Annotated in this window: 99 protein-coding genes, 1 tRNA gene and 4 pseudogenes (1 of these 104 running past the window's edge); 52 read left to right on the top strand and 52 right to left on the bottom strand. The window is 49.1% G+C overall.

Annotated features, from left to right (window positions below; genetic code table 11):
• Positions 1 to 1506 carry the 5' portion of a hypothetical protein gene (locus Q3C19_RS06750; RefSeq protein ID WP_302728129.1) on the bottom strand. Its footprint begins 996 nt before the window's first position, so 1506 of the gene's 2502 nt are visible here — the first part of the coding sequence; the start codon lies at positions 1504 to 1506; its stop codon lies beyond the left edge, outside the window.
• A gap of 82 nt (positions 1507 to 1588) precedes the next feature.
• Positions 1589 to 2419 carry a GLPGLI family protein gene (locus Q3C19_RS06745; protein WP_302728127.1) on the bottom strand — a complete coding sequence of 277 codons (831 nt, stop codon included), beginning with the start codon at positions 2417 to 2419 and terminating at the stop codon, positions 1589 to 1591.
• Positions 2420 to 2646: 227 nt separating this feature from the next.
• Here Q3C19_RS06745 and Q3C19_RS06740 point away from each other — a divergent pair, with 227 nt between their 5' ends.
• Positions 2647 to 4089, top strand: coding sequence for a sensor histidine kinase KdpD (locus tag Q3C19_RS06740; protein WP_302728125.1), 1443 nt, complete (start codon positions 2647 to 2649; stop codon positions 4087 to 4089).
• Positions 4086 to 4769 carry a response regulator transcription factor gene (locus Q3C19_RS06735; RefSeq protein ID WP_302728123.1) on the top strand — a complete coding sequence of 228 codons (684 nt, stop codon included), beginning with the start codon at positions 4086 to 4088 and terminating at the stop codon, positions 4767 to 4769. The genes Q3C19_RS06740 and Q3C19_RS06735 overlap by 4 nt, the downstream gene beginning before the upstream one ends.
• 352 nt (positions 4770 to 5121) lie before the next feature.
• Here the strand turns inward: Q3C19_RS06735 and Q3C19_RS06730 are convergent, their stop codons facing one another.
• Together Q3C19_RS06730 and Q3C19_RS06725 are read right to left on the bottom strand one after the other, a co-directional pair.
• Positions 5122 to 5424, bottom strand: a complete 303-nt coding sequence (locus Q3C19_RS06730) for a type II toxin-antitoxin system RelE/ParE family toxin (protein WP_302728121.1) — start codon at positions 5422 to 5424, stop codon at positions 5122 to 5124.
• The gene (locus Q3C19_RS06725) at positions 5421 to 5678 is read right to left on the bottom strand and encodes a hypothetical protein (protein ID WP_302728119.1); all 258 of its coding nucleotides are present in this window, start codon (positions 5676 to 5678) and stop codon (positions 5421 to 5423) included. The genes Q3C19_RS06730 and Q3C19_RS06725 overlap by 4 nt, the downstream gene beginning before the upstream one ends.
• A gap of 978 nt (positions 5679 to 6656) precedes the next feature.
• Here Q3C19_RS06725 and mce point away from each other — a divergent pair.
• From mce to Q3C19_RS06690, 7 genes and pseudogenes are all read left to right on the top strand, one after another.
• Positions 6657 to 7073: a methylmalonyl-CoA epimerase gene (gene mce, locus Q3C19_RS06720; protein ID WP_021847717.1), complete on the top strand. Its 417-nt coding sequence runs from the start codon at positions 6657 to 6659 to the stop codon at positions 7071 to 7073.
• Positions 7074 to 7269: 196 nt separating this feature from the next.
• Positions 7270 to 8823 carry an acyl-CoA carboxylase subunit beta gene (locus Q3C19_RS06715; protein ID WP_022162262.1) on the top strand — a complete coding sequence of 518 codons (1554 nt, stop codon included), beginning with the start codon at positions 7270 to 7272 and terminating at the stop codon, positions 8821 to 8823.
• Between the two features lie 15 nt (positions 8824 to 8838).
• Positions 8839 to 9789 (top strand): OadG family transporter subunit, encoded by a 951-nt coding sequence (locus tag Q3C19_RS06710; RefSeq protein ID WP_071149117.1) that lies wholly within the window; start codon positions 8839 to 8841, stop codon positions 9787 to 9789.
• Between the two features lie 30 nt (positions 9790 to 9819).
• The gene (locus Q3C19_RS06705) at positions 9820 to 10251 is read left to right on the top strand and encodes a biotin/lipoyl-containing protein (protein WP_022162260.1); all 432 of its coding nucleotides are present in this window, start codon (positions 9820 to 9822) and stop codon (positions 10249 to 10251) included.
• A 4-nt stretch (positions 10252 to 10255) separates the two neighbouring features.
• Positions 10256 to 11418 (top strand): annotated as a pseudogene (locus tag Q3C19_RS06700) (sodium ion-translocating decarboxylase subunit beta).
• A 418-nt stretch (positions 11419 to 11836) separates the two neighbouring features.
• The gene (locus Q3C19_RS06695; RefSeq protein ID WP_302728113.1) at positions 11837 to 13165 is read left to right on the top strand and encodes a tetratricopeptide repeat protein; all 1329 of its coding nucleotides are present in this window, start codon (positions 11837 to 11839) and stop codon (positions 13163 to 13165) included.
• A gap of 123 nt (positions 13166 to 13288) precedes the next feature.
• The gene (locus Q3C19_RS06690; RefSeq protein ID WP_302728111.1) at positions 13289 to 15142 is read left to right on the top strand and encodes a glycoside hydrolase family 13 protein; all 1854 of its coding nucleotides are present in this window, start codon (positions 13289 to 13291) and stop codon (positions 15140 to 15142) included.
• A gap of 168 nt (positions 15143 to 15310) precedes the next feature.
• Here Q3C19_RS06690 and Q3C19_RS06685 read toward each other — a convergent pair whose 3' ends face one another.
• Both Q3C19_RS06685 and Q3C19_RS06680 read right to left on the bottom strand, forming a co-directional pair.
• Positions 15311 to 16213, bottom strand: coding sequence for a cation diffusion facilitator family transporter (locus tag Q3C19_RS06685; protein WP_277122262.1), 903 nt, complete (start codon positions 16211 to 16213; stop codon positions 15311 to 15313).
• A 328-nt stretch (positions 16214 to 16541) separates the two neighbouring features.
• On the bottom strand, positions 16542 to 16991 hold the full coding sequence (locus Q3C19_RS06680) for a cupin domain-containing protein (RefSeq protein WP_071149113.1): 450 nt from the start codon (positions 16989 to 16991) through the stop codon (positions 16542 to 16544).
• A 235-nt stretch (positions 16992 to 17226) separates the two neighbouring features.
• Here Q3C19_RS06680 and Q3C19_RS06675 point away from each other — a divergent pair, with 235 nt between their 5' ends.
• From Q3C19_RS06675 to Q3C19_RS06615, 13 genes and pseudogenes are all read left to right on the top strand, one after another.
• The gene (locus Q3C19_RS06675) at positions 17227 to 17598 is read left to right on the top strand and encodes a helix-turn-helix domain-containing protein (RefSeq protein ID WP_277122259.1); all 372 of its coding nucleotides are present in this window, start codon (positions 17227 to 17229) and stop codon (positions 17596 to 17598) included.
• A 41-nt stretch (positions 17599 to 17639) separates the two neighbouring features.
• A complete protein-coding gene (locus Q3C19_RS06670; protein WP_071149111.1) occupies positions 17640 to 18401 on the top strand; it encodes an SDR family NAD(P)-dependent oxidoreductase in 762 nt (253 codons plus the stop codon).
• 49 nt (positions 18402 to 18450) lie between these two features.
• The gene (locus Q3C19_RS06665) at positions 18451 to 19044 is read left to right on the top strand and encodes a GNAT family N-acetyltransferase (protein WP_022162252.1); all 594 of its coding nucleotides are present in this window, start codon (positions 18451 to 18453) and stop codon (positions 19042 to 19044) included.
• Positions 19041 to 19574: a helix-hairpin-helix domain-containing protein gene (locus tag Q3C19_RS06660; RefSeq protein WP_302728105.1), complete on the top strand. Its 534-nt coding sequence runs from the start codon at positions 19041 to 19043 to the stop codon at positions 19572 to 19574. Before Q3C19_RS06665 ends, Q3C19_RS06660 begins: the two co-directional genes overlap by 4 nt.
• A 70-nt stretch (positions 19575 to 19644) precedes the next feature.
• Positions 19645 to 20124: pseudogene (locus Q3C19_RS06655) on the top strand (N-acetyltransferase family protein); the annotation flags it as partial.
• A gap of 15 nt (positions 20125 to 20139) precedes the next feature.
• Positions 20140 to 20640: pseudogene (locus Q3C19_RS06650) on the top strand (GNAT family N-acetyltransferase); the annotation flags it as partial.
• Between the two features lie 78 nt (positions 20641 to 20718).
• Complete coding sequence (locus tag Q3C19_RS06645; protein WP_302728178.1) at positions 20719 to 21216, top strand: GNAT family N-acetyltransferase; 498 nt, start codon at positions 20719 to 20721, stop codon at positions 21214 to 21216.
• Positions 21213 to 21659, top strand: a pseudogene (locus Q3C19_RS06640) (GNAT family N-acetyltransferase); the annotation flags it as partial. The gene Q3C19_RS06645 and the pseudogene Q3C19_RS06640, both read left to right, overlap by 4 nt.
• Positions 21636 to 22133, top strand: coding sequence for a GNAT family N-acetyltransferase (locus Q3C19_RS06635; protein ID WP_302728176.1), 498 nt, complete (start codon positions 21636 to 21638; stop codon positions 22131 to 22133). The pseudogene Q3C19_RS06640 and the gene Q3C19_RS06635, both read left to right, overlap by 24 nt.
• Before the next feature lie 309 nt (positions 22134 to 22442).
• Positions 22443 to 22802, top strand: coding sequence for a DUF3795 domain-containing protein (locus tag Q3C19_RS06630; protein WP_277122253.1), 360 nt, complete (start codon positions 22443 to 22445; stop codon positions 22800 to 22802).
• 1 nt (position 22803) lies between these two features.
• Positions 22804 to 23250, top strand: coding sequence for a DUF2867 domain-containing protein (locus Q3C19_RS06625; RefSeq protein WP_071149107.1), 447 nt, complete (start codon positions 22804 to 22806; stop codon positions 23248 to 23250).
• 23 nt (positions 23251 to 23273) lie between these two features.
• On the top strand, positions 23274 to 23645 hold the full coding sequence (locus Q3C19_RS06620; RefSeq protein ID WP_302728100.1) for a DUF2200 domain-containing protein: 372 nt from the start codon (positions 23274 to 23276) through the stop codon (positions 23643 to 23645).
• A gap of 16 nt (positions 23646 to 23661) precedes the next feature.
• Positions 23662 to 24489: an SDR family oxidoreductase gene (locus Q3C19_RS06615; RefSeq protein ID WP_302728098.1), complete on the top strand. Its 828-nt coding sequence runs from the start codon at positions 23662 to 23664 to the stop codon at positions 24487 to 24489.
• 448 nt (positions 24490 to 24937) lie between these two features.
• Here the strand turns inward: Q3C19_RS06615 and Q3C19_RS06610 are convergent, their stop codons facing one another.
• Both Q3C19_RS06610 and Q3C19_RS06605 read right to left on the bottom strand, forming a co-directional pair.
• Entirely contained in the window at positions 24938 to 26836 is a 1899-nt protein-coding gene (locus Q3C19_RS06610; protein ID WP_302728096.1) for a CocE/NonD family hydrolase, read from the bottom strand.
• A gap of 118 nt (positions 26837 to 26954) precedes the next feature.
• Positions 26955 to 27818 (bottom strand): helix-turn-helix domain-containing protein, encoded by an 864-nt coding sequence (locus Q3C19_RS06605; RefSeq protein WP_083380915.1) that lies wholly within the window; start codon positions 27816 to 27818, stop codon positions 26955 to 26957.
• Positions 27819 to 27948: 130 nt separating this feature from the next.
• Here Q3C19_RS06605 and Q3C19_RS06600 point away from each other — a divergent pair, with 130 nt between their 5' ends.
• Positions 27949 to 29256, top strand: coding sequence for a cytidylate kinase family protein (locus Q3C19_RS06600; protein ID WP_302728093.1), 1308 nt, complete (start codon positions 27949 to 27951; stop codon positions 29254 to 29256).
• Between the two features lie 107 nt (positions 29257 to 29363).
• Here Q3C19_RS06600 and Q3C19_RS06595 read toward each other — a convergent pair whose 3' ends face one another.
• On the bottom strand, positions 29364 to 30368 hold the full coding sequence (locus tag Q3C19_RS06595) for a class II fructose-bisphosphate aldolase (RefSeq protein WP_302728091.1): 1005 nt from the start codon (positions 30366 to 30368) through the stop codon (positions 29364 to 29366).
• 214 nt (positions 30369 to 30582) lie between these two features.
• The gene (locus tag Q3C19_RS06590; protein ID WP_302728089.1) at positions 30583 to 31590 is read right to left on the bottom strand and encodes an endonuclease/exonuclease/phosphatase family protein; all 1008 of its coding nucleotides are present in this window, start codon (positions 31588 to 31590) and stop codon (positions 30583 to 30585) included.
• A 300-nt stretch (positions 31591 to 31890) separates the two neighbouring features.
• Here Q3C19_RS06590 and Q3C19_RS06585 point away from each other — a divergent pair, with 300 nt between their 5' ends.
• Together Q3C19_RS06585 and Q3C19_RS06580 are read left to right on the top strand one after the other, a co-directional pair.
• Positions 31891 to 32142: a type B 50S ribosomal protein L31 gene (locus Q3C19_RS06585; RefSeq protein ID WP_302728087.1), complete on the top strand. Its 252-nt coding sequence runs from the start codon at positions 31891 to 31893 to the stop codon at positions 32140 to 32142.
• A 117-nt stretch (positions 32143 to 32259) separates the two neighbouring features.
• Positions 32260 to 33267: an alpha/beta hydrolase gene (locus Q3C19_RS06580; protein WP_302728085.1), complete on the top strand. Its 1008-nt coding sequence runs from the start codon at positions 32260 to 32262 to the stop codon at positions 33265 to 33267.
• 112 nt (positions 33268 to 33379) lie between these two features.
• Here the strand turns inward: Q3C19_RS06580 and Q3C19_RS06575 are convergent, their stop codons facing one another.
• The 7 genes from Q3C19_RS06575 to Q3C19_RS06545 form a co-directional block, all read right to left on the bottom strand.
• Entirely contained in the window at positions 33380 to 33925 is a 546-nt protein-coding gene (locus tag Q3C19_RS06575; RefSeq protein WP_302728083.1) for a hypothetical protein, read from the bottom strand.
• 234 nt (positions 33926 to 34159) lie between these two features.
• A complete protein-coding gene (locus Q3C19_RS06570) occupies positions 34160 to 36454 on the bottom strand; it encodes a GH92 family glycosyl hydrolase (protein WP_302728081.1) in 2295 nt (764 codons plus the stop codon).
• 497 nt (positions 36455 to 36951) lie between these two features.
• Positions 36952 to 38625, bottom strand: a complete 1674-nt coding sequence (locus Q3C19_RS06565) for a RagB/SusD family nutrient uptake outer membrane protein (RefSeq protein WP_302728079.1) — start codon at positions 38623 to 38625, stop codon at positions 36952 to 36954.
• Between the two features lie 25 nt (positions 38626 to 38650).
• Positions 38651 to 41659: a TonB-dependent receptor gene (locus Q3C19_RS06560; RefSeq protein WP_302728077.1), complete on the bottom strand. Its 3009-nt coding sequence runs from the start codon at positions 41657 to 41659 to the stop codon at positions 38651 to 38653.
• A 1374-nt stretch (positions 41660 to 43033) separates the two neighbouring features.
• Positions 43034 to 43222: a DUF3791 domain-containing protein gene (locus tag Q3C19_RS06555; protein WP_288180032.1), complete on the bottom strand. Its 189-nt coding sequence runs from the start codon at positions 43220 to 43222 to the stop codon at positions 43034 to 43036.
• Positions 43223 to 43235: 13 nt separating this feature from the next.
• Positions 43236 to 43736: a DUF3990 domain-containing protein gene (locus Q3C19_RS06550; protein WP_302728073.1), complete on the bottom strand. Its 501-nt coding sequence runs from the start codon at positions 43734 to 43736 to the stop codon at positions 43236 to 43238.
• Positions 43733 to 43948 carry a DUF3791 domain-containing protein gene (locus tag Q3C19_RS06545; protein WP_302728071.1) on the bottom strand — a complete coding sequence of 72 codons (216 nt, stop codon included), beginning with the start codon at positions 43946 to 43948 and terminating at the stop codon, positions 43733 to 43735. Before Q3C19_RS06545 ends, Q3C19_RS06550 begins: the two co-directional genes overlap by 4 nt.
• A 178-nt stretch (positions 43949 to 44126) precedes the next feature.
• On the opposite strand from Q3C19_RS06545, the gene hydF reads away from it, so the two are divergent.
• On the top strand, positions 44127 to 45314 hold the full coding sequence (gene hydF / locus Q3C19_RS06540) for a [FeFe] hydrogenase H-cluster maturation GTPase HydF (RefSeq protein ID WP_302728069.1): 1188 nt from the start codon (positions 44127 to 44129) through the stop codon (positions 45312 to 45314).
• On the opposite strand, the gene Q3C19_RS06535 is transcribed toward hydF, so the two are convergent.
• From Q3C19_RS06535 to Q3C19_RS06465, 15 genes are all read right to left on the bottom strand, one after another.
• Positions 45307 to 46575 (bottom strand): histidine-type phosphatase, encoded by a 1269-nt coding sequence (locus tag Q3C19_RS06535; RefSeq protein WP_302728067.1) that lies wholly within the window; start codon positions 46573 to 46575, stop codon positions 45307 to 45309. The genes hydF and Q3C19_RS06535 overlap by 8 nt on opposite strands.
• A gap of 195 nt (positions 46576 to 46770) precedes the next feature.
• The gene (locus Q3C19_RS06530) at positions 46771 to 48171 is read right to left on the bottom strand and encodes a glycoside hydrolase family 28 protein (RefSeq protein WP_288910099.1); all 1401 of its coding nucleotides are present in this window, start codon (positions 48169 to 48171) and stop codon (positions 46771 to 46773) included.
• Between the two features lie 22 nt (positions 48172 to 48193).
• A complete protein-coding gene (locus tag Q3C19_RS06525; protein ID WP_302728065.1) occupies positions 48194 to 49651 on the bottom strand; it encodes a glycoside hydrolase family 28 protein in 1458 nt (485 codons plus the stop codon).
• Positions 49652 to 49675: 24 nt separating this feature from the next.
• Positions 49676 to 51988, bottom strand: a complete 2313-nt coding sequence (locus Q3C19_RS06520) for a GH92 family glycosyl hydrolase (protein ID WP_302728063.1) — start codon at positions 51986 to 51988, stop codon at positions 49676 to 49678.
• A 54-nt stretch (positions 51989 to 52042) separates the two neighbouring features.
• A complete protein-coding gene (locus Q3C19_RS06515) occupies positions 52043 to 53119 on the bottom strand; it encodes an acyltransferase family protein (RefSeq protein WP_277121533.1) in 1077 nt (358 codons plus the stop codon).
• Positions 53119 to 55275 carry an alpha-N-acetylglucosaminidase gene (locus tag Q3C19_RS06510; RefSeq protein ID WP_277121499.1) on the bottom strand — a complete coding sequence of 719 codons (2157 nt, stop codon included), beginning with the start codon at positions 55273 to 55275 and terminating at the stop codon, positions 53119 to 53121. The genes Q3C19_RS06515 and Q3C19_RS06510 overlap by 1 nt, the downstream gene beginning before the upstream one ends.
• Before the next feature lie 112 nt (positions 55276 to 55387).
• Positions 55388 to 59554, bottom strand: a complete 4167-nt coding sequence (locus tag Q3C19_RS06505) for a two-component regulator propeller domain-containing protein (RefSeq protein WP_302728061.1) — start codon at positions 59552 to 59554, stop codon at positions 55388 to 55390.
• Positions 59555 to 59583: 29 nt separating this feature from the next.
• Positions 59584 to 61005: a [FeFe] hydrogenase H-cluster radical SAM maturase HydG gene (gene hydG / locus Q3C19_RS06500; RefSeq protein ID WP_302728059.1), complete on the bottom strand. Its 1422-nt coding sequence runs from the start codon at positions 61003 to 61005 to the stop codon at positions 59584 to 59586.
• A 30-nt stretch (positions 61006 to 61035) separates the two neighbouring features.
• Positions 61036 to 62070 (bottom strand): [FeFe] hydrogenase H-cluster radical SAM maturase HydE, encoded by a 1035-nt coding sequence (hydE, locus tag Q3C19_RS06495; RefSeq protein ID WP_302728173.1) that lies wholly within the window; start codon positions 62068 to 62070, stop codon positions 61036 to 61038.
• Between the two features lie 22 nt (positions 62071 to 62092).
• Positions 62093 to 63565, bottom strand: a complete 1473-nt coding sequence (locus tag Q3C19_RS06490; protein ID WP_302728057.1) for a monomeric [FeFe] hydrogenase — start codon at positions 63563 to 63565, stop codon at positions 62093 to 62095.
• Positions 63566 to 63916: 351 nt separating this feature from the next.
• Positions 63917 to 65020, bottom strand: coding sequence for a glycine cleavage system aminomethyltransferase GcvT (gene gcvT / locus Q3C19_RS06485; RefSeq protein ID WP_287641294.1), 1104 nt, complete (start codon positions 65018 to 65020; stop codon positions 63917 to 63919).
• 30 nt (positions 65021 to 65050) lie between these two features.
• Positions 65051 to 66271: a peptidase T gene (gene pepT, locus Q3C19_RS06480; RefSeq protein ID WP_302728054.1), complete on the bottom strand. Its 1221-nt coding sequence runs from the start codon at positions 66269 to 66271 to the stop codon at positions 65051 to 65053.
• Between the two features lie 110 nt (positions 66272 to 66381).
• Positions 66382 to 67791, bottom strand: a complete 1410-nt coding sequence (locus Q3C19_RS06475) for an amidophosphoribosyltransferase (protein WP_022163117.1) — start codon at positions 67789 to 67791, stop codon at positions 66382 to 66384.
• 15 nt (positions 67792 to 67806) lie between these two features.
• Positions 67807 to 69825, bottom strand: a complete 2019-nt coding sequence (locus Q3C19_RS06470; RefSeq protein WP_022163118.1) for a cytochrome c biogenesis protein CcdA — start codon at positions 69823 to 69825, stop codon at positions 67807 to 67809.
• 25 nt (positions 69826 to 69850) lie between these two features.
• The gene (locus Q3C19_RS06465) at positions 69851 to 70153 is read right to left on the bottom strand and encodes a Dabb family protein (RefSeq protein ID WP_277121491.1); all 303 of its coding nucleotides are present in this window, start codon (positions 70151 to 70153) and stop codon (positions 69851 to 69853) included.
• Positions 70154 to 70255: 102 nt separating this feature from the next.
• Here Q3C19_RS06465 and udk point away from each other — a divergent pair, with 102 nt between their 5' ends.
• Both udk and Q3C19_RS06455 read left to right on the top strand, forming a co-directional pair.
• The gene (gene udk, locus Q3C19_RS06460) at positions 70256 to 70867 is read left to right on the top strand and encodes a uridine kinase (protein ID WP_071149083.1); all 612 of its coding nucleotides are present in this window, start codon (positions 70256 to 70258) and stop codon (positions 70865 to 70867) included.
• An 18-nt stretch (positions 70868 to 70885) separates the two neighbouring features.
• Complete coding sequence (locus Q3C19_RS06455) at positions 70886 to 72286, top strand: transporter substrate-binding domain-containing protein (protein ID WP_302728050.1); 1401 nt, start codon at positions 70886 to 70888, stop codon at positions 72284 to 72286.
• Positions 72287 to 72424: 138 nt separating this feature from the next.
• Here Q3C19_RS06455 and metH read toward each other — a convergent pair whose 3' ends face one another.
• From metH to Q3C19_RS06430, 5 genes are all read right to left on the bottom strand, one after another.
• A complete protein-coding gene (gene metH, locus Q3C19_RS06450; protein WP_302728048.1) occupies positions 72425 to 75193 on the bottom strand; it encodes a methionine synthase in 2769 nt (922 codons plus the stop codon).
• A 122-nt stretch (positions 75194 to 75315) separates the two neighbouring features.
• On the bottom strand, positions 75316 to 75768 hold the full coding sequence (gene smpB, locus Q3C19_RS06445; RefSeq protein WP_022163123.1) for an SsrA-binding protein: 453 nt from the start codon (positions 75766 to 75768) through the stop codon (positions 75316 to 75318).
• Between the two features lie 40 nt (positions 75769 to 75808).
• The gene (locus Q3C19_RS06440; RefSeq protein ID WP_287641298.1) at positions 75809 to 76384 is read right to left on the bottom strand and encodes a Yip1 family protein; all 576 of its coding nucleotides are present in this window, start codon (positions 76382 to 76384) and stop codon (positions 75809 to 75811) included.
• Positions 76385 to 77176, bottom strand: a complete 792-nt coding sequence (locus tag Q3C19_RS06435) for a hypothetical protein (protein ID WP_302728043.1) — start codon at positions 77174 to 77176, stop codon at positions 76385 to 76387.
• Between the two features lie 213 nt (positions 77177 to 77389).
• On the bottom strand, positions 77390 to 77893 hold the full coding sequence (locus Q3C19_RS06430) for a DMP19 family protein (protein WP_302728041.1): 504 nt from the start codon (positions 77891 to 77893) through the stop codon (positions 77390 to 77392).
• 378 nt (positions 77894 to 78271) lie between these two features.
• Between Q3C19_RS06430 and Q3C19_RS06425 the strand changes: the two genes are divergently transcribed.
• The 7 genes from Q3C19_RS06425 (at position 78272) to Q3C19_RS06395 (ending at position 85079) form a co-directional block, all read left to right on the top strand.
• Positions 78272 to 78973 carry an iron-sulfur cluster assembly scaffold protein gene (locus Q3C19_RS06425; RefSeq protein ID WP_021846350.1) on the top strand — a complete coding sequence of 234 codons (702 nt, stop codon included), beginning with the start codon at positions 78272 to 78274 and terminating at the stop codon, positions 78971 to 78973.
• A gap of 13 nt (positions 78974 to 78986) precedes the next feature.
• Positions 78987 to 79997, top strand: coding sequence for a GGGtGRT protein (locus tag Q3C19_RS06420; RefSeq protein WP_277121488.1), 1011 nt, complete (start codon positions 78987 to 78989; stop codon positions 79995 to 79997).
• Positions 79998 to 80163: 166 nt separating this feature from the next.
• On the top strand, positions 80164 to 80463 hold the full coding sequence (locus tag Q3C19_RS06415; RefSeq protein WP_302728036.1) for a nucleotidyltransferase family protein: 300 nt from the start codon (positions 80164 to 80166) through the stop codon (positions 80461 to 80463).
• The gene (locus Q3C19_RS06410) at positions 80456 to 80797 is read left to right on the top strand and encodes a DUF86 domain-containing protein (protein ID WP_071149079.1); all 342 of its coding nucleotides are present in this window, start codon (positions 80456 to 80458) and stop codon (positions 80795 to 80797) included. Before Q3C19_RS06415 ends, Q3C19_RS06410 begins: the two co-directional genes overlap by 8 nt.
• A gap of 190 nt (positions 80798 to 80987) precedes the next feature.
• Positions 80988 to 82163, top strand: a complete 1176-nt coding sequence (locus Q3C19_RS06405; RefSeq protein ID WP_302728032.1) for an MFS transporter — start codon at positions 80988 to 80990, stop codon at positions 82161 to 82163.
• Between the two features lie 21 nt (positions 82164 to 82184).
• Positions 82185 to 83621, top strand: coding sequence for a Na+/H+ antiporter NhaC family protein (locus Q3C19_RS06400; RefSeq protein ID WP_071149074.1), 1437 nt, complete (start codon positions 82185 to 82187; stop codon positions 83619 to 83621).
• Positions 83622 to 83714: 93 nt separating this feature from the next.
• Positions 83715 to 85079, top strand: coding sequence for a S41 family peptidase (locus tag Q3C19_RS06395; RefSeq protein WP_302728030.1), 1365 nt, complete (start codon positions 83715 to 83717; stop codon positions 85077 to 85079).
• Positions 85080 to 85106: 27 nt separating this feature from the next.
• Here Q3C19_RS06395 and Q3C19_RS06390 read toward each other — a convergent pair whose 3' ends face one another.
• Positions 85107 to 85934 carry an alpha/beta hydrolase family protein gene (locus tag Q3C19_RS06390; RefSeq protein ID WP_277121903.1) on the bottom strand — a complete coding sequence of 276 codons (828 nt, stop codon included), beginning with the start codon at positions 85932 to 85934 and terminating at the stop codon, positions 85107 to 85109.
• Positions 85935 to 86007: 73 nt separating this feature from the next.
• On the opposite strand from Q3C19_RS06390, the gene Q3C19_RS06385 reads away from it, so the two are divergent.
• Positions 86008 to 87312: a hemolysin family protein gene (locus Q3C19_RS06385; RefSeq protein ID WP_277121901.1), complete on the top strand. Its 1305-nt coding sequence runs from the start codon at positions 86008 to 86010 to the stop codon at positions 87310 to 87312.
• Between the two features lie 223 nt (positions 87313 to 87535).
• Here Q3C19_RS06385 and Q3C19_RS06380 read toward each other — a convergent pair whose 3' ends face one another.
• Both Q3C19_RS06380 and Q3C19_RS06375 read right to left on the bottom strand, forming a co-directional pair.
• The gene (locus tag Q3C19_RS06380) at positions 87536 to 88138 is read right to left on the bottom strand and encodes an OmpH family outer membrane protein (protein ID WP_302728027.1); all 603 of its coding nucleotides are present in this window, start codon (positions 88136 to 88138) and stop codon (positions 87536 to 87538) included.
• 29 nt (positions 88139 to 88167) lie between these two features.
• Entirely contained in the window at positions 88168 to 88401 is a 234-nt protein-coding gene (locus tag Q3C19_RS06375) for a hypothetical protein (RefSeq protein ID WP_071149070.1), read from the bottom strand.
• 145 nt (positions 88402 to 88546) lie between these two features.
• Here Q3C19_RS06375 and Q3C19_RS06370 point away from each other — a divergent pair, with 145 nt between their 5' ends.
• Positions 88547 to 90007: an aminoacyl-histidine dipeptidase gene (locus Q3C19_RS06370; protein WP_302728025.1), complete on the top strand. Its 1461-nt coding sequence runs from the start codon at positions 88547 to 88549 to the stop codon at positions 90005 to 90007.
• Positions 90008 to 90185: 178 nt separating this feature from the next.
• Positions 90186 to 91232 (top strand): endonuclease/exonuclease/phosphatase family protein, encoded by a 1047-nt coding sequence (locus Q3C19_RS06365; protein WP_302728023.1) that lies wholly within the window; start codon positions 90186 to 90188, stop codon positions 91230 to 91232.
• A 16-nt stretch (positions 91233 to 91248) separates the two neighbouring features.
• Here Q3C19_RS06365 and Q3C19_RS06360 read toward each other — a convergent pair whose 3' ends face one another.
• From Q3C19_RS06360 to Q3C19_RS06350, 3 genes are all read right to left on the bottom strand, one after another.
• Complete coding sequence (locus Q3C19_RS06360; protein WP_277121896.1) at positions 91249 to 91830, bottom strand: nucleosidase; 582 nt, start codon at positions 91828 to 91830, stop codon at positions 91249 to 91251.
• 106 nt (positions 91831 to 91936) lie between these two features.
• Positions 91937 to 92221 carry a transcriptional regulator gene (locus Q3C19_RS06355; protein ID WP_022162644.1) on the bottom strand — a complete coding sequence of 95 codons (285 nt, stop codon included), beginning with the start codon at positions 92219 to 92221 and terminating at the stop codon, positions 91937 to 91939.
• Between the two features lie 13 nt (positions 92222 to 92234).
• Positions 92235 to 92855, bottom strand: a complete 621-nt coding sequence (locus Q3C19_RS06350; RefSeq protein WP_302728019.1) for a hypothetical protein — start codon at positions 92853 to 92855, stop codon at positions 92235 to 92237.
• A 300-nt stretch (positions 92856 to 93155) separates the two neighbouring features.
• Here Q3C19_RS06350 and Q3C19_RS06345 point away from each other — a divergent pair, with 300 nt between their 5' ends.
• The 6 genes from Q3C19_RS06345 to Q3C19_RS06320 all read left to right on the top strand — a co-directional run bounded on the left by Q3C19_RS06345 (position 93156) and on the right by Q3C19_RS06320 (position 97571).
• Positions 93156 to 93398, top strand: a complete 243-nt coding sequence (locus Q3C19_RS06345) for a hypothetical protein (RefSeq protein ID WP_302728017.1) — start codon at positions 93156 to 93158, stop codon at positions 93396 to 93398.
• A 165-nt stretch (positions 93399 to 93563) separates the two neighbouring features.
• A complete protein-coding gene (locus tag Q3C19_RS06340; RefSeq protein ID WP_071149066.1) occupies positions 93564 to 93857 on the top strand; it encodes a hypothetical protein in 294 nt (97 codons plus the stop codon).
• A 12-nt stretch (positions 93858 to 93869) separates the two neighbouring features.
• The gene (locus Q3C19_RS06335) at positions 93870 to 94160 is read left to right on the top strand and encodes a cell division protein ZapA (RefSeq protein WP_022161576.1); all 291 of its coding nucleotides are present in this window, start codon (positions 93870 to 93872) and stop codon (positions 94158 to 94160) included.
• Between the two features lie 138 nt (positions 94161 to 94298).
• Positions 94299 to 95837 carry a ribonuclease Y gene (gene rny, locus Q3C19_RS06330; protein ID WP_302728015.1) on the top strand — a complete coding sequence of 513 codons (1539 nt, stop codon included), beginning with the start codon at positions 94299 to 94301 and terminating at the stop codon, positions 95835 to 95837.
• 169 nt (positions 95838 to 96006) lie between these two features.
• The gene (locus Q3C19_RS06325; protein ID WP_302728013.1) at positions 96007 to 96759 is read left to right on the top strand and encodes a copper homeostasis protein CutC; all 753 of its coding nucleotides are present in this window, start codon (positions 96007 to 96009) and stop codon (positions 96757 to 96759) included.
• A 140-nt stretch (positions 96760 to 96899) separates the two neighbouring features.
• Entirely contained in the window at positions 96900 to 97571 is a 672-nt protein-coding gene (locus tag Q3C19_RS06320; RefSeq protein ID WP_302728011.1) for a hypothetical protein, read from the top strand.
• Here Q3C19_RS06320 and Q3C19_RS06315 read toward each other — a convergent pair.
• The gene (locus Q3C19_RS06315; RefSeq protein WP_302728009.1) at positions 97568 to 98251 is read right to left on the bottom strand and encodes a response regulator transcription factor; all 684 of its coding nucleotides are present in this window, start codon (positions 98249 to 98251) and stop codon (positions 97568 to 97570) included. The two genes, Q3C19_RS06320 and Q3C19_RS06315, sit on opposite strands and share 4 nt — an antisense overlap.
• Before the next feature lie 96 nt (positions 98252 to 98347).
• On the bottom strand, positions 98348 to 99874 hold the full coding sequence (locus Q3C19_RS06310) for a sensor histidine kinase KdpD (RefSeq protein WP_302728007.1): 1527 nt from the start codon (positions 99872 to 99874) through the stop codon (positions 98348 to 98350).
• Between the two features lie 235 nt (positions 99875 to 100109).
• Here Q3C19_RS06310 and Q3C19_RS06305 point away from each other — a divergent pair, with 235 nt between their 5' ends.
• Complete coding sequence (locus Q3C19_RS06305) at positions 100110 to 100979, top strand: GLPGLI family protein (RefSeq protein WP_302728005.1); 870 nt, start codon at positions 100110 to 100112, stop codon at positions 100977 to 100979.
• 323 nt (positions 100980 to 101302) lie between these two features.
• Positions 101303 to 103822: a carboxypeptidase regulatory-like domain-containing protein gene (locus Q3C19_RS06300; RefSeq protein WP_302728003.1), complete on the top strand. Its 2520-nt coding sequence runs from the start codon at positions 101303 to 101305 to the stop codon at positions 103820 to 103822.
• Positions 103823 to 103837: 15 nt separating this feature from the next.
• Here Q3C19_RS06300 and Q3C19_RS06295 read toward each other — a convergent pair whose 3' ends face one another.
• From Q3C19_RS06295 to Q3C19_RS06270, 6 genes are all read right to left on the bottom strand, one after another.
• Positions 103838 to 104506: a phosphatase PAP2 family protein gene (locus Q3C19_RS06295; RefSeq protein ID WP_288911493.1), complete on the bottom strand. Its 669-nt coding sequence runs from the start codon at positions 104504 to 104506 to the stop codon at positions 103838 to 103840.
• Between the two features lie 39 nt (positions 104507 to 104545).
• Positions 104546 to 106459 carry an LTA synthase family protein gene (locus tag Q3C19_RS06290; protein ID WP_277121878.1) on the bottom strand — a complete coding sequence of 638 codons (1914 nt, stop codon included), beginning with the start codon at positions 106457 to 106459 and terminating at the stop codon, positions 104546 to 104548.
• Positions 106460 to 106625: 166 nt separating this feature from the next.
• Positions 106626 to 108077, bottom strand: coding sequence for an ATP-binding cassette domain-containing protein (locus Q3C19_RS06285; RefSeq protein WP_277121877.1), 1452 nt, complete (start codon positions 108075 to 108077; stop codon positions 106626 to 106628).
• A 14-nt stretch (positions 108078 to 108091) separates the two neighbouring features.
• A complete protein-coding gene (gene pulA / locus Q3C19_RS06280; RefSeq protein WP_277121910.1) occupies positions 108092 to 110089 on the bottom strand; it encodes a type I pullulanase in 1998 nt (665 codons plus the stop codon).
• 50 nt (positions 110090 to 110139) lie between these two features.
• Entirely contained in the window at positions 110140 to 110709 is a 570-nt protein-coding gene (gene ruvC / locus Q3C19_RS06275; RefSeq protein WP_302727997.1) for a crossover junction endodeoxyribonuclease RuvC, read from the bottom strand.
• Positions 110706 to 111008, bottom strand: a complete 303-nt coding sequence (locus Q3C19_RS06270; protein WP_071149054.1) for a DUF4286 family protein — start codon at positions 111006 to 111008, stop codon at positions 110706 to 110708. The genes ruvC and Q3C19_RS06270 overlap by 4 nt, the downstream gene beginning before the upstream one ends.
• A gap of 113 nt (positions 111009 to 111121) precedes the next feature.
• Here Q3C19_RS06270 and Q3C19_RS06265 point away from each other — a divergent pair.
• Together Q3C19_RS06265 and Q3C19_RS06260 are read left to right on the top strand one after the other, a co-directional pair.
• A tRNA-Ala gene (locus Q3C19_RS06265) sits at positions 111122 to 111195 on the top strand.
• Positions 111196 to 111326: 131 nt separating this feature from the next.
• On the top strand, positions 111327 to 112499 hold the full coding sequence (locus Q3C19_RS06260; RefSeq protein ID WP_302727994.1) for a site-specific integrase: 1173 nt from the start codon (positions 111327 to 111329) through the stop codon (positions 112497 to 112499).
• Here the strand turns inward: Q3C19_RS06260 and Q3C19_RS06255 are convergent.
• A complete protein-coding gene (locus Q3C19_RS06255) occupies positions 112491 to 112694 on the bottom strand; it encodes a hypothetical protein (RefSeq protein WP_302727992.1) in 204 nt (67 codons plus the stop codon). The genes Q3C19_RS06260 and Q3C19_RS06255 overlap by 9 nt on opposite strands.
• Before the next feature lie 302 nt (positions 112695 to 112996).
• On the opposite strand from Q3C19_RS06255, the gene Q3C19_RS06250 reads away from it, so the two are divergent.
• From Q3C19_RS06250 to Q3C19_RS06235, 4 genes are all read left to right on the top strand, one after another.
• A complete protein-coding gene (locus tag Q3C19_RS06250) occupies positions 112997 to 113179 on the top strand; it encodes a hypothetical protein (protein ID WP_302727990.1) in 183 nt (60 codons plus the stop codon).
• 42 nt (positions 113180 to 113221) lie between these two features.
• Positions 113222 to 113626 carry a DUF5053 domain-containing protein gene (locus Q3C19_RS06245; protein ID WP_302727988.1) on the top strand — a complete coding sequence of 135 codons (405 nt, stop codon included), beginning with the start codon at positions 113222 to 113224 and terminating at the stop codon, positions 113624 to 113626.
• A gap of 100 nt (positions 113627 to 113726) precedes the next feature.
• Positions 113727 to 114167, top strand: coding sequence for a LexA family transcriptional regulator (locus Q3C19_RS06240; RefSeq protein WP_302727986.1), 441 nt, complete (start codon positions 113727 to 113729; stop codon positions 114165 to 114167).
• A 14-nt stretch (positions 114168 to 114181) separates the two neighbouring features.
• On the top strand, positions 114182 to 115343 hold a 1162-nt coding region (locus Q3C19_RS06235), incomplete at its 3' end, for a Y-family DNA polymerase (protein WP_302728170.1).

The raw sequence follows: 115343 nt of genomic DNA, 5'->3' as shown, positions 1-115343 counted from the left end.
CGGAGCAAAAGCGACACTCAAATTACCGGCTGCCATATCGTTCTTATTGTCTGCATTGTCCCGGTAGGACTGTAAATCGGTTTGCATTTTATCTGCCGAATAGTTCAGTAACAGTGGAAAATAAAAACGTGAGTTCTTGAAATCATAAATCGCAGACAGGAGATTCTTGGTCTGAAAACTCAAGCTGTTTACATGCTGATGAATGTCGTTTCCTTCGTTTGTGACAGTAAGCCTGACTTGTGGCGTGTTGAATAACAGAACGGATGATGACAGCCTCCAGCGCAGTTTCTTCCTGCGCCAGCTATATGAAAAATTATTTCCTACATAGTAGTCACGCATGGACTGTTGCTGCATAAGTGTCTGGCCGTTTTCCGTAGTCGGCAAGTCGTTGCGTAGGAACGTGGCCTTGCCAAATAGAGAATTATTAAGATAGCTTGTCGATGCATTGTTTTTATAAACGATGGAGAAACTGGGAGTATGACTGGTTGACAGCGAATTTATACCTTGGTCGATGATTATATTCTCATCCCCGTCATAGAAGTTGCGTTGAATGTCATAATCATATTGGCTTTTGGAATAGCTGTAATCGACGTTTCCACGCAATGTGGCTGTTTCTGTTATTTTCTGGATAAAATTGACAGAAAACATGTGTTCGGCAGGCGAGGCATACCGGTCTTTGTCCATCGGTGGAGTGGAAGCCGATAGATTGCCCATTAGTTTCTCAGCCTTGGACTCATCTTTGATTCCTCCGATAAGGGAAGTCACTTCATCTGAAGCAAATGAATGTACGTTCCCGATTTTCAATGTGGCAATGGTCTGGAACTTGGGCTTGAAAAGCATGCCGGCCCCGCTTGCCTGATATAGCCAGTCGTCACCATATCCAACAGAGCCTTCATACGTTCCAATGGGTTTAAAACGTGCATTGCTGTTCATGTGGATGTTGATGGCAACGTCATCTGAAAAAATGTCCTTATTCATGTTTATGGCCTGATGATTGTTCAGCACCTGAACAGAATTTACGTACGAGGCAGGTATATTTGTGGTCGCTATGTTATATTTCCCACCAAGCAAATCCAGACCGTCAATGTAAAAGCTTGAGATGTCTTTCCCCAGGTATTTGATTTTGCCCGATTCTTCTACGTTTATGCCCGGAAGCTTTTTCAGGGCGTCTTTCAATGTATAGTCACTTTGAGTGGTATATGCAGAAAGATGAAAGGACAAGGTATCGCCGCGCTGGTAGATGGCCGGGGCCTTTACGACCACTTCTTTCAATTCCGTCGCTTTTTCTTTCATTGTAAGGTTGCAGGTCTGGGACATATTCAAGATTTCGTTTTCCACAGATTCATATCCCATCGACTCGGCGATTAGCTTGACCTTTCTTGAACCAGTATGAAAGGCAACATTAAAATGTCCCTTGTCAGAAATTGCATAGGCAATGACGGTGCTGTCCGCAGAAATTTTGATGATCGCACCGTCGATGCCTGCGCCGGAAACATCTCTCAACATTCCTTCTATCCGACTTTGAGAATAAGCGATACCTGTAATAACGCAAAATAATATACTGAAGAATAAACGCATAGCCAAATTTTCATTCTAATTCCAAGGGAGTGTAACCATTTGGGCGAATCCGCAACTGTACACCGTTGATAAGGATGGAGCTTTTCCCTTCTTCATCCTTTTGCACCGTCATATCACTGATTGATTCCAGTGGAATGTTTGTCATGGGGTCCTCTTCAAATTTGTTCTTGCTTTTGACAAACTTGTCTCTTTCTACGGTCACTATGTTGGGTATATCCGGCAAAGCTATCGGCAATGTGCCCTTGCGGAAAGTAATGGCTTCAAAACGGTGTATGTTCTCCGTATCATGAGCCAGCATTACGAGGCCGGGAAGACCGCAAAATTTCCAAGGACCGTAAGTGGTCGGTATTTCCGGTGAGTACCATACGACCCATTTCCTTCCTCCGTATTCACCCGTCGCTTTTTTGCAGACATAACCACAGACGGTATCGGTTTCATTGCCTAAGCTCCACTGTATCGGGTGGAGTTTCTCCTTGTACATATAATAATCTGGCGGTATTACACTGTAAACAGAAATTTCCCCTTGCGGATGGTTTTGTAATACTGTCTGGTCGAAAAACAAACTGTTTTTCATTTTCCGCATCTGGTATTTTTTTATATCCTCGTCGGAAGCATGAGGACTGGCGTTGACAGAATCGGACTGGAATGCCGTGTAATCCACAAAACAGGAGCAATCACGTCCTATCTGTAAAATAGTCGTATAGGTGTCCGTAATGAATCTTGAATTTGTCACCTTATATTCATACAGGCATTCATAATCTGTCGGGAACGTGTTGCTTTGTTGTGCAGACAATGACAAGGAAAGTCCCAAACTTGCACTGAGAATTAGAAAATGTTTCATATACAATAAGTTTTATGGAGTTAATATCTGTTGATGGTTATTTATATTGAACGTATTTTCATAAGAATATTCGTATTACTTTTTTGTGCAAAGGTATCGGCACCGTGACAGACTGGAAAAAATAATCATTATCCTATTCTTATAGAATTATTATTAAATTATTATGGCTGATTAATATTGCCTTGCCCATGCAATCCATTCTATTCAAATTGCCATATATTTGCATTATGGAAAAAAGAATCAAAATACTGAATTACCTGACAGTAATTGTCATCGTGTTATTTGCCATCGTGCAGGGCAAATGGCTTTATTCCCGATATAAGTACACGGTACAAACCTGTGCGGATACACTTTACAGTCGTGTATTTGAATCCGTTGATGAATACAACAAGGTGCGTCAGAGTGCGGTCAATAACGAAATTGCCGTTGAATATACGACCAGACGGTTTGTAAAAGGAGATACTGAGATGTTTTTATTTGATATCTATACGGCAGATATGCGCCGGTGTTCGGCAATTGATTCACTTTCGGCTGATTTGTTTTCCCGAATATATGAAACGCAACATCCTGACTGGTTAGATAGAGAAGTGCAAGTGATTGTTGTCAAACAGGATCGGAAAGAATCGGAGGTTCTTGATGCGATAGAGCGCAACTGTCTTAACAGACGGTTCCCGTTTTCAGCTGAGAAGCTCGACACGATAATGCAGTCTAACAACATCAGGCTCGATACCATTTTCACCGAAACGGCAGACTCGATAGTCTGGGAAGCTTCCCGTACGGAATGGGGTTCGTTGTTCCATCCTGTACTCTCCATAACCTATCCCTACGACATTCTTGGCAAGAAGCTGGTACGGATGGATTGCCCAATTGCATTGCCGCTGATTATAAGAGAAATGTCGGATATTCTGTTCTTTTCATTCGCCTTATCTGTTTTATTGGTTGTCTGCCTTGTTGCGCAGATTGCCACGATCCGCAAACAGCGTAAAATAGAAAATCTCCGGTCAGACTTTATACAAACCATGATTCACGAACTGAAACGTCCGATTGCAACGCTCAAAATGTGTGTCTCCTATATGGGTAATGAACGCCTTATGAAAGACATTGCGGGCCGGCAAATGGTCGTAGCGGATTCCCATACGGCATTGGACAGCCTGTCTGCTTTGTTTTCCAAACTGAGGGATTTGACCTTCAGCAAGGCAACCGAGATACCACTTAATATTTCAGCATTCAGTCTGCACGATTTGCTGGATGCGTGTATCCACAAACTGAATGTACCAAGTGACAAGAATGTACATATCGTTGTTCTTCCTCACGAGGATATGATTATCACTGCTGATAAGATGCATATGATTAATATTATCGACAACCTGTTGGAGAATGCAGTAAAATACTCGCGCGAAAAGGCTGAAATCGAAATAGATTATCGGAAATGTGACAATGACCACGTCCGTCTCTCAGTTAAAGATAATGGATTTGGCATTCCTAAATCAGAACAAGAACATGTTTTTGAAAAATTCTATCGTGGGCGGATTGGCTTTGATAAAAACATAGCAGGCATGGGACTCGGACTGGCTTATGTCCGAATGCTTGTTGAAGCACACCGGGGTAATATACGCATAGAAAGTGAGCTGAATCATGGAAGTTCTTTTATTATAGAGTTACCACAATGAATAAAAATGAAATACATATCTTGTTGGTTGACGATGACAGGCAGAACTCATTGCTTTTGAAACGTTTCTTGGAGCTCGAAGGGTATTCGGTAGCCTACGCTTCCGATGGGGCTGCGGCATGGGAAATGTATAACCGCCAACATCCCGACTTGATATTGCTGGATGTGAACATGCCTGTAATGAACGGATTCGAACTTGCACAGAAAATCCGTGAAATGGATAATGAGGTATTCCTTTTTTTTCTGACTGACCGTACGGAAAAGGCAGACCGGCTGAAAGGCTTCCACTTGAAAGGCAATGACTATATTCCCAAACCTTTTTATCCTGAAGAGCTGATTGCGAGAATTGACGAACGGTTTGAGAACAGGAAAGTTAATGTTCAATGCCGCTATATGATTGGGAAAACATTATTTGACAGTCAAAATTCAACAGTCACATACGATGGGATAACCCGTAATCTATCGGCACGTCAGACGGATATTCTGGTTCTGTTGTCACGAAGTGTCGGCATACTGGTGACGCGAGATGAAATTCTGAATCAGGTATGGGGCGACATTAGTTATTCTAATTCCATGTCTTTGAATGTGCAGATTACTTATTTACGGCATATCCTTGCTCCTGATAATACCATTAATATTGTTTCTGTCAAGAAAAAAGGATATATCCTTCAGATACAATGACAAGCTACAAAGAACAAGTCTTTGATCTCATGTTTTTATTGGTCAATCAATATGCTAACATAATAACCATGATCTCAACGTCACACACAAAGAACTTTGTTACAATAGTTTAAGCAAAAGGATCATTCTCATTAGCATCCTCAAATCAGCCTCAGATTGGCCGCGATGCCTACGGCCTCAGTAATGTTTTCTGCGTGTAGCTTCTCGAAGAGTTTCTTCTTATGAAACTAATCTGCCCCTCTATTGCCCTCTATTGGGTACAGCTTACTTCCATAAAAAACAATAACCTTGAAGTTCGCTCTTGCAAGCAGGAACGGCTGGGGCTTACGATTGCATAGTCATAAAAAAATTGTTATACATCTTTCTGCTGCAGATTTTTTCCCATTTTCTTATCGTATGCCTGACCTCTGGGCACCAGATAGAGAAACATGACGCAGTCATCCACTATCTGTACATGATAGCTGAAGAAGGCATGATAACTGCCTATTCTCAGGCGGTAGATAAACTCAAAATCTACCAGTTTCTTGCAGTCCGTCAGTTCCTCGATGTTTCCGGCATTGATAACTTCCTGTACTGCCTGACGCACTGAATCCAGCATTTTTCCGGAGAGTTTGCGGACTGCCTTTTCAAACTCCTTTGAAAATTCAACCCTCATTTCTCAGTAACCCCCAGCCAATCCATAAATTCCTTACGCTCGTTCTTATTCAGCTTGACCTTTCCGTCCGGGTAATTCTCGGTCATATAGCGGTAGGCTTCGCTGTCATCGTACTCTTCGGCTGTCTTGTCGAGCAGGTTTTCTATCAGTTTCTTCAGGTTTGTACCCTGGCGTGCTGCCATGACTGAAAGAACCTTAAACGTGTCCTCCTTCAGGTCGATAATCTTTTTCTTGTATGTTACTGTTGCTTCCATTATTTCGTCTTTTTTGCAAATATATAAAATATATACGATATATATGATATATATTGCTTTTTCTTTTGAGATGTTCCTCTTCAAGTCGAACTTTCCGCTCTACGGTCTTTTTCACCAATTCCCGGGTGAAGTTTCACCGTAATCTTATGATAATTAGTGCGTTGTGGTGAAGGATGGATGCGCAAACAGCGTGAATAAGGCCGATGAACGCGGATTTTCACTGAATGGGCGTGAAACTTATCTTTCACCATATCTCTCTGATTATCAACGCTGATATTCCGTGGTGAAAGCGTGAACCCAATTTTCTATTTTCTTCTTTTTATCCGTGTTAGTCCGCCCCATCCACGTTGTCCGCAACCCATCCTTCACCCGAGTTGTTCATTTTTTAATTGTCCACTTTTCATTTTCAAAGTGCCACTTGGCGACCGTAACTACCTACTTTAGCGGCGCCACATCGATAGTTGGCCGACGCAACAAGCAATGCTGCCGGATGTGACAAGCAATGTCGGCGAGTTTTACAAGCAATCCCGTCGGGTTTTGCCTGAAAAGCTCACGGGTTTTGTAAGTAAAGTCCACGAGTATTGCAAGCAACTCCCACGAGTATTGCTTGTAACTCCCGTGAGTATTGCAAGCGTTGCTCACGAGCCGTGCAAGTGTGGCTCGCGAGCCGTGCAAGCACCGCTCCTGCTCAACTACTGACTTCGATGGCGACTATTACCCCCAAGGGCGACTCAATGTTGAAGAAGTAGGCCGATGCCCACTATTGAACTTCTGACAGCAAAACCGACAGCAACAACAACCTTGCAGAAGAATTGCGCCCTATAATATTGTATTATACCTATAAGTAAATAGAAAATTAACACTCCCCCTGCCACGAATTAATTGGCGAAATATTTCTTTATTCAACAAGAATTGCCTTACTTTGTACTGTTTTATCCCCTTACGAGGAGTTTTATACCAACATTAATAAAAATAGTTATGAAGATTTCACACATTGAACATCTGGGCATCGCCGTAAAAAGCATCGAAGAAGCCCTTCCGTACTACGAAAATGTATTAGGTCTGAAGTGTTACAACATCGAAACAGTAGAAGACCAAAAAGTTAGAACTGCTTTTCTGAAAGTGGGTGACGTAAAAATAGAATTGCTCGAACCGACAAGCCCCGAAAGCACCATCGCCAAATTCATCGAGAAGAACAATGGCAACGGTGGTATGCACCACTTGGCATTTGCCATCGAAGACGGCGTAGCCAACGCATTGGCTTCGGCTGAAGCTGCCGGAATCCGTCTTATCGACAAAGCTCCGCGCAAAGGTGCAGAAGGCCTGAACATCGCTTTCCTCCACCCGAAATCAACACTGGGTGTACTGACTGAATTATGCGAAAAGCCTGAATAAACAAGGACGGATGTCTTTTCTGATTCCAAAGGGAATATCCGGACGATAGGAAATCTAAAAAAACAACTAGCCTTTTCCACCTTCCGGACTTTGGAATCAGAAAAAAGCATCCAGTCCAACTTTTCCTGTAAACATCGAAATTCCCAACTCTGAATCAGAAAATCAGAAAAATATTTAAATTCTAAAATTTATCAAAATGAGTAACCAGCTTGAAAAGATTAAAGAGCTTATTGAACTTCGTGCTCAGGCTCGTTTAGGTGGTGGCGAAAAGGCTATTGAGAAACAACATGCCAAAGGCAAATATACAGCCCGCGAGCGTATAGCCCAACTGCTTGACGAAGGCAGTTTCGAAGAAATGGATATGTTCGTAAAACACAGATGTACCAACTTCGGACAGGACAAAAAACACTTCTTGGGCGACGGTGTCGTAACCGGTTGCGGAACCATTGAAGGACGTTTGGTATACGTATTCGCACAGGACTTCACTGTATTCGGCGGTTCATTGTCTGAAACAATGGCACAGAAAATCTGTAAGGTAATGGATATGGCCATGAAGATGGGCGCTCCTGTTATCGGAATCAACGACTCGGGTGGTGCACGTATCCAGGAAGGTATCAACGCCTTGGCCGGATATGCTGAAATCTTCCAACGCAACATTATGGCTTCGGGTGTTATCCCGCAGATCTCCGGTATCTTTGGTCCTTGCGCCGGTGGTGCCGTTTACTCACCTGCCCTGACCGACTTTACTCTGATGACCGAAGGTACTTCTTACATGTTCCTGACTGGTCCTGCTGTAGTTAAGACTGTAACAGGCGAAGACGTAACTCAGGAAGACCTCGGTGGTGCCAGCGTACACGCTTCCAAGTCTGGTGTTACTCACTTCACTGCAGCAACAGGCGAAGAAGGTCTGGCCATCATCCGCAAGCTGTTGAGCTACATTCCCCAGAACAACCTGGAAGAAGCTCCTATCGTAGCCTGCACCGACCCGATCGATCGTCTGGAAGACTCACTGAACGAAATTATCCCCGATAACCCGAACAAGCCGTACGATATGTACGAAGTAATCGGTGCCATCATCGACAACGGCGAGTTCCTCGAAGTACAAAAGGATTACGCCAAGAACCTGATTATCGGTTTCGCCCGCATGAACGGACAGTCAGTAGGTATTGTTGCCAACCAGCCTAAATACCTGGCAGGTGTGCTCGACTGCAACGCTTCACGTAAAGGCGCACGTTTCGTACGCTTCTGCGATGCCTTCAACATTCCTTTGGTAACACTGGTCGACGTACCGGGATTCTTGCCGGGTACAGGACAGGAATACAACGCTGTCATCCTGCACGGAGCCAAGTTGCTGTATGCTTACGGCGAAGCTACAGTGCCCAAAGTTACCGTAACATTGCGTAAGTCTTACGGTGGTTCTCACATCGTGATGAGCTGTAAGCAGCTGCGTGGCGACATCAACTACGCATGGCCTACTGCCGAAATCGCCGTTATGGGTGGCGCAGGTGCCGTTGCCGTATTGTATGCCAAGGAAGCCAAGGAACACGAAAATCCTGCTCAATTCCTTGCAGAAAAAGAAGCCGAATATACCAAGCTGTTCGCCAACCCGTACAATGCAGCCAAGTATGGTTACATCGACGACGTTATCGAACCGCGCAACACTCGTTTCCGCGTTATTCGCGCTTTGCAACAGCTGCAAACTAAGAAACTGACTAACCCTGCCAAGAAGCACGGTAATATTCCACTTTAACAAAATCTTCCGATTATGAACAAAAAGAAAATAGGAATACTTATCGCAGCGTTCATGACAGTTTGCGGCGGTGCTTTTGCACAAAGTGCCAGTAGCCTCTGCATCAACGAAGTATTGGTGAACAACAAAGACAACTTCCAGGACGATTATGGCAAGCATAACGCATGGATCGAGATCTTTAACACCTCGTTCGCCACAGTTGATATCCGCAACTGCTATCTGACCAACGATAAGAGAGTATTGGATAAAAGCCTGTCGGCACCCGAACGTGCTGCCATGATGTATCCGATACCCAAGGGAGACGTATTGACCAAGATTCCTCCCCGTCAGCACCTGCTCTTCTGGGCAGACAACGAACCCAAGCGTGGCAACTTCCACCTGAACTTCAAGCTCGATTCTGTTGGTCCGAACTGGATCGCCCTGTACGATGCCAACGGAACTACTTTGCTCGACTCAATCACTATCCCCGCCAATATCCCGGTAGACTGCTCCTACGGTCTGGTAGTAGATGGAGTAAAGGAGAGCGGATGGACAGTCATGGGAATCAACGGCCACTACGTGACACCCAGTACCAACAACAAGACGCTTGACTCCAACGAGAAAATCGATGGCTTCAAGATGAAAGACCCTGTGGGAGTAGGTATGGCAATCATGGCTATGCTTGTTGTGTTCTTTGGTTTGATCCTGCTGTATATTGCCTTCAAGATTGTGGGCAACATTGGTGCAGGCTTCATCAAGCGCAATGCCATGCGTGCACATGGCATTACCGACAAACAGGAAGCCAAGGAAAAAGCCATCGGAACTGAATCAGGAGAAATATTTGCTGCCATCGCCATGGCATTGCACGAGTATCAGGACAATGTACATGACATCGAAGACACCATCCTTACTATTAATAAGGTAAAACGCAACTATTCTCCTTGGAATTCGAAGATCTATACATTGCGTCAAACGCCGCATAAGTAAATCAATACTTACCATAAAAACTAAAGAAAAATGAAACAATATAAGTATAAAATCAATGGTAACCTCTATAACGTTACTGTTAATGATGTAGAAGACAACATTGCACGTGTAGAGGTCAACGGTACTCCCTACAACGTAGAGTTGGACAAGCCCCTGAAAGTTGCTCCCAAACCTATTGTTCGCCCGGCTGCTGCACCTAAGACCGCTACCGGAGCACCTGTCGTTTCACGTCCGGCCGCTCCTGCCAAGAACAGCGGCGTGAAGTCTCCGCTGCCAGGTGTTATCCTCGACATCAAAGTGAAAGAAGGCGATATGGTGAAGAAAGGACAGGTAATCGTTATCCTGGAAGCCATGAAGATGGAAAACAACATCAATGCCGACAGAGACGGAAAAGTTACTGCAATCAAAGTTAACAAAGGTGATTCTGTTCTCGAAGGAACGGATTTAATTATAATCGAATAAGTTTATGGAAGAAGTAAGCTTTTTATCATTTATTGGCGATAACCTGGTCGACTTCTGGGGGTATACGGGATTTGCGAATGCAACTTCCGGACACCTTATCATGATCTTGGTAGGTTTGTTCTTCTTGTTCCTGGCTATCAAGAAGAATTTTGAGCCGATGCTGCTGATTCCTATCGGATTCGGTATTCTGATCGGTAATATCCCGTTCAAGATTGACGCCGGCCTCGAAGTAGGTATCTACGAAGAAGGCTCTGTGCTCAACATCTTGTATCAGGGTGTAAAGACTGGCTGGTATCCGCCGTTGGTATTCCTCGGTATTGGTGCCATGACCGACTTCTCTGCACTGATATCCAACCCGAAACTGATGCTGGTAGGTGCTGCCGCCCAGTTCGGTATCTTTGGTGCCTATATGATTGCCCTTGCATTGGGATTCGAGCCTAACCAGGCTGCCGGTATCGCCATCATCGGTGGCGCCGACGGTCCGACGGCTATCTTCCTTTCTTCCAAGCTGGCTCCCAACCTGATGGGTGCTATTGCCGTATCAGCCTACTCGTACATGGCGCTCGTACCTATCATACAGCCGCCTATCATGCGTTTGCTGACTACCAAAAAGGAAAAACTGATCCGTATGAAACCGGCTCGTGCCGTATCTCATACCGAAAAGATCATGTTCCCCATCATCGGTCTGTTGCTTACCTGCTTCTTGGTACCGTCTGGTCTGCCCCTGCTGGGTATGCTGTTCTTCGGTAACCTGCTGAAGGAAAGTGGCGTAACACGCCGCCTGGCCGAAACAGCCAGCGGTCCGTTGACGGATGCTATCACTAGCTGGGTGTAACGGTAGGTGCTTCTACTCAGGCTTCCGAGTTCCTGACACTGAACACTATCTTCATCTTCTTCCTGGGATTCTGTGCATTCATCATCGCCAGCGCTTCAGGTGTGTTGTTCGTTAAGTTCTTCAACCTGTTCCTGAGAAAGGGTAATAAGATCAATCCGCTTATCGGTAATGCCGGTGTATCTGCCGTTCCGATGTCGGCACGTATCTCGCAGAATGTCGGTCTGGAATACGACCCGACCAACTACCTGCTGATGCACGCCATGGGTCCGAACGTAGCCGGTGTAATCGGTTCGGCCGTAGCAGCCGGTGTGTTGCTGGGATTCCTTATCTAATCAGTAGAGATTATCCGGAAATCTTTTCCGGATCGGAACATAAGTGTTGCACACACTACAGACGCCTTTCCGCTAACTTGCGGAAGGGCGTCTTCTTTTTTACCGTTACCCCACTGCCGGACAAATGTTTTCCCCTTCCATAGCCGTTCCGTCAGCAACCTCCTAAAAACACTGTCTTTTTTTCCCAGTTAGGGAAAAATTCCTGCCCAGTTAGAGAAAATTTTTTTCCCAGTTAGGCAATTATTCTCCCCCAACTGACTACGAAACAGCACACTTCCCTTCCCACCCTGTTCGCAACTGAGGCATACACGTACAAACAATAGTTAAAATATACAAAGCGTATACTACGATAATATCGTAATCGATTTATATTTATTATATTGCAGCAGTTTTACGATCAATCATTTTAATTCATCACATGAAAAAGGTCCTTATTTACCTGCTTCTATCCGCTTTCACTCCATTCCTGAAAGCACAACAAGTACAGTCCATCCAGGAAGCGATGGCCAACTACGATTATGAAAATGCACTGACCCTCATTGCGCACGAAGATTCGCTCACCGTTCCCCTGCTTTATCAGAAAGGAAGGGCACTGAAAGGCCTCGGAAGAAACGCCGAAGCACTGGACGTATTCCGACTGCTCACCGTGCAGGACTCACTCAACCCACGGGCTTACATCGAGGCTGGCGAATGTTACAAGACACTGGGCAAGTTCCAGCCCGCCCTGCAATGCTACCGCCGCGTACTCGATCTGAAGCCCGACCATAAATATGCCCATATTCAGTACATTGGCCAGCTGCTGAACCTGCAGAAGTATCAGGAAGCCTTAGGCGAAAGCACCTCACTGGCCGAGCAGGACAGTTCTGCCACCATACTCCACCTGAAGGCACAAAGCCTGGAAGGACTCTACACCGACCCTAACATCCTGATAGGTGCCTATATGGAGATAAATGACCGCTATCCCGAAGACTACCTCGCCGCCTCGAAGCTGGCAAGCCTGTACATACAGAACAATTACTACGACTATGCCATCGAAACCTGCGAAGACTACCGGAAAACAGACACGACCAATGTCACCATCAACCGTCTGGAAGCCCAGGCATACTGCCTGAACAAAGAATATGCCAAGGCTTTGGAACGCTACCTCCCGTTGCTGGCTCAGGGAGACAGCTCCTTCTACAACTGCTATTACGCAGGCATCAGCCACTATGCCCTGAACCAGCCCTACGAAGCTCACGACCTGCTACAAGCAGCCCGCAAACTGGCTCCCGAACACGTTGACCTGCTCTACTACCTGGGGAAAGCCTGTTCCAAAACGCTATGGAAGGAGAAAGGGGTGGAATATCTGGAAGACGCCATCAGCCTGGCATTTCCCAAAGACAGTGTCGTGGCAAGACTTTATGACGGCCTGGCCGACTGCTGTCGGGAAGCCGGCGAAACACGCAAGCAGATCAAGGCATTGATGCAGCAATACAAATACGCACCACAAGCCCACAACCTGCTCTACAAGGCAGCATTCGCATCGTACTACCATCTGAAGGATATGGACGAAACCGAAAAGTATCTGGAAGCCTACCTCAAGACACGCCCCCAAGACAGTAAGAACAAGCCGCAGGAAATGACCGAGGACGACGATATCATCCTCAACGAGGACAATCGCTACAATGCTGCCGAAGCATGGCTGAATGACTTGCGGAAAAGGAAGAAAGTAGAGAATTTCTTCCATGGCAGCCAAAAAGGAAAGTGACAAACCCACCGAAAAGCAAACGTTTGCATAATAAATCAGGACAGTATTGGCGGAGAACCTAAGTGTTTCTCCGCCAATTGTCTTATATTAGCCGCACAAAAAATCAACCGTAAAATTACTATCATGAAAAAGAAAGTATTCTCGCTTCTAGGAGGCGTACTGCTCTCGCTTGGTACATACGCTTCACCCAACATCGACAAGATTGATCCCCCCTTCTGGTATGCAGGCATGCAGAACCCCGAACTGCAGCTGATGGTCTATGGCGAAGGCATCGGCGACTCCCGCGTCACCGTAGATTATCCGGGCGTATCGCTAAGCAGCATCGTCAAGCTGGAGAGCGATAACTACCTGCTGGTCTATCTGAAACTGGACAAGGACGTACAGCCCGGCAAGATTCCCCTGACCTTTGTACAAGGCAAGAAGAAAACCGTACAGGAATACGAACTGAAGGCACGCGCCATGAAAGGATGTGAACATAAAGGCTTCGACGCTTCGGACGCCCTATACCTGCTGATGCCCGACCGCTTTGCCAACGGCAATCCGGACAACGACCAGGTAGAAGGCATGCTCGACGCCAAAGTAGACCGCAACGACCCGAACGCCCGTCACGGAGGCGACCTGGCCGGCATCGAACAGCATCTGGACTACTTCACCGACCTGGGTATAACCGCTCTGTGGTTTACCCCCGTATTGGAGAACAACATGCAGGGGGGCAGCTACCACGGCTATGCCACTACCGATTACTATAAGGTAGATCCGCGCTTCGGTACCAACGAAGAATACCGCCAGCTGATAGAGAAAGCACACCAGCGCGACATCAAAGTGGTGATGGACATGATTTTCAACCACTGCGGTGTAGACCATGTATGGATCAAGGACATGCCGTCGAAGGACTGGTTCAACAACTCCGACTACCAGAACAACTTTGTGCAGACTTCCTTCAAGCTCACTTCGCACGTCGATCCCTATACCTCGAAGTACGACTTCGACCAAATGAACAACGGTTGGTTTGTCCCCACCATGCCCGATCTGAACCAGAAGAACCCACACGTACTGAGATACCTCATCCAGAACAGCTTCTGGTGGATTGAGTATGCCAACATCGACGGCATCCGCATGGACACCTATCCCTATGCCGACTACGACAGCATGAGCCAGTGGATGAAGGAACTGAACAAAGAATACCCCAACTACAACACGGTGGGCGAAACGTGGGTCACCGAACCTGCCTATACCGCCTGGTGGCAGAAGGACTCCAAACTGTCTGCTCCGAAGAACAGCAACCTGAAGACGGTGATGGACTTCAGCTTCTTCGACAAGATCAACATTGCCAAGAACGAACAGACCGAAACCTGGTTCAAGGGGCTGGACCGCGTATATAACAACTTTGTCTATGACTTCCTCTACCCCAACCCCGCCAGTGTACTGGCTTTCATCGAAAACCACGACACCGACCGCTTCCTGGGCGAAGGACAGAACTTAGCCATGCTGAAGCAGGCCACTACGCTGCTGCTCACCACACGCCGCATCCCGCAGCTGTACTACGGCACGGAAATCATGATGAACGGTGTAAAGACCAAAAGCGACGGATACGTGCGTTGCGACTTCCCCGGCGGATGGGCAGGCGACAAGCAGAATGCCTTTACGGCAGAAGGACGCACCGACCTGCAGAACGAATGCTACAACTTCTACAAGACCATCCTGAACTGGCGCAAGGGTAACGACGTGATTGCCAAAGGCAGCATGACGCAGTTCATGGTGCAGAACGGCGTCTATGCATACGCCCGCCAATACGAAGGAAAAACCGTATTCGTGATGCTGAACGGAACGGACAGCGAAACAACCCTGCCACTGAAGTTCTATAAGGAAATCCTGAAAGACACCAAACAGGGCAAGGACATCCTGACGGGACGTACCATCAGCTTCACCGAAGACCTGAAGATGGCAGCCCGCGAATCGTTAGTCATCGAACTGTAAAACCAGCCCTCCACAAGAGGGAATAGATACGTCAGACGCAGATAAATGCCAATCATACGGTCCGGCAGCAGTCCGGATATTCCAAAGATTTGCATTTACCTGCGTCTGATGTGTCTGTCCATCGGCATGCTACCCACAACGACCTGCTTCCCGGCGGGGAGTCAGGTATCAGGAGCAGCACTCCATTTCCTTGCATACATTGCCCGCCTGCTCACACTCTATCGTACAATGCGAAACTCCGTTCTTGCGGAACGCCTCCTTCAATTCTGTCTTCACACGCTCCATCGCCGAAAGGTCGCCAAGCACCACATGCAGCGTAGCCGCGTTCTCCGTCGTACTGATGGCCCACACATGCAAATGGTGCCAACCTGCCACCCCCGACGTTTCGGATATATCGTGCTTCAGCTTCTCCATGTCAACGCCTTCGGGAACTGCATCCAACGAGAGGAACAGACTCTCTTTCAGCAATCGGTAAGTAGATACCAGAATAATGACGGCAATCACAAGGCTGACAGCCGAATCGATCCAGACCCAATCGGTGAAACTGATGATGACGCCCGAAACAACCACCCCTACCGACACCAACGTATCCATAAGCATGTGCAGGAAAGCGCCGTTGACATTGAGGTCGGCCTTGCGGTCCTTCATCAGCAGCCAGGTGGTCAGTCCGTTGATGACGATACCTGCACCGGCTGTCCACCCGATGGCTTCGCCCGACACGTCTGTCGCATTGCGCAAGCGATAGACGCTTTCAATCACAATAGCCCCTACAGCCACCAGCAGGATGACGGCATTCAGCAGCGAAATCAAGATAGTGGCTTTCTTGTAACCATAGGTGAAGTGCAAACTGGCCGGATGTCGGGCCAGACGAAATGCAATGAGGGCCAGCATCAGGCTGAACACGTCGCTCAGATTGTGTCCGGCATCGGAAAGCAAACCCAACGAATTATAAACAAAGCCGACAATAGCCTCGATAAAAACGAACAGCAGATTCAACGCTATACAGACAATGAATATCTTGTAAAGCGAATCGGTCACTGCATGTGACTCGTGATGATGATGATGTTCCATACAATATATTTATTACTGATTACATTATTCTACCATGCAAAGATACGCTTTTACGAGTACAAGTGTATTTTCCGGCTCAACTTAATGTTGCCCCCATGACACTCACTCCGTCCGCCACCCCATCTTTCAGGAAGCATCCCCCTGCCGTTTGCCATTCCGGCCGGCCATTCCATCCTTCCATTCCTAAAACGAAGCAGGTACTTAATGACAAGCACCGGCATCATACACTGACGCCGGTGCTCATCAAAAAATACCCGCTATACTTACATGCCGGCTGGCATGCGATTGCCTTAAGCCGTGACACATACCGTGCCGACGACTGCAGTGCTTACCACTTTACTTCGTCAGTGGATATGACGCCATCGGCTGCATCTTCGGCCGTAAACGTAGCTCCCTTGTATTGCACGCAAAGCATCACAAGCGGTTCATTTCCATTGTTGCGGACAGACCGCAATCCTGCCGGGGCTACCCTTACCACGCTGCCTTCGGCCACGGGAAAAATCTGTCCGTCCACCTGAAACTCACCTTTTCCTGACAGGAAGAAATACAACTCCTCGTGAGTTTTGTGAGTATGCAGGAAGCCCGTCTCCGTTCCGGGTGCAAACGACTGAAAAGAGAACTCGGCCCCTGTGGCCTTCAAGGCAGCACCGCCGAACACCTTACCCGGGATTTTCATCTCCGGACCCAGTTCCAATACATATTCACCCAATTCGTTCAGCCGACCTACACTGATGGCGCTGAAATTCTTTGCTTCTGCAGTTTTTTCAATCTGTTTCATACGATGTTCTTGTTTATATCAATTACGATTCACGCTGCAAAGTTATCCACTAAAAAACTATTTGTCAAGAAGTTACAAATTCATCCCATACTAACCTTTTCCTCACTATTGCAGAGAATCAGGCAGTTGCGCTAACATAAAAAAATAGAAAAAATATAATGCCTCCGTACAGTCGGTAGTCAGGAAAAAAAATGTTAGCTTTGCCTGCGAAACCCAAGCTAACCCACATCGGAACATGCAGAAAAAAGGAGATACTAATTCGATTATAGAAATCTGTCCCATTCGCAACGTCATTGCACGCTTTGGCGACAAATGGTCTTTTCTCGTCCTGCTCACTATCAACGAGCACAAAGTGATCCGTTTCAACGAGTTGTGCCGAGCCATCCCCGACATATCCCCCAGAATGCTGTCGGGCACGCTCCGAACGCTGGAAGCCGACGGACTGATTTCCAGAAAAGTATATCCCGTCGTTCCGCCCAAAGTGGAATACCGCCTGACTGACATCGGCGATTCACTCATCCCACACATCAACCGACTGACCGAGTGGGCCTTGGAGAATATGCAAAAAATCGTTTCGCACCGCAAACGGTTCGATGAAACGAAATAGACGCATGCATGCAACAATTCATCAATCAACCTCTATAAGATATGAAAGGAAAACTGATTTTCATCACCGGCTCCACCAGTGGAATCGGTGAAGGATGTGCCCGCAAGTTTGCGGCTATGGGAAGCAACCTGATACTGAACGGACGGAATACCGAAAAACTGGAAGCCCTGAAACAGGAACTCACGGCACAGGGCGTGGAAGTGCTCACACTGCCCTTCGACGTGCGCGACCGCCAGGCCATGCAGCGGGCCATAGACTCACTCGAAGGACGCTGGAGGGACATCGACGTGCTGGTGAACAACGCCGGACTGGTCATCGGCATGGACAAGGAATACGAAGGTTCGCTGGACGAGTGGGACGTGGTCATCGACACCAACATCAAGGCCCTTTTGGCCATGACGCGCATGATAGTGCCCGGTATGGTGGAGCGCGGACGCGGACACATTATCAACATCGGCTCCATTGCGGGCGATGCGGCCTATGCCGGAGGCAGCGTCTATTGCGCCACGAAGGCTGCCGTCAAGGCACTGTCCGACGGACTGCGCATCGACTTGGTGGATACGCCCCTGCGGGTGACAAACATCAAGCCCGGCATGGTGGAAACCAATTTCTCCGTGATTCGCTTCCGCGGCGACAAGCAGAAAGCCGACAACGTGTACGACGGCATCCGTCCGCTGACGGGCGACGACATTGCCGACGTAGTCTATTATGCCGCCTCGGCCCCTGAGCACATGCAGATAGCCGAAGTGCTGGTGATGCCTACCTATCAGGCTACGGGAACTATCTGCCATCGGCAGAAATAAGAGTACAATAAACTACATAAATATTACATTTTAGTTATTTTCATTACCCATGAAAACAAATACACTTGAAACTTCACGCCTCGTCCTCCGCCCGTGGAACGAAGATGATGCCCCTTCACTGTACCGATATGCCTGCCACCCGGATATAGGTCCGATTGCCGGATGGCCACCGCATACATCAATAGAAAACAGTCTTGAAATCATCCGTACCATCTTCTCTGCTCCCGAAACTTACGCTGTTGTGTTAAAGGCCACTGGTGAGCCTGTAGGCAGTGTTGGCATCATGTTCAGTGACGGTATGCACAGCGCCACAATGGAACAAGGCGATGCCGAAATCGGATACTGGATAGGGGTACCTTATTGGGGACAGGGGCTGATACCTGAAGCTGTACGTAGTTTACTACACCGTTGTTTTGAAGAACTTAACATACAGACTGTCTGGTGTGGCTATTATGACGGTAATATAAAGTCGTGCCGCGTCATGCAAAAATGTGGATTTACTTTTCACCACACCGAAACTGGAAAAATATCACCGTTGGGCGATGTCCGCACCGAACATTTCATGCGGATGACAAAAGAAGAATGGAATACCCTCAATAACATAAATCTCCCATCCGAAACTTCTAATCATCCCTTATTATGACCGAACTCCGCCAAATCCCCAACATAGGTGCGCAGACCGAGCAGGACCTGATTGCCATGGGCTACACCACCATCGCCTCGCTGCGCAGCAAGCGGGCTGAAGAGCTTTATGCCGAAGAATGCCGACTGCGCGGTTGCCTGATAGACCGCTGCCAACTCTATCTGTACCGCGCCGTAGAATACTTTGTCAATGCCGAAAATCCCGACCCCGACAAATGCAAATGGTGGTTGTGGAAAGATGAATTTGTCGAACCCTCGCCCTGCGGATCCGTATGTACAGAATGCGGCAACTTCCCTACTGCATGCAGCGGATGCCGGAAGATTCGCGGCAAGGTATTCTGGCTCCGGTATACAGACCACGATGTCTGCCCCATCTACCAATGCTGCCGCGAGAAAAGAAAAAAGAACTGCGGTGGCTGCCCCGAACTGCCTTGCCACCGCTTCATGAAAGACCCCACCCTGACGGACGAGGAGAACAATGCCCACCTGAACAGGATGCTGGAACGCCTGCAGGAAGCGGCGAAGAAATAAAGAAATCACCTTTCTGGAAGGTATAAAAGAAAAGTTTCTTATCTTTATCCGCCATTTCAACAGACTAAAGATGAAGAACCAGCCTTGCACCATCCGTCCCCTGCTTCCGGAAGAAACCCACTTGCTGAGCGACTTCCTTTACGAAGCCATCTACCTGCCCGAAGGCACTCCTCCTCCGCCTCGCAGTGTCATCCAGCTGCCCGAGCTGCAAGTCTATATCCGGGACTTCGGCACCCAACCCGACGACCACTGCCTGGTGGCCGAAGCTTCGGGTAAAGTTGTCGGTGCCGTCTGGGTTCGACAGATGAACGACTACGGGCACGTGGACGGGCATACTCCCTCGCTCGCCATCTCCCTCTACAAAGACTTTCGGGGGCATGGCATCGGTACCCGCCTGATGAAAGGAATGCTCGACCTGCTGCACGGCAAAAGCTATCGGCAAGTGTCGCTCTCGGTACAGAAGGCTAATCCTGCCGTCCGCCTCTACACAAAGCTCGGCTTTGAAGCAGTGAAGGAGACGGAAGAAGAATATATCATGGTATGTAACTTATCAACGCACCCACTTATGAAAACCTCGCATCACAGCCCGACGGTCCCTCCCGCCATCACCTTCCGGCCCGCCACCACGGCCGACATCCCCGAACTGAAAAGCCTTTTCTGCAACACCGTGCTGACGGTCAATGCCCGCGACTATACCACTGAGGAAGTAGCCGACTGGGCATCATGCGCCGACCGGCCCGGCCACTGGGAGGAACTGCTTGCCACCCTGCACTTCATCGCTGCCTGCGATGCCGAAGGGCGCATCGTTGGCTTTACCTCCATCCGTAACGATGGCTACCTGCACTCCATGTTCGTCCATAAGGACCATCAGGGAGAAGGCATTGCTACCGCCCTGTTGCAACAGATAGAAGCCTACGCCACGGAGCACGGCATCCGCAAAATAACTTCCGAAGTAAGTATCACCGCCCGTCCCTTCTTCGAACATCAGGGCTATGCCGTCGAACGTGAACAACGCGCACAGGCCAACCGCCTGCAATTGACCAACTATGTAATGAGGAAAGTCCTGCCTTCCTCTCTGGCTACTCAAACGGAGAATAAGCAACAGACTGCACAACAATCAAGCTGTGTCACGCCCCGATTCCGTCTGCGGCCATGGGAAGCATCCGACGTGTCTTCATTGGCAAAATACCTGAACAACAAGAAGATTTGGGATAACTGCCGCGACAGTCTCCCCTTCCCTTATACGGAAGCAGATGCTCACTCTTTCATCGACTATGCAACAAGCCGACAAGAGCCCGGCGAATACTGCATCGAAATAAACGGTGAAGCCGCCGGCAATATCAGCTTTATGCGGAGAACAGATGTGGAACGCTTCAATGCCGAAACCGGCTATTGGCTGGCAGAGCCCTTCTGGAACCAAGGCATTGCCAGCGAAGCCCTGCGCGAAGCCTTGCGACATTATTTAGCTGCGACAGACGTCGTCCGTATCTTTGCCAACGTGTATGAAAGCAACATCGTCTCCATGCGGGTACTCGAAAAAGTCGGTTTCCGTAAGGTCGGCATTCTCCGCAACGCCTGTTTCAAGAACGGCTGCTTTGTAAATGCCCACTATTTTGAACTGCTGAAAGAAGAGTTTGTATGAACATCCAACTCATCACCACCGACAAGAAACGCTTCCTCCCCCTCCTGCTGCTTGCCGACGAGCAGGAGTCTATGATCGACCGCTATCTGGAACGGGGAGATTTGTTCGTCATGTTCGACGCTGAAGCAATCCCCATCTCCGTAGCCGTTGTGACGGACGAGGGAAACGGAGTCCGCGAACTGAAGAACCTGGCCGTTGCACCTGCCTGCCAGCGCAAAGGATATGGCCGGCAGATGGTGGAATACCTTTGCCGATACTATGCCGACGTGTGCCACACGCTACTCGTCGGTACGGGCGAAAGCAGGCAAACTCTCAGCTTTTACGAAAGCTGTGGCTTTACTTATTCGCATACCGTCGCCGACTTCTTTACCCGCAATTACGACCATCCGATTGTGGAAGACGGAAAGGTACTGAAAGATATGATTTACTTGCGGAAAAGCCTGATTGAACTTCGCAACCTTCCTCTTTCTGAACGCACCGACGACCTTATACATACTTTAGTCGGATTATGGGATGCATCGGTACGGGCAAGTCACCATTTCCTGACCGAGGAGGACATCCTGCAGCTCACCCCGTTTGTAGATGAAGCCATCCGAGGCATTACTTCCTTAATTGTATCGTATCAAGGCAGCCTACCGGTTGCTTTCCTGGGCATCGAAGGAGAGAAAATAGAAATGCTATTCGTTTCTCCCAACTGTTTCGGGAAAGGAATAGGTAAACAGCTTGTCCGCACAGCCATCGAACATTATCACATACGCTATGTAGACGTGAACGAGCAGAATCCCCAAGCCGAAGGTTTCTACCGACATCTGGGTTTCCACACCTTTGAGCGAACCGAAACCGACGAACAAGGCAATCCGTTTCCTATTCTGAAAATGAAACTCGAAACAAGCGACAGTAACTTTATCGGCATCTGATTATATCCTATAACCAAAGAATTTACTTATATTTGCAAGCGGAAGAAGTAATTCGTCCATGGCATATTAAGTAAAGAAAGAAGCGTTATGCTTATCTTGTAGTTTGAAAACCTGAGAAACTTTCAAAAAGAGATACAAGGAAAAGCATAGTGGTTCTCACGCTATAGCGTGGGCTGCTATACTCATGTCTGTATCTCAGGTTTTCTCAGGACCTTCAAACTAAGATGTGGCATTGCAGTTCCACGCTTTTGCTTTTAAAAAGATATCCTTATGGCAACTGAAGGATAAAACGTAAAAAAGTAGATACAAATGAAAAACGAAACGAAGCCCATCACCGCCTCCACAGATTACATCGCCGCCTGTGGCCTGTATTGCGGAGCATGTCGTAAATACCTCAACGGTAAGTGTCCGGGATGCCGCCAGAACGACAAGGCAACTTGGTGCAAAATCAGACTGTGCTGCCAATCGAAAGGCTTCCACAGTTGTGCCGAATGCAGTACGGACGTAAAAGCCTGCAAGACGCATAACAATGTGATAGGGAAAATCTTCGCCTTCCTGTTCAACTCTGACCGCGCGGCGTGCATCCGCTACATCCAAGCCAACGGACGCGAAGCTTTCGCCGAAGAAATGACCCGACGGAAAGCGCAAACCATGAAAAAAAGAAAATAAAATGAAAGTTATGGCCCCCAACTATTATGCCGACACCTACACCACAACTGTCCGAAATGCCTGCCGCATGACAGCTGGTGATTTGTTCCACCTGATGTTCGTATGCTATCCTAAACCAGTCCAATATTTGCTAAGGCTACGCGACCAGTTAGTAAAACCGTTTGGATTCCAAAAAGGAGGTGGCTTTACAGAGTTGATACAAGAACAGAGCGAAGAAAGAATTGTTTTCGGCAAGTCGGACAAACATCTGAATTTTCAAGTACGGTTGGAATGCGATGCCCCTGACAACCGCACACAATGCCAATCCATTCGTATAATGACTTCCGTCAGATTCCATAACACTTTGGGCAAAACCTATTTCTTCTTCATCCGTCCTTTCCATTGCCTGATTTGTAAAACCCTGCTGAAACGGGCAGCACGAAACTGGGAGAAGAAAAACAACCCATAAGAAAACCCTAACCGAAAGAAACAATGAAACAGACCGGACAATCGACATTCGAGAAAGTATACCAGATGCCTCTTGACAAAGTCTATCCACTGCTGGTGAATAAAGCCACACGGAAAGGACGTACCCGTGAAGAAGTAGATGAAATAATCGGCTGGCTGACCGGGTACAGCCCCCAGCAAATAGAAGAGTTGCTGAGCCAGCCTACCACCTACGGCGACTTTTTCCGCAACGCCCCGGCTCCCAATCCTGCCCGCAAACTGATTACGGGAAGCATCTGCGGCATCCGGGTGGAAGAGATTCAGGAACCGCTGATGCAGGAAATACGTTACCTGGACAAGCTGGTGGACGAACTGGCCAAAGGCAAACCAATGGAAAAGATTTTAAGAAACTCATAACATACATCAACCAACCATGAACAGAATCATTATCGTAACGGGCGGAGCCGGCGGCATCGGCCGTTGCATTGTAGAACATTTTGCAGCAGAGGGTGACCATGTTTACTTCATCGACATCGACCGCGAAGTGACCCTCAACCAAGTAGAACGGATGCATCAGCTGGGGTATAAAGTGACCGGCTTTGTAGGCGACGTAGCCGACAGGCAGGCACTGGAGGACTTCGCCCAGCTGGTACTCGACGAGCAACCCCAAGGCATCCATTGCCTCATCAACAACGCCTGCCTGACGAACGGAGGCATCCTGACCGACTGCGACTACGACGAATTCCTCTACATTCAGCGCGTGGGCGTGGCGGCTCCTTACATGCTGGCCAAGCTCTTCAAAGACCACTTCTGCGGCATAGGGTCCATCGTAAACATCTCTTCGACCCGTGCCTTCCAGTCGCAACCCAACACCGAGAGCTATACGGCGGCCAAGGGCGGCATTACGGCACTGACCCATGCGCTGGCCGTCAGTCTGTCAGGCGTAGCACGCGTCAACTCAGTGGCTCCCGGCTGGATAGACACCGGTAACTACCACGGCGACCCAAACCAAACCTACACTCCCTTCTACAGCAAGGGCGACATTGACCAGCATCCCTCCAACCGTGTAGGCGAACCGGAGGACATAGCCCGCGTGGTAGCTTTCCTGTGTGACGAGCGCAACTCGTTCATCAACGGCGAGAACATCACCGTGGACGGAGGCATGAGCCGTCTGATGATTTACCACAACGATTACGGTTGGAAGTATCAGCCCACAAAGTTACCCATATACGAATATTTGTTTCCAAATGACCAAGAATAAGCCTTTTCGCTGACACCCGCTTTTCACAGCCAGCCGGAAATAGGACAAAAAAACAACAAAAAAACACCTTGCCGAGGGGAACAACGCTTGCATTTCTCGGCAACAACGCTTGTGTTGCTCGCAAAGATTGCTTGTTTCCGTCCGCAACAAGGCTTGTTATCTGTCCCAAAAAGGCTTGTTTTCCGCCAAAAGAAGGGGAGTTTCCGACGCAAAAGCCTCAGCTTTGCCACGGAAACTCCCCTTTTCGGCTCTGCGGAGCGCTCGCGGGCTCCGTTTTTCTTCTATTTCATTTGTAAGTATTTCGCTATCGTGCTGTCTGCAAGGCAGAAACGTTCCGTTCGCTTCGATTTTCGGCACCGGCCTTTCCCTTGGCCCGAAACAGACGATTCTCAGGCGGTCGGGAAATCAAAATGTCATTTTGACAAAACGGTCGGTTCCCCTGTAGGCCTTACTCCTTCGCCGGAATCTCGGGGATGTAGAGATAGCTGTCGTACCGGCCTCCGGTGTAAATGCAATGCCTTCCCACGTTGTGCGTAGCAGGCGACGTGACTACTTCGGCGGGGTCGGCACACTCGTCGGCATTGCCGCCCAGCGTCATCATCTCCGGCTGCTGGCCGGGCATGTAGGTAAAGTCCTCCTTGGGCACGGTGATGTGTGCCGAGCCGAAAGGTATGGCGGCCTTTTCGGGCTGATAGGCGCCGACCGTCAGTTGCAGTATCTCGCCTTTCTCGAAGAAAAGTCCCATCGGCCAGATTTCAATCTCCACGGGGACAATCTCGCCCGGCTTCAGCTTCTGCACGGTGGTGAAGGGATAGTAAGGCTCGGCTTCGGTTGTGCGGAGCGTATCCAGCTGACGCATGGAGACACGCATCTGTCCGGTAGCGGCAATGCGGTTGCCTGTGCGGTCGGGAATGGGCTGCCCGTCTTTCGACAGTTTCTCCACGCGGACGGACAGGTCCATGTCGTCGTTGTCGGGGGCTGCCACCCACAGGTGCAGCTTCATGTAGCCGGTAATCTCGGTGGGCTTGTCCATGCGGTAACGGTAGTTCACCTGATGACAGTCAGCGGCCGACTGGTATGTGTTGACGTTTTCCTGTTCGGGCAAGGCGGTGAGCAACGTACTGTCCGCAGCCGACAGGTAGAGCTTCCGGTAAACGGTACGTGCCAGCGGAAACTCTTCTTCCGCACGGCCCACAATGTCGTGACCGCCGGGGTTAAGCACCGACAGACGCACTTTCGGAGTCTGCTCCCAACCGTTGTCCAAGCCCTTCAGGTAATGGTCGAAGAAGCGGCGCAGGTCTTCCACGTTTTCGGGTGTATAGTAGTCGAACCACTCCTGCGTGTTGTGCACGCGCAGCCACTTTTCCTTCGACGCCATGCGGCGGTATCCGGCAAAGGTGCCGTGCGTATGCACCGAGTTGGTGTAGCTGGCCACCACGTAGGCCGGTATTTCGATGTTCTCCACACGCGCCGCCTTGTCCTGCCAGTAGTCGCACATCAGCGGCTCTTCGACAATCATGCGCGGCTGGTCTTCCAGCATGCCGTGAGCCGACGAGAAAGTTTCGGCAATCATCTCCGGAAACTCCGGTGTCGGGATGCCGCCCCTTGTACCCGACTCACGATAGTGGTCGCAGAATCCTTCCCACGGAGCGATGGCAGCCAAGTGTTCCGGCCGCTCGGCAGCGATGAACCATTGCGAAACGGTCAGCCACGAGTTGCCCGACATGCCGACCTTGCCCGTACACCAGTCGCGCGAAGCAATCCACTCGATGACGTCGCAACCGTCCAGCGCGTCCTCGTGTCCCCAGTACAGCAGGTTGCCCTCAGACATATAGGCGCCACGCTTGTCCACATTCACGATGGCATACCCGTGGTTCACCCAGTAGGCGGGGTCGGGTCCTTCAAACTTCTCTAATCCCGAAGTGGCCTCTACCGGCACACCGGCCCGCATCGGCACATCGTCCAGCATCTGCCCGCCAATCTCCTTCCCGTAAGGGCTCCACACCAGGATGGCAGGACAGGGTTTGCCATCGGTCGGACGGAACACATCGGCATAGATGGTGACACCGTTGCGCAGTTTGATGGGAACATCTCTTTCCAGCAGAATGTCGCAGGTCAGCGGTTTGGCTCCCTCGCGACGCACACTGCCGGCCTTCAGCACCAGTGTCTCCTGCCGGAAACCCGGATAGCGCACACGGTCTGCACTGACCGGCAAAACCTTGCGCATGGGTACCTTTATCTCCTTGCCGCCGGCATCGTGCAAGGTGACTTCCTGTTGTGCCGCCGCACGCTGCGTGCAGACGGCCAGGAGTGCCAGAACTCCTGTATAAATCCAATGCTTTCTCATATGATTTGCGTTTTTATGAATGACACATTCGTTTGTATTCCGGCGGCAAAGTTCGGCATTCTTCTCCGGAAAACGTTATCAAAACAAGAAACGGAATTCGTTGAATACGAAACAAAAGTCACTCTTGCCGCATCCGGAACTTCACAGGCGAAAGCCCCGTCTTGCGGACAAAGAACTTCCCGAAGACCGACTGGTCGGAGAATCCCAGTTCGTCGGCTATCTCCTTGACGTCAAGGTCGGTACACTCCAACAGTTTCCGGGCGTCGGCACACAGCAGCTCCGAGATGTGGAAACAGACCGTATGCCCGGTAATCTCCTTGACGATGCGCGACAGATAGGTAGTCGATATGTTCAACCGGTCGGCATAGAAGCCGATGTTGTGCTGCTCGCGGTAGTGATGCACCAGCAGACGCTTGAAGTTTCGGAATATCTCGCTCGAACGTTTCACGCAGGTTGCCTCTTCCCGGTTCTTCCCATACAGCGCATCGGCCATCTGCAGCAGCACAAAGCTGCATAAATGTCTGACAGCTCCGTCACGATAGAGCTGCATCGCCTGCAACCTGTCCGCAAACAGCTCCAGCGACTTCTGCAGGTAGCCGGCCTGTACGGCATTCAGCGAAAAGACCGGCAAACGATAGTTTCCGATGAACTGCGACACCTGGTTGTACACCAGCTGCCCTTCGGAAAGGCCGTCGTAATAATCGGGATCGATGTAGAGGCAGACGAAGGAGAAGTCCGCACTCATGCCGTCCAGCGTGGCCGACACACTGGGAGTCACCACCAGCAGCTGCCCCGCCGACAACGCATAAGCATGATAAGCATCGGATACGGTCGCCGTTCCGTTTACGACGAGCCAGAAGTAAAATCCCTTCTCGATCAGTATCTGCCTGTTGTCCGCAAGTGCTTCTTCCGTAAAATAGCCGAAAGGGAATGGCCGCGCCTTTTCCCCCTCTCCCGCCAGTTGCCATGCAGAGATTTCCATAACGATGAGTTTTATTCGGCAAAAGTAAGCAGCGTTTCGTTTTCGACCAAGAAAGGTCGCCTTTTTATGCACCGCAACCGGAAAAAAAGTCAGAACTTTGCCGACGATTCAACAAAACACATCCATTATTATGCAAGTATATAAGTCCAGGCGTTTCCTGCTGTTCGTTATTTCCCTGTTCATCAATGCTTTTGGCATTGCCTTCATCACCAAAGCCCTGCTGGGCACCTCGCCCATCACCAGCGTCACCTACGTGCTGAGCATGTTCACTCCTTATACCATAGGCATATGGACCATCCTGCTCAACCTGCTGTTCGTCGTCCTCGAACCCCTCCTGATGACGCGCAAAGAGCTGAAAGCCGACTGGCAAATGTATGCGCTGCAGATACCCATCGCCTGCTGCTTCGGACTGTTCATCGACTTCTCCATGTTCATCCTCTTCTGGCTTCACCCGTCCACCTACGTAGGACAGGTCGTAGCCCTGCTGGTGGGCTGCGTCATTCTGGCCTTGGGCATCGCACTGGAAGTCAAGGCGAACGTAGCCATGATGGCCGGCGAATATTTTGTCAACGTCATCACCAAGCGCTTCCACGGTAACTTCGGCTTTGTCAAGTTGGGCTTCGATGTCAGCCTGCTGGTCATTGCCTGTCTGCTGTCGCTCTTTTTCCTTTCGGACATCGAAGGCGTGCGCGAAGGTACGGTAGTGGCCGCCTTGGCCGTCGGCCCGATAGTCCACTTCGTCAGTCCCTACTACCGCTTCTTAGACAAGTGGATTGGCAGTCCCGACCAACTGAAGAAGACCACCGCAAGAAGCAGCCGCCACATCATCATCACCATTGCTCGCGAGTACGGAAGCGGCGGGCACCTGCTGGGCGAAATGTTGTCGAAGGAATTAGGCATCCGCCTGTACGACAAAGAGTTCATCCACCTCGCCGCCCAGCGCAGTAACATGGACGAGCAGTACATCGCCAAGAACGAACAGTCCATTCCCTCCTTCTGGCTGAAGTGCATCCTCTCCAAAAACAGCGAACAACCGTTGGAGTCCAGCCTTTCGCCCGAAGACGTACTGTTCGTAGCCGAAAGCAAAATCATACAGGAACTAGCCGCGAAAGGCCCCTGTATCATTGTAGGCCGCTGTGCCGACTTTGTACTGAAAGACGAACCGAACGTACTGAAGGTATTCTGCTATTGCGACCAGCCAAGCGCCCTTGACCGCTGCATCGGCCAGTACAACATCCCCCGTGACAAAGCCGAAGCCGAAATACGCCGCATCAACCGCAACCGCATCCACCACTACGAATATTATACAGGCAACAAATGGGCCGACCCGCACCATTATCACCTGATGATCAACACCGGAAGCATCGGTCTGCAAGAAGCCTGTCAGCTGATCAAAGACCTCTATCACCGATTTCCCCAACCGGCTTCACACGAATAACCGCCTGTCGTCCGACCGGCCGAGTGCCTCAGGTACAGACACAAAAAAAGCTGCTCCCACAAGGGGAAGCAGCTTCCTTTTCTATTTTAAAAACTGGTTGAGAAAGATTATTCAGCCAACTTGCCGTCTGAACCCAGCACATTGATGATTTTGTGCTTGTACATCTTCTCCATGTTGTCACGAGCCGGACCCAGATATTTACGCGGATCGAACTCTCCCGGTTTCTCAGCCAGCACCTTGCGGATAGCAGCAGTCATGGCCAGACGAGAGTCTGAGTCGATATTGATCTTGCAAACAGCCGACTTGGCAGCCTTACGCAACTCGTCTTCGGGGATACCGATAGCAGCTTCCAGCTTGCCACCATATTTGTTGATAGTATCCACTTCTTCCTGAGGAACTGAAGAAGATCCGTGCAAAACGATGGGGAAGCCCGGCAGTTTCTCCATAACGGCGTCGAGTACATCGAAAGCCAAAGGAGGAGGAACCAGACGGCCGGTAGCCGGATCAACGTGACATTGTTCGGGTTTGAACTTGTAAGCACCGTGAGAAGTACCGATAGAGATAGCCAAGCTGTCGCAACCGGTGCGAGTAGCAAAGTCGATAACCTCTTCAGGGTCAGTATAAGTATGATGCTCAGCAGAAACTTCATCTTCTACACCGGCCAATACACCCAGCTCGCCTTCTACAGTTACATCAAACTGATGAGCGTAGTCAACAACCTTCTTCGTCAAAGCTACGTTCTCTTCGTAAGGCAGGTGAGAACCGTCGATCATTACAGAAGAGAAGCCCATGTCGATGCAAGACTTGCAAAGTTCGAAGCTGTCACCGTGGTCCAGGTGGAGCACAATTTCAGGATGAGCGCAACCCAGTTCCTTAGCATATTCTACAGCACCTTCAGCCATGTAGCGCAGCAATGTAGCATTGGCATAGTTACGTGCGCCTTTGGAAACCTGCAGGATAACCGGAGATTTAGTTTCAACGGCAGCCTTTACGATGGCCTGCAATTGCTCCATATTGTTGAAGTTGAAAGCCGGGATGGCATATCCACCTTTAATGGCACGAGCAAACATATCTCTTGTGTTCACAAGGCCTAATTCTTTGTAATTAACCATTTTGTTTAAAAGTTTATTGTTAGTGAATTAAAATTCTGTGCAAAAGTAAACATTCTCATTCAAATTGCGGACACCTACCCCGATAAAAAAACTCCTCAAACAAAAGAAAAACAAACATTTTTCAAGTGTTTGAAGAGTTTTAACAAAAGATTGTAAAGTCCATGTTGCAAAGTTTGCCCCCGTCAACAGCCGGTTGCCGCAACAGTACTTTCTGTCATTTTCTTAAATAAATAATGGTAGGCAGATGGTCGCTGTAGCCGTTCAGCCACGTGCGCCCGCCGTGCGTACGCAAAGGCGAACCTTTGTACTTGCCGTCCTGCTGTATCAGGTAATCGCGCAGGAACACTTCGCTGTGGTCGAAACGCAGTCCGCGGCGCTTCTTCAGAAGCGGTTTCGACAGGACAATCTGGTCGAACAGATTCCACTTACCACGGTAGAGCAGTGTTCCCACTCCCTTGTCCTCCAGCGTCTCCCACCAGGGATTATAGAATTCATCCTTCTTCACCTCTTTCTTATATTTACGTGCGCCCAGCGTCTGCATGCTTTCATCCATCGGGTCGTCGTTCATGTCGCCCATCACAATCAGCTTCAGCTTCCGGTATTCATGCTGCAAGGAGTCGGCCAACACCCGCACCTGGCGTGCTGCGTGTACCCGCACCGGCGACTTTGCTCCACGCGAAGGCCAGTGATTGACGATGACACACACCCGCTCACCGGCCAATCTGCCCTCCACAATCAGGAAGCCGCGTGTCAGATGCACCGTGTCGCCCTGATAAGGTTCGGACAGTACCAGCTTCGACGTATTCACCTCGAACTGTTGCGGATCGTAAAGCAACGCACAATCGATGCCCCGTTTGTCGGGACCTTCGTAATGGATAAACTTATAGTGAGACATGGGAGGCTGTTTCAGCAGGTCGGTCAGCACCCGGCTGTTTTCTACTTCGGCCACTCCGATAAAGGCCGGTCCCTCTTCGACCACGTCGCGCGACAGCGACGACAGCACCTTGGCCATGTTCTCCAGTTTAGCCTCGTACTTCTTCGAATTCCACTTATAACTGCCGTCGGGCAAGAAATCGTAATCGTTCTTACCTTCATCATGAATGGTATCAAACAGATTCTCAAGATTATAAAACGCTACGCTGTACAAATCGCGCTTCGTGTTCTGCGCTTCCGCCACAACCAGACAGAAAGTGAACATCCATAGAAAGAACAGTCTTTTCATATTAATAAAACAACTTAAGTTAGTGAAATTCAGGAGCAGTGCTACCAGCCCAAGGCGGGTGTATCAAACGAAGAAATTGCTTCCTTCAGGCACGGACACGCAGTCCGGTCAAACAGCCTTCAACTCCTGTTTCAGGTGCAAAAAAAAGAAATAAAACGAGATAAACCTATTTTTTAGCCGAACTTTTTTTCTGTTTCAATAAATAGCACTATCTTTGCAGCCTGAAAAGTAAAGATAGACCATTACACTATTTATTACCAAGATAGTAACCGAATAATAATTAAAAAAGCAAATAGCGAAATGAAAAAAGGTATTCATCCTGAAAATTACCGTCCGGTAGTATTCAAAGATATGTCAAATGGCGACATGTTCCTGTCTCGTTCTACTATAAACACGAAAGAGACTATCGAATTCGAAGGCGAAACTTATCCGTTGGTAAAGCTGGAAATCTCCAGTTCTTCTCACCCGTTCTATACTGGTAAGTCCAAGTTGGTTGACACTGCCGGTCGTGTAGATAAGTTCATGAGCCGTTACGGTAACCGTAAGAAATAACTCTCTACGCTACACCCGTAAGAGGAAAGGGGATGTGTCTGCAATGATACATCCCCTTTCCTTTATATCCGACAACTTCATACCCCTGAATGTTTCAACAATCAAAATAACCGTATCATGAAAAAATATGTATTTGCATCCCTGCTTGCCGGATTGCTGCCAACCACTTTCCAGGCTTCAGCACAAACAGCCGAAGCACCGGGCAGGCAAACCCTGAAAGTAGAAATCACCGAAACACCCGTTGATGTTATCAGTAATGTGATCTATTCACAAATTACATTCCCCACCAACCGCCAGCTCAGAATGACGCTGCTCGTTCCGCGCACCCCCCAGCCCAAACCTGCCATTGTCTTTTACCCGGGAGGAGGTTTCATGTCGGCCAACCACGACAGCTTCATCGCAATGCGAATGGCACTTGCCAAAGCCGGCTTCGTAGTGGCAGCCGCCGAATACCGAACCGTCCCCGACCGCTTTCCGGCACTTGTCATCGATGCCAAATCTGCCGTTCGCTACCTGCGTGCCCATGCCGGTCAGTTTGGCATCGATCCGCAACGCATCGGAGTCATAGGCGACTCGGCAGGAGGCTATGTAGCCCAGATGGTAGGAACGACCAACGGTGAAAAACAATTCGACGCAGGCGACTTCACCGAAGTTTCTTCCGATGTACAGGCCGCCGCAACCATCTACGGCATCAGCAATCTGATGAATATAGGTGAAGGTTACTCGGAAGACATACAAAAAGTACATGCCTCGCCAGCCGTCACCGAAGCATTGCTGGTACACGGTCCAGCCTTTTTCAACTTTGCAGGCAGTAGCATCCTGAGCGATCCGAAAAAAGCTTTGGATGCCAGTCCAATGGGACACGTCAAAAGCAATCTGCCTCCATTCCTCATCATGCACGGTTCTGCCGACCCGTTAGTATCACCGGTTCAGAGTGAGCAACTGTACAAGGCCATGGTCGAGAAAGGCAACAAGCCCGACTACATTGTAGTAGAAGGAGCCGGACATGGCGACCTGTACTGGTATCAACCGGCCCTTATCGATACGGTTGTCAACTGGTTTAAAAAGCATCTGGCCGGCACTGCCGGGACCGATGCCACAGCCGACAGCAACCAACAGAAATAGCTGGCAACAACCATTCAGAAAAAAGAGCAAAAGCTCTCGTCGGACTTTTGCTCTTTTTCATATGATCCAAAGTTGCTCCACTCGGCAGCAACATCTCGTCGGCATCCGCTTATCATTTCAATACTTGCACTTCCCAGTTCACCTCTAACGGATTCTCCTTCATACGCCATACGAGGGGCAATGCTGGATTATCCCAAATCCACATCTCCGCCCCTTCCTGAACGTCGCGCACGTGCAGCAAGGCATGTCCCGAAACGTGTTCGTTGTTGTCCAACCATTCATATTCGGTACAGTTATATGCCAAACGGCGGTTAGCCTTCAACTGACGGTATGCCTTACGCGAAATCAGATAGGCCGTTTCCCGATCGGACAGCACTACCTTCCTCCCGTCCTCAGGCATCAGGAAACTAAGCACCTCTCCGCTTTCCATGGCTGCCGGAGTCAGCGTATATGAACCTTTCTGCCAGCGCAGGTTACGCAGAATACGCCAGTCCAGCACAACAGAATCTTTTCGCTGGGTGAAACTCATTTGGTATTTGCGTGTCTGCCCGTGCAGCTTGAAGACAAACAGCAACGTATCCGGTATGGCACTTTGTGCCGCAGCTCCCGTTCCCATAGCCAGCAACAGGAGCAAAGTAATCAAATATTTAGCTTTCATATTTCTTACTTAAGTTTCGGGTTTAATATTTCGCTGGAAGTTAAGAAGTTACCACTTTGCTTTGCTCTGTTAGAAGTTAAAAGCCGAGGGGGAATGGTTAATGGTTAATGATTAATGGTTAATGGTTAATGAGTCGTAGAAATTCTTCATTCTTCATTCCTCATTCTTCATTTTCTCATTCTCACTTCTTTAACTCCTGCAAGTTTTGCATAAAAGGATATGTCGGAACTTCAATCAATGATTCGGTTTAAACATCTCCTTGCCCCACTCCGAAGGCTTCTTTCCCATCTTCAGCACCAGCGTGCCACCGGCCATCAGGTCCTTGTGGCGCAATGCCGACCACGGATAATCTTCCCCGTTCAGGGTAGCACTCTGCACATAACGGTTCTTTTCCGAAAGGCCGTCGGCCACAATCCGGAAGTCGTATCCGTTCGCCAGATGCAGCGTAGTGGTACGAAGCAACGGTGTGTTTATCAGGTAATAGTCCTGACCGGCGTTGGGATAAAGCCCCATCATGTGGAAAGCCAGCCACGAAGACATGGCCCCCGAATCGTCGTTGCCCGGCAGACCTACAGGACCGTCGTTATAGCTTTCTGCCAGAATCGTATGGATACGGTCGCTACTGCGCCAAGGCTTGCCCAGCCAGTGATACAGACAGGGAGTAAGGAACGAAGGTTCGTTGTTCACATTATAATAATTGCGGATAAAGAAAGTGTCCAGTCGTTGCTCGAAAGCCTGCGGACCACCACATTTCTCAATCAGTCCCGGTACGTCGTGCGGAATGCTCAGGGAATATTCCCACGAAGAAGCCTCATAGAAGAACATGCTCCACCAGGGCGTGTACCACGGTCCTTCAAACGTCATAGGCGTGTAGACATACTTGGGTTGCATCACGCGGCTGTGTCCGTAGGGCAGGCTGTCCAGCCATTGGCCATCGGCATCGCGCGGCATGATGAAGCCCCGTGCCCCGCTGTGTTCGTAGTCGTCGCGCCACAGTTTTTTCCAGTTGCCGCTCTGCTTCAGGTAGTGCTGGTACAGTTCCTCCTTTCCCAGTCCCTTGGCCACGAGGGCAATGGCATAGTCGCAATAGCTGTATTCCACCGTACGGTTTCCGGCACGGTCGATGCCCCAGGGAACATACCCCAGTTCCAGATACTCGCGCAAGCCACCACGTCCTTCGGCCTCGTGGTTGGCACCCGGGTCTACGGTAGCGTCTTTCAGCATGGCTTGCAGAGCCAGTTCGTAATCGATGTCCTCCAGCCCTTTCACAAACGCATCGGCTATGACGATTTCGGCATTCGACCCACCTTGTGTACGTCCGTTGCAGTTACCGCTCCGGGCATCGGGCATGTAGCCGTCGCGCTTGTAGATGTTCACCAGCGAACGGACGATGTCGGCTTCACGCTTCGGATCGATCAGCGTAATCAGGGGCGACGACGTGCGGTACGTATCCCAAATGGCATAAAAGTCGTCGTAATAAGGTTCGGGGTCACTCCAGAGCGGGTTCTCGCCCGTACGGTCCACAGGCATCAGCATCGTATGATACAATCCGGTATAGAACATCCGTTTGTGTGCTTCCGGAGCCTTCTCGTCAATCTCGATTTTCGAGAGCAGTGCTTCCCACTTGTCCAGGAGCTGACGATGCACCTCGTCGAACGACCAGTGAGGAATCTCGCTGTGTGCGTTGGCCTCGGCGCGCAGACAGCTCAGGAAAGAGATGCCCACCTTCAGCTGTAGTGTAGTGGCATCGCCTTCGAAACGAAGCAAAGCCCCCGTCTTCTGATGCGAATCGTACTGCGTGCGATCGGCAGTGAGGCTGTCGCCTTTCCACGTAGCCCATTCGCTGAAGGGGCGGTCGGTTTCGGCATAAAAGTAAACCGTATAGGCACGCCCGTTGTTCCATCCGCCACGAATGCGGGTATATCCGCACACTTCCCGGTCGGACAGTATCTGTATCTCCGAGCCCACAAACTGCTGGGCCTCGCGTGCGTCGGGCACCGGACTTTCGCCCAAGAAGAAACCGGCGTCGATGGCCAGTGCCTTGTCCGCCACCTCGGGATAAGTAAAGCGGTAGAACGAGGCTCGCTCGGCGGTAGTTATCTCCGTACGGATGCCGCTCTGCTTGAAACGGGTGTCGTAGTAGCCCAAGCGTATATTTTCGTACTCGCGGTAATCGAGATGTTGCGTGCGGTCCAATGCTCCACAGAAAGGAGTCACCAGCACATTGCCATACTTCGGTCCGCCCCCTGTGCCGCTGACGTGCACCTGGGCAAAACCGTCTACCCGTTCGGGCATCGGCAACCAGCCACTGTTGGGAGAAGGTGTACAGTCGGGCGAGGGTTTCACCATGCCGAAGGGACACGACGGACCGATAAAGACACGCCCCAGTCCTTCGGAACCGATACGCGGATCGACGTAGTCCGTCAAAGTTTTTTCCGGCTCTGCCTGCCTATCACGAGCCACGGCAGCTGTACCGCTTGTCAACAGAAAGGCCAACAGCACACTGCCCCATAAACGTTGCATATTCATAGTTATCTATTCTTATTTAAGTTTCGCAAGTGCTCAACTTATCAGTTGACAAGGCTTCAGTCAACAAGTTTACAAGGACCGAAATACCCTGTTTGATAAAGTGTCGCTTGAGACGCTTCGCTGCAAACACCTTGTCAACTCGTCTACTTGTTACTTGTCAACTGCAACTTGAGCTTGCAAAAGTTGAGTATTCTTATTATTTACATTTTACTTCATTTCCAACGGATGTATTTCCAAAGCGGTATTATGCCGATATTTTTTCCCAGTTAGGAAAAAAATTTTTTCCAGTTAGAGAATATTTTTTTCCTAACTATACATTTTTTCGGACACCATCCTGCCAGAGAAACATTCCGTTTTCAGAATCATTCAAAAGTATAAACACAAAAGCCTTGCATTGTCACCCAAAGTACACGACTATAGATGCAACACAAGGCTTTCCCTTTTAAAACACTAAATAAAACAATCGGCTATTTTACCTTAAAATGTATTACGAGTGATTAGTATCCAGGGTTCTGTGACCAGTTGGTGTTGGCATTCAACACGTCACGAGCTAACGGCAACAAACGATATTGCGGATTTGAAGCATTAGGATTAAAATCATTCTTGAAGCCCCAATCACGTTCGAAGTCACCGAAACGGATTAAGTCGTTACGACGCCAGTGTTCATCCAAGAATTCACGACCACGTTCATCCAAAATATCCTGCAAAGAAGGATTGCTCTCGATAAGCGGAGCGTTGACATACGCACGAATCTCATTGAACAAACTCATTGGAGTGTCACCCAATGTAGCCGAACCGCCACGGGTAATAGCCTCGCACTTCATCAAAATAATATCAGCATAACGGAAGATAGGTACATCGTTATCCTGATTACGACTATACACATTATAATCATTGATATCAGGGAAGAACTTTATGGAACGATAACCTTGTGTCCAACCTGTCATGTCTGCACCGCAGTTAAGATCTGCATTAGGAACAACAGGAGGATTGGCTGTCGGATCATTTTTCAACGTAATAGACTTCGAGAAAGTAACATCCTGACCATTATATGTGTTACGTACATCGGTCGGCATACCGGTTGTATTATCATACTGATAAACATCAAACGTAGTCATACCGATATTTTCACCGGTATTACCGGCAATCACATCGTTACGACGATCACCCGGCAAACAAAATAACTCAACGAATTCAGGAGTCAAAGTCATATTGCCACCCACAGAGTTTGTCATTTCAATGCTATAGAAACCATTGCTATTCTGACCACGACGCCAAGTGCGGAAACGAGCATAAGTCATACCACCGGCAGTAACAGCATCAAAAGGCATCGCATAAATAAAATCCTTAATTTGTGATCCATTGGTATACATGAACTTAGCCTTATAGTCATCACTCAGATCGAATTTACCAGATTCAATAACACGATCGCAAGCAGCAATACAGTCAGCCAGTTTCTCATTATCGGCATTAGCATTCCAATCTGCACTAGTTACATCCTTTGTATAGACATTCCAGTTAATATAAAGCTTTGCTAATAAAGCATCTACCATCCAGCAGGTAGGAGTACCATAGGTATCTTCGGAAACTTCACTTGGGCAATCGTCACGAACTGCCAATAATTCCGATTCAATCCAACGCGCAACATCAGCACGTGGCGAACGGTCAATAGCAGCGTTACTATCTCCTAGTACCTTATAATCAATAATAGGCGTATCGCCCCAATTATCCATCAACAAGAACGTATAAAAAGCACGTACCGCACGGATAGGAGCAGTAACTGATACATTTTCTTCTCCTTCTCCCAAATCCATCAATATTTGATTGCTATTGACAATTCCAGCCTGTATATCATTGTAAACAGCTAACTGGCTGTTACTAGCATCAGCATCGACCATGTGAAGAGAAATATTAGACATATCACGTCCATTCAGATAGTCACCATCGAAACTGACAGCCGTATATTCATCAGAATTACATGAAATAAGTTCATCATAACGACGTCCTAAAGCACCACGAAATGCATAGTAAGCATTGTTGATGCGTGCACTCAAGGCAATCTCTGAATTGGGATATTCAGTATATTGTGACTTAATGTCTACATCCAAGTCGGTACAACCGACAGTTGTAAGTGCCAATAAGGCAGCAGAAATAAAATATCTTGTTTTCATATCTTTATGTCTCTTATGTTAAGAGTTAGAAGTTTACATTAACACCAACCATAAATGTACGTGTACGTGGATACGTTGTATTACGCCAGTCAACACCTGGAGTCAAACCACCCAAATAGATTTCGGGGTCAAGACCTTTGTAACCAGTAATAGTAAATACATTATTACAAGTAGCATACAGACGGAGATTGTTGACCCAATTTCCCAGCTTACCGAAGTTATACCCCAAAGTCAATGTTGCCAAACGTAAATAAGAGCCGTTTTCCAAATAACGATCAGAAGGACGTTGTGCATTAGAATCATTGAACTTCTGCTCAGTAGCAATCTCACTTAATGCATTTTTACCAGCTGCCACCAAACCTACGTTGTTGTAGTAGTTGCGGGTTGCGTTGTAGATTTTGTTTCCGGCAACTCCCTGGAAGAATGCAGTCAGTGACCAGTTTTTCCAAGTAAATTCGTTGTTCCATCCGTAAGTCAGCTTCGGCTGTGCAGAACCTGTCTTGCGGCGGTCTTCATCTTTCGGAGCATCTGTAGTTCCGACCAGATTGCCGTCAGCATCATAGTCGTTGAAAACAGACTTACCGTTCTCATTATAGCCAGCCCATTCGTAGGTATAGAACTGACCGATAGGACAGCCTTCCATAATGCGCTGAACATTAGTTCCGGAGAAACCACCAACGTCAGGGTCTGCCATGTCAATATAAGGAACAGAGTAAGTTGCATTGGTCAGTTTCTCAACCACGTTCTTATTATGAGACAAGTTTACAGAGGTAGTCCATGTAAAGTTGCGAGTCTTCACCGGTATAGCATTGATTGTAACTTCAATACCCTTGTTACTGATGTCACCCACATTGGCAGTCATTGTTCCAAACGGATAGCGGTTGGTAGAAACCGGATAGTCGTAAATCAGGTCGCTGGTACGCTTGTCATAGTACTCGATAGTACCGGTCAAACGGTTGTTCAGGAAGCCGAAGTCCAAACCAATGTTGAACATACTGGTGCTCTCCCACTTCAGGTCGGGGTTAGAGTTACGAGTAGCACCCAACGTACGATATTCAGAAGAAACACCATCGGGACTTACATAAGTGAACCATCCTGTTGCACCATAGAGCGGACGGGCAATAAAGGCATCGAATCCCAGTGAGTTACCGCTGACACCGTAGCCGACACGCAGTTTCAAGTCATCGAAGATATGCTGATTTTTCATAAATTCCTCTTCCGTGATACGCCATGCGGCAGATACAGAGGGGAAGGTAGCCCAACGGTTGTTGACACCGAAAGCAGAAGAACCATCGCGACGAACAGTTGCCTGCAACAGGTACTTGCTGTTGAAGCTGTAGTTGACACGTCCGTAGAACGAAATCATACGCAAAGTAGAAAGGTTGTTGCTGATGATATCACTGATATCCATATTGTTGGCCATACCCATGTTGTGGTAGCCCAGATCATCGTTATAGAAGTTGTAGACTCTCAGTCCGAAACCGTCGTTGTTGTCAGCCTGTTCCCAAGAATAACCCAGCATGACACCTACCTTATGTACATCAGCAAAGGTGTGATCCCAGTTGATGTAAGTTTCCATCTGCTTACGGATGTTCTCCAAAGTGCTGCGGTCAGCCTGGCCATGCTTGGCACCGAGTATCTGGCTCTGCGAAGAATTGTAGATGCTATAGATGTACTGTTGGTTCTGATAAGACAGGTTCAGGTTCCAGTCCAGACCATCGATAATGTGCAATGTAGCTTGTGCAGTACCTTGTAACAGTTTTTCCTTCGTGTCGTAACGGTCTTCGTTGACCATTGACAGCGGATTGTAGTTCTGTGAAATCTGCAAGTCACTGTACCAGGTTCCGTCGGCATTCTTTACAGGTACCAGCGGGCTGTAGTAATACATGGCATCCAATACACTCTGACCAGTTCCACTTGTAGGACCTGTAGAACTGTTACGAACACTGGCATTCAAGTTAAGGGCAATTTCCAAACGATCGTTGAGAGCTTTAGTTTTTACATAAGAACGTGCATTCAAGCGATCCATATCAGTACCCTTCACAACACCCTGACGTTCCAAAAAATTGATAGAAGCGCTATAAGAAGTTTTCTTATTTCCACCATTGATAGAAACATTGTGATTGTGGCTGAAACCGGTACGGAGTACTTCGTCCTGCCAGTTGGTATTAGCAGGATTGTTTATATCACAATAGTTGGAAAGATCAACACCGTTAGCATTGGCATAAGCCAACAATTCATTAGCATCCATCATATCCAGCGTATTCATGGTATTGTCCCAAGCCACATAGCCGCTATAGTTTACACTGGTACGACCATCTTGATTACCTTTCTTTGTAGTGATAATGATAACACCGTTGGCAGCTTTCGAACCATAGATGGCTGTCGCAGAAGCATCACGCAATACATCAATACTCTCAATATCCTCAGGTGATACCAATGAGATGCTTACACCCGGCACACCATCAATGACATAATAAGGTTCCATAGCTTCGCCCGTACGCAATGAAGAAGCACCACGTAAAGATATTGAAGCAGAGCCGTTCGGATCGCTAGTATTGGCGATAGTCAAACCAGGAACTTTACCTTGTAACATTTGTGCAGGTGAAGTAATAACACCAACATTCATATCTTCAGCTTTCACCGTTGTAATAGAACTGGTCACATCCTTACGGGTCATGCTACCGTAACCGATAACCACTACCTCGTCAAGTGCCTGAAGGTCTTCCTGCAGAGCAATGTCAATAACATTTTGATTTACGACTACCTCTCTTGTTGTAAAACCAATATAGGAGAACATCAATGTTTTACCTTTCTCAACATTGATGCTGTACTTTCCGTCCACATCGGTTATACTACCATTAGTCGTGCCTTTTTCGAGGACATTAACACCCGGCAACGGAGCACCAGTCTTATCGGTTACGGTACCCGTCACCTTGTTCTGTGCAAATGCTAAGGTACTGCTTAGCAAGAACATGACGAGGAGCAAACTCTGCATCCATGTTCTCTTTCCTTTTAATTGTACATTCAGCATAAAATAAAGTTTTAGTTAAAAAAAACAGTTTTTATTCTCATTTTATATATTTATCACATTCTTTTTTCCGGCTGCAAAAGTAAAAGCCGCATGTTACATATTGATTTCAACAACATTTCAAAACGAACACAACAAACTAATAAACAGAAAGTTAGGGAAAGAACAAAAACAACAAACCCATTCCTTCACTCTTATCATTTGTACTGCTAAGTGTAAAGAAACAGGCTCCCGACGATGTTGCCTTTTAACAACAGGCAACAGATCAATGGAAGAAATACATTCATTGCTGTTTCCATAGCTCATTCTTAGATTTCAGTTGTCGCAAAGATACACTAAGCCTCTAATGAAGGAGGAGAAAATAGCGCAAAATAGGGAGAAAATAGTAAACCAACTTTTCATCATCCTCATTCATCTTTCACCACAATTGTCTATTAATCAACAATTTGCAAAAGTTCACTATTTTACTCCTACTAAAAACCAACAAAGAAAAATGTTTTTGAGAAAAGCGACACATACCTCCACCTACTTGTCCAAAACTTCGCTACTTGCTTGTTGCCCGTCCCATAGGAGGAAAAATACGACGGCCTAACAGCCGGCAGGACGGAAAGACTATGCAGCCTCACTGCAACAGTTAGTGCAGTCACACTGCATCAGTCAGTGCAGTGATACTGCATCAATACGTGCAGTTGTACTGCAACAGTTTGTGCAGTAACGCTACTCAACGTACCACTTCTGTTTTCCCATAAGGTTCACATCAAAAAGCGAATGCTGATAAGAGGGCGCAGGTGAAGTTTCACCGTAAGCAACTGATAATAAAACAATTGTGGTGAAAGATAGATACGCGGACTACAGGGGAAAGGCGGATGAACGCAGATTTTCAAATTTTCATTGAAAGGGCGTGAAGCTTCATCTTTCACCATATCCTGCTGTGTATCAGTGCGAAAATCCTCCGGTGAAAGCGTGAAGGCAAAATAGTGGGTTTAAGGTTTAATGTTGAGGGTGAAGGGTTGAGGGTTGAGGGATGAAGGTTGAGGGATGAAGGTTGAGGGATGAAGGATGAGGGTGAAAGAGAAAAGGATTTTCGGACGTGAACAAAAAAGGTCACTCTGCCATCTTCATTTTTAATGTTTCATTTTTCGTTTCCAAACTCCTACTTGGCGACTGTAACTACCTACTTTAGCGGCGTAACATCGGTAGTTAGCCGGCGTAACAAGTAATGTCGGCGGGTTTTGAAAGCAATGCCGCCGCATCTTACAACCAAACCCGACGCATGTTGCAAGCAAAGTCCACGAGTATTGCCTGCAACTCCCGTGAGTATTGCAAGCACGGCTCGCGAACCGTACAAGTGTTGCTCAGGAGCCGTACAAGTGTTGCTCACGAACAGGAACTTTCCCATTCCATCAACAATTCATCGGCAAGATATTCATCACTGAGGCAGTGCATATCTGCTACCCCATTACTGATAAGTTTATAAGTATCTGAATTATAGAAAAAAGCGAGTGCCTCTTCGTATGGAATCTGTAACCTATCAGCAAACAGACGGACAATGCGCGCATATTTCATCTGCAAAACTATTTTATCGGCCAACATATCCACCTCCTTCCGGCATTATTTCTTCAGCTTTTACAAAATGTAAGTGATGCGAAAGTACATGTTGATTTAATATGCACAACTGATGATTGGGATGTTCAAAGGCTAACCTTCCAAGCGCATCTTCTTTATTCATTGCTCCCGAAAAATACAGATCTATCGTGTTAAAGACTCTATCATTGGCTATACCACCTTCTACAATGTCATACATCATTTCATTGAGTCCCTTTCGGCATTTACCCACATAGTCCAACCATTCTTCATCATAACTTTTAAATACTTTCACAACAAAGTCGGACAAGTCCTCATCCAGCAAATATTCATTAACAAAAGCCCGTTTACCACGCAACAAAAAACGCTGAGCGTATTTTTCTGCCTGGCTTCGCATGGATGTCAAGTAAAAACCTCTACCAAAATCCAAATGCTCACGCGAGTGATACACATCAGGATTCTCTATAACGATATCCGAAGCATGATACAGTTTCATTTCAATACACCTTTCTCTTTCATGCATGAAAGCAAGTCTTCCACAATATACTCTTTGCTGAACGTATGCAACACATCGTATCCCGGAAGCAGATATCCGGTAAGGATACCCGATGAACGCAGCATGTCATACACTTGTCCGGCACTCATTTTCAGGGCATCGGCCAAACTCCCGACACAAAACGTAGTAAAACATAATTGTTCAAAATTCATATACTAACAATTTGGTTTGCGGTATATGCAAATATAGAACTTATTCATCACATACAAACCCGTTGGGGTGGATTTTTTCGCTTTACCGAAAAGTTCGCTATCTTTGTCGGTCCAATGCTATATCAAAGCAAAATAAGTTAGAACTGATAAATCACTAATAAAAAGAAATATCCCAACTATGAGTTTAACAGCTACTCCCCGTTCCAACCGCCTGCACATTGTTCTGCTGGGCAAACGAAACAGTGGAAAATCTTCGCTGCTGAATGCGCTGACCCATCAGCAGGCAGCATTAGTGTCCGATGTCGCCGGCACAACCACCGATCCGGTCTATCAGGCCATGGAAGTACACGGACTGGGACCGTGCGTATTCATCGACACGGCAGGCTTCGACGATGAAGGTGAGTTGGGTGCACTGCGTGTAGAAAAGACACAGAAAGTCATGCAAAAAGCCGACGTAGCCCTGTTGGTGTGCAGGGATGAAGAGGTGAAAGACGAACTGCACTGGCTACAATTGCTGAAGGAGAAGCAAATCCCCACCCTGCTGGTGCTGAACAAGGCCGATCTGCTACCCCACGCCGAAACCGTGGCCGATGCTATAAGTAAGAAAGCCGGTGTGCGTCCGCTCGTGGCCAGTGCCCGGACAGGCGAAGGAGTAGAAGGCATCCGCGAAGCCCTGATACGTATGGCATCGGAAACGGTACAACCCGCCATCGTGTCGCATCTGGTATCAGAAGGTGACTTGGTACTGTTAGTGATGCCGCAAGACATCCAGGCGCCCAAAGGCAGACTGATTCTACCCCAGGTACAGACGCTGCGCGAACTGCTCGACCGGAAATGCATGGTGATGAGCTGCACCACCGACAAGCTGGCCGACACGCTGCAAGCCCTGTCGCGCGCGCCGCAACTGATCATCACCGACTCGCAGGTGTTCCGCACCGTATATGAGCAAAAGCCTGCCGAAAGTCTGCTGACGTCGTTCTCCGTCTTGTTTGCCCGGCAAAAGGGAGACATCGACTACTATCTGCAAGGCGCGGCCAGCATCGCCCGTTTGGGAAAGGATGCCCGCATCCTGATAGCTGAAGCCTGCACTCATGCTCCGCTCTCGGAAGACATCGGCCGGGTGAAACTGCCCCGTATGCTGCGCAAGCGTCTGGGAGAAGGTATACGCATCGATATTGTATCGGGAGCCGACTTCCCCGACGACCTGACGGGCTACGACCTCGTTATTCATTGCGGTGCGTGCATGTTCAACCGCAAGCACGTCATGAGCCGCATCGAAAGTGCCCGTCGCCAAGGAGTGCCGATGACCAACTACGGTGTAACCATCGCCTGGGTGAACGGCATACTGGACAAAATCGTCATTTGACGTCCCCGCCCTGTGCAGGTGCCACTTGCTGCCAGAAGCGTTTCACGTCTTCCCAACGATAGAACGAACCTTCTACACTCGGAATGGGAAGTTTAGCTTCGTGCTCGTTCAGCAGAAAACGTACCAGTACATCCTTTCCGGAGGCGCGATAGAAGACAAGCTGCAAATTGGCTCCCATTGGCGAGACCTTATAGTCCTGCCAGGCCAGATGAAACTTATCCATATCCGCTTCCTGATTTGCACAGCCCTCCATCTGCATCAGGGCCAGCAAGCGGATGAGATGGGTATCGTGTCCGAAGCGTAAATCAGCATCCGTGTTTCCGCCACTGATGGCTGCGTCAGCTTTCACTACAATATCGTTCAACAGATTGGAAGCACAGCGCGGCATCACTCCTCCGTTGAGCGGAGCAGCAGCATTGCACACATACATGCGGGCATTCACCGTCCGCCAGAAGTCGCGCAGTTCGTCGTACTGAAAGATGTCGTAAAACGACACTTGCCCGCACAAATCCACATTCTGCATGTCGGCAGCAATCCAATAAAGCGACGTCATGACATCGGCCGACTGTTTCTCCGAAAAGTTTTCGGCATGCAGAAACAGCGACTTCATTAACCGGGCCGGACGTATCATACGCCTTTCGAAAGCATGAAAATCCTTGCGCCAAGCTGCTTGTTCGGAACTAAAAGCCTCACCTTCGGGCGAAGTATAAGCGATGTAGTTCATATACTCGCCATAAGCACGGCGTGTGATGCGCAAGGAAGGGTTCTGTTCTTTCAGTCCGTCGGTAAAATAACTCATGCTCATTGCACAACGGAGCGAAGTGGAAGAACGCGCATCGACCACCGCACTGTCGTGAAACACTTGCGGAAAATTACGGTACATGCGAACGGCAATGTCGTGATGCTGCCGTTCACCCAACGGTGTGATGTTACCACTGCGTCCGCGAGCATCATCCCACACACGATGCAAACGCAGACGGACATCCTGTCCCAAAGCCGTCAGCTGATTGTACCGGTACAGTGAATCGAACAGACTGACCATCGCCACATAACGCACATCGTCCGTCATCCAGCGAGACCCATGACGGCCGTAATGACTGATGTAAAACGGCTCATATCCTTCGGGAGCTGGTGCAGGCGCCTCTGCCGGAGCCGGATAAGCATAATAGATACTTCCCAACTGCTCGGGTGTAGGACGGCTTTGCGAGAAAACCGTCAGAAAACTGCAAAAAGCGTATATTGTAATCAGTAATCGTTTCATATTCTGTTTTTTACCAATAGACATTCAATTTCAAAAGTAGTTGTTATTTTCAGTCAGAGATTACACGGAAAAAAAGATATAAAGAATAAAAAAAATCTGCGAATATCCGTGTAATCCGTGCCTGAAATAAGCGGGATGCAATGTATCGGATTCCCTCCTTTTCGCTCCTTAACTGTCAGGCAGAAACCGGTCGGCTCATTCAATCACCACGTTGTGGGCATTCTTCTGCATCACACCGTCAGCAGCCTTGTCTGGCTTGGTATCGCCCCACATGATGCGCGAATCTTCTATATAAATGTCTGAAGCCGTATCGATGTAGAAACCGTACGTGCTATCATGTACAAAACCTTCGCCCAGACAGGGACGCTTGTCGTAGATTCCTCCGGGATAGCCGGTACGCTTGTATAGCAATACGTCCACGTCCTTGAAGAAAATGTGATTCACCTTGCCCGGTACATCTCCGCCTACAAACACGCCGTTCTCGCTGGTGCACTTGATGTTCGTGAAGTAAATACGGCTCACCTCTCCGCAACGTCCTTCGGTAGCTCCCTTCGGAAAACGCCAGCCGGCATCCTTGTGATTGCCTACGGCACGCGGATAAGAAGTCACATAGATAGGCTCGGCCTTGCCCCACCACACATCGGAAAAGAACTGGCAGTCGATAAGCATATTCGAGAAAACAACGTTGGTCACCGTGCCTTCGTCACGGTTCTGAATGCCAACTCCACGGTTGCTGCCCCGGATGATGCAATTGTTGAACAGCACGTTGTTGATAACATCCATATTCTCCGACCCGATCTTGATGGCACACGAACGGGAAGTCATCACACAGTTGCTCACCACAATGTCTTCGCACGAACCGTATTCTTCGAATTCACGTCTGTTTTTCAGGCAGATGCAATCATCACCCGACTCGATAAAGCAGTCGGCGATACGTACCTTGCGCGAATGGTCGAGGTCGATGCCGTCGCCATTGCGGATCTTCAGGTTATTGAGTAGGGAAATACCTTCGATCAGCGCATCGTAGCAACCCACCAGATGAATGGTCCAGTAGGCACTGTTGCAGATGGTTACATCTCTGATCACTGTCTTCTCGGCATTGATAAGGGTCAAGACATGCGGACGCGGATCGAAGTCCGTCACCGGTTTCAGTTCGTACGAATCCTCCAGTTCCTTCCCCATAAAGGCTACCCCGTTACCGTCGATGGTACCTGTACCCGTGATGGACAGGTTTTTCAGGTCTTTTCCGCTGATCCACATCATGCCTTCACCACGGTTTTCGCCGAAAGCGCTTTCGGTGTAAACACTTTCGTCAGGATTGGCCAACAGGCGCGAGTTGGGCTCCAGATGGAAATTGACATCGGAAGCCAACTTCAGCGGACCACACAGAAAGGTATGCCCCGAAGGGAGCAATACGGTTCCGCCTCCGGCGGCACTACAGGCATCAACAGCCTGCTGTATGGCAGTTGCGTCGTCGGTCTTTCCGTCTCCCGCCGCTCCATAGTCCATCACGTTGTAAACTCCGTTCTGCCGTTGCTGGCACGCATTCAGCAGAAACAGACTGAACAGGACAAGAATCAAATGTTTCGTTCTCATATATCGTAAGCTCGTTAAAAGTTTAATCGGTTGTTCGGATATGATCTACCTGCTCGTATCGGAAAGCCGGATACTGGCTGCCCGGTGCACAGTCGCCGTAAGTCCGTACTAATTGCAGTCCGTCTACATGACGGAACAGGTAAGCACTCTCCCAAGTAAGTTCGGGATGCTGCATGTTCCAGTTCACTTCGCAATCGATTAGCGACAGCTTATCGACTCCGTCGAACAGGAACCCATTGCGCGAACGCTTGTCCACCGCGTCTTCCGGCTCCATAAACAGCTGCACGTCGTTCAGGCGAATGTTTCTGATCCGCCGGCTGAAGCCTTCAAGACGGATGCCACTCTGTCCGTGAGCGATGATGTGACTCAGAGTCACATTCTCGATGGTGCCCGACGGACTATCTCCCCGCTTCTGCACGGTAAACCAGACGGGGTCTCCGTTTCCCCACCAGAAGGTTTCTTTCCGGCAGGTAGAGATGGCGATGTTCGAAAACAGGATGTTGCGGGCACTGCCACCGTCACGGATAATCATATTCAATCCACGGTTTGCCTTGTCAATGACACAGTTGGAAACAGTAATATTCTCGAAATCGGCATGCGACTCCGTACCGATCTTCAATGCAGCCGACGAAGAGGTCAGCACGCAGTTGGTTATGGTAATCTGACTGCAAGGCAAAGTCTTACCTCCCTGTCGGGTTGTCTTCAGGCAAAGAGCGTCATCGCCGGTATCGATACGGCAGTTACTTACCCTCACGTCGCTGCACCCATCGATGTCGAGTCCGTCGGCATTGACCCCGTTATGACGGTTAGAAGCGATGTAAACGCCATCTACCGTCACCCGTTCGCACCATTGCAGATGTACGGACCAGAAAGAAGACTCGACCACCCGGATGTCGCGGATGCATACACCGGTGCAGCCAACAAAGCTGATGGCTCCCGGACAAGGCGGCACTTTACGGAACTTGCTCTGATAGTCGGCTCCGTAACGGGCGGCATTGGCTATCTCCCGACCGGTAACCGAATCGGTAACAGCAGTCTGTGGCTTGCGCCGATAACCGATGCGTTCGGCACGGCAGTGCAGGGTTCCGGTTCCCGTCACCGATATATTCTCGGCATCGAAAGCCCCCAACAGGACTTCACTTTCGCCGGTATCAGCCGCCCCTACTTTACGTCGGAATCCTTCATAGTCGGACACTTTCCGACTGGCATAAACGGTGGCACCGGCATCCAAATGCAGGTTGACATTGCTTTTCAGTATGACCGTCGTACACAGGTAATTGCCGGCAGGCACCCATACCGTTCCTCCGCCATCGGCAGCGCAGGCATCGACTGCCCGCTGGAAGGCCTCGGTAGAAAGCAGCGTAGTATCGGAAACCGCGCCGAACGCAGTCACATCGTACACCGGAGCATGTCCGCCTCTGGCATACAGGAACGGGATAAACAGCAACAGGGACAGACTGGCAGATATTCTATGTATCATAAGCATAAACATTCGTTCAATCAATTACATTACAGAAGGCGGACAGTCGGCCGAAGCACTGCCCCAAGCAGTGTTAGGCTTATCGCCCATGACAAACTCCATCGTTCCTCCCCGCAGAATATCCTCGTGCGAAAGGTAATTCTTCGTATAAGGACGTCCGTTCAGACGGACACTTTGTATATAGATGTTCTTCTCGGAAGCATGAAGCGCCTTCAATATAAATGTACGTCCGTTCTCAAGATGTAACGCTGCTTCGCTGAACGAAGGACTACTCAATATATAATAAGGTGTGCCGGGACATACGGGATAGAAGCCCAAAGCGGCAAAGACGTACCAGGCCGACATCTGTCCGGCATCGTCGTTGCCCGACAACCCGCCGGGTGTCTGCAGGTACTCGGTCTGCATGATGTGACGCACTGCCTGCTGGGTCTTCCACGGCTGTCCGGCATAGTTGAACAGAAAGGCTACCTGATGGCAAGGTTCGTTACCATGCCAATAGCGCTGTTCGCTGAACATGGAATCGAGTTTAGCGATGAATTTGTCACGTCCGCCCATGCATTCCATCAGGCCGTAAGGGTCGTGAGGCACGTACCAGGTGTAATGACACGGGGCTCCTTCGGTGATAAAGGAAGCAAAACGGAACGCATTATCATCCGTAAGAAAACTGCCGTCGGCCCGACGCCCTTGTGCATAACCGGTACGAGGATCGATGACATTGCGATAATTGCGGGCACGAGCCAGCAAGCTGTCTGCATCGGCTGTCTTACCCAAAGCAACAGCGACCTGCGCCAAGGCAAAGTCGTCGTAAGCATACTCCAGCGTACGCGATACCTGCTCCTTCGTATGGAACGCATCGGGAACAGAATCTTCAAGCGGAATGTATCCGTACTTCAGATAGGACTTCAAAGCCCTACGCCCCATTCCGTCACGGTATTCGCGCACATCGGCGGGCGACTGAAAAGCGTTCTTGCGCATTGCCTCGTACGCCTTGTCAATATCGAAATTACGGATTCCCTTGCTATAAGCATCAGCTAAGGCGGCAATGCAATGGTCGCCAATCATGGCAGCCGTATAACTGTTCCAGCACGGAAATATAGGCAGCCACCCACCCTGTTCGTACTTCCAGACAAGCGACTGCATCATATCGCCCGCCCGTCCGGGAGTCAGCAGATTAACCAACGGATGCAGGGCACGATACGTATCCCACATGCTGTAGTCCTCGTAATAGGTGCGTCCGGCAGGAAGCTGACGCACGGGAGTACCGGTAGCAAACGAAGGGTAACGGCCGTCGGCATCGTTGAACGTGCGCGGCAGGAAAGAAGCCCGGTATAAGGCACTGTAGAATTTTTCCTTGGCTTCGCGGTTGTCGGTCTGCACTTCGACAAGTGCCAACCGATGTTCCCAGATATCTGTCAGTTCACGACGTGTACGGTCAAAATCCCAATGGGGAATCTCGGCTTCAAGATTGCTCATGGCTCCTTCGGCACTGACAAACGACGAAGCGGCCTTAACCAACAGACTTTCGCCTTCGTGTACATCGAATTCGACATAGGCACCGATACCACAGGCATTGCCTATAGCCTCACGAGCCGGGAATATGGAATCGCCTCGGAATACGCCGAAGCCTGTTATCTTCTTCTGGAAACGAACCACAAAATGTCCGCTATATCCGGCAGGCTCTCCCCAGCCCTGATAGATGCGGTGAACGGGATTGTAACCGCTGATGACGTTGTTCACCGTATCGACCGAGATAAATCCCTGCCCTTCATCGCTGTTCGGATTGACAACCAAATAGGCTTTACCGCTTTTCTGATAGGTGAAACGGAAAATGGACGAGCGCGAACGTGCCGTCATCTCTGCTGTCAGAGCCTCATCGGGCAAGGAAACGGCATAATAGGCAGGAGTGGCCTGCTCGGTCTGGTGCGAGAAACGGGTTACACGTGCTTCGGGCATGCACCGCAAACGGCTAAAAAGTGACATCAGCGTCATGGAGCCATAGTCCTGCGTGCATCCGCCGACAATCCAATGCGAATTGCGGAAACCCTGCAACAGGCTGTCGGCATAATAGTAAGGAGCTACGCATTTTTTTTCTGTATCACGTGTCTGGGGAGTCCAGAAATTCATTCCGTTGGGTTCGAGCACTGCGGGCAACGTCTGTCCGTATTCCTCGGTGTTCTTTCCAAACAGCCCGGCCGTATGCGTCACACTGGGAGCCGTACCAATACGCGTATCAACATATGGCAGACGTTTTTCCTCCGCACTTTTCTCCGAACAAGCTGCACAAAAGCCTGCAACGGAAAAAATACACAAGACACTATATAAACGGATTCCTGTCATAACACTTTGCTCTTTCTTTTCAATTCTTTCGATCGAGAATATTCTACGATCTGCTTATAACTTGATATATATTTTCTTTTTGTACAGCCAATATCCGCATCCTCCCATTACCAGCGCGAAGAGCAACGAATAACATGCCGAAGCCAGATAAGGATCGGAAATGCACGAGTGAATGACTCCGTAAACGACAGGCTTGCTTCCCGTAGCACTTATCACAATAGCTACCACTTCGCTCAGCACATACAGGAACAACGGATTGACTCCGAATACTTCGAAGAAGCGACACCAGTCTTTCTTTCCTTTCAGATCAATGAAGTAGGTCAGTGTAGCCTGAAGCATGGCTGCAAGTCCACAAGTGACCAGTACAAAAGTAGGCGACCAGATACGCTTGTTCAGCGGGAAAGCTTCTGTCAGCAAGAAGCCTACAGCCATCAGCAGAAAGCCTGTAACCGCCAGTTTCAGGATTCTTGTTTCCAATGAAATGCCTTTCTTCAGCATCAGTGCTCCACAGCAGAAGCCTATCAGTGTGTGAGCAATGGCAGACAAGGTACTGACTAACCCTTCAGGGTCAATCGGGCTCTTCCGGTAAAGGTGCTCTGTCCCTAAAATACCACGATCGGCAACACACAGAATATTGGTCTCGTCACACGCATATCCATTGCCCATACAGAGCAAAACAGCATAGCCCACCAACAATATGCCTGCAATCCATGCCAAACGTTTATGATTGACATACAATGCCAGAAGTGAAGCTACACAATAGCACAAAGCAATGCGGGGCAGCACTCCAGTCAACCGTAAATGGGCAAAGGGAAAGATATCGCCTTCACAAACAAAATCGAACCAACCGATGGCCCATCCGATAAGCAGAATGAGCACGGTACGCTTCAGTATCTTCCGGATGACCGGTGCTGAAGGCTGAAAATCGAACTTGCGAAGCGCAATGTATGTGGATATTCCCATAATGAACAGAAAGAAGGGAAATACGAGGTCGCAAGGAGTCAGGCCATTCCATGCAGAATGGCGCAACGATTCGTAAGACTGACTGCCTCCGGCATTGTTGACTACGATCATACCGAACACCGTCAGTCCCCGCAATACATCCAACGACAAGAGCCTTTTCTTTTCCATCATTCAAATACTTTGGCAAACACTTCTTTAGCTACATCAATGCAATCGCCTTCGGGTGCTGACGTATATGGATTCGAAGCCAGCGTCCAAGGCTCTTCCATAGCATAAAAGTCGAGAGTTACGGCTGGTTTTCCGTCCAGTTCGTCCTGCAAGGTTTTCCAATAGGCTTCCCAGCGTTTATAATAGAAATCGCGTAAAATACCGTTCCATTCTTTGTGGGCATAGTCGCGCAGACCGCCTTCGTCGGCACAGACACGATTGCCCCACGTGGTAATTTGCACACGGGCATTCCATTCATAGAGTTTCTTTTCTTCAGGAGTATTGCCCAATTTGCGTGCCTGCTCTATCCAGCGTCCGACACGGAACTCGCTCCGTGTACCCAACAGACGATCCTGCAACAAGAGCATATCGAGGAACTTGCGGGAATCTGCAGCAAAACTTTTCTTATCGAAACTCTTATAATCGGCTATCGTACGGTTGTAAACGATACGTCCCTTATCGGCAATGGCCTGGCGAACAACATCTACCAGATCGTACTCGAAATTGTTGTTACCACGATAACGGTCGGCTACTTCCAACAACAGGCGGGCAGCCTCTTCCGTCACTGTCGGGTCGTAATAATTGGCCATCTTGGACCAGCTTGACACCTGGAAATTGTTCAGCGAAGGACGGCCGCAGAAAATGGATTCGTGAGGACCTTGCTGATTGTTACCGAAAGGACAGTTATAAATGGTATTGGCCAGCAGGGTCCATGCCTGTTCGATCTTCTCGTCGCGTACCCCGTAACGGGCAAACAGATAGTCCTTCAGCCATGCTTCTTTGGTGAATTTCTCCGGACGCCAGGGTAACTCGCACATCAGTTCGAACATCATCGGATTGTTCTCGCTTCCCTCCATTGTCAGACCGATACCCTTCAGATGGGCTGCCAACGGATTGTTTTTAGTCAGATAGAAATTATTGAGTAACTGATCCATACGCCCGTGCAAACCTACATTTCCACCGAAATTCAGCAACATGCAGAAGATCCAGTCGTGCTGTTCGTATCCCTTGTCGCGTTTCCAGATAGAAGGTATTCCCCACATGGGACGGCACTCACTGAAGAGGTCCAGAATAAGCAGATCACCATTCTTCAGATTTTTCATCATTTCCGGACGCGGATTCTCGGTCCACCCCTGTACAACCCATACAGCTTTCGGATTGACTTTCTTCATGGCATTCATAATGGCTTTTCCTGCCGCATCGAAATCGACTGAAGCTGCATTCTCAGCTTCGTGGAAAGGATCCATAGAGTAGAAATCGGCTTTTCCGAACAAACGTTCCTGTTCGCTGTAATACAGATCGGCAATCTCGGCAAACCGTTCATCGGTAGGTTGCAGGAAAGCCGGACGGGTAAATCCGTTCCACAGATCGGACTTTGTCACATTCAGTCCCAACTTCACATCGGCATCGTGTGGCACCATGCCCGAATAACCGGGAAAGACAGGACGAATGCCGTACTCGCGCATCCGTTTCAGAATTCTTTTCTGCAAAGCTTCCTGCTGCACATACCAGGAGTCGGGATTCGGGCCACCCCAGCCTTCGAGGTTGTTCATTGCCCACCAGGCCAGAAAAGCAGGTCCGGCGATGAAGCGGTTCACTTCTTCCTTCGTGTAACCAAGTTTCTGAAGCATATTAAACCAGATACATTCCTGTCCTACTGCAGCCAAAGGCATGTTGATACCATGCAAGGCCATCCAGTCAATCTCCTTTTCCCAGCGTTCCCAATCCCAGAAAGCCATTGTATAGGAATAAGTACAATAATTAAAGTCGTAACGAAGAGACAAATCCGTTTCGTGGCGTTCTTTCTGTCCGACAGGCGGCAGTACATCGGGCAACTTAGCAGTCATGCCATTCCATGACAACTGGATGCCTGCATAGTACTTCAGATACCAGTTTATACCTGTAGCTATATTCACATAGTTATTACCACGCACCACTACTTTATTGCCACGTTGATCCAGTTCGAAAAAATCTTTCTCTCCCTTTTTCAACTCGATGGCAAACTTGCGTGAAGCACCCTTATCTATTCTTTCCAACAAACCACTAATGGGGTTGCCAGCCAGACAGAATGTATACACTGATAAAAATAAAAGGACGAAAACTGTTCTGATTTTCATGATAGTACTTAAGATTGATATTCTTTTCAGCAAAAATAAGTACTTTCGCCAATGGAATGGAGGAAAATAGAAAAGTTTAGGCAGAATATAGTAAAGTTCAATCCGACAAAGGCTATTTCTTCAGTAAGCTACTAGGCAAATAACCAAAGAATTCCTTAAAACACTTCGTAAAATACTTGGGGTCGTTGAAGCCCACAGCATAAGCAATTTCGGAAACATTGAAATCGCCCGTACTTTCCTGAATCATTTTCTGTGCTATGTTCAGACGGTAACCTTTCATAAACTGACCGATAGGTTGTCCCGTCAGTGCCTGCATTTTTTTGTTGACCATCGTTTTACTGTACCCCATGTCACGTACAAAGTTGTCGAGCACATATTCCGAATCGCCATAGTTTTTCTGCATCAGCTCCAATGCCCGCGCAATGAAGACCTGATCCCGGGATTCTTCCTTCATGGGAAGGTCGTCCACATTGCTGCTGGCCGAAAACATCTTTTTATATTTCTGACGCAAATTCAAGATATTGCGAATACGCAGTAACAACATATCGGCATCGAAAGGCTTGCATAAATACTCGTCTACCCCAATCTTATAACTTTCTTTTTCCTGAGCTTCCGAACGAATGGCAGTCAGCATCAGGAAGGGAATGTGCGAAGTTGCCAGATTTTCCTTTATACGACGCGACAGTTCCAAACCATCCATCACCGGCATCATCAGGTCACTGACAATCAGATCGACGTTATGATGCTGTATGGTTTCAAGAGCTTCCTGCCCGTTTTCTGCTTCGAGCAGGCAATACTCTCTTTCGAGCAACGTACGGATATAGGAACGCATGTCCTTGTTATCTTCTACAATCAGAATAGTTGCTTTCTTCTGACCTCCCGTTAAGTTTTCCCCATCCAGAATCTTTGTTTCTTCCAATACCTTTTTATCATCAACCAATTCTAGTTCTTCGCTTGGAACAAAAGGCATCAAGATGCGGAAAGAAGCTCCCTTACTATGATTATTGCGTGCATGGATAGTACCTTCATGCAATTCTACGATTTTCCGACACAAAAACAATCCGATACCCGTACCGCTTTGCCCGTACACCGGATACTTGACACTTTTCTTCGACTGAAAGAAACGGTCGAAGATCTTTTCCATATCTTCCTCAACAATACCATGCCCCGTATCGCAAACATCAATATAAAGCATTGGGGTACCATCCTTTCCACGTACAGACGCAACAAATACGTCAATGCGCCCCCGATCGGGCGTAAACTTAATGGCATTCGAAATGAGATTCACCAACGCTTTACGCATGTAAGCGGCATCAAGCAACACCCACGGAGTACTGACTCGTGAGAAAAAGCGGATCTCAATCTGCCGCTCTTTGGCAAATACCTTAAAAGGCAATAATAACTCGGACAGAAGAGCAACAAACTGACAAGGCTTCCTGTCCAATGTAACTTTGTCCATATCCAGTTTCCTGAAGTCCATCAGTTCGTTGACCAACGAAAGCAAATAACTGGAATTGCGCTCAGCAATCTGCAAGTCTGCTTTCACATGTTCGTCGGTTACTTCTTTCAACGCATGCTCAATCGGTCCGTGAATCAACGTAACGGGAGTACGGAATTCATGGGTAATATTGGTAAAAAAGGCAATTTTCTCTTCTGTTACATCTTTCACATGTTGTGCCATCTCCTCCAGCTGTCTGTTCTGAACAGCTAATTTCTGAGTACGCTCCTCAACCTTCTGTTCCAGTTCAATCCGTTGTTCGCGGAAGCGGCGTGTCTTACGTCGATAAAACCACCAGGCACCCAACACTGCCAGAATCAGAATCGAAAGGTAGAACCATACTGTCTTATAGAAATAAGGTATAATACGCACCTGCACTTCCCGAACATATTCAGACCAATGTCCGTACTCATCGGTAGCACGCACCTGCAATATATAATTTCCGGCAGGCAAAGCTGTATATCTGACCATACAATCTCCCGGCAATGTTTCATTCCATTCTTTTTCATAGCCTTTCAAACGATAAGCAAAACGAATCCGCCGGTTATTGCCATAATTGCATGTTGTCAATCCAATTGAAAAACGACTTTCACTTTCGTGCAAAGTAATTTTAGAAGCTTTCGTAACAGGCTCTTCCAAATAATTGCCGTCCAACGGATAAACCACATTTCCGGCCACAGTCAACGATGATAAACGCACTTCGGGAATGCCTGATGGTAACAGTTCATTTTCGGAATGAATAATAAGCAGTCCGCTGGTTGTTGCCAGATATAACAAATCGTTTCGCGACGAATAATAGATACCATTCCAATAGAACTGTGCAGTTGGCAAACCGTCGGACTGTGTATAGCTGATAAAAGTCATCGAATATGGATTGACTTTTGTCAGGCCCTCATATGTTACAATCCATAAGTTGCCTTGTCCGTCTTCAGTCATCCCTAATACTGTATTGTTGGGAAGTCCGTGCTGCGTTGTATAATTTTTAAAACTGAAACGTCCATTTTTGTCATCTGACAACTTATAAAGTCCGCTACCATTCCCTCCCAACCAGATATTGCCTTCATGGTCCTCCAGAATACTATTTATCTTTTCAATCTTTCCCGATTCGGGATCATCCAACTTATAACGCAGGTATGCATAATCGAAGCGTTTACGCGATTTGGCAAACGAAAACAGATCTATAATAAACACTCCCTGTGAAGAACCAACCCACAAACGTTTTTTCTTGTCTATCAGAAGTGCGTGAATTGATTCGAATTCGTTTGTAACCCTATCCAACAACACTCTACTAAAAGAATTTGTTTCACGATCATAAAACAATACTCCACGAGTGGAACCAAACCAGATTCCCCGATTGATGGTATCCTCGCAAGCACTACTGATAAAATCGCCTTTCAACGTAGAAAATTCCTCACGGGTATATCGCTTGAATTTCCTTTCATCCGGTTTGTTCAGATCGAGGTCGTTGATACCAACTCCCCACGTATAAATCCACAAATGATTGTCTGCGGTTGTAAACAGACCGTTAATTGTATTATTACTGATCGAGGTCATATCACCCGGAGAGAACAAATATCGTTTATACGAATTGGTTGCCGGATTCCATTCTACCAATCCTCTCTCTACCAGACCAATCCATAAATTACCCGAAGCATCCTCGGCTATGGCATTAGCCGCCGCATGTTCACCTTCTTTGCCCAATAAAGGGCATGCCCACATTTCTGTCTGCAATCGTTTGGGTGAAAGCAGGTTAATACCACCATTCTCTGTACCTAACCAAATGGTTTCTCCAGAAGTAAATATACAATTGATGCCATTACAGTTAATGCCAGATCCATTTTGAGTATTACCTTGACGAATGAAAGAGAAAGTATCTGTATCACGATGGTATACATTCAATCCGTTCAGTGTGGAAACAATCAGATATCCCAATTCTGTCAGTTTGATATCCGTGATATAAGCCTGACTCAACATACCGGGACGGTGAGTAGAATAACGGTATCTCTTCAGACTTTTGGTAGAATGATTGTATTTGAACAGTCCGCGATTGGAGCCAATCCAAAGAAAGTCCCCATCCATCAGTAAACAGGATATGCGCCAGTCTTCACTGAAAGGTACCAGTTCATCGGACAAAGGAACTGCCTTTAAAAGATGGTTACCTGCCTTTTCTATTATACAAATCTCATTGTCAATGCCAGCACAGACAAAATCCCCCATATCCACCACAGCATGAACTGGGGAAGTGGCTTTTGACCTCAGTACATGATATTCACACACTTGCTCGTTAGCATCCAGACGAAGATGCCACAAATCATTGTTACATGCTATCCACAAATCATCTTTCTTGTCTTTGTAAATAGTATGAATAAAGCTATTTTGCAAACGATGAAGGATGGTATCAGAAGGAAAAGGAAGCCGGACGGAAGCGTATGTATTCAAGTCTATCAAATCGAGACCTCCTTCCGTGGCAACCCACAAACGCTTGAATTTGTCTTCACATAGGTGATGTACAAATCCGTTTTTCAAACGAATAGGATGTGTCTGGGAATTATAATTCAGAAACTGATAACCATCATAACGCGCAAGCCCGTTGTAAGTAGCAGCCCAAATATAGCCGTCAGAGTCCTGAATAATGTCTGTCACAACACTATAAGGAAGTCCAAAACGTTCGGTTATGAAATGAAAGTTGTACCGGTTGAAGAAGCGGTTTGATTCGTTGGAATAGGCAGAGCATACCCAACTTAAACAGACTAATACAACCAGCAACTTCAATCGTCTCATAACCAAGCTACTTTTTCAAATCCAACCTTTCAGAAACGGAAATCCCGCTCTCCTTTTACGATCTGTTCCAAATATTCGGAAGCTCGGGTTCGTATGGCTGCATTCGGAACATGCTGCATCTCTTGCCTGATCATCTGCCTACCCAACTCACGGGTTTCTTCCGACGCATAATCCTCCAGATACTCCTGCAAGGTTATCAAGGCATTGGGCAAACAGCAATTGGCTATCTGACCGCTTTTTAGCAGCGACATGAACCGGTCACCCGTACGTCCGGCACGGTAACAGGCCGTACAGAAGCTCGGAATGTAGCCCAGACGAAGCAACCAGTTGACTACTTCGTCCAGCGTCCGGGTATCGCTTACATCAAACTGAGCGGAATTCTCTTCCGGCAATTCGGGCGCAGCATAACCACCCACACTGGTACGCGAACCGCCGCTAATCTGTGAAATACCAATGTCGAGCACTTTCTCGCGTGACTTCTGCGACTCTCGTGTCGAAATAATCATTCCTGTATAAGGCACACTGACGCGAATCACAGCTACAATCTTCTGGAAAGTCTCGTCGGAAATAGCATTCTCGAAGGTGCTGGCATCAATGTCGTCGGCTGAGCAGATACGGGGAACGCTGATGGTATGAGAACCTACGCCAAACGCTGCTTCCAAGTGTTCGGCATGCATTAGCAAACCTACAAAATCGTAACGATATGTATTCAGTCCGAAAAGCACTCCCAAACCTACATCATCGATACCGGCCTGCATGGCACGGTCCATGGCTTCCGTGTGATAGGCATAATTGCTCTTCGGTCCACGCGGATGAAGTTTCTCATAATTTTCCTTATGATAAGTCTCCTGGAAAAGAATATAGGTACCGATGCCTGCCTCTTTCAGCTTGCGATAGTTTTCGACAGTTGTAGCGGCAATGTTCACATTCACCCGGCGGATAGCTCCGTTCTTGTGATGAATACTGTAAATGGTCTGTATCGACTCCAGGATATATTCTATCGGATTGTGCAAAGGATCTTCGCCGGCTTCGAGTGCCAGACGCTTGTGCCCCATGTCTTGCAAGGCTATCACTTCGCGGCGTATTTCTTCCTGCGTGAGTTTCTTGCGGGCAATAGTCTTGTTCTTTACATGATAAGGACAATAAACACAGCTGTTGACACAATAATTGGAAAGGTAGAGCGGGGCAAACATCACAATACGGTTGCCGTAGAAACGCTGCTTGATTTCCTTGGCCAGACGGAAAAGTTCTTCCGTCAGATCCGGCTGGTCGCATTCGAGCAACACTGCCGCTTCGCGATGCGAAAGCCCGCGACACTCGCGTGCCTTCTCTATCAGCGAACTGATCAGTACACGGTCGTCCTTATGCTGACGGGCGTACTCCAGTGTATCAAGTATTTCTTCGTGATTGATAAACTCTGTCGCTATAGACGATTGGGGATTATAAGCCATTATCTTGATCCTTTCTTATCTTATTCTTTATTAAACATAGTCTCCTCTTCCATAATCGATGCGGTAGCCGATGCGATCCAATTCTTTCTGAAGAGCTTGCAAACCTTCTGCCGACTCGGCTCCCAAAGCAGCCTTATCGTTGTAAAGTTCGTACTTTTGCCGCACAGACAGCGGAGACAGATTGGGCATCACGACATTGGCTCCTGCCAATATGCCACGGTTCCGCCCTTCGGGCAACAAAGTTGCCAGAGCGGTAGTAGCCGGAATCAGTGCACGTGGATGCATCAACCGCAGAATGGACAACAGGCGCAGCGTCAGTTCTACACTTCCAGCCTTCTCAAGGGCAAAAGGAGTAGCATGATGAGGAATGAAAGGCCCGATACCAATCATCTGCGGAGCCAGTTCGCGAATGAAAAGCAAATCGGCTACAATGTCATCAACTGTCTGCCCAGGGCTTCCTACCATGATGCCTGTCCCTGTCTGATAACCAATATCTTTCAGGTCGTGCAGACAGCGCAACCGGTTGTCGCGGGACATTTCAGCGGGATGCAGCTGACAGTAATGGGCAGCATTATACGTCTCGTGCCTGAGCAGATAGCGATTGGCACCTGCCCGGAAGAAGCGCTCGTATGCCTCGCGCGGCTTCTCACCCAGCGAAAGCGTGATGGCGCAGTCGGGATAAAGGGCACGGATAGCCGAAACAACATCCACAACGAAATCATCCGTTTGCCGCGGGTCTTCTCCACCCTGCAACACAAAGGTACGAAATCCCAGTGAATAACCATGACGACAACACTCTAAAATATCGTCCTTCCCCAGCCGATAGCGCACCACTTCAGGATTGCCTTTCCGGATGCCACAATAATAGCAGTTATTACGACAGTAATTGCTGACTTCAATCAGTCCCCGTACGTAAACCGATGTACCGAAACGGCTTTGTGCTACCCGACGGGCACACTCCTGCAGATATGCGGAAGCATCGCCGTCCGGCATCACCAACAAACTGCGTAAAGCTTCAGAGGACAGTGCCTCACCGCCCTCCAGACGCTCTACGTATTCCTTCAGCCGATTCTGTGAAGTCATCGTATCATTCTCCGTCTCTGTTTTCGTATGACTCGCGACGCTTCAGCAGTTCCTGATTGAGCTGGCGGCGTCCGGCCATAAAGTCGTTGTGGGCACTCGGACCCGAAATACAGCCACCCTCGCAAGCCATCACTTCGATGAAACGTCCCTGCACCTTGCCTGTCTTGGCAGCAGCACGCAGCAATCCGATGTTCTTCTTGTTCAGGTCGGCTACCTGTATCATAGGAATACCTTCGGCATCCTTGCCTAAATAAGCTTTAATAGCTCCTGCTACACCTCCTGCCTGTGCGAAACCGTGTGCCTCGCGTACAGAAGTATAGCTTACGGCGTATGCCGGAGTCTGCTTCAGGTCAATGTGGAATCCTTCGAATACGGAAGCGATTTCCTCGAATGTCATTACGTAGTCTACGCACTCATCGCGACGTGCCTCCTTGCGTTTGGCCACACACGGGCCGATAAACACAACTTTTGCCTCGGGATAACGCTGCTTGGCGATACGGGCAGCATAGTACATGGGCGAACCGGTAGTAGAAACATATTTCTTCAGCTCGGGCACATGCTTTTCGACCATTTCTATATATGACGGACAGCAGGACGTTGTCATAAACGCCTGTCCTTCTTCCAATTTTTCTTTCAACTCGGCAGCCTCGTGACTCACAGTATCCATGGCTCCCTGCGCAACTTCAATCACATCGGCAAAGCCTACCTTGCGTAATGCTCCGTACACTTCCTCGATGGTAGAATTGAACTGTCCCAAAACAGACGGAGCCGGAATGGCTACAACCTGTTCGCCTTCGCTGATAGCTTGCAGAATGTCGAACACCTGCGAAACCTCGAATATGGCACCAAAAGGACATGCGTTCAGACATTTACCGCAATAGATACATTTCGATTCGTCGATGTGCTCTACATTGTCCTCGTTCTTGCTGATAGCCTTTACCGGACAAGCTTCTTCGCATGGCACAGGAATATAGACAATAGCATGATAAGGACAGTTCTGGTGACACTTACCGCAACTGATACACGTATCGTGGTCGATCATAGCCTGGCCGTTCTTCTTGAAACGGATGGCATCCTTCGGACAGTTCATGTAGCAACTGCGGGCCACGCATCCCCGGCAAAGGTTGGTCACTTCGTAGTTCACCTGCACACACGAAGAACAAGCCTCATCGATCACACACAGAATATTCTCCTTCAACTCACGACGCTTCTCCAAAGCCTGACGGGCATACTCGGAAAGCGGAGTCAGTTCGTCTTTCTCGTCTGTCATGTCGAAACCCAGCAAGGGGAACATCTTATACTTGTACACAGCACGTTCCTTGTGGATACAGCAACGTCCCAACGGACGCGCACGACGAGGACTCAGTTCGATAGGCAGACGGTCAATTTCCTCGATTAAACGATTCTGATTCCAAAGATCAACAAGTTTCGCCAATAGTTTGTGGCGAACAATCATAACATTATTGGTGAAAGCCATAAATATTGAATGTAGTGAATGAATTAGAATTAGGGGCGCAAAGATAAGAATTATAGGTTTTTTAACCAAATTTCATAGTAGATTTGTGCATCGCTATCTGCATACAAACCTGACGGGTGAATCATACTTGCATGAGGCGTGAGCCACACTTGTGTTGCTCGCGAGCCATGCAAGTGTTGCTCACGAGCCGTGCAAGTGTCGCTCGCGAGCAACACAAGTGTCTCTCAACGGCTATAAAAGTATACTGTATTACAGCTACTTATAAAAACGAAAATATCCTGCCGAGAACAGTCTGATTACTGCCCCGACAGGATATTCTTATTTTATCCGTCGTTCTTCAGAGAAACAATCTTATTTGCGGAAAGGCGGACGTACCACTACAGCCTTCAGCTTCCGGCCACGCATGTCGATACAGATCTCCGTACCCGGCTTGCTGTATTCCGGCTTCACATAACCCATACCGATACCGATCTTGCGGGTTGGCGACATAGTGCCCGAAGTAACCGTACCGATTTCCTCGCCTTCGGCACTGAACAGGCCATAACCATGACGGGGAATACCACGGTCTACCATCTCGAATCCTACCAGCTTGCGCACTGTACCTTCCTGCTTCTGGCGCTCCAGCATGGCACGGTTGATGAAGTTCTTTCCGTCGACAAACTTCGTTATCCAACCCAAACCTGCCTCAATAGGCGAAGTCGTGTCATCCAAGTCATTGCCATACAGACAGAATCCCATTTCCAGACGCAGTGTATCGCGTGCACCCAGACCGATGGGTTTGATTCCGAATTCGGCTCCTGCCTCGAAAACTGCATCCCAGATCTTCATGGCATCCTCCGGATAGAAATACAACTCGAAACCACCTGCACCCGTATAACCGGTATTGGAAATAATGACATCCTTCACACCGGCAAACTCACCGTGAGTGAAATGATAATAAGGTATGGCCGAAAGGTCGATCGAAGTCAGTTTCTGCAAAGCAAGAATGGCCTTCGGACCCTGTACAGCCAACTGAGCCATGCGGTCGGAAGCGTTCTCCAACTCAGCTCCTTCGGTATTATGGCTTACACACCAGTTCCAGTCTTTTTCGATGTTGGAAGCATTTACTACCAACAGATACTTCTCGGGTTCGTACTGGTAGACAAGCAAGTCGTCGACAATACCACCATCCTCATTGGGGAAGCAACTGTATTGCACTTTACCCGGGGCATCGGCCGTAACGGGAGTCAAGGCAGCTACGTTGTTCGACGTTATTTTCTGCAAGAAAGCAAGTGCTTGAGGGCCTTTCACCCAAAATTCTCCCATGTGGGAAACATCGAATACGCCTACACCCTGGCAGACAGTAAGATGTTCGTCAATAATGCCAGAGTATTCTATCGGCATGTTGTATCCCGCAAACTCGTGCATCTTGGCACCCAGCGAGATATGCTTTTCGGTAAATGGAGTTGTTTTCATGATATTCTTAAAAAGTTTAGTGTCAGATTCTTATTTTGCCACGATTTCCGCAATTTTCACGATGACATTCATTGCCTTCTCCATGCTTTGGATAGGAACGAACTCGAAACGTCCGTGGAAGTTCAGTCCGCCGGCGAAGATATTCGGGCAAGGCAATCCCTTGAACGAAAGCTGTGCTCCGTCCGTACCACCACGGATGGCTTTCACGTGAGGTTCTACCCCTGCAGCCTTCATTGCCTCGAAAGCAATATCGATGACGTGCATCACAGGCTCAATCTTCTCGCGCATGTTGTAATATTGGTCATGCAATTCCAAAGCTGCAGTTCCCTCACCGTATTCGGCATTGATAAATGCAGTCAGACGTTCCATGCGCTGCTTGCGCTGCTCGAAACGGACACGGTCGTGGTCGCGGATGATGTAAGACACGGTAGTCTGCTCTACTTCGCCGTTCATACCAATCAGATGGTAGAATCCTTCATATCCCTCGGTATGTTCGGGCGTTTCGTTTTCGGGAAGCAAAGAAATGAAACGGTTGGCCACATGAAGCGAGTTCAGCATCTTGTTCTTGGCATAACCCGGATGTACATTACGTCCTTTAAAAACTATTTTGGCCGAAGCAGCGTTGAAGTTCTCGAACTCCAGCTCGCCCACTTCACCTCCGTCCATCGTATAAGCCCAGTCGCAACCGAACTTCTCTACATCGAACTTATGAGCTCCCAATCCGATCTCCTCGTCAGGATTGAACCCGATACGTATCTTACCATGCTTGATTTCGGGATGCTGCTGCAAATAGACAACAGCCGAAACAATCTCGGCAATACCAGCCTTATCATCGGCACCCAGCAGCGTTTTGCCATCGGTCACAATCAGGTCTTCTCCCTTGTGATCGAGCAGTTCGGGAAAGCGCGAAGGAGAAAGCACAATGTTTTCTTCGGTACAAAGCACGATGTCCGTTCCGTCATAATTGGTCACCGTACGCGGCTTCACGTCTTTTCCACTCATGTCGGGGCTGGTGTCCATGTGGGCAATGAAGCCTACCACAGGCAACTCCTTGTCGACATTGGCCGGCAGCGTAGCAAACAGATAGCCGTTCTCGTCCAATGAGATTTCTTCCAACCCTAAAGATTCCAGTTCACTCTTCAAATACTCGGCAAACGTCATCTGCCCCGGAGTACTTGGTGTAAGTCCCGTCTCCTCACTTGACTGGGTATCGAAACTTACATACTTTAAAAAACGCTCTACTAAAGACATATGATTAACGGATAATATTAGTTTGTAAGTTCTTGAGTTTATGAGTTGAATTATAACTATTAACTTGCCAACTTAAAAACTCAAGAACTTAACCATGAATAATGCTACATTTAGAAACAGCTGCTCCCATCAAAACAGTGTGTACACAGCTTACATTTGGGCAAACCAATAGATTCGACCAGTGTTTCCAGCGTATTGAACTTCAATGAAGTCAGCCCAAAACGTTCGCGGATAATCTCGACCATCTTTTCGTATTCAGGCGAACCGGTAGTGGCGTACTTATCGAGGTTCTTGTTCTCATCGCCTTCCAGCTCCTTAATAATACGACGTGTAATCAATTCCAACGGGCTCTTGGAAGCCGTGAATCCGACAAACGGGCAAGCATAAATCAGCGGCGGACAAGCAATACGAATATGCACCTCTTTCGCACCACAATCATACAGAATCTTTACATTGTCGCGCAACTGGGTACCACGAACAATCGAATCGTCACAGAACAACAAACGTTTTCCCTGCAACATGGCACGGTTGGGTATCAGTTTCATCTTAGCCACCAGATTACGCATTTCCTGCTTACTGGGAGTAAAGCTGCGCGGCCACGTCGGTGTATACTTGGATATAGCACGATGATAAGGTACTCCCTTACCTTCGGCATATCCCAAAGCCATACCTACACCCGAATCGGGAATACCGCAGGCACAATCCACCTCGGATGTATCGGTCTGTCCCATCTTCAATCCGCTGGTAAAACGTGCTTCTTCTACATTAATACCTTCGTAGCAGGAAGTAGGGAAGCCGTAATATACCCACAAGAAAGAACAAATCTGCATTTTATCTTCAGGCTTACGCAACTGTTCCACACCATCGGCACGAAGACGGACAATCTCTCCCGGTCCTAAATAACGGTCAATCTCATAATCCAGATTGGGGAAACTGCTTGACTCACTGGTCGCTGCATAAGCTCCTTCTTTTCGTCCTATAACGATAGGGGTACGTCCCCATTTGTCACGGGCAGCAATAATGCCATCTTCGGTAAGCAACAGCATAGAGCATGACCCTTTAATACGCTTGTAAACATTCTCAATGCCTTCCACAAAGTTCCGGCCTTGAATGATCAGCAAAGCCACAAGTTCAGTCTGATTGGTCTGCCCCGAACTCAACTCGGCAAAATGCATATTATGGCTTAGCAGTTCAGCTTCCAGTTCGGCCAAATTGGCAATCTTAGCTACCGTAACAATGGCAAAACGTCCCAAATGGGAATTCAATATGATGGGCTGCGGATCGGTATCGCTAATAATTCCAATACCTGAATTTCCTTTAAACTTGTCCAGTTCGTCTTCAAACTTCGTCCGGAAATAAGTACTCTCCAGATTGTGAATAGAGCGTGCAAATGTTTTCTGTTCCGAATCAAACGTAGCCATACCGCCACGCTTTGTGCCAAGATGCGAATTGTAATCGGTTCCGTAAAACAAATCAGCCACACAACTTGCCTTGGCAACTGTCCCAAAAAATCCTCCCATAAATTCTCTTTATTTTTATTGTTTCACTATTTTATAATTCTCCAATCCCGTCTGCAGGAATTCTACGTACTTAGGTATATCCTCATCGTAAGAGTACGATTTGTTCAACGGCTTACCTTCGTTGTCAATCAGCACATAGAATGGCTGGGCATTGGCACCGAACTTCACACGTTGCAGATAGCTCCACTTATCACCCACCGTACGCAATGTACGTTCCGTACCGTTCTCGACAATCTTTTGCGGCTGAGGAAGCGGAGTCTTATCGTCTACATATAATGTGATAAGTACATAGTCGTTACGGATAATATCACTGACTTTCTGGTCGGTCCATACAGCCAGCTCCATCTTACGGCAGTTGACACATCCATAACCGGTAAAGTCAAGCATGACAGGTTTACCCTGGCGACGTGCATATTCCATACCCAAATCGTAATCCATGAACTGGGCATGTACTTCGTTATTATAAAGATTAAAGTCTTGAGTCTTCATCGGCGGTGCAAAGGCACTGACAGCCTTCAGCGGAGCACCCCACAAACCGGGAACCATATAAACCGCAAATGCCAGTGAAGCCAGAGCCATAAAGAAACGGGGCACACTGACTTTGGTATCGTCGTCATCGTGCGGGAATTTGATCTTTCCCAACAGATAGAAACCCAATAAAGCAAAAAGAACAATCCACAAAGCCAGGAAAGTTTCACGATCCAAAATGCGCCATCCGTATGCCAAATCGGCTACAGAAAGGAATTTCAGCGCAAAAGCCAGTTCGAGGAAACCCAACGTCACTTTAATGACGTTCATCCAGCCACCCGATTTAGGCATCGACTTCAGCCATGACGGGAACAGGGCAAACAGCGTAAACGGCAATGCCAATGCAATGGCAAAGCCCAACATACCGATAGCAGGAGCTATTACACTGCCTGTCGTAGATACCTGTACCAGCAAAAATCCGATGATAGGACCCGTACACGAGAAAGATACCAGCGATAAGGTGAAAGCCATCAGGAAAATACTCAGCAATCCTGTAGTCTTTTCAGCTTTACTGTCGACAGCATTGCTCCATTTGGAAGGAAGCGTAATTTCAAACGCTCCGAAGAAAGAAGCAGCAAACACAACCAGCATCAGACAGAAGAATATGTTGAATATTGCATTTGTAGAAAGAGCATTCAACGCATTGGCCCCGAAAATACCGGTAATGATCAGTCCTAACGCTACATATATCACTACGATGGAAGCACCATACGTCCATGCATCACGAATACCCTTCTTCTTATCTTTGCTACGTTTCAGGAAGAAACTTACCGTCATGGGAATGATAGGCCATACACAAGGAGTGAACAAAGCAAGCAATCCTCCTACGAAACCCGTAATAAATATGTATACCCACGACATATCTTCCTGAGCAGAAGATGTTTCGCCCATTGCCTTCAATTCATCAATCACCGGCTTCCAAAGATCTACAGTACCCTCTGTCACCTTTTCAACAGGATCAACTGGAACTGCTTCTTCCGTTACGAGTTCCTCAGTGACCTGTGCCTGTTCCGTTGCAGCTGTATCCGTTTTCTCGGCAACGGAAGCTTTTCCGGCAGCCTTTCCAGAAAAATTAAAAGGCACTTGCGTAGGCGGAAGACAATTCTCGTCGTTGCAAGCACCATACTCCAGGAAACCTTCTATCTGATAGTTACCTCCGGTCAGCTTCAATTTCTGTACAAACTGAGCTGTATGCTCAAAATAACGCACTTTCATCTCGAACATCTGGTCATAAGCAGATACTTCCTTACCTACAGGTTTCAGTTTACCAACCAATGATGCCCCGGATAGTTTCTCGGTGTTGAATGTGGCAGAAATGGGGCCACCGTCACCTAACTCGGTAGAATACACATGCCAGCCGTTGTCGATAGTGGCCGAAAAAACAATCTCAACCTCATCGGCCGAAACATTCTTTAATTCAGTCTTAAACTTTACCGGTTCCTGAATCTGCGCCTGGGTCATCACGGCTAGAAGCAGCAGCAGAACCGAAAACAAACTTTTCTTCATCAGTTATTTCAATAATTACAAGGGTTTATCCAATTTCATAATCAACACAAGCACGGCTTTCCTTGACATGGGCAATCAACTTGCCAGCAGCCACATGATCGGGGTGCGAAGCATAATACCTCACGTCGTCCAATGTATCGAACTCACTGTACAAAGCTATGTTCCACTCTTCCGAAGGGTTCATATTCAATCCAACTTCAATCTTCCGAATCACCGATATTTTGGCAGGAAGTGCTTCGATAGCCTTTTTAAAATTGTTCATTGCCTCTAACTTTTCGGCAGTCGGAGCCTCCTTTTTCAACTTAAATAATACTATGTGCTTGACCATAACTTTGTTATTTTAATGTTTTTACGTATATTTGTCAGCCGAAGCAGTTGTTTTCAGCAACTGCAAAAATACTTGTTTTGTTTCAAATATACATGTAAACGGATGTTAATAATAGGAATTGCAGGCGGAACCGGGTCAGGAAAGACCACCGTCGTACGTAAAATCATCGAGAGTCTGCCAGCCGGCGAAGTTGTTCTACTTCCTCAGGACTCATATTATAAGGACAGTAGTCATGTACCCGTCGAAGAACGACAGAATATCAACTTCGACCATCCCGACGCTTTCGATTGGGCACTACTTTCCAAGCACGTAGCCCTGCTGCGCGAAGGAAAAAGCATCGAACAGCCCACTTATTCTTACCTGACCTGTACACGCCAACCGGAAACCATCCACATTGAACCACGCCACGTCATCATCATCGAAGGTATTCTGGCTCTATGCGACAAGAAATTGCGCAATATGATGGACTTAAAGATTTTCGTAGATGCCGACCCCGATGAACGGCTCATCCGCGTCATCCAGCGCGATGTCGTAGAAAGAGGACGTACAGCCGAAGCTGTCATGGAACGCTATACACGTGTTCTGAAACCTATGCACCAACAGTTTATCGAACCTTGCAAGCGCTATGCCGACCTCATTGTGCCTGAAGGAGGAAGCAATCAAGTAGCCATCGACATTCTGACGATGTACATCAAAAAACACTTGAATCACTAATCTGTAACAAGAAAAAAGATGGGGAAACGACACCTGCTATTTCCGACTGGCTTGTGCCTGTCGCTCCTGATATTTATATTATTCGGAAGTTGCCGTGGGAAACAAGGTTCGTCCGAAGCCGAAGCAGGCTTTGACGAACTACAACAGATCAAAGATAGTGGCGAACTGGTAGTACTCACACTATACAGTTCGACCTCTTACTTCAACTACCGCGGACAAGAAATGGGCTTCCAATATGAATTGGGCGAACAGTTTGCCAAAAGTCTGGGTGTCAAACTAAAAGTGAAAGTAGCCAGAAATGTGCACGACCTCATCCACAAATTACTGGCAGGCGAAGGCGACCTGATAGCCTACAACCTGCCTATCACCAAAGAATGGAAAGACAGTGTGACCTATTGCGGTGAAGAAATCATCACCCATCAGGTCGTTGTTCAGCGTAATAACGGGAAAGAACGTCCGTTGAAAGATGTTACGGAACTGATAGGTAAAGACATATACGTCAAACCCGGCAAACATTACGAGCGTTTGGTCAATTTGGATAAAGAACTGGGCGGAGGTATACATATCCACAAGGTAAGCAGCGACAGCATTACAATGGAAGATCTTATCACTCAGGTTTCACAAGGCAAAATCTCCTATACGATTGCCGACAACGACGTAGCACGCCTCAACCGAACCTATTACCCCAATCTGAATATCCAACTCTCTATTAGCTTTGACCAGCGTGCCTCTTGGGCTGTACGGAAAAGCTCTGTGCAACTAGCCGAAGCCGCCAACCGATGGCACAAAGAGAACATGACATCACCAGCCTACACGGTCAGCATGAAGCGATATTTCGAGCACAGCAAATCTGTGCCCCACTCTCCCATCCTGTCGTTACGTGAAGGGAAAATATCCCATTACGATTATCTGTTCAAAAAATATGCACCCCAGATAAACTGGGACTGGCGACTGCTTGCTTCCCTTGCTTACACCGAGTCCAACTTCGACAGTACTGCCGTATCGTGGGCAGGCGCCAAGGGCCTGATGCAGCTGATGCCTGCCACAGCACGCGCCATGGGAGTCCCGCCGGGCAAAGAACAAAATCCGGAAGAAAGTATCAAAGCCGCAGTAAAATACATCGCGTCCACCGCCCAGAGTTTTGCAGCTGTTCCCGAAGAAGAACAAACCAAATTTGTACTTGCAGCTTATAACTCCGGTATCGGACACGTACTCGACGCGATGGCTTTGGCCGAAAAATACGGAAAGAACAAATACATTTGGCAAAACAATGTAGAAAACTACATCTTACTGAAAAGCGACGAAGAATACTTTACCGACCCTGTCTGCAAAAACGGCTATTTCCGAGGAATCGAAACGTATAACTTTGTTCGCGAAGTGACCTCACGATACGAACAATACAAAAAGAAAATAAAGTAAAAACGCTTCTTTAAAAAACTCAAATGTTGCCTACCTTCTGATAGATGGTAGACAACATTCGGCATAAAAAAGGTAAGAAAAACCTCAAATACAAATTAATTTTGTTATCGCGCCACAATTAAAAAACGGAATCGCAGCTTAAAACAGTTTCAGCCTGTTGGCACGCGCCTCTTCCAGTGAAACGGTTTTCACCTGCTGCTCTCCACTTTTTTCACGCAACTGGCGGTAAGTTTCGTCCAGCTCGGCCTGCAACTCACGCCTGGCATTTGCATTCATCAAACGGGCAGCCACTGTTGCATTCTGCGAAGCATCTTTCAAATAGATCACCGGAGCATGGTAGACCGGCGCAATCTTCAAAGCGGTATGCAGTTGCGAAGTAGTAGCACCACCAATCATCAGTGGAATATCAAGACCTGCTTTCTCCAGTTCCGCAGCCACATGAGCCATCTCTTCCAAAGAAGGAGTTATCAGACCACTCAGACCAATCATGTCCACTTTCTCTTCAACGGCACGTTGCACAATGACTTCGGCAGATACCATAACCCCAAGGTCTACAATCTCGTAACCGTTACAAGCCATAACTACCGAAACGATATTCTTTCCGATGTCGTGCACATCACCTTTCACCGTAGCAAGCAGCACTTTTCCTGCTGAAGCTGCTCCGGCCTGCTTCTCCGACTCGATAACAGGTTGCAGAATAGCAACAGCCTTCTTCATGGTGCGAGCTGTCTTCACCACCTGAGGCAGAAACATCTTACCAGCTCCAAACAGATCGCCTACATGATTCATACCTGCCATCAGCGGACCTTCAATAATATCTACAGCCTTGGGATATTTCTGCAAGGCTTCTGCTAAGTCTTCTTCCAGATAATCGCCAATTCCTTTAGTCAGAGCATATTTCAACCGCTCTTCTACCGTAGTACCTTCCCTCCACGATTGCTGCGAACGAGTTACAGCCTGCACAACCCCATCTGCAGCAGCTGCTTTAGCTGCATCAGCCTCGGCCTTCAGACGTTCGGCCGTCTCAATCAGCCGCTCGGCAGCATCAGGCCGACGATTCAGCACCACGTCCTCAATACGCTCCAGTATATCGGCCGGAATGTCGGTATAGAGCACAGAAGTAGCCGGATTGACAATACCCATATCCATCCCCTCGCGAATGGCATGATACAGGAACACAGCATGCATCGCCTCGCGGATATAATTGTTTCCCCGAAACGAGAAAGAAAGATTGCTGACTCCACCACTGACGTGGGCGCCAGGTAAATTCTTTCGTATCCATCCTGCTGCACGGATAAAGTCGACCGCATAATTATTATGTTCCTCCATTCCCGTAGCCACAGCCAACACATTAGGATCGAAAATAATGTCGTGCGGATCGAACCCTGCTTTATCAACCAGCAAACGGTAAGCCCGCTCACACACAGCCGTTTTCCGTTCGAACGTATCAGCCTGCCCCTGCTCGTCGAAAGCCATGACTACCACAGCAGCTCCGTAACGACGAATGATACGGGCATGCTCCAGAAACTTCTCTTCACCCTCTTTTAAAGAGATGGAGTTTACAATCGATTTGCCTTGAAGGCACTTTAAACCAGCCAGAATCACTTCCCACTTCGAGGAATCTATCATTACTGGCACACGGGCAATATCAGGTTCGGAAGCAATCAGATTCAGAAAGACCGTCATTTCGTGTGCAGCATCAAGAAGACCGTCGTCCATATTGATGTCGATCACCTGTGCCCCATCTTCCACCTGCCGACGGGCTATGCTGAGGGCTTCCTCATATTTCTTTTCGTTTATCAGTCGCAGAAACTTGCGTGAGCCTGCCACGTTGCAACGCTCGCCCACATTGACGAAATTATTTTCAGGCTTTACTTCGAGCAATTCCAAGCCCGAGAGCCATAAATGCTGCGGACGGCGAGCGGGCACATGAGGCCGCGCGCCGGATGCCAGTTCGGCAAAACGGGCGATATAAGCATCAGTCGTACCGCAACAGCCGCCTACAATATTCACCAGTCCTTCGTCAATGTATTCCTGTATCTCACGGGCCATGTCGTCGGGCGACTGATCGTACTTACCCAAGCTGTTGGGCAGTCCCGCATTGGGATAAGCACTAATATAATAAGGTGCACGTGCAGCAAGCTGCTCCAAAAAAGGTTTCAGCTGACGCGCTCCAAACGAACAGTTCAAACCTACTGAGAATATATTGGCATGCTGCACCGAAGCTAGAAAAGCATCCAGCGTCTGACCGGACAGCGTACGTCCGCCCGTGTCGGAAACAGTGACGGAAAGCATCAGCGGCACGAATATTCCGGTTGCCTCCATCGACTGCCGGGCTGCAAAAAGAGCAGCTTTAGCATTCAGTGTATCGAAAATGGTCTCAATCAGCAAAGCATCCACACCGCTCTCTAACAAAGCTGTCATCTGCTCCGTGTATGCCTCAGCCAGCTCGTCGAACGTCAGCGAACGGAAAGCCGGATTGTTCACATCAGGACTCATCGAGCAAGTCTTGTTGGTAGGCCCTACCGACCCAGCTACGAAACGAGGCTTGTCGGGAGTCAGTGCAGTAAATTCATCAGCCAGTGTACGTGCCAGTTTCACTGCCGCACGATTGATTTCATCAACCAGATGCTGCGTGTGATAATCGGCCATACTGATGCGGGTAGAATTAAAGGTATTGGTTTCGATGATATCGGCACCGGCTGCCAAATATTTACGATGAATATCCAGTATCACATCGGGGCGCGTCAAGCACAACAAGTCATTGTTACCTTTCATCAGCCCGGGAAGATCGGTAAAACGCTCTCCCCGAAAATCTTCCTCTGTTAAGTTGTATTGTTGTATCATGGTGCCCATGGCGCCATCCAGAATCAGGATGCGTCTGTTCACCAACTCTTGCAAAGTCATGGTTCTTAAGTTTTTAAGTTGATGAGTCTTTAAGTTAATAAGTTAATAAGTTAACAAGTTGACAAGTTAACGAGACTACGGGAGCTTGTAAACTGTAGCCTTCCTTACTCGCCAACTGAACTCTATCGTTTAAACATACGCGCCATGTCGCGCTTGTCATCTTTTTCGCGGAGCGATTCACGCTTGTCGTACTGTTTCTTACCTTTAGCCAAAGCTACCACGACTTTGGCCAACCCTTTCTCGTTTATAAACATACGTACAGGAATGATAGTGAAACCAGGATCCTTCGAACCACGTTGCAACTTGTCCAATTCCTTACGATTGAGCAACAGTTTCCGCTCCCTGCGTGCCGAATGGTTGTTGTACGAGCCATAAAAATACTCGGCTATATGCATGTTCTTTACCCACAGTTCGCCGTTAGAGAAGTAACAGAAAGTATCCACCAAGCTGGCCTTTCCCAGCCGGATTGACTTTATCTCAGTGCCCGTCAGCACGATACCTGCCGTATAGGTATCTATCAGCTCGTAGTCGAACGTAGCACGTTTGTTCTTGATATTTACAGGAGCTTGTTTCATTTTCAACAATGAATAATGAGAGATGATGAATAATAACAGATCAGTTCAGCAACAATGTCAGCTTGTTGAACAATAACTGAATGACTGCCGGACAAACAATCAGCAGTATCGACGAAATCACCGTGAAACGCAGACGATCTTTCTCTTCTACTTCCATCAGGCTGCGACTGCCTTCCCACACCACATACACAATGTAGAACTGCAATAACATAGCGATGATATTGAAGTCGGGCAATACACCAATAATGATCTGGAGCAGGAAAGGTACAACCATGGCGTATCCTGCAAACTGACGCGTCAGGTTAATATCATCGTCCTGCATAAACAAGCGGACACGCAAAGCGTTGATAAGATAAGCTGCCAGGAAATAGCCGCCAAACAACGACACAGCCACAGCACAACATTGCGTCATGGCATACTGAAAACTCTCCGGACCACTCCACCCCTTCAGCAGCAACGAACCGATGAAGACGGAGAGACCGCATAAACCAATCATAGGATAGACAAAGGCGGTAAACACCGTTCGTCTATCCTCTTCCAAACGAATTTCCTCCCAGGCACGGGCCGGGGAGGAAATCAGTAAAAGTGCGGTATGAAATAAACTTTTGTAGTTCAATTAGTCAAAATTATATTTAGAACAATCTATTTCGAATCTCGCTTCTTGCGCTCCTTCCATATTGTCGGAAGAAGAATTGCATTTACCTATCATAATGATCTTCGACATTTTCTGGCCTGCGCTTTCAATGGCTGCGACACCTGCTTGAATATTCAGCTCGTACATCACAACATTGTTCATGGTACGGCTAACTACCTCACCGGCCTCATCCGTCACATTGTGATTAACATACAGATAAAGCACTGTAGGTTCCGCAGGTTTTACCTCATAAGTTACTGTAAACTGATGTTTAGCCAATTCTTCTTCATAAGCATCATCATCGGCTACAACGGCACGCCAGAACAAAGCCGGATAAATCATAGTAGTCTTATCATAAAGCATCGGACATAAAGTAGTTGGCCACCCTGCATAGTTATATGTATATTCAAAAGCATATAACGCAGCATTTGAGACACTAGAACCAGATTCAGGGCTTGTATAAAGTCTGTCCAGACGAACCGGATCAGACAACAATGTTATTGTAATTTCTTTAGCCCCTTCAGGTACTTCATCACGATTATATTGAAAGTTTAGATTATACAAACCCTCTGTGAGTGTCAACATCACAGACTGGTCAGTCGGTATTAAACGAACTCCATCCATTGTTGTAAACGAAGCACCATAATAACCACCATCGTAACGAACGAACATTGAAGTTGATACAATCGGGTTGTCATCATCATTAAAACAAGAAGTCAACGAAATGCCCATCAACAGCGTAAGGGCAAGCGCAAAAAATTTTAGTTGTTTCATTTCTTTTTATAAATAATTTGGTTTGCAAAATTAGATAAAAGAATGGAGTTACACACGACTCTCCTCATTTTTTCATTGTTTTTAAGGTTAAATGAAAGATTAAGTAAAATACTGCATGAAGCGGCCACATATTAACAAATATTCAGAAACTTCAGTTTCCACTCCCTTTCTATTTCTGTTTCTCACATCACCAATCGAAACCTTGGAATCTACCTATACAATTGTGGCAAACAGTTCCAGATGCTCGTCGACATAAGCCGCCACCTGAGCCGTAAATTCCTCCTCACGCTCCAAAAATTCATCTTCCAATTCATCGAAAGCCTCATAGTCCTCGTACATGGCCATAAATTCGCCGTCGGTACGTTCGCGCTCCAAGTCTTCACGATGGGCATCGTAGATTTTCTTCGCAGCATACACCATCTTGCTCAGGTCACCCAGCCCCCAAAGCCTCATCACCTTGGCAAAGGGATTCACAAAAATGTACCCGCCATAACCGTTCTGTATCAGCTGACAGAAACCTCCCTCCATCAACTCATCACGAAAAATCTGATAGGCCAGCAACGTATGCTGTTCGCCGGTAAGCAAAGGCATCGTTTCAGCTGTAAGCTCACCTCCGGTCACCTTGCGATAGGCATCGGTAAACACTTGGATAAATGCATCCATTCCTTCGGCCGCAGCCTGACGCAAAGCTGCATCGGTCACTTCAATTCTTTCCATCCTTATTATATTATAGTTTAACTCAAGTTTTGCCAACCTATTCCCATCTACAGAAGAAAATATCCCCAACCCGTGCACAACCGTAAGAGGACACCCAAACGAAATGGAACTGTCTTTTACATATTAGGAAATTGAGTAAGCAAATATCGAAACTTCCCCGTAAAAAACGAAGCAATCCGAACAATTTATTTGCAAAAGCCCGACAACTGCAATCTCTACTTTGCATTCGGCCAGAAATAGGCAGTCCGTTACTTATTTTTAATAAAAAAGTCAAATCACAGGTTTGCCAGAAACGGGGAAAAGCAGTAACTTTGTGACCGATTCCGAAAAAGTGGATTTACTTTTTTATTATATAACTAATCTAAAAAAGAGCTAATTATGACTTATTCACACGAAGTGGAACACATGTGTGTTGTAAAGAAGGGTCCTAACCACGGACCGGCTCCTATTCCCGAAGAAGGTAAATGGGTAAAAGCTAAAGAAATTGTTGACATCTCTGGTTTGACACACGGTATCGGCTGGTGTGCTCCTCAGCAAGGTGCTTGTAAATTAACCCTCAACGTTAAGGAAGGTGTCATCCAGGAAGCTCTGGTCGAGACTATCGGCTGCTCCGGTATGACTCACTCTGCCGCTATGGCATCTGAAATCCTTCCGGGCAAGACCATCCTCGAAGCCCTGAATACTGACCTCGTTTGCGATGCTATCAACACAGCCATGCGCGAACTTTTCCTGCAAATCGTATACGGACGTACACAGTCTGCTTTCTCAGAAGGCGGTCTGATGATCGGTGCCGGTCTGGAAGACCTCGGTAAAGGTCTGCGTAGCCAGGTAGGTACACTGTACGGAACTTTGGCTAAGGGTACACGTTACCTGGAAATGGCCGAAGGTTACATCAAGACTATCGCTCTGGACAAAGACGACCAAGTTTGCGGATATGAATTCGTTCACCTGGGCAAGTTCATGGACGAAATCAAGAAAGGTACAGACGCCAACGAAGCTCTGAAGAAAGTAACCGGTACTTACGGACGCTTCAGCAAAGAGGCCGGTGCAGTTAAATACATTGACCCACGTAAAGAATAAGGAGGAAGGAAATATGATTAGAGAAGTGAAATTTGAAAGCCAAGACCGTCGTATCAAGCAAATTCTTGCTGCTTTGAACGAAAACGGCATCAAGGATATCGAAGAAGCTAACCAAATCTGCGAATCTTACGGCCTCGATCCTTATAAGACTTGCGAAGAAACTCAGCCTATCTGCTTCGAAAATGCAAAATGGGCTTACGTAGTAGGTTGCGCCATTGCACTGAAAAAAGGCGTTAAAACAGCTGCCGAAGCTGCCGAAGCTATCGGTATCGGTCTGCAGGCATTCTGCATCCCCGGTTCTGTAGCTGACGACCGTAAAGTAGGTCTGGGCCACGGTAACCTGGCTGCCCGTCTGCTGAGCGAAGAAACCAAATGTTTCGCCTTCCTGGCTGGTCACGAGTCATTCGCTGCTGCTGAAGGTGCCATCAAAATTGCCGCTAAGGCTGACAAGGTTCGTAAAGAGCCTCTGCGTTGTATCCTGAACGGTCTGGGTAAGGACGCTGCCATGATCATCTCTCGTATCAACGGCTTTACTTACGTACAGACTCAGTTCGACTACTACACTGGCGAGCTGAAAGTTGTGAAGGAAATCGCTTACAGCGACGGTCCTCGTGCCAAAGTAAAATGCTACGGTGCCGACGACGTTCGCGAAGGTGTAGCTATCATGTGGAAGGAAGGCGTAGACGTTTCTATCACTGGTAACTCTACTAACCCGACACGTTTCCAACACCCGGTTGCCGGAACTTACAAGAAAGAACGTGTACTGGCTGGTAAGCCGTACTTCTCAGTAGCTTCTGGTGGTGGTACAGGACGTACTTTGCACCCGGATAACATGGCTGCCGGTCCTGCTTCTTACGGTATGACCGATACTATGGGCCGTATGCACTCTGATGCTCAGTTCGCTGGTTCTTCATCAGTTCCTGCTCACGTAGAAATGATGGGCTTCCTGGGTATCGGTAACAACCCAATGGTAGGTTGTACAGTAGCTTGCGCCGTTGACGTTGCTCAGGCTCTGAATAAGTAATCTATACTTAATCAAAATAATAAATCCCTGTAACTTTATGAGTTATGGGGATTTTTATTTTATCAGTACTTCCATAGGTAAATTAGGAAGGAATAGAAAAAAGTCCTCACAAATAGCGCTATTATTGCGCAACTTTACTATCTTTGTATCATAAGCAAGTTTGTTTATGAAACTAATAGAAAACAACATACAGAAGATTTTCGCTTTGTGCAAAAAGTACAAGGTAAGCAAACTATTTGTGTTTGGTTCTATACTTACTGATCGTTTCAATGATGATAGCGATATAGACTTCGTTGTTTCTTTTAACAAAGTAGAGGTAAATGATTATTTCGACAACTACTTTGATTTCAAATATTCGTTGGAAGAATTGTTTGGCAGAAAAGTGGACTTGTTGGAAGAACAGACTATAAAGAATCCATATCTGAAAAAAAATGTGGACGCAACAAAAGCATTGATCTATGGATGATTTGACAAAGAAACACCTGCAAGATATTCTGACTGCCATCGAAGAAATAGAAAGTTTCTTTGGTGACAAACCCAAATTGTTTGATGACTTTTACAGCAATCTTTGCCTTAGGCGTGCTATTGAACGAAATATAGAGATTATTGGCGAAGCAATGAACAGAATATTAAAAACGGACAAAAATATCGCCATCACCAATTCACGTAAAATTGTGGATGCAAGAAACTATATTATTCATGGCTATGACAGTTTATCGGCAGATATTCTTTGGAGCATGGTAATCAATCACCTGCCGAAACTAAGAAATGAAGTAACCACTTTATTAAGTTATGAATGAAACACGTTAGTTAAACAAGAATTCTCCCTTTATTTTTCCCTAGTTAGGAAAAAATTTTTCTCCAGTTAGGAAAATATTTTTTCCTAACTAGGCAATTTTACACAGCCAACTCCCCGACAGACAACAGAGAATCTGGCAAGCTTCCACACAAAATAGCCGAGCATTCAAAGAAAAGCCGTATCTTTGCGGCATGAAACAAGAATTGAAAGAAAACGGCGGACTTCCCGCCTCCATTTTATGGATGCTCGCCATCGTAGCAGGAGTATCGGTAGCCAACATTTATTACAACCAGCCCTTGCTAAACCTGATCAGACATGATCTGGACGTATCTGAGTTTCAAGCCAACCTGATAACCGTCATCACTCAGGTAGGTTATGCTTTGGGATTGCTGTTCATCGTACCACTGGGCGACTTGTATCATCGCAAGAACATCATCCTGACCAACTTTACGTTATTGATATTCTCGTTGCTGGCCATTGCATGGGCTCCCAACATCTACATCGTTTGGGCTGCCTCTCTGCTGACGGGCATCGGTTCGATGATACCACAGATTTTCGTCCCGATAGCCTCCCAATTCTCGCGTCCCGAGAACAAAGGCCGCAACGTAGGTATGGTCATTTCGGGACTGCTGACAGGTATATTGGCCTCGCGTGTGATTAGCGGATACGTAGGCGACGTACTGGGTTGGCGCGAAATGTATCTGATTGCGGCAGGACTGATGGTGATATGCGCCGTCGTTGTGCTGAAAGTCTTGCCCGACATCCGGCCGACTTTCGAAGGCAAATACAGCGACCTGATGAAATCGCTGTTCCAGCTGATACGCGATTATCCGGCTCTGCGCATCTACTCGGTACGTTCAGGTCTGGTATTCGGATCGTTTCTGGCCATGTGGTCGTGCCTGGCGTTCAAGATGGCCGGAGCTCCTTTCTATGCCGGAAGCGACGTTGTAGGCATACTTGGCTTATGCGGCATTGCAGGCGCATTGACAGCCTCATTCGTTGGCGGAAGCATCAGGAAAGTAGGCATCCGACGATTCAATTACATCGGCTTCACACTGAACCTGTGCGCATGGGCATTGCTCTATTATGGCGGCAACAGCTATGTGGGCATCGTAGCCGGTATCATCCTCATCGACATCGGCATGCAATGCGTACAGCTGAGCAACCAGGCCAGCATCTTCGAACTTTGTCCTTCAGCCTCTAACCGCGTGAACACGATTTTCATGACCACCTATTTCATTGGCGGTTCCTTAGGCACTTTCCTGGCCGGAAGCTGCTGGGAAATGTGGGGCTGGGCAGGCGCGGCCCTGGCCAGTGTAACACTCACCTTACTGGCAGCCCTACTGACACTTTGTACCAAGAAATAACTTAGCAATCATAAACTTCACATGAATAGAGAAAAGAGAATACCCTCCCCATTTGTCTCCCTCCTGCCGATACTGCTGCTGGTGGGAATGCTGTTCGCCACCATTCATACTTTCGGCAGCGATGCGCTGAGCGGTGGAAGCCAGATATCCCTGCTCGTCACGACGGCTGCCTGCGCATTCATCGGAGTGGCTTTCTACCGCATCCCGTGGAGAGACTACGAAATAGCAATCACCAACAACATCAGCGGTGTAGCTACCGCCATCATCATCCTGCTGATAATAGGTGCACTAAGTGGTGCCTGGATGATTAGCGGCGTAGTGCCTGCCCTGATATATTACGGCATGCAGATTCTGCATCCCGACTTCTTTCTAGCCTCCACCTGCCTGATTTGTGTCATCATCTCCGTCATGACAGGCAGCTCGTGGACTACCATTGCCACCATCGGCATAGCCCTGCTGGGTATCGGCAAAGCACAGGGATTCAACGAAGGCTGGATAGCAGGTGCCATTATCTCGGGCGCTTACTTCGGCGACAAAGTTTCGCCTTTGTCCGAAACAACCATTCTGGCGGCGTCGGTCACCGAAACACCACTGTTCCGACACATCAAATACATGATGATTACTACCATTCCTTCGCTGGTCATCAGCCTGATACTGTTCACCGTCATGGGACTGACTCACGATACGGGCGGAACGGAACAGATCAGTGAGATTTCGGCAGCACTGGACAGCAAGTTCAACATCACCCCCTGGCTGTTGATCGTACCGATAGTGACAGGCATCCTGATTGCCCGCAAGGTACCATCCATCATTACCCTATTTGCATCAACCCTACTGGCAGGCCTGTTTGCCCTTATCTTCCAGCCCGATCTGCTGAGAGAGATTGCCGGCAACGGCAGCCTGTTCAAAGGTTGCATGATGACCTTTTACGGCAGTACCAGTCTGCAAACCGATAACGCCATGCTGACCGAACTGGTAGCCACACGTGGTATGGGAGGCATGATGAACACCGTATGGCTCATCCTTTGCGCCATGTGTTTCGGCGGTGCCATGACGGCCAGCGGCATGCTGGGCAGTATCACGTCGGTCTTTGTACGCTTCATGAAGAATACCTTCAGTATGGTGACATCGACCGTTGCTTCCGGACTCTTCTTGAATCTGGCTACGGCCGACCAGTACATCAGCATCATCCTGACAGGCAACATGTTTGGCAACATTTACAAGAAGCGGGGATACGAAAGTCGCCTGCTGAGCCGCACAACTGAAGATGCTGTCACCGTCACTTCGCCACTGATACCTTGGAACACGTGCGGCATGACGCAGGCCACCATTCTGAGTGTGCCCACACTGGTCTACCTGCCATACTGTTTCTTCAATATCATCAGTCCGCTTATGAGTATATGCATAGCAGCCATCGGTTACAGAATTTATAAAAAGAAGGAAGACGACAATGCATAAACATCGGACGTTATCAATTATTTTATCACGTTTGTAAGCAGATAAACGAACTATTCGCTACATTTGCAGGCAGAAAATAAAAAGAACAAGGAAATGCAGATAAGAACAAGGAATACACTGTTTTATTTGTTAGGAGGACTTCTTGTACTGACAAGCCTCTTCTCGTGCGGCGTAGACCGCTGGCCAGAGTACTATCCGTGGACGGGACGTGACCTGTGGATAGACAGCGTCATGCGGGAAGACTACCTGTGGTATGAAGAAATTCCTTCGTTCGACGACCTGAACTATTTCCTTGAACCGCAATCCTTCCTCGACGCAGCAAAGTCGGAGAAGGATAACGGAATCTCTTCGGTAGACACCCTACTGACTGCCTCCACTCCCAGCTACGGGTTTGACTATTCGCTGAGCCAAGTGCCGGACAACGACACGGCCTACTACGCCATGGTGACCTACGTTGTTCCCGAATCGCCGGCAGCCGAAGCAGGCCTGAAACGCGGCGAATGGATAATGATGGTGAACAACGACTATATCACCAAGAAAAATGAAACCATACTGACCGAAGGCGAGAGCAAAGACATCGTCATCGGGAAATATACCGTACACACCGAGACTGGAGAAGACGGAACGGAAACCGAAACTGCCGAAGTTGTGAAAGACCGAGAAAGCGTATTGCCGGCCACACGACCGGTAACAGATGCCGTCATACCGGCCAGCACCATCATACAGCACAACAATAGTAACATCGGCTATCTGGTCTACAACAGCTTCGACACCGAAAGCGATACACAACTGCTGGAGTTCTCGAAGACTTGCGCAACGAACAATGTAAAAGATTTCGTGCTGGACCTGCGATACAATGCCGGAGGCGATATGGAAAGCGTACAAAGACTGGCCTGTATCCTTGCCCCATCCGACAAACTGGGCGGTACGCTGGCCACATTGCAATACAACCAAAAGAAAAGCGGAAAGAACCATGACCTGATATTTGACGCACAGCTGCTGGTAGGAGGTTCCAATCTAAATCTGTCTACCGTATACATACTGACAAGCGGTACCACGGCCGGAGCGGCTGAAATGTTGATCAACAGCCTGACTCCCTACATGAAAGTTATTGTAGTAGGCGAGACGACGAAGGGCGAATACATCGGTACCGAGCGCTTTGAGAACACGCAATTCATGTGGGCACTGCGACTGGCTGTCTGCGAGATATTCAATGCACGAGGTACAGCCAATTATACCAACGGATTCACTCCCAGCTATTCGGTCAGCCCGCTGAGCGACCCTGCTACCGTATTGCCTTTGGGTGACCCGAAAGAAGCACTGTTAAGCGCCGCTCTGGGAATCATTGACGGCAGCATCAGCCTGGACGGTTCAGAAACAACCCGCGCAACAAGTGCCGCCAACGTAAAAGAAGTAAAAATGAAACGTACCTTCCCACGAGGTATCATCGTCCGATAACCAGGCAGAAAGGTACAGGAGAAGAGCTTAGCGCTTGAAATATTTCTCGAAGAAAAGTATCTGATAATCGATTGAATTGTTCCAATACCGTCCGTCGTGAACACCAGGACGGGTAATGAAGTCGTGATCGATACCACGTTCCAACAAACGCTTGTGCAGGTCTTTATTCACTTCAAGGAAGAAATCCTTCTCACCGCAATCAATGATCAGTGCCAAATCACCGTTAGCTATACTGTCGAGCTGGTTGACAACGGTATGTGCATCCCACAACGCTTTGTTCGATTCATAGTCGCCAAGCTGTACTGCCATTTCCCAGTTCTTGGGGAAAGGACGGATATCCACACCTCCACTCGTACTGCCAGCTGCACCAAACACGTCTTTATGTCGTAAAGCATTCCACATGGCTCCATGTCCGCCCATGCTCAGACCAGTAATGGCACGACCTTTCCGGTCGGCACGCGTAGCATAATGGGCATCCGTGTACTTTATCAGTTCCGAAGAGATAAAAGTCTCGTAACGTACATCTTCATGCTTCGGACTATCCCAATACCAACTGTTCTCACCGTCGGGACAAGCAAAAATCAATCCCTTCTCATCAGCAATCTTCCCCAACTCCGGCTTGATGCCAATCCAGGTTCCGGCATTCCCACCATAACCGTGCAGCAGATAAACCACCGGACATGCCTGCGGATTCTCTCCCAAAGCTTTGTCGGGTACTACATAAATCACCTCTACCTTCTTCTTCATCGAAGGACTGTCCACCCACGTTGTATCGACACGTGCACCCTGCACCGAAACAGCCAGCAACAGTAGCAAAACAGCGGACAAACTTGTTCTCTTTCTTACATTTTTCATTGTTTTACATCTATTTCATTATTTTTATGCGCCAAAATTAGTAAGTTTGCAGCATAAACACTCAAAACATTATATGGAATTTGTCATCATTCTTATCTTATTGGTTCTTAACGGCGTATTTGCCATGTACGAAATAGCTTTGGTTTCCTCCAGTAAAGCCCGTCTGGAAACGCTGGTAGGCAAAGGAAACAAAAGAGCCAAAGGCGTACTGAAACAACTGGAAGAACCGGAAAGATTTCTTTCGACCATCCAAATAGGCATCACACTCATCGGAATTGTTTCGGGTGCATACGGTGGCGCCACACTTGCCGACGATGTACGACCGCTGTTTAGCGTTATTCCCGGCCTTGCAGCCTATGCCGACACGCTTGCCATGGTCACGATTGTAGCCGTCATTACCTATCTGTCGCTTATCATTGGCGAACTGGTTCCCAAAACCGTGGCTCTGAACAATCCTGAGAAATGGGCAACTTTGCTCAGTCCTTTTATGATAGCTTTGACCAAGATATCGTATCCCTTCGTCTGCCTGCTGAGCGCATCAACCAAGCTGGTGAATAAAATGATCGGTATGGAAAACAACGAGGAACGCCAGATGACACAGGACGAACTGAAAATGATTCTGCACCAGAGTTCGGAACAGGGTGTCATCGACAAAGACGAAACCGAAATGCTGAAAGACGTATTCCGCTTCTCGGACAAACGGGCTAATGACCTGATGACTCATCGGCGCGACGTCATTGTGCTGCACCCTTCGGACACACAGGAAGAAGTATTGCGCATCATCCGCGAACAGCATTTCAGTAAATACCTGCTGGTAGATAAAAGCAAGGATGAAGTAATCGGAGTGGTATCAGTGAAAGACATCATCCTGATGCAGGGCAACAGCAGTCAGCCGTTCGACTTGCGTAGCATTGCACGTCCACCTCTGTTCATTCCCGAAAGCCTGTATGCGAAGAAGGTGCTCGAACTGTTCAAAAAGAACAAGAACAAGTTTGGCGTTGTAGTAGACGAGTATGGAAATACAGAAGGCATCATCACCCTGCACGACCTGACAGAAAGTATTTTCGGTGACATCCTCGAAGAGAACGAAACGGAAGAAGAAGACATCACCGTGCGTCAGGATGGCTCCATGCTGGTAGAGGCCTCGATGAACCTGGACGACTTTATGGAGGCTATGGGCATCATGAATTACGATGACCTGCGCGAAGAAGACTTTACCACACTGAGCGGACTGGCCATGTTCCTTATCGGACGGGTACCCAAGGCGGGTGACTTGTTCAGTTATCAGAATCTGGACTTCGAAGTAGTAGACATGGACCGTGGACGTGTAGACAAATTGCTGGTCATCAAACACGAGGAGGAAGAAGAGAAAGATTAACCAGCCCAATCATAGATATTAGTCAGTAGCCGGAAGGCATTTTCCAGCCCCGCCCTATGCGAAGAAAAGCCTTCGACGACTTGACATACATATATATAATAATGTATAGGAGCACAAAAAAAGATTGCAAGTCCTGACGATGCAGAGCTTGCAATCTTTGTTTTTTATATCCTTTTGTTTGCCCTTTCCTTTTGACGGGAGAGGAAAACTTATCAGCTAAATATTATTTCTTCGGAGAAGAATATCTGGCATTCAAACCATCCAGAATTTCCTTCGTGATGTTGTAAACGCTATCAGCATAAAGCAGGTTATCGAAACCGGTATTGCTGATAATCAGACTATAACCTTTTGTCTTGTTGTATTCCTTCAGGAATGCATTGATAGAATCGCGCAGTTGAAGGCTGTTCTTGTCGTTTTCGCTCATCAGTTCAGACTGCAATTTGTTGCTCAATGCCTGCAAGTCCTGCTCCAGCTTGGCGATGCGATTGTATTCCTGCTGGGCTCTTTCTTGTGAGAGATAGGCGTTATTCTGATATTTTGTCTGGAATTCCTGTTTCTGCTTATCCAGTTCTTTGGCTTTCTGGTTCAGCGTCAGACGAACATTCTCGCTCTTCTTCACCATGGCCTCGTTCAAATCGATGCAGAAGTTGTATTTAGCCAAAAGGGTATCAATTTCCACATAAGCAATCTTCATGCCCGACAATCCGGCTGCTGCCTGTGCAGGAGCACCTGCTGTTTGAGTTTCTGTTTTGCCGGCACATTGAGAAAATAAAACGATCAGTGCAAGAGCTACCAAACCGTTCATCAGATAGTTCAATCTCTTCATAACTTGATAAATATTGTTTTTAGAATTAATTAGTTCAGACTCTCATTCAGTCTCTGTTCCAGTTCGTCGATGGAAAAGCGACGCTTGCGTTGCGCTTCCCTGTCCTGCGACTGTACGCATCCGATACCCCTGTCACGCATTGCCTTACTTCCGCTGACATGTGAATTCGGGAAACGCCCGCCTTTCACAAAAAACACTTTTACGCCCAGCAATACGACGCAAATAGCAACTATTAACAATGTTATTAATATGGTATGGAGCATATTCACTATTTTTGTGGGTGCAAATATAGGGCTTTGGACGGACTAACGTACCCTTTTTACATTAAAAAAAGAGAGAGGGGAAGAGAATAGTCAACCATTTTAACCATATTTAGCAATGAGAGGTTAAACTAATGAAGATAATCGAATGAAAAATGAAGATTTAAAACCGCAGGGCGTGTTCCATTATTTCGCAGAAATATGTAAAGTGCCACGCCCCTCGAAGAAAGAAGAAAAGATTATAGCCTATCTGCAAGCATTCGGAAAAAAGCATAATCTGGAGACACTGACCGATGAAGTTGGCAACGTACTGATAAAGAAACCTGCCACACCGGGAATGGAAAACCGTAAGACCATCGTACTGCAATCGCACGTCGACATGGTGTGCGAGAAAAACAACGACGTGCAGCACGACTTCCTGAACGACCCCATCGAAACCGAAATCGACGGAGAATGGCTGAAAGCCAAAGGTACCACACTGGGAGCCGACAACGGTATTGGCGTAGCAACCGAACTGGCTATTCTGGCCGACGACACCATAGCACACGGCCCGCTGGAATGTCTGTTCACCATCGACGAAGAAACCGGACTGACCGGTGCTTTTGCCTTGAAAGAAGGCTTCATGAACGGTGACATCCTGCTGAACCTCGACTCGGAAGACGAAGGCGAACTGTTCATCGGCTGTGCCGGAGGCATCGACACCGTAGCACAATTCGCATATCAGGAGGTGGACGTACCTGCCGGTTACTTCTGCTGCAAGGTACAGGTGAAAGGACTGAAAGGCGGACACTCGGGCGGCGACATCCACCTGGGACGCGGCAATGCCAACAAAATTCTGAACCGTTTCCTGAGCCAGACACTGAAGAAGTACGACATGTATCTGTGCGAGATTGACGGCGGAAACCTGCGCAATGCCATCGCACGCGAAGCACATGCCGTTATCGCCTTGCCTGAGGCCGACAAGCATGCCGTACGTGCCGACTTGAACATTTTTGCTGCGGAAGTACAAGCCGAATACAACGTAACAGACCCCGACCTGCAACTGCTGATGGAGTCGGAAGCACCGCGCGCAAAAGCCATCGACAAAGACACCACCAAGCGTCTGATCCAAGCCATCTATGCAGTGCCTCACGGTGTATACGCCATGAGTCAGGACATTCCGGGACTGGTAGAAACATCTACCAATATGGCTTCGGTGAAGATGAAACCCGGAAACATCATCCGTATCGAAACCAGCCAGCGCAGTTCTACCGCTTCGTCCAAACGCGATATGAACACAATGGTACGCACCGTATTCGAAATGGCCGGTGCCGAAGTTTCTTCGGGCGAAGGCTATCCGGGCTGGAAACCCAACCCGCACTCCGAGATTCTGGAGATTGCAACCGCTTCGTACAAACGTCTGTTCGGTGTAGATGCCAAGGTAAAGGCTATCCATGCCGGACTGGAATGCGGCTTGTTCCTCGACAAGTACCCGACACTGGACATGATTTCATTCGGTCCTACCTTGCAGGGAGTACACTCGCCCGACGAACGGATGCTGATTCCTACCGTACAGAAGTTCTGGGATCACCTGCTGGACATCCTCAAGAACGCACCTGTCAAGAAGTGATCTGCTGATACATAAACAAGGACTGACCATGACGGACCAGACACTGCCCGCGCCGAATCGCTGTTTCCACATTCTTCCTGCACCGGAAGACACAGCCACACGGCGGACGTGCCTTAAGCCTTCAAGGTCAGTCCTTTCTGTTTTTCCTCCGCTGAAAAGATGGGGAATTTGCGCTTGCATGCTGCTACTTGCCCTGACGGCATCCGGCCAGACACGCCGGGACACTGCCCGATTCCGCGTCATGTCGTACAACGTCGAGAACCTCTTCGACAGCCGACACGACACCCTGAAAGAAGACCGGGAATTTCTGCCCGATGCCATCCGCCACTGGAACTACACGAAATACCGGAAGAAACTGAACAACATCGCCCGCGTCATCACCGCCGTAGGCCAATGGGAAGCGCCTGCTCTGGTAGCCTTATGCGAAGTGGAAAACGATACGGTCATTCGCGACCTGACCCGCTACTCTGCCCTTCGCGAAGCCGGCTACCGCTATCTGATGACTCATTCGCCCGACCTTCGGGGCATTGATGTGGCTTTGCTCTATCAGCGGCACCTGTTCAAGCCCATTGCTCATCGAAGCATCTCCGTCCCGCCGCCCGGCAAAGACAGCCGCCCTACCCGCGACATCCTCCATGTCAGCGGCCTGTTGCTCAATCTGGATACGCTCGATGTATTCGTCTGTCACTTCCCCTCCCGCTCGGAGGGCGCAAGGGAGACAGAGCCTTATCGCCTACGGGCCGCCCGACTGGTAAGGCAGGCAGCAGACAGCCTGCTGCACGTCCGCCAACGGCCGCAAATACTGATTATGGGCGACTTCAACGACTATCCACACAACAAGTCCATACGCCAGGTGCTCGGAGCACAGTTGCTGCCGAAAAACACCGGCGGAAATGCTGCTTCGTCCGTCGTCGCCACACAGCCCAATCCTTACGGGCTCTATCATCTGCTGGCGCACCAGGCAGCCCGCCGCAAGCACTTCGGCAGTTACAAGTATCGGGGTGAATGGGGATTGCTCGACCACATCATCGTATCGGGCACGCTACTACTCCCCGACGCACCCTGCCACACCCGCGGGGGAGACGTCTTTGCACCCGACTTTCTGCTGGCTCCGGACAAGAAATACGGCGGCAGGCAACCCTTCCGCACCTATTACGGCATGAAGTACCAAGGAGGCTACAGCGACCACCTGCCTGTCTGGGCCGATTTCTACATCCTCTATTAAGCCCGGACCTGACGACTCACACGGTAGTTACCAGCCCTTCGAAGAAGTCGCTCAAACCTTGGCGTGCTTCGGCCAGCTTGTCTTCCCAATGCTTCACCGAGTTTTGTCCGATGACGTCTGTCACATACTTCACGGCTATGAAAGGCACTCCCTTGGCACGACACACCCACGCCTGGGCAAAGGCTTCCATGTCTACTACGTCGCCTTTCACATCAGTCAGCTCGGTCAGGAAGCTGTCGCCGGTATTGCACGTACCGTTGTCGGGCCAGTGCAGGCAATAGCCTTTCTGCGCCAGCAGTTCGGCAGAGTCAATCTGCCACTCCATGCCCAGGTCGGAAAGCTTCTGCATGTCGCGGTCGACAAAGTGGCGGCACACCAGCACATCGCCTACCTGACGGCTGACGCTGCCTGCCGTACCCACATTTACCACCAGATCGGGCTGCCCGTGCGTGATGGCTTCGGCCAGATAAAAAGCCGACTTCACCTTACCGATGCCCGTGCGCAAATAGCCCACCTGCACTTCCTCGCCCCCGACGATGCCGGGAAACTTCAACTCCGTAAATTCGCCTTGAACGGCGTAAGTAACCAGTATTCTCATCTTGTTTCTTTTTTATTCACCACCGAGGAGACAGCGTTTCACAGCGTCTTCCTTATCCTTCCAGACAATGGCCCTGCAATACGCAGCATCCTCCGTGGCATACATTCTACATTTTAATATAAGTCTTCAGCGCCTCCACATACTCCTCGAAAGCATCGACGCCACAGGGGGTAATCTTACAGACCGTACAAGGCATCTTGCCCTTGAAAGTCTTTGTCACCTCCACATAGCCAGCCTTGTTCAGTTTGTCTATCTGCACGCTCAGATTGCCTGCCGTGGCTCCCGTCTGCTGACGGATGTAGACAAAGTCAGCCTCCTCGACACTGAGCAGCAGCGACATGACGGCCAGCCGAAGCTCGCTATGCAGCAAAGGATTCAGTTCTTTAAACATAACGGTTCCTTTCTTATGCGTTAGGTATAACCTCCCTGCGAGCCCGACGGTTCAACACATGCCCCGGGATAACCAGCGACAGCAGCACAATAACGGCAAACACAAGCAGCGTTGCAGAAGATACACCACTGGAAACCACCTGAAACACCAGCACCAGACTCCAGGCAAAGCCCAGCGAAGGCAATCCCGAAAACAGGGTATAACGGATGATAATGCCCGTAAGCAGACTGCCCAGCGAAACCAGCATGGCACACAAAGGCAGAATCAGTCCGTAAGCCTGATACAACGTAGCAAACACAGCCACACCACAACAGGCAATGCCAATCATCTGCCACACCTGACCCACCACACGGTCGGTATAGTCCTTCGCTCCCTGCTGCTTCCGCCACCGGCGGCCAAACCACCACGACAGCAACCATCCCACCACCGGCAGCGCCCAAAAGCCCCACAGGCAGGCAGTGCAGTTCGTGAAATACAAGGCAGCCCACACACCCAGTGTAACCACCACGCCGGTATATCCCCACAACAGAAACATATTTCCACCGCCCGCATCCAGATTGCGGCGCGTATTGCGGATCATCTGCGCTATCAGCTCCAGACTCTCCCTTTCGTTCAGTTTTCGGTCTTCCATCATTTGTCCTCCTTCATTTGTTTTACATGTACAGGGTTCCCCCTCATTCTATTAGTCACAGTTGTCGTTCGAACTCCATTGCAAAGATAAGAGGTTTATTTTATAAACCAAATTATATCATAAATAAAAATACGTTCTAAACTACTTTTTCTCCAGATCCGTACAACCGACGCCCCCGTACACATCCCCTCCACCCTGCACACCCTGTCAGCCACCTGCCCGCTATCACCCCACCACACCCCAGGCTTCGCATAAAGACACGTCAGGCCCGACACCTCCCTTCCCCTAAACACGAAGCCACTCATGCATAGGAGAAGTTACATCTCAGCCCGCGAAATGTACATCCCGCGGGCCGAGATATACATCCCGCCAGCCGAAATGTGCATCCCGGCACGCGAGATGAAAGCGACTCCCTATGGAAGAACCTTTCCAAACCATACAAACCACCTTTCACGAATAAGCCCAACCACATCCATCCGTATACCAAGCCCGCAAGCATCCGATGGCATCCGCCCGCCCCACGCCGCCGAAGCCTTCCGAGAATGACGGCTCTCATCAACAAAATGACAGAATAATCGCCCTATTCAGGCAAAAACATCCTCCCACAGAAACAAAAAGAAGAAAAAAAACTCCCGAAAGACTTGTTTTTCTCTGAAAAGTTTTTGTAATATCCGAATAAAACGTATTTTTGTGTACAATTTTGGTGTAGTAATGACAGAAGAAGAAAAGAAGCTATTAAGTACCTTTGAAGCCAGGCTGCGTCATTTAATCTATCTGCACGATGAATTAAAACGCGAGAATGCCGAACTAAAGCAACTTCTCGATGCCAAAGAAGAAGAATGCCGGACACTGATGGCCGAATATAAGCAACTGGAACAGAACTACACAGACCTAAAATCAGCTACGACAATCAGCCTTAACGGCAGCGACGTAAAAGAGACGAAGCTGCGATTGTCAAAATTAGTGCGTGAAGTCGATAAATGCATCGCTTTGTTGAATGAATAAAGAAGAAGATGTATGAACGATAAAATAAAAATAAACCTGCAGATGGCAGGAGCTTCTTATCCGCTTACCATCAACCGCGAAGACGAACAGATGGTGCGGGAAGCCGCCAAGCAGGTCGATTTGAGGCTCAATGCGTATCGCGAACATTATCAGAGCGTTTCCGCCGAACGGATCATAGCCATGGTGGCCTATCAGTTCTCGCTGGAAAACCTGCAACAGAAACAGCGTAACGACACTGAGCCCTATACAACAAAGATAAAGGAACTGACAAAGGTGCTGGAAGATTACTTTAAAGAACCGTAATCCGTACAACCGCCACCTTCAAAGTATACCTTATTTATTAAGTAGAAAACCCACGCACTGTGCAAAAGTCCGTCTTGCCGATAGAGACAGGCTTTTATACAGTGCGTTTTTATTTATATCTATAAAAAACAAATTAAAATGACAGTAGTTACAATAGTAGTATCCATTGCCTGCTTTCTTATCGGAGGATTCGCCTCGTACCTGTTCTTCAAGCACGGGCTGAAGTCCAAATACGATAGCATTCTGAAGGATGCCGAAGCAGAGGCGGAAGTGATTAAAAAGAATAAGTTACTCGAAGTAAAGGAAAAATTCCTCAACAAGAAAGCCGACCTGGAAAAGGAGGTAGCCATCCGCAACCAGAAAATACAACAGGCCGAAAACAAGCTGAAACAACGCGAAATGGTGTTGAATCAACGCCACGAAGAACTGCAACGCAAGAAACAGGAAGCAGATGCCATCAAGGAAAACCTGGAGGCACAGCTCGTAGTAATAGACAAAAAGAAAGAAGAACTGGACCACCTGCAACGCCAGGAAATAGAAAAACTGGAAGCCATCTCCGGACTTTCGGCCGAAGAAGCCAAAGAACGCATGGTAGAATCGCTGAAGGAAGAAGCCAAAACGCAGGCACAGTCCTACATCAACGACATTATGGACGACGCCAAACTGACTGCCAGCAAGGAAGCCAAACGCATCGTCATCCAGTCCATCCAACGGGTTGCCACCGAAACAGCCATCGAGAATTCCGTCACCGTATTCCACATCGAATCGGATGAAATCAAGGGACGCATCATCGGACGCGAAGGCCGTAACATCCGCGCATTGGAAGCTGCCACCGGTGTGGAAATCGTGGTGGACGACACCCCCGAAGCCATCGTACTCTCCGCCTTCGACCCCGTACGCCGCGAGATAGCCCGTCTGGCCCTGCACCAATTAGTGACCGACGGCCGCATCCACCCCGCGCGCATCGAAGAAGTAGTAGCCAAAGTACGCAAACAAGTAGAAGAAGAAATCATCGAAACCGGTAAGCGTACCACCATCGACCTGGGTATCCATGGCTTGCACCCCGAACTGATCCGCATTATCGGAAAGATGAAATACCGTTCATCCTACGGACAGAACCTGTTGCAACACGCCCGCGAGACAGCTAACCTTTGCGCCGTCATGGCATCGGAACTGGGCCTGAACCCCAAGAAAGCCAAACGTGCCGGACTGCTGCACGACATCGGTAAAGTACCCGACGAAGAGCCCGAACTGCCACACGCACTCTATGGTATGAAGCTGGCCGAGAAGTTCAAGGAAAAACCCGATATCTGCAACGCCATCGGTGCCCACCACGACGAAGTGGAAATGACCAGCCTGCTGGCTCCCATCGTACAGGTGTGCGACGCCATCTCGGGTGCACGCCCCGGCGCACGTCGCGAAATAGTAGAAGCCTACATCAAACGTCTGAACGATCTTGAGCAACTTGCCATGTCCTACCCGGGCGTAACAAAGACATACGCCATCCAGGCCGGACGCGAACTGCGCGTCATTGTCGGTGCCGACAAGATAGACGACAAGCAAACTGAAAGTCTGTCGAGCGAAATTGCCAAGAAGATTCAGGATGAGATGACCTATCCGGGTCAGGTGAAGATTACCGTCATCCGTGAGACACGTGCGGTAAGCTACGCCAAATAACATAGCTACATAACAACTCTACCATTGAAGGCACGGATTACACGAAAAGCCACGGAAAGTCCCAACAACCAACTGTGGAAAGAAGTGTAATCCGTGCCCCGTTTCTATCAACACAGTTGCCGGCAGGAACGACTTACAACGGCCGGACCAACCTCACCTCCACCAAGTCATGAACCATTATCAGTTTGAAGTCTGCGCCAATTCCGTAGAAAGCTGCCTCGCTGCACAGGCAGGAGGAGCCGACCGTGTAGAACTGTGCGCCGGCATTCCCGAAGGGGGGACCACTCCCTCGTACGGCGACATAGCCACTGCCCGCGAGCTACTGATGCATACGCGCCTGCACGTCATCATCCGCCCACGCGGAGGCGATTTCTTCTATACCCCCGTCGAACAACGCATCATGTTGAAGGACATCGAAAATGCCCACCGGTTGGGAGCCGACGGCGTAGTCTTCGGCTGCCTGACGCCCGAAGGCGATATCGACATCGCCCTGATGAAGCAACTGCTCGAAGCCGCGCAAGGCATGTCGGTCACCTTTCACCGTGCCTTCGACGTATGCCGCCAGCCCAAGCAGGCATTAGAGACCCTCATCCAACTGGGTTGCCAACGCATTCTGACCTCGGGTGCACAGCCCACTGCCGAACAGGGTATCCCCCTGCTGAAGGAACTGCAGGCACAAGCCGACGGACGCATCATTCTGCTGGCCGGCTGCGGTGTCAACGAAAACAATATTGCCCGCATAGCCGACGAGACGGGCATCCGCGAATTCCATTTCTCGGCTCGTGAGCAACTGACCAGCAGGATGCAGTTCCGCAACGAGGCTGTCTCCATGGGCGGAACGGTGTGCATCGACGAATATTCGCGGCCGGTCACCACTGCCGAAAGGGTCAGAAAGACCATCGCCGCCATAGTTCAACAATAGGCACAGACGCTGACTTCGGCTGTATTTTCCGGTCATTTAGTCGGAAAATGCGGCCTTTCGGTCGATTTTTACCTTCACAGGCAACTAAAGTCCCGAAAAATTGTTACCTTTGTAAGGACTAATCCTTTATACAGACAACTATGAAAGTACTGCAACACATATTCAATAACGTATTCCTGCTCGTCGGCTTGCTTCTTTCGTTCACTGCATGCAGCGACGACAACGACGTGACAGCCACCCTGCTCGACAAGGAATACGAACTGGTCGATATAGAATGGTGCCGCATGCCCGACGACGTATCGTTCAGCAAAGCACAATCCTTCACCCACGAATCAACTTCGCAACAGAAATCGGAAGGCAAGCATTACATTGAACTCGACGTGATGGAAGGCTATCGCCAAAGCTCCCTCTTCCTCCCCGATGACCCCGTACTGTTCCAGCGTTTGGCAGGTTCGGTCACCGACTCGGTTTGTGTCCCCCAAAGCGCAACACAGCCTACCACGGGAGTTTACTTTCACATGTACACGCGGAATATTCCACAGGTACCTTTCTCTACCGAATATTACCTGTACAACTCCGAGCAGCCCGACCTGTACATCGAGTCGGAGACACCGTTCATCGCCTACATCACCTCGGAAATCATGGAGTATCAGGTGACTTACACCTACCGTGCCCTGTTCCGTGGGAAGACGACCGGCCAGGAGATAGAGACTACCGGCAAGTGGGAAGGTATTTATTACCAGAACATCGGCAATCAGGTACATTCGTTCGAAGGGGAGAACATCACCGAAACCGCTCCGGCGATGCCCTAACCGACCGTAAGCACATACCCTTTTTTCATCAACGACTCAATCCGTACGGTTGGGTCGTTTTTTAATGCCCTCCGCAGGTAAGTGATCTGCACGTTCAGGGCCAGCGAGTTGGCATAACTGTCGCTGCCCCACACGGCTTCGAGCAGGGCAGAGCGCGCCACCGTCGTGTTCGCATTGCGTGCCAGCATCCGCAGGATGTCGGCCTGACGCGAAGTGATGAGCACTTTGTGGGTGCCCGTACGGATTTCGTTGGTGCTGTAGTTGAACACCGAGCGGCCAAAGCCATACACTTCCTCCTCGACCACCTCGTCGAGCTGCGAGGAGAAGCGCTCGCGTATGCGGGCTATCAGTTCCTCCGGATAGAAGGGCTTGGCCAGGTAGTCGTTCGCCCGGAGGCGGAAGCCTTGCAGACGGTCGGCCTTGTCGCTGCGGTCGGACAGAAAGAAGATGAGGACATGCCTGTCCGCCTCGCGGATACGGGCTGCCACTTCGAAACCGTTCAGGCCGGGCATGTTGATGTCGAGCAGCACTAAGTCGGGCCTGACGAGGGGAAACTGCTCTACGGCCATACTGCCGTTTCCTACATAGGTGACGTCGTACCCCTCCTGTTCGAGGAAGCGTTTCAGCAACAGGGAGTACTTCAAGTCATCGTCGGCAAAAAGAATCTTCAGTCGTTTCATACAGGGTTTTACCTCCGCGCCCTCTCCCCGAAAGGAGGAAGAGGAGAACGGCAGGGTTTCTTTTTAGAATCTGTTATTCTTGTTTTCACTCATTGTTCATTGCGGGATGCTGACGGTCACCGTCGTCCCCCGTCCCGGGCGGCTCCGCAGCGTGACGGTGCCGCGGTGTGCCTCGGTCAGCAGCTTTACGTAACTCAGTCCCAAGCCGATACCGGGCACGGCAGGGTCGGGCAGGCTGGCACTGCGATAAAACTTGTCGAACACACGGGCCTGCTCGGCAAGAGGAATGCCTATGCCGTTGTCGGCTACGCTCAACGTGAGCCGGGCATCGGTCACCGCCGCTTCGATAACGATATGAACCGCATCGCCCGAATACTTCACCGCATTCTCCAGCAGGTTGCTAATGATGTTCGAGAAGTGTAACCGGTCGGCCCGTACCGCCAGCGAAGGGTCGATACGGACTTCGAAGCTGGTCTGCTTGTCCGTTGCCGACTGTTGCAGGAGTACCAGGTTATCCACCGCTTCGCGCAAGTGGAACGTAGTGACGGTCAGTTGCGCCTGCCCGTCGTCGGCCCGGGTCATGTCGCGCAGCTTCTGCAAATAGGCGGACAGGTTGTCCAGCCCCGCCCGTGAGTCGTGTATCACTTCTTCCATCGCCTGCGGGTCGGCACACAGCTCCCGATGACTCAGAAAGGCCACGCACGCCTTCAGCGTCTGCACGGGGCGTTTCAGTTCGTGAATCATGGTGTTGACAAAGTTCTTCCTCATCTCGTCGATGCGCCGCTGACGCAGGATGGTCCTGATCTGGAAGAGCAGACAGCAGGCCAGCAACAGTATCATCAGCAGGCTGCCCAACAGTTGCCATCCCATCCGGAGCAACAGTGCGTGAGGCTGTATCCGCACCTGCACACGCACCTGTTCGAACTTCATCGGATTGTAGGGATAGTCGATCTGCAGCACGGGGAACAACGACGTGCCGAGGTGGGTCACCTTCTCCTTGCAGCGGTACAGCGTGTCGCGCACATGGGTCAGCTGCGTGGTAAAGGGCATTCCGTCGAGCCGTGCCTGCAGGATGGAGTCGAAGCGTTGCAGCGTGAAGGGCACGTCAACCTGCAGTTTGTACTGGTCCAGCACACGGACAATGTCGATCCCGCCGGAGTAACCGTCTTCACTACTCAACACCAACGAATCGACAAACTGCATGTTCAGCCTGTCGGTACGCACGCTGATGCTGTCTTTGCCCGTGCGGGACAGTCGCACCGTGTCGGGCATCAGGTCCGAGATGCTGGCTTTCAGCAGTTCGTCGGTATCCACTGTACCTACTTTGACCACCTGCCTGTACTCCTGCCTGCCGGCGGGGTTCAGGCTGTCTTTCTGGTCTCGGTAGCTCAGCGATATGCTGGTGTTGAGCGACACACTCGAAGCTCCGAACGTCTTTCGGGGCATCGTCCGGCGGATGGAGTCGTTCACGGCCACCGCATCCATGACGCGGCGGTACATCTCGTCGGCACACTCTTCGTTCTTATACCGGTACTGGTTCCACAGCCAGTAGCCCTGCCCCGCAATGATCAGCAGCATGGCCGCCAGCGAAAGCATCCATATAATCTTGATCCGTTGTTCCATTCTTCGTCTTGTTCGGTTCGTTTAGAGTTCCGGAAGCAAAAGTAACGCATCCGCTCCAATTAGCGGTACGCGCAAGGCGAGTATTCTCGGGCGAATAATATTTCAGTAATAACTTTCCTCCGTGCCGGCAGCTTTTCTTCATAGTTTTGTGTCGGGCAAGGCGGAAAAAGGAACCGTTTCCGCCACCTGCCCGCCCAAAGAAAACATGATACGAACCTTTAAAACAAGAAACAGTATGAAAACAACCTTCTTCCTTCTGACCCTCCTTTCGGTCCTCATCGCACAGCCGGTGGCGGCCCAGTTCAACATCCGCATCTCGACCGGCGAAAGCCTGCGGCAGGACACCATCGACCAGGCCGTCTATGTCGTGCAGTACGACATGCAAGACCGCAGCGACACCACCGAGACCGAAGCCCCCAACGAAACAGCCCTGCTGGAAGTAGGCCGGAAACTCTCGAAGTTCTACAGCTACACCAAATTCGTATGCGACTCGGTGCTGGCCGCCGATCTGGCCAACCATGCGTCGCAAGAGGTCATCAACGAGCACCTGGGCCGGTATGGGAAAAGCCGGCTGAGCGAACAGACCTTCAAGCGATTCCCCGACGGAAAGGTGACGACCCTCGACGAAGTGGCGGGAGGCATCAGCCGCCTGCGTTGCGAAGAGGACGAGGAGCGTCCGCAGTGGGAACTGTCGGCCGACACGATGCGGGTGTTGTCCTTCGGGTGCCGCAAGGCCACCTGCCGCTTCAAGGGGCGCAACTGGACGGCCTGGTACACCACCGACATTGCTTCGAGCGAAGGCCCTTGGAAACTGTGCGGACTGCCGGGCCTGATACTGCTGGCCGAGGACGACGAGGGTCACTACCGCTTCGAGTGCACCGGCATCGAACAGTGCCGCGCCTATCGCCCCATCCTGTACGCCGGAAAAGACTACGAGCCGATGAACCGCAAAGCCTACAACAAGGTACACGAACGCTACTATGCCGACCCCGTCGGCTTCATCACCGGCAACATGCCCAACGTGAAGATTACCATCAAGGACTCACAGGGCAACCCTACCAGCAACCCCAAAAACCTGCCCTACAATCCGCTGGAAAGAGAGTAGCACGAACATCGCCTGCCACACCGGCAATCGCCAACCTCCGGCTGCGAATTATCCCGACAAAAGACGGGCTGCCGGAGGGTGTGGATGCAAGGGGGTAAGGAAGGCAGACAGGCAAATCATAAAGCACTGACTACGTGATAGTTGCACTCCATCTATCACAGTCGTATACTGAGGCACCCTCAGTCGTATACTTAGGTACCCTCGGTCGTATACTTAGGGGGGCTCGGTCGTATACCGAGGCCGACACCCTTCCAGAGTGCCCGTAAAAGGCCTCCACTTCCTCCCCACATCAGCAACGAAAAATATTTATCAAATTCCCGAATATGAACCAGAAACTACCGATACTTTTCCTGGGGCTTCTTCTGACCCTATGCACCGCCCTGCGGGCACAAACGCTGGAGGGCCGCATCACCGATGCCGAAACCAGCCAGCCGTTAGAAGCCGTCATGGTGAGCGTGACGCGCGGCAACCTACTGACCGACTACCGTCTGACCGATGCCGACGGACGCTTCGCCCTGCCCTGGAAATATGAGGGCAGCCGGCAGGTGTCGGTTTCGCTGCTGGGCTACCGCACGGAAGTACGCACCGTTATCGCCCCCGGCCGGCTGGACATCGCTCTCGTGCCCGAAGCCGTCGTCCTGAAGGAAGTACAGATACGGCCGGGGCGCATCAGCACGCGCAAGGACACGGTGCGCTACGACCTGGCCCGCTTTGCCACCTCGAAAGACGTGCACATCAAAGACGTGCTGAAACGTCTGCCCGGCGTGGACGTGGACGAAAACGGCCAGGTAAGGTACAAAGGCAAGCCCATCGACCATTACTACGTGGAGGGGATGGACGTCACCGGCGGACGATACGCCCAAATCAACAACAACCTCGACGCACGGGCCGTGAAGACGGCCGAAATCATGGAAAACTATCAGTCGGTGAAGGCACTGAAAGGGAAAATCAACTCCGAGGAAGTGGCCCTGAACCTGAAGCTCGATCCCAAGGTGCGCGACCAGTGGATATGGAATGTCACCGCGGGCCTGGGAGGCGGCACCGACGTGTTGTGGGAAGGCAGCCTCAACGCCTTGCAGTTAGGCAAAGGGCGGCAGAGCATCTACAACTACAAGACGAACAACAACGGCACCGACCTGAGCCGCGAACAGGACGTGCAGACAGCCGACGCAAGCGCCGACACGCCGATGACAGCCTTCCTGACCCAGCCCGGCATACAGGCTCCGCTGGACGAACACCGCCTGCTTTTCAACCAGACACACACGCTGAATGCCAACCGCATGTACAAGTACGACGACAACCGCTCGCTGCGCCTGCAGGCCGGATACACCCGAAACCGGCTGGAGCAGCAGCAGGGCAATGTCCGCCTCTACTACCAGCCGGGCGACACCGTGCGACTGGACGAGGAATTCCGGTATAACCTGCTGGAACACGACGCCTTTGCCGAAGCCCGCTACGAGGACAACAGCGAGCGGCACTACCTCAGCAACCGCCTCACGCTGCAAGCCAACGCCGGACGGAGCCGCTCGGCGGAACTGCAACAGACCCTGAACACCGGTTCGCTGCAGGCCGCCAACCTCTTCAGCCTGATTCGCAATGCCGACCAGCACACGTGGGAGGTCACTTCCACCACCCGTTATGCCTGGATGCCCTCGCGCCTGCAACTTCCGGCCGGAACCGACGACTATCGTCAGCAGGCGTTCCGTACCGACAACCAGGTCAGCTACCTGCACAAGCGGAACGGCCTTACCCGCCAGCATCAGGCCGGCATAGAAGGGGAATGGACACGCGACAACGGATTCGCGGCCGGCTCACTGGCGTTGCGGCTGCTCACCTCTTTCCTGCTCGACCGCGATCCGTGGAGGGTCTCCCTCTCGCTGCCCGTCGGACTGAAGCACTACTTCGCGCAAAGCCGGCCCCACCTGCTGTTCCAGCCCACCCTGTACGCCAGCTATCGGCCGGACTATCACTGGAAATTCTCGACACTGGCCTACATCAACCGCTCGGCAGGCAGCACGTCCGACCTGTACCCGTACCTGTACCGCACCGATTACCGCACGCTGCACTGCACCAACGGGCTACTGCCGGTCAGCCTCAGCCAGAACTATCAAGTGTATGGGGAATACAAGAATACGGCACACGAGTTCTTCGTCACCTTGTCCCTGCAATACGCGAAACGCCACAGCCGTACCCTGACCGCCCAATACATTGCGGCCGACACCCTGCTCTACCTCCGGCAGGCGATGCCCAACCACACCGAGCAATGGTCTGTCAGCACCCATCTGTCCAAAGGATGCTACGACTGGAACCTGAAAACCTCACTGGAACTGTCGCTGAACCGCAGTACGGGCAAGCAGCTGACCCTGTCCGCCGCCACCGGCACCGGCAGCACCGGCGCCACCGACGCCCTGCCGCAAAACTACCGTTACGACTACCTGAAAGCCGAACCCAAAATAGTCTGGGCTCCCGTCGATGCGCTCGAAATGCAGTATCACGGCACGTTTGCCTACGGCGGCAGCAAGATTGGTGACCACACCCGCCTCAGCCCCTTACTCGATATGGTCAACCGCCTGCATCTGACCCTGAGCGTCGGAGACGTCTATCTGCGTCTTTCGGGCGAGCACTACCGTAACGACCTTGGAGGGGGCAACCACCAGACCACCCTGCTGGCCGATGCTACCCTGACCTACCGGCATGGGCGATGGAGGTTCGAGGCATCCGTCCGCAACCTCTTCGACAAACGGACGTATGCCTACACAAACTACACAGCTACACAAAGCTATACCTACTGGCTGAACATACGCCCGCGGGAGGGGATGGCGAAAGTCAGCTACCAGTTCTGATACGGGAAGTTCCGGTCAACAGCTCTTCACCAAGGCATAGACCAGTATGCACCCTATCGTAATGCCGCCCACCGCTATCGGAACCCACGTCTCGCGGAACTCCTTCCGCCGATACTTGCCGAGCTTGACAAACAGCCAATAGCACAGGCTGGCTCCGACAAAGCCTACCAGAGCACCTGCCAGCAGGTCGCCGGGGTAGTGAACGCCCAGGTACGAACGCGAGTAGCAGGTCAGCAGCGCCCAAAACATGATGAACGCCGTGAGCAGGCGGTTGCGGAATATGTAGAAGACGAAGAAAGCCAGTCCGAACGTGTTGGCGGCGTGGCAGGAGGGGAAACCGTAGCGACCGCCCCGGTAACCGTTCACAATCTGCACCAGGTCCGAAATGGGGTTCTCCAGATTGGCCGGGCGAAGACGGCAGGCCACCGGACGAATCAGGGTGGCGCATACCTGGTCGGCAAAGGTGATAGTCAACGCTACCGTGACGATGCAACCCAGTGCCATCTTCCATCCCAGGTTACGGAATATCACATACAATATGGCGGCATACATGGGAATCCACACCAACTTGCCGCTAAAGGCATACATAAAGTAATCGGCCCACTCCGCACGCCATCCGTTGATGGCCAGCAGCAAATCGGTGTCCGCATCGGACAGGACCGACAAAAAGTCAATTAACATCATCTCTCGGGTTCTGTTGTTTAGGGTTATCGGTTCAGTGATTTATCGGGTTGCCAGGTCGTCGTACAACTTCTGCAGATAGGCCTCGCCTGCACGCAGATTGGCGCCTTTGTGCTCTCCTTCGTCAAGAACGACCTTGCCCGACTGGTTGTCGAATATCAAATGGTTGTCGGCTGTAGCCACACCGAAGGCATCGGGCACGGTGAAGAAGGCGAAATGGGGCGATGCCGGGTTCATCAGGTCCTTGCTGAACACAAATTCGCCGTGCGGCAAGCCCAGTTGTGCCAGCAGCGTTGCGGCAATGTCCTGCTGCGAACCGTAGACATCGATGCGACGCGGCTTCTCGATGGCACCGCCCACCATCAGCAACGGTATCTGGTAACGTTCTATCATGAAGTTGTTCACAGGTTCGGGCGTAGCTCCCAGGTGATCGGGGACAAGCAGTACGACGGTGTTTTTCCACTGGGGCAACTCACGGTATTGCCTTATGAAGTCGCCCACGCAACTGTCGGTGTAGGCAAACGAGTTCATGGCGTCGTTCTCCAGACGGCGGTAGGGCACTTCGAAGGGCTCGTGACTGCTGGAGGTCTGAATGACGCGGTAGGCAGGCTGCTTCTGTCCGTCGGGGGCAGGAAGGGTGGCAGCCTCTTCCTTCAGTTCGTCCAGCAGACGGCGGAACACCAGATGGTCGTGCACGCCCCACTTGCTCAGACGGTCGGCAACGGGGAAGTCCTTGTCGGCTACAATATCTTCGAAGCCCGACGACATCAGGTACGAACGCATGTTGGTGAAGTCGGCATCGCCACCATAGTAGTACTTGGCACTGTAGCCTGCCTTCTTCAGGCTACCGGCTATGGCAGGCAGGTTCTGCGTCTTACGCGGATATTTCATGATGCTTGTCGTGGGCTGTGCCGGATAACCGCTCAGTATCGATACAAGTCCGCGGTCGGTACGAAAGCTGTTGGCATAGAAGTTGGTGAACAGCACACCTTCGCGGGTCAGGCTATCCATCTGCACCGCAATGTCGGGTGCGCCGCCCAGTGTAGTCATCAGCCGTGAAGAGAAGCCTTCCAGAATCACGATGCACACGTCGGGCCGCTGTGTATTGAACAGGGTGCGGTCGGCCATTGTCAGCGAATCGGTGGCCAGGGCACGCAGCGAATCGGCAGGTTGTGCGGCTCCTTCGACAGCCGGGTCAATCAGGGTGGCAAACAGTCGGTCGGCCTCGTCCGGCTCCATAAAGCGATACTGACTGGCAAAGTCTTTCTGTTTGGATAATGACTCCATCAGGCTGAAGGCCGGGTTGGTAGCAGCATGGTTCAGCAGGATATTGGTACTGAAATAAACCTTACCGGTGTTCATCGTCGACACCGTAAAACCTCCACGGATAGGGATAAACAGCAATCCCGTCAGCAGAAGCAGCAGGAACGACATGCCCAGACGATGGTAAGGCAGCTTCATCTGGCGGTACTTCTTCCCTATCAGCAACACACGGAAAAGCCAGTACAGCAACATGGCATACACCGCCATGACGAGTAATCCGCCCAACACAAACCACACACTGACACTAGCCATCGCCTCCTTAGGCGAGGAAAAGAAGTAAAACAGCGGAGTAGCATCAAGACGGAAGCCCCAGTAGCCGTATAAAGCAAGGTCGACCACGAAAATAACGGAAAGCAATATGGATATGAACAGGAAATACCCCTTCCAGATGCGGTGCAAAGCTCCCGACAGTGTCCATACGGTCACAATGGCCAGCAGCCCGGGAATCAGCGTCAAGTATCCTGCCAGCGACAGGTCGAGCGGAAGGCCGTGCCACATCACCTGCAGCCAGTCCTTCCACGAGGCATCGGCATACAGCGAATGATAGCAGAGCATGAACAACGGCTTCTGCACAACGAAGATACAGACGAACAGAAGATATGTCTTGAGGAATGCAATGAGTCTTTCTTTCATGGTGTCTTTTCTAGCTACTTTTTATCTAAGAATCTGATATTCCGGACAAAAATAGGCTTTTTATTTCTATTTCCGGTCATGATGCTGAAAGAAAAACGAAAAATGCCCTGCATCTGGAGCAATACAGACCAGCATACAGGGACATCAGAAAGGGTCGGCATCCGCCTTAATGGCGTTCCAGATGCAGACGATGGGTTATCGTGGCAGGTAGCTCGTTTTCGTAGTGAGTAACCATGATCAGCGTCTTGTCGCGTCGCTGGCAGAAGGCTTCGATCACCTTCTTCACCCGCCGGCGGTTGTAGGTATCCAGCCCATGCAATGGCTCGTCAAGAATCAGCAGTTCCGGGTCCTTCACAAAAGCACGTGCCAGCAAGGCCAGCCGTTGTTCGCCACTGGACAGCTGCAGGAACGGACGGTCCTTCAGGGCGGCAATGCCGAATATGTCCATCCACCACTCGCATACCGACATCTGTTCTTCCTTGGGACGCTTGTACAGTCCGATGCTGTCGTGCAGACCCGAAGCCACAATCTCGATGGCAGGCAGGTTCTTCAGATAAGCGCGGTGCATCTCGGGGCTGACGTAGCCGATGTGTTTCTTTATCTCCCAGATGCTCTCGCCCGAACCGCGCTTGCGTCCGAACAGGCTGATATCGCAGGCATACGACTGGGGATTATCGGCGCACACCAGACTGAGCAGGGTCGACTTTCCCGCACCATTTTCGCCACTCAGTGCCCACTTCTGGCCGCGCATAACGGTCCAGTCAAGGTCCTTCAGGATAGTACGGTCGCCATAACGGATGCTTACCTTGTTCAGCCGGACTACCTCGGCGGAATCGTAGTTGGCGTGTTCGTAGGGATAGTTCAGGATGCGTTGTTGCAGTTCGTCGAACGAGTGGGCTGTGTCCTGCTCGCGGAAGGCCTTCAGATACTCCTCGCGCGTCATCTTGGGACCAACCGTCCGGTTGCTGACGGGCACTACATGGGTGATGAACGATGGGATGTCGTCGAGCATCGAGAGTACCAGCACAATCTGCAACGAAGCAAGCCGCGTCAGTTCGTCCAACAGATGGAACAGCAGATCGCGTGTCGCCGCATCGAGGCCGATGAAAGGATTGTCCATAATAAGGATGCGGGGCGAAGTCAGCAGCGTCTTGGTCAGCTGGAACTTGCGCAACTCTCCGCTGGAAAGCAGGATGATTTTCTTTTCCAGCATTGGTTCGATGCGGAACAGGTCGAATAGCTGTTGCTTCAGGGCATCATCCTTGATCGTCCCCAACAGGTCGCGTACCACGGGGGCATCGTCCTGATCGTGTGCATTCCAACGTTGCTGGTAGTAATAGTTGGCGTCGGCCGACCCGTACGTGTCGCGAAAGGCTATGTATTTGATATTATCATAAACCGCTTTCGAAGCCGAAGGAGAAAAGTCGTAAGACAATTCACCTTCGTACAAAGGATATTTGCCTGTCAGCATATCGACCAGCAGACTCTTACCGGCTCCGTTGGGGCCGACAATGGCGATGTGCTCCCCGTCCATGAAATCGAGTGAAACGGGACGGGCCAAACGCACAAGCGGGTTGCGTACGACGCCCCCCGCTACATGTATTGTATAATGTGGCATATTATAGAAATAAATTACTGATATATGATCATGGCCGACTGCGGCGCTACCGTCAGCGAGGGGCCATAGACTGTCGCCAACCCTTTTTCGTTGACTAAACCGTTCTGACAAACAACTGTATATTTGCCTTCGGGTACCGACAGGGAGGCTGACTCGCGGCGGGCATTCAGCACTACGATGATGTCTTTCCATGTATCGCCTCCAGCGTGATCCTTCAAGCGGTAAGCCACGAGGTTCGTACCTTCGACAGGCAGGAACTCCAGATGCTTTCTTACCAGTTCGGCATCGCCCAGACGGAAGGCCGGATGATTGCGGCGCAACTGTATCAGCCCCTTGTAGTAGGCAAATGCGTCGGCATTGAGCGTCTTGCGATCCCAGTCGATAGCGTTGATGGAGTCCGGACTCTGATAGCTGTTGTGCACGCCTTTCTTGTCGCGCATCACTTCTTCACCGGCATAGATGAAGGGGACGCCCTGCGAGGTGAACACAGCCGTCTGTGCCAGCTTGTCTAAGCGTACCAGTTCTTCAGGCGTGATGCCGGGTACACTTGCCTTCAGGCGGTCTACCAGACACATATCGTCGTGACACGACACGTAGCTGATCATCTGCGTAGGCTGTCCGGCCCAGGGAGCCTTGCTGTAATTCACCGAGTCGTTGTTAATCTGCGGATGCTTTACAGCACCTGCAATGCCAAACTTGATGCTTTCTTCTCCACCCGGCAGTCCGGCCAGAAATGCGCCTTGCTCGTTGTTGTTGAAAGGTCCTCGGAGAGCATCACGCATCTCGTCGGAGAAAGCGGCGATGCCAGGCATCTTGTAAGTGTTGGCTTTCATGGCCAGCGAATCTTCGGGCATCTGCGGTGCCGAAGCAGCCCAACCTTCACCATATATAAATATGGTAGGATCGATAGCCGAAGCGGCCTTACGTATTTCGTTCATCGTTTCGATGTCGTGAATGCCCATCAGATCGAAACGGAAACCGTCGATGTGATATTCGTTGATCCAGTAGAGCACTGACTCGATCATGTACTTGCGCATCATGGGGCGGTTGCTTGCCGTCTCGTTGCCACAAGCCGAAGCGTCGGCCAGTGTACCATCAGGCCGCTGACGATAGAAGTAACCGGGCACGGTACGTTCGAAATTGCTTTCGGCTGTGTTGAACGTATGGTTATAAACAACATCAAGCACTACGCGGATGCCTGCCTTGTGCAAAGCCTGCACCATCTGCTTGAACTCGCGGATACGGACTTCCGGACGATAGGGATCGATAGAATAAGAGCCTTCGGGCACATTGTAGTTCAATGGGTCGTAGCCCCAGTTGTATTTGTTTTCATCCAGACGGGTCTCATCGACCGAAGCATAGTCATACGAAGGCAGGATATGCACGTGCGTCACACCCAGCTCCTTCAGGTGGTCGATGCCGGTAGCCATTCCGCCGGAGTTCTTCGTACCGGTCTCGGTCATGGCCAGGAACTTGCCCTTATGCTCGATGCCCGATGAAGGATGTACGGAGAAGTCGCGGTGATGCACTTCATAAATGATAATGTCAGCAGGACTTGCCAGCGGCGGACGCTTGTCCTCGGCCCATCCTTCGGGATCGGTCTCGCGCAAGTCGATGATGGCAGCACGCTTGCCGTTCACTCCTACTGCCTTGGCGTTGATACCGGGAGTATCGCCTTGCCACTTTCCGTCTATCTTCACGTTGAAGGTGTAGAATTTCCCTTTCAGGTCTTTTTCTACTTTTGTCTTCCAGGTACCTTCCTCGGCCCGTTCCATGCTGACGGTCTCGTAGGCATGTCCACCTTCGCCTGCCTCGTAAAGCATCAGGCGTACTTCGTCGGCTGTGGGTGCCCACAGCGTAAACTGAGTTGCTTCGGGCGCATACTCCATCTCGGTCAGACTGCCGGAACGTACCGGATAAAGTTCAAAAGAAGTGTATTCATTCTTTGCCGGAGCACAACTGACAACTGTGGCCGCCGCTACTCCAATGATTACCAAATCGTTCAGCTTCACCATACTGTTATTATTTTATTGTTTCAATAATTTCGTCCATTTGTTCCTGTCTATCCTTTTACCTTGTCGGGATTCTTGGCGATGAAGTCTTTCCATCCACGATAGCTTTTCTCCACTGCCGGACGCCCCATCTGCAGGTAGTGGCAATAGGCGGCTGCCAGAGCATCGGTAGCATCCATAAAGGTAGGCATATCGGCCTTACTGAAGTGCAACATGCGCTGCAACATATCGGCCACCTGCTCTTTCGAAGCCTGCCCGTTGCCCGTGATAGCCATCTTTATCTTCAGCGGGGCATATTCCGTAATCGGGATGTCGCGACTCAATGCTGCCGCCATGGCTACTCCCTGTGCCCGTCCCAGTTTCAGCATGGACTGCACGTTCTTACCGAAAAAAGGTGCTTCGATGGCCACTTCGTCGGGCAGATAGCTCTCGATGATGCTCAACACCCGTTCGTGGATATGCCGCAATTTCAGGTAGTGGTCGCCAAACTTACGCAGGTCAATGATGCCCATCGCTATCATCTCGGGCTTGACACCCGTCACCCGCAAAACGCCATATCCCATGATGGTAGTTCCCGGGTCGATGCCCAGAATGACTTTTTCCTTTACCGGCTGTATCACACGATTACCTCCATCAGTGTAGGGAAGCCCACTACTTTGTCTTTGAATAGCTTCATCATCTCCTCATTCAGTTTCACGCCCTGTTCGGTGTGCCAGCGGTGCAGACTGGCAGAATCTTCTACCTCGAACTGCACAGAATAGCAGTTGCCTTCTTCGCGATGGCTCAAGATGCGAGTAATACGCGGTGAGCGCAATATCCCTGTTTTCTCCACTTCGGGCAAGTAGTATTCCTGCATCCAAATCAGGAAATATTTCTCCTGCCCGTCTTCCACATGATAGGTTGTATTATAGACCAGCATAACTTTTTTCTTATTTTTCTCCGCAAACATAGCAATTATTTCAGAATTATGCATTATATTTGCGCCGTCAAAACAAGAAAACGTTCCGCAAACGTTTCAATGACGCTTAAATTGGGGTATTAGCTCATCTGGCTAGAGCGCGACACTGGCAGTGTCGAGGTGAGCGGTTCGAGTCCGCTATGCTCCACTTCTCAAAATCGCTCTTACAGTGCTACAGAGGCACTTCCAAAACTTCTTCAATTCGTTTTGGATTAAAAAAAAGACAATTAATGCCATTTTTGACATTAAGAACTTGTCGAAAACGAATCCAAAACAATTATGACAACTCTCAAATTAGCCGTTGTTCCGGCCAAGGTGCTGAAAAGCGGAAAACATAAAATCAGAATTGCAATAGGACATAAACAAGAAACAAGATATCTTGTTACTCGTTTCGTTATTGATTCTCCTTCTCAGTTTAGAGACGGACAAATTGTAGATGCTCCTTACGCTTCACATATTAATATGAAGCTGAGAAACCTACTTAATACTTATCAAGAAGCATTAGATAAGATAAACACCAATTCCTATACATGCTCCCAAATCGCAGAATACCTCTCTAATTATAGAGAAGGTACTTGTCCTTTTACAGACATTGCCAACGAATATATTGGTGGGATGATTAAAGAAGGCAGAAAGAGTACAGCACAACTGTACCAGAAAACTACCGATTACTTCCTGGATAGTGTAGGACATGACTCAATGCTTGAGGGAATCACACCACGTACCATCAAAGACTTCGACTTATACCTTAAACAACGCAATTTCAGTCCGGCGACAAGAGGTACACACATGGCACATCTAAAAGCAATCATTAATTATGCTATAAAATATAGGAAAGTATCATATGAAGCTCATCCATTCGAATTTTATGAAAAACCAGATTGCTCCGTTCGGGAATTGGATATCAGCGTTGATGAAGTACGTCTGATCAGAGATGCAGAGGTTACAGAGAAATCGCTTTGTATGGCCCGTGACCTTTTCATGTTATCCTATTACCTGGGTGGAATCAACCTGATCGATTTAATGCAGATCAATTTTAAAGGGAAAGACACGATAGAGTATATACGTGAGAAATCAAAGAATACCAAAAAGGGTGACAAAAAGATTAGCTTCACTATCCCGGATGAAGCTAAGCCAATAATAAAAAAATGGATGGGTAAGAATGGTAAGCTAAATTTCGGATATAAGCTATCTTATGACAACTTTAGGAAATATGTCACTAAAGAGATTATACGACTCGCAGATAGGATTGGAATTGAAAAGCATGTAGTATATTATTCAGCAAGGAAAAGCTTCGTACAGCATGGATTTGAGCTTGGGATACCCCTTGAAACACTCGAATATTGTATCGGCCAAAGCATGAAGGCAAATAGGCCGATATTCAACTACGTTAAAATAATGAGAAAGCATGCGGACGAAGCAATCCGCAAAATATTGGATAACTTACGCTGATGTTTGGACAAAGGCTATCGCTTCTTTGATAGCCTCTTCCCTCTCCTTTTCTACCTCAGAATTTAAACGTTCAATAAGGTCCATATCTCCCGAAATTGCCGACTTCTCCCCCTCCGGAAATGCGACCGTAAGCCGGTAATGACCATAGCCTACAAAAGCCTTAGTGAGCGTTGGCGCGGATTGTTTTTTAGCCATATCTGAAATGTTTGAGTAGCGAGAAACAAGAACGGTCCCGCTTTCCCGTTGCGTTACATACCTATTTGCGTCAGATACAGTGTAGCCATTAAGCATACATCACGGGGGTCGGGACCGCATATGAAGAAGCTACTGGCAACACCCATCACCAGTAGCCCAACGGTCAGATTATCTCTGACGCAAATTAGTAAGTAACGCAATACAAAGATGGTAAAATTACGCCGGAGTACGAAATATTCTCGATTATTTTTTGATAATAACCAAAAGATTATTATCTTTGTTGTGTCAAATAACAAAGAAATATGAGTAATGAACAAATTAAAAAAGACCTGCTTATACAAAGAGCATTTCTGAAAAAAGAACTGGATCAGCTAAGGTTTATTGCCGAGGTAACAGGAACCAATCAGGAAAAAGAGATTGATAAAAGATTAGACAGGCTCCTAACCATCGACAAGATCTTGGAAGAGTTAGAAAAAAAGAAGTAAAAACAAGCCCTCTCTTCGGAGAGGGTACAAAAAAATATATGTATGACACTAAAAGATGAACTACAGGCATTAAAGCCGTTGCTTGGGACTGATTCCCCCGAGTTTTACGACCGGATGAAAGACATTGCCACACGGTATACTTCCAATGACGATAAAAAGGTAATATCTGAATTTGTTTCTGATCGATTGCAGGAGGTTGACAAGAAAATAGATTCCATGGAAGAAAATGCCATCAAATTACAACTACAGGAGGTTGCGGAGATTGTGTCTCTGAGCTACCTAGCAAAAAAATATTTCAATAGAAGTCGCTCATGGCTGTACCAAAGGTTAAACGGGAATATTGTCAACGGTAAACCAGCCCGATTCACCGAAGAAGAATTAGCAACGTTCAATAATGCTTTGCAAGACATATCCAAAAAAATAGGCTCACTCAGTATCTCTCATTGATACTTTGTTATTTGACATCTTCCCCGCAGCATGAGCCGCTGCGGGGATTTTTTGTATAAAGAGTATCAGCATATCGGCCTTTATTCCTACATTTGTCGCCATGAAGAATATCGAAATACATCTTGTGGACTTGTCCACTACCCTACCGTTACCTTACGCTGACGAGGGTATCCGTGCTGGCTTCCCTTCACCTGCCCAGGACTACATGGAGCAGGCCATTGATCTGAATAAGGAGTTGATAAAGCATCCCTCAAGCACGTTCTACGGTCGTGTAGTCGGTGACAGCATGAAGGACGAAGGCATCGAAGAAGGAGACATCCTCGTCATCGATAAGTCGTTGGAGCTGATTGAGGGCGACTTGGCCGTGTGCTATGTCGACGGTGACTTCACAGTCAAACGTGTATCCATCGAGAAAGATACCGTCTGGCTTGTACCGTCAAATCCTGATTACCCACGTATCAAGGTGACAGCCGACAATGATTTCATGGTTTGGGGTATCGTGACCTATACTATAAAGAAAAACCGCAGAAGGAGGAGGTAACCATGTTCGGCCTGATGGACTGTAATAACTTCTATGCCTCTTGCGAACGGGTGTTCAACCCATCGCTGAATGGCCGGCCTGTAGTTGTATTGAGCAACAACGACGGATGTGTCATCGCCCGCTCCAATGAAGCGAAAGTACTTGGTATTCCGATGGGCGCACCGGCATTTCAGATAAAAGAACTGGTAGAGAAGCACGGCATTACAGTCTTTTCGTCCAACTATACGTTATACGGAGATATGTCCTCTCGGGTCATGTCCATCCTCTCCTCTCTGGTACCGGAAATCGAAGTCTATTCCATTGACGAAGCATTCGTGAACTTGGACGGCATTACGAACTATCATAGCTTGGGAACAGATATCGTCAACAAGGTATATAAAGGTACAGGCATCCCCGTCAGTCTGGGCATAGCCCCCACTCGAACATTGGCAAAGATGGCCAACAAGTTTGCAAAGAAATACCCGGCATACAAGCGAGTCTGCTGTATTGACACGGAAGAGAAGCGGGAGAAGGCCCTGCGTTTATTTGAAATAGGCGATGTCTGGGGAATTGGTCGGCGACAGGCTGCTAAGCTGGAGAAAGAAGGTGTAAAGACGGCCTATGATTTCACCCAACTTCCTGGATCATGGGTGCGCAAGTACATGACAGTAGTAGGTGAACGTACATGGAAAGAACTGCGCGGAATACCCTGCATCACTGAGAACATCACCCCACGGAAACAAATCTGCACCTCACGCAGCTTTGGTCAGATGATTGAAAACATTGAGCAAATGGATGAAGCTGTGTCGACATTTGCCTCTACGTGTGCCAAGAAGTTACGTGAGCAGAATGGCTATGCCGTGTCGCTTCTTGTGTTCATTATAACTAACCGCTTCCGGGAAGACCTTCCGCAATACTGGAAAAGCGTATCGGTCAATCTGCCGGTGCCCACAGACGATACGCTGAAGATTGTTCACTACGCCTTGTCAGGATTGCGAAGCATCTTCAGGACTGGATACCAATACAAAAAGGCAGGAGTGATCATCACGGAAATCACGTACAATGTCCAGCATAACCTGTTCGACACCGTGGATCGAGACAAGCGGGAACGGTTAATGAATGCCATTGACAGTATCAACGGAAAGCATGGACATTCCGTCAAGTTGGCTGTCCAAGGTCAGGGTACTGGCTGGAAGC

This window comes from Bacteroides sp. ET489 (assembly GCF_030518095.1).
GTDB lineage: Bacteria > Bacteroidota > Bacteroidia > Bacteroidales > Bacteroidaceae > Bacteroides > Bacteroides ndongoniae.
This window is presented reverse-complemented; position numbering and strand designations above follow the sequence as displayed.

What these genes read in the sequence shown, in the direction of transcription:
- Q3C19_RS06745 (WP_302728127.1), bottom strand. Translation starts at nt 2,419, where the DNA reads ATGAAACATTTTCTAATTCTCAGTGCAAGTTTGGGACTTTCCTTGTCA.
- Q3C19_RS06740 (WP_302728125.1), top strand. Translation starts at nt 2,647, where the DNA reads ATGGAAAAAAGAATCAAAATACTGAATTACCTGACAGTAATTGTCATC.
- Q3C19_RS06735 (WP_302728123.1), top strand. Translation starts at nt 4,086, where the DNA reads ATGAATAAAAATGAAATACATATCTTGTTGGTTGACGATGACAGGCAG.
- Q3C19_RS06730 (WP_302728121.1), bottom strand. Translation starts at nt 5,424, where the DNA reads ATGAGGGTTGAATTTTCAAAGGAGTTTGAAAAGGCAGTCCGCAAACTC.
- Q3C19_RS06725 (WP_302728119.1), bottom strand. Translation starts at nt 5,678, where the DNA reads ATGGAAGCAACAGTAACATACAAGAAAAAGATTATCGACCTGAAGGAG.
- mce (WP_021847717.1), top strand. Translation starts at nt 6,657, where the DNA reads ATGAAGATTTCACACATTGAACATCTGGGCATCGCCGTAAAAAGCATC.
- Q3C19_RS06715 (WP_022162262.1), top strand. Translation starts at nt 7,270, where the DNA reads ATGAGTAACCAGCTTGAAAAGATTAAAGAGCTTATTGAACTTCGTGCT.
- Q3C19_RS06710 (WP_071149117.1), top strand. Translation starts at nt 8,839, where the DNA reads ATGAACAAAAAGAAAATAGGAATACTTATCGCAGCGTTCATGACAGTT.
- Q3C19_RS06705 (WP_022162260.1), top strand. Translation starts at nt 9,820, where the DNA reads ATGAAACAATATAAGTATAAAATCAATGGTAACCTCTATAACGTTACT.
- Q3C19_RS06695 (WP_302728113.1), top strand. Translation starts at nt 11,837, where the DNA reads ATGAAAAAGGTCCTTATTTACCTGCTTCTATCCGCTTTCACTCCATTC.
- Q3C19_RS06690 (WP_302728111.1), top strand. Translation starts at nt 13,289, where the DNA reads ATGAAAAAGAAAGTATTCTCGCTTCTAGGAGGCGTACTGCTCTCGCTT.
- Q3C19_RS06685 (WP_277122262.1), bottom strand. Translation starts at nt 16,213, where the DNA reads ATGGAACATCATCATCATCACGAGTCACATGCAGTGACCGATTCGCTT.
- Q3C19_RS06680 (WP_071149113.1), bottom strand. Translation starts at nt 16,991, where the DNA reads ATGAAACAGATTGAAAAAACTGCAGAAGCAAAGAATTTCAGCGCCATC.
- Q3C19_RS06675 (WP_277122259.1), top strand. Translation starts at nt 17,227, where the DNA reads ATGCAGAAAAAAGGAGATACTAATTCGATTATAGAAATCTGTCCCATT.
- Q3C19_RS06670 (WP_071149111.1), top strand. Translation starts at nt 17,640, where the DNA reads ATGAAAGGAAAACTGATTTTCATCACCGGCTCCACCAGTGGAATCGGT.
- Q3C19_RS06665 (WP_022162252.1), top strand. Translation starts at nt 18,451, where the DNA reads ATGAAAACAAATACACTTGAAACTTCACGCCTCGTCCTCCGCCCGTGG.
- Q3C19_RS06660 (WP_302728105.1), top strand. Translation starts at nt 19,041, where the DNA reads ATGACCGAACTCCGCCAAATCCCCAACATAGGTGCGCAGACCGAGCAG.
- Q3C19_RS06635 (WP_302728176.1), top strand. Translation starts at nt 21,636, where the DNA reads ATGATTTACTTGCGGAAAAGCCTGATTGAACTTCGCAACCTTCCTCTT.
- Q3C19_RS06630 (WP_277122253.1), top strand. Translation starts at nt 22,443, where the DNA reads ATGAAAAACGAAACGAAGCCCATCACCGCCTCCACAGATTACATCGCC.
- Q3C19_RS06625 (WP_071149107.1), top strand. Translation starts at nt 22,804, where the DNA reads ATGAAAGTTATGGCCCCCAACTATTATGCCGACACCTACACCACAACT.
- Q3C19_RS06620 (WP_302728100.1), top strand. Translation starts at nt 23,274, where the DNA reads ATGAAACAGACCGGACAATCGACATTCGAGAAAGTATACCAGATGCCT.
- Q3C19_RS06615 (WP_302728098.1), top strand. Translation starts at nt 23,662, where the DNA reads ATGAACAGAATCATTATCGTAACGGGCGGAGCCGGCGGCATCGGCCGT.
- Q3C19_RS06610 (WP_302728096.1), bottom strand. Translation starts at nt 26,836, where the DNA reads ATGAGAAAGCATTGGATTTATACAGGAGTTCTGGCACTCCTGGCCGTC.
- Q3C19_RS06605 (WP_083380915.1), bottom strand. Translation starts at nt 27,818, where the DNA reads ATGGAAATCTCTGCATGGCAACTGGCGGGAGAGGGGGAAAAGGCGCGG.
- Q3C19_RS06600 (WP_302728093.1), top strand. Translation starts at nt 27,949, where the DNA reads ATGCAAGTATATAAGTCCAGGCGTTTCCTGCTGTTCGTTATTTCCCTG.
- Q3C19_RS06595 (WP_302728091.1), bottom strand. Translation starts at nt 30,368, where the DNA reads ATGGTTAATTACAAAGAATTAGGCCTTGTGAACACAAGAGATATGTTT.
- Q3C19_RS06590 (WP_302728089.1), bottom strand. Translation starts at nt 31,590, where the DNA reads ATGAAAAGACTGTTCTTTCTATGGATGTTCACTTTCTGTCTGGTTGTG.
- Q3C19_RS06585 (WP_302728087.1), top strand. Translation starts at nt 31,891, where the DNA reads ATGAAAAAAGGTATTCATCCTGAAAATTACCGTCCGGTAGTATTCAAA.
- Q3C19_RS06580 (WP_302728085.1), top strand. Translation starts at nt 32,260, where the DNA reads ATGAAAAAATATGTATTTGCATCCCTGCTTGCCGGATTGCTGCCAACC.
- Q3C19_RS06575 (WP_302728083.1), bottom strand. Translation starts at nt 33,925, where the DNA reads ATGAAAGCTAAATATTTGATTACTTTGCTCCTGTTGCTGGCTATGGGA.
- Q3C19_RS06570 (WP_302728081.1), bottom strand. Translation starts at nt 36,454, where the DNA reads ATGAATATGCAACGTTTATGGGGCAGTGTGCTGTTGGCCTTTCTGTTG.
- Q3C19_RS06565 (WP_302728079.1), bottom strand. Translation starts at nt 38,625, where the DNA reads ATGAAAACAAGATATTTTATTTCTGCTGCCTTATTGGCACTTACAACT.
- Q3C19_RS06560 (WP_302728077.1), bottom strand. Translation starts at nt 41,659, where the DNA reads ATGCTGAATGTACAATTAAAAGGAAAGAGAACATGGATGCAGAGTTTG.
- Q3C19_RS06555 (WP_288180032.1), bottom strand. Translation starts at nt 43,222, where the DNA reads ATGAAATATGCGCGCATTGTCCGTCTGTTTGCTGATAGGTTACAGATT.
- Q3C19_RS06550 (WP_302728073.1), bottom strand. Translation starts at nt 43,736, where the DNA reads ATGAAACTGTATCATGCTTCGGATATCGTTATAGAGAATCCTGATGTG.
- Q3C19_RS06545 (WP_302728071.1), bottom strand. Translation starts at nt 43,948, where the DNA reads ATGAATTTTGAACAATTATGTTTTACTACGTTTTGTGTCGGGAGTTTG.
- hydF (WP_302728069.1), top strand. Translation starts at nt 44,127, where the DNA reads ATGAGTTTAACAGCTACTCCCCGTTCCAACCGCCTGCACATTGTTCTG.
- Q3C19_RS06535 (WP_302728067.1), bottom strand. Translation starts at nt 46,575, where the DNA reads ATGAAACGATTACTGATTACAATATACGCTTTTTGCAGTTTTCTGACG.
- Q3C19_RS06530 (WP_288910099.1), bottom strand. Translation starts at nt 48,171, where the DNA reads ATGAGAACGAAACATTTGATTCTTGTCCTGTTCAGTCTGTTTCTGCTG.
- Q3C19_RS06525 (WP_302728065.1), bottom strand. Translation starts at nt 49,651, where the DNA reads ATGATACATAGAATATCTGCCAGTCTGTCCCTGTTGCTGTTTATCCCG.
- Q3C19_RS06520 (WP_302728063.1), bottom strand. Translation starts at nt 51,988, where the DNA reads ATGACAGGAATCCGTTTATATAGTGTCTTGTGTATTTTTTCCGTTGCA.
- Q3C19_RS06515 (WP_277121533.1), bottom strand. Translation starts at nt 53,119, where the DNA reads ATGGAAAAGAAAAGGCTCTTGTCGTTGGATGTATTGCGGGGACTGACG.
- Q3C19_RS06510 (WP_277121499.1), bottom strand. Translation starts at nt 55,275, where the DNA reads ATGAAAATCAGAACAGTTTTCGTCCTTTTATTTTTATCAGTGTATACA.
- Q3C19_RS06505 (WP_302728061.1), bottom strand. Translation starts at nt 59,554, where the DNA reads ATGAGACGATTGAAGTTGCTGGTTGTATTAGTCTGTTTAAGTTGGGTA.
- hydG (WP_302728059.1), bottom strand. Translation starts at nt 61,005, where the DNA reads ATGGCTTATAATCCCCAATCGTCTATAGCGACAGAGTTTATCAATCAC.
- Q3C19_RS06490 (WP_302728057.1), bottom strand. Translation starts at nt 63,565, where the DNA reads ATGGCTTTCACCAATAATGTTATGATTGTTCGCCACAAACTATTGGCG.
- gcvT (WP_287641294.1), bottom strand. Translation starts at nt 65,020, where the DNA reads ATGAAAACAACTCCATTTACCGAAAAGCATATCTCGCTGGGTGCCAAG.
- pepT (WP_302728054.1), bottom strand. Translation starts at nt 66,271, where the DNA reads ATGTCTTTAGTAGAGCGTTTTTTAAAGTATGTAAGTTTCGATACCCAG.
- Q3C19_RS06475 (WP_022163117.1), bottom strand. Translation starts at nt 67,791, where the DNA reads ATGGGAGGATTTTTTGGGACAGTTGCCAAGGCAAGTTGTGTGGCTGAT.
- Q3C19_RS06470 (WP_022163118.1), bottom strand. Translation starts at nt 69,825, where the DNA reads ATGAAGAAAAGTTTGTTTTCGGTTCTGCTGCTGCTTCTAGCCGTGATG.
- Q3C19_RS06465 (WP_277121491.1), bottom strand. Translation starts at nt 70,153, where the DNA reads ATGGTCAAGCACATAGTATTATTTAAGTTGAAAAAGGAGGCTCCGACT.
- udk (WP_071149083.1), top strand. Translation starts at nt 70,256, where the DNA reads ATGTTAATAATAGGAATTGCAGGCGGAACCGGGTCAGGAAAGACCACC.
- Q3C19_RS06455 (WP_302728050.1), top strand. Translation starts at nt 70,886, where the DNA reads ATGGGGAAACGACACCTGCTATTTCCGACTGGCTTGTGCCTGTCGCTC.
- metH (WP_302728048.1), bottom strand. Translation starts at nt 75,193, where the DNA reads ATGACTTTGCAAGAGTTGGTGAACAGACGCATCCTGATTCTGGATGGC.
- smpB (WP_022163123.1), bottom strand. Translation starts at nt 75,768, where the DNA reads ATGAAACAAGCTCCTGTAAATATCAAGAACAAACGTGCTACGTTCGAC.
- Q3C19_RS06435 (WP_302728043.1), bottom strand. Translation starts at nt 77,176, where the DNA reads ATGAAACAACTAAAATTTTTTGCGCTTGCCCTTACGCTGTTGATGGGC.
- Q3C19_RS06430 (WP_302728041.1), bottom strand. Translation starts at nt 77,893, where the DNA reads ATGGAAAGAATTGAAGTGACCGATGCAGCTTTGCGTCAGGCTGCGGCC.
- Q3C19_RS06425 (WP_021846350.1), top strand. Translation starts at nt 78,272, where the DNA reads ATGACTTATTCACACGAAGTGGAACACATGTGTGTTGTAAAGAAGGGT.
- Q3C19_RS06420 (WP_277121488.1), top strand. Translation starts at nt 78,987, where the DNA reads ATGATTAGAGAAGTGAAATTTGAAAGCCAAGACCGTCGTATCAAGCAA.
- Q3C19_RS06415 (WP_302728036.1), top strand. Translation starts at nt 80,164, where the DNA reads ATGAAACTAATAGAAAACAACATACAGAAGATTTTCGCTTTGTGCAAA.
- Q3C19_RS06410 (WP_071149079.1), top strand. Translation starts at nt 80,456, where the DNA reads ATGGATGATTTGACAAAGAAACACCTGCAAGATATTCTGACTGCCATC.
- Q3C19_RS06405 (WP_302728032.1), top strand. Translation starts at nt 80,988, where the DNA reads ATGAAACAAGAATTGAAAGAAAACGGCGGACTTCCCGCCTCCATTTTA.
- Q3C19_RS06400 (WP_071149074.1), top strand. Translation starts at nt 82,185, where the DNA reads ATGAATAGAGAAAAGAGAATACCCTCCCCATTTGTCTCCCTCCTGCCG.
- Q3C19_RS06395 (WP_302728030.1), top strand. Translation starts at nt 83,715, where the DNA reads ATGCAGATAAGAACAAGGAATACACTGTTTTATTTGTTAGGAGGACTT.
- Q3C19_RS06390 (WP_277121903.1), bottom strand. Translation starts at nt 85,934, where the DNA reads ATGAAAAATGTAAGAAAGAGAACAAGTTTGTCCGCTGTTTTGCTACTG.
- Q3C19_RS06385 (WP_277121901.1), top strand. Translation starts at nt 86,008, where the DNA reads ATGGAATTTGTCATCATTCTTATCTTATTGGTTCTTAACGGCGTATTT.
- Q3C19_RS06380 (WP_302728027.1), bottom strand. Translation starts at nt 88,138, where the DNA reads ATGAAGAGATTGAACTATCTGATGAACGGTTTGGTAGCTCTTGCACTG.
- Q3C19_RS06375 (WP_071149070.1), bottom strand. Translation starts at nt 88,401, where the DNA reads ATGCTCCATACCATATTAATAACATTGTTAATAGTTGCTATTTGCGTC.
- Q3C19_RS06370 (WP_302728025.1), top strand. Translation starts at nt 88,547, where the DNA reads ATGAAAAATGAAGATTTAAAACCGCAGGGCGTGTTCCATTATTTCGCA.
- Q3C19_RS06365 (WP_302728023.1), top strand. Translation starts at nt 90,186, where the DNA reads ATGCTGCTACTTGCCCTGACGGCATCCGGCCAGACACGCCGGGACACT.
- Q3C19_RS06360 (WP_277121896.1), bottom strand. Translation starts at nt 91,830, where the DNA reads ATGAGAATACTGGTTACTTACGCCGTTCAAGGCGAATTTACGGAGTTG.
- Q3C19_RS06355 (WP_022162644.1), bottom strand. Translation starts at nt 92,221, where the DNA reads ATGTTTAAAGAACTGAATCCTTTGCTGCATAGCGAGCTTCGGCTGGCC.
- Q3C19_RS06350 (WP_302728019.1), bottom strand. Translation starts at nt 92,855, where the DNA reads ATGATGGAAGACCGAAAACTGAACGAAAGGGAGAGTCTGGAGCTGATA.
- Q3C19_RS06345 (WP_302728017.1), top strand. Translation starts at nt 93,156, where the DNA reads ATGCATAGGAGAAGTTACATCTCAGCCCGCGAAATGTACATCCCGCGG.
- Q3C19_RS06340 (WP_071149066.1), top strand. Translation starts at nt 93,564, where the DNA reads ATGACAGAAGAAGAAAAGAAGCTATTAAGTACCTTTGAAGCCAGGCTG.
- Q3C19_RS06335 (WP_022161576.1), top strand. Translation starts at nt 93,870, where the DNA reads ATGAACGATAAAATAAAAATAAACCTGCAGATGGCAGGAGCTTCTTAT.
- rny (WP_302728015.1), top strand. Translation starts at nt 94,299, where the DNA reads ATGACAGTAGTTACAATAGTAGTATCCATTGCCTGCTTTCTTATCGGA.
- Q3C19_RS06325 (WP_302728013.1), top strand. Translation starts at nt 96,007, where the DNA reads ATGAACCATTATCAGTTTGAAGTCTGCGCCAATTCCGTAGAAAGCTGC.
- Q3C19_RS06320 (WP_302728011.1), top strand. Translation starts at nt 96,900, where the DNA reads ATGAAAGTACTGCAACACATATTCAATAACGTATTCCTGCTCGTCGGC.
- Q3C19_RS06315 (WP_302728009.1), bottom strand. Translation starts at nt 98,251, where the DNA reads ATGAAACGACTGAAGATTCTTTTTGCCGACGATGACTTGAAGTACTCC.
- Q3C19_RS06310 (WP_302728007.1), bottom strand. Translation starts at nt 99,874, where the DNA reads ATGGAACAACGGATCAAGATTATATGGATGCTTTCGCTGGCGGCCATG.
- Q3C19_RS06305 (WP_302728005.1), top strand. Translation starts at nt 100,110, where the DNA reads ATGAAAACAACCTTCTTCCTTCTGACCCTCCTTTCGGTCCTCATCGCA.
- Q3C19_RS06300 (WP_302728003.1), top strand. Translation starts at nt 101,303, where the DNA reads ATGAACCAGAAACTACCGATACTTTTCCTGGGGCTTCTTCTGACCCTA.
- Q3C19_RS06295 (WP_288911493.1), bottom strand. Translation starts at nt 104,506, where the DNA reads ATGATGTTAATTGACTTTTTGTCGGTCCTGTCCGATGCGGACACCGAT.
- Q3C19_RS06290 (WP_277121878.1), bottom strand. Translation starts at nt 106,459, where the DNA reads ATGAAAGAAAGACTCATTGCATTCCTCAAGACATATCTTCTGTTCGTC.
- Q3C19_RS06285 (WP_277121877.1), bottom strand. Translation starts at nt 108,077, where the DNA reads ATGCCACATTATACAATACATGTAGCGGGGGGCGTCGTACGCAACCCG.
- Q3C19_RS06270 (WP_071149054.1), bottom strand. Translation starts at nt 111,008, where the DNA reads ATGCTGGTCTATAATACAACCTATCATGTGGAAGACGGGCAGGAGAAA.
- Q3C19_RS06260 (WP_302727994.1), top strand. Translation starts at nt 111,327, where the DNA reads ATGACAACTCTCAAATTAGCCGTTGTTCCGGCCAAGGTGCTGAAAAGC.
- Q3C19_RS06255 (WP_302727992.1), bottom strand. Translation starts at nt 112,694, where the DNA reads ATGGCTAAAAAACAATCCGCGCCAACGCTCACTAAGGCTTTTGTAGGC.
- Q3C19_RS06250 (WP_302727990.1), top strand. Translation starts at nt 112,997, where the DNA reads ATGAGTAATGAACAAATTAAAAAAGACCTGCTTATACAAAGAGCATTT.
- Q3C19_RS06245 (WP_302727988.1), top strand. Translation starts at nt 113,222, where the DNA reads ATGACACTAAAAGATGAACTACAGGCATTAAAGCCGTTGCTTGGGACT.
- Q3C19_RS06240 (WP_302727986.1), top strand. Translation starts at nt 113,727, where the DNA reads ATGAAGAATATCGAAATACATCTTGTGGACTTGTCCACTACCCTACCG.